A 109,957-nucleotide genomic window follows, 5' to 3' on the forward strand; every position below is an offset into this window, starting at 1 on the left:
GGTTGATAGGCCGGATCTGGAAGCACCGTGAGGTGTGGAGGTGACCGGTACTAATAGGCCGAGGGCTTGTCCTCAGTTGCTCGCGTCCACTGTGTTGGTTCTGAAACCACGAACAACCCCACGCATACGTGTGTGGTGCGGTTGATTGTTTCATAGTGTTTCGGTGGTCATAGCGTGAGGGAAACGCCCGGTTACATTCCGAACCCGGAAGCTAAGCCTTACAGCGCCGATGGTACTGCAGGGGGGACCCTGTGGGAGAGTAGGACGCCGCCGAACAAATTTTAACGAAAGGGCCCACACCGAAAAGGTGTGGGCCCTTTCGTTTTGGTGCATTACCGTGGCCCCATGAGCAGCCCCAGCAGCACCGAGCAGTACGTCGTCCGTGCCGTGCGGACCGAGGAGTGGCCCGCCGCGAAGGCGCTGCGGCTTCTCGCGCTCCAGGACCCGGTGGCCCATCTCGCCTTTCTGGAGACGTACGACGACGCCATGGCCAGGCCGGACTCGTTCTGGCAGGAGCGGACGGCCGGGGCCGCCGTGGGGTCGGGCGACGCCCGGCAGTTCGTCGTGGAGGGGCCGGACGGCGAGTGGGCCGGAACCGTCACCGTGCTCGTGGAGGAGGCCGGCACGACGGACTGGGCCGGGTTCCCGGTCGAGCGGCGGCAGGGACATGTCGTCGGTGTCTATGTGCGGCCCGAGCACCGCGGGTGCGGGCTGACCGAGGTGCTGTTCGACGAGGCCCTGCAATGGGCCTGGGACACCGGCGTGGAGCGGGTGCGGCTGATCGTGCACGAGGACAACGGGCGGGCCCTGCGCTTCTACCGCAGGATCGGCTTCCTGCCCAGCGGGGTCACCGTGCCGCTGACCGCCGGTTCGGCGGAGTCGGAGCTGGAGTACGTCCTCGAACGCCCCTGAGGGCCCTGGTCACGCCGGGAGTTCGTCGTGCGGCCAGCGGGCGCGTGCCTGCTCGCGGGAGCGGAGCAGGGCCAGCGTGGGCAGCCCCTGGTCGGCTCCGTCGGCCAGCAGCCCCGGGAGCTGGGGCAGCGGGGCGACGGCGGCCACATCGTCCAGGACGAGTGTGAGTGGTGGGTCGAGGCGACCGGAGGATGACCGTTCGGCCATGCGCCGGCCGCGCTCGACCACGCTTGAGGCGAGTGCCGTCAGGAGGGGCATCGCACCCGGGTTGGTCCGGGGATCCTCGAGGGATTCGCCGACCACATAAAGCGTGCCCCCTTCGTTCACGAAGGAATCCAAGGCGACGGCATCAGTTCGGTTTGGAGTGCAGGCCTCACGGATGTTCACCGTGAAAAGTGAGGCCAGTGCGCGACTGGTCAACTCCTGGGCGAGGTCGCGCCGTTCGGGGTACGAGGTGAGCGAGGCCTCCAGCTCGCCGGCCGATCCGGCGGCGGCCTTGGGGTTCGTACGGAGGATTCGCACGGCCTCCTGGACCTGTGTGCCCTGCGCCCAGCGGTGGACGTGGCGGACGGCGCGGCCGTCTATGGCGGCGGCGTGCAGGAAGCTGCGCAGAAGGGTTTCCGCGGTGTCGCCGGTCGCCTGGTCGACCTTGGCGGTGGGGCGGACCGGGGCGAGCAGCGCGGCGGCTCTGGCGGCCGCGGTCGCCTTGTCCTCGCAGCCCGCCGTGGGGGACCAGTGGAGGCGGGCCGGGGTGTCGCAGAGGTGGGCGGGGTCGTAGAGGAGGACCGGGCCCAGCTTGGCCCGGGAGTCCTTCGTGTCCTGCCACAGGGCCGGGTTCGACGTGATGACGAGGGCCGGGCCTGCCGCGTCCCGGATCGCCTGCGCCGCGGCCGCCTGCCGGGCCTCTCGCGGTGCGACCAGGACCTTCTCCCGTCCGCCGATCGGTCCGCCATGGCTGCCGGCGGCGAAGGGGACGAGGGGCTGTGCGGGGGGCGTCGCGGGTGCCGGCCGGTCCGCGGGCCGGGGTTCCCCGACCGGCTGCTGGGCTTCCACGGTCTGCGGGGTCTCCGCGGGCTGCTGGGCGGCCACGAGCGGCCGGCCGGGCTCCGGGGCCGTCCGCTGGGTGGGGACCTCCTGGGGAACCGGCGCAGGCACCTCCTGGGGTTCCGGCGCCGCCGCCCGTTCCCGGGCCGCCGCTCTCTCCGCCCGTCTGCGGGCTCTCCCGGCTCTCCACCGGGCCACCGTGCCCAGCACGAACACGGTCAGCACGAACAGCACCATCAACTGGCCGATGAACAGGCCCCAGAACAGCCCGTACCCCGACAGCCGCTCCGGCGCGGTGTCCGGCCAGGCGCCGGGAATGTCGTGCGGGTCGGCGACGAGGTGGCGCATCGCCACCGGTGTGCGGGTGAAGGCGACTCCGGAGGGCCAGGAGCCGTTCGCGAACAGACCGGCGAGTCCGGTGGCCGTCCACACCAGCAGGGTCATGCCGAGCAGGAAGGCCAGGACGCCGACCAGCAGGCCGTCGGGAACGCCGCCCTGGCCGTCCCGCCGGCCCTGGCGGCCCTGTCCGTGGTCGCGGTCGTCCGGTCTCACGCGTGCGTCCCCTCTAGGCCACCGTCGACTCCGAGGAGCCGTCCAGGTCGGCGATGTGCTGTCCCATGAAGGCCGCCGCCCGCTCCTCGGCCTCCGACTCCGCGGCGCGCAGGGTGTCGTCGGAGAGGCGGTCGCTGGAGGACTCCGTCATGGCGCGGTCGGTGAACACCAGCGGCCGTTCGGTCTCGGTGACCAGGTGTTTGACCACCTGGACATTGCCGTTGACGTCCCACACCGCGATACCGGGCGTCAGGGTCGGGATGATCTCGACCGCCCATCTGGGCAGGCCGAGCACCCGTCCCGTCGCCCTCGCCTCGTCCGCCTTCTGGGCGTAGATCGTCCTGGTGGAGGCCATCTTCAGGATCGCCGCGGCCTCCTTGGCCGCCGCTCCGTCCACCACGTCGGACAGGTGGTGGACGACGGCCACGAACGACAGACCCAGCCGGCGGCCGAACTTCAGCAGCCGCTGGAACAGCTGGGCCACGAACGGGCTGTTGATGATGTGCCAGGCCTCCTCGACCAGGAAGATGCGCTTCTTGCGGTCGGGGCGGATCCAGGTGTGCTCCAGCCACACGCCGACGATCGCCATCAGGATCGGCATGGCGATGGAGTTGCGGTCGATGTGGGACAGGTCGAAGACGATCAGGGGCGCGTCCAGGTCGATGCCGACCGTGGTGGGGCCGTCGAACATGCCGCGCAGATCGCCGTCGACCAGGCGGTCCAGGACCAGTGCCACGTCCAGGCCCCAGGCCCGTACGTCGTCTATGGCGACGTTCATCGCCTCGGCCGACTCCGGTTCGGGGTGCCGGAGTTGTTCGACGATGTCCGACAGCACCGGCTGGCGTTCCACGATCGTCTCGTTGACGTACGCGTGGGCGACCTTCAGCGCGAAGCCGGAGCGCTCGTCCAGGCCGTGGCCCATCGCGACCTCGATGATGGTCCGCAGCAGCGCCAGCTGGCCCGTGGTCGTGATCGACGGGTCCAGGGGGTTGAGCCGGATGCCGTGGTCCAGGGCCGCCATCGGGTCCAGCCGGATCGGCGTTATTCCCAGCTCCTCCGCGATGAGGTTCCATTCGCCCACCCCGTCCTCGCCCTGGGCGTCCAGCACGACGACCTGGCGGTCGCGGAAGCGGAGCTGGCGCAGGACGTAGGTCTTCTCCAGCGCCGACTTGCCGTTGCCGGACTCGCCGAGGACCAGCCAGTGCGGCGCGGGGAGTTGCTGGCCGTACAGCTGGAAGGGGTCGTAGATGTAGCCCTTCCCGGAGTACACCTCGCGCCCGATGATGACGCCCGAGTCGCCCAGGCCGGGCGCGGCGGTGGGCAGGTAGACCGCCTGGGCCTGGCCCGTGGACGTTCTCACCGGCAGCCGGGTCGTCTCCACCTTCCCGAACAGGAAGGATGTGAAGGCGTCCGTGAGTGCGGTCAGAGGGTCCCGCATCAGAGCATCAGCCCCTACCGTCGGATTCCGGTGGCGAACGGAAGCGTGTTCACGAAGGCACGGTGGTGCTCGCGGTCGCACCACTCCAGTTTCAGGTAGGACTTCCCGGCCGAGGCTCTGATCGTCCGCTTGTCGCGGGCCAGGGACTCGGGGGAGCGGGAGGACACGGTGATGTAGCCGACCAGGTTGACGCCGGCCGCGCCGCTGGCGAGGTCCTCGCCGCGCTGGTCGAGGCGGCTGTGGGCGGCCACGTCGCGCGGGTCCACGGTGCGGTTCATCTTCGCGGCGCGGCTGGCCTCGGCGACGTCGTTGGTCTTCTCGGTCAGCATGCGCTCGATGGCGACCTCGGTGGGTTCGAGGTCCATCGTGACGGCGACGGTGCGGATGACGTCCGGGGTGTGGACGAGGAGGGGCGCGAGGAAGTTCACGCCGACCGGGGTCATCGGCCACTCCTTGATCCAGGCGGTGGCGTGGCACCAGGGTTCGCGGGTCGCCGACTCGCGGGTCTTGGCCTGGAGGTACGTCGGCTCCATGGCGTCCAGTTCGGCCGGCCAGGCGTTGCGCTTGGTCATCGCCTGGATGTGGTCGATGGGGTGGTCCGGGTCGTACATGGAGTGGATCAGCGAGGCCAGCCGCCCCTGACCGAGCGGCTGGCGTACGCGGATGTCCGCTTCCTGGAGCCGGGAGCAGATGTCGGTCAGCTCGCGGGCCATGACGACCGCGAGTCCGGCGTCCCGGTCCAGTTTGCGGCCCGCCTGGGGCCGGGCGGCCCGGGCCATGGCGTGGGCCTCGGCGGCGAGTTCGCGGGTGTAGTGCATGCAGGCGACGAGGTAGGCGCGGTGCTGCTCGCTGCTGGTGGACACCATGGACTGCAGTTGGTCGTAGGACCCCTGGAGCCACCGCGGCGCCCGCTCGTCCCCGCGTACGGTGACGTCCTTGGCGTGGGCGTCGGGGTCGGCGGGGAGGGTGCGGGCGAGCATCTGCAGGCGGGTGACGAAGCCGTCGCCGTTGGCCACGTGCTTGAGCAGGGTGCCGAAGCGGTCGACGAGGGCCTCCTGGTCCTCGGAGTCGCGCAGGCCGACGCCGGGGCCCTCGATCTCGATGGCGGCGGTGACCGTCTTGCGGTCGGCGTGCAGCAGTACGGCGATCTCGTCCGGTCCGAACGGCGCGGCGAGCCAGGTGATCCGGCCGATGCCGGGCGGCGGCCCGATCTCGACCTCCCGGCCGTCCAGGTCCGTTCCGGCCTCCATCACGCCCGAACGGTAGACGGCGACGCTCTTGACGGTGCGCTTGTAACTGCGGTTGATCTCGAACCACTTGTAGAACGTGCGGTGCCGGTACGGCACGTAGACCGCGGCCAGCGACAGCAGCGGGAACCCGGTCAGCAGCACGATGCGCAGGGGCAGCACCGGGACCAGCAGGCCGCACATCATGCCGATGAACGCGCCCGCGATGATCAGGACGATCTCACCGGTCTCGCGGTTGCGGCCGACGATCGCGTTCGGCCGGGCGCGGCCGATCAGATATGTACGGCGGGGCGTGACCGTGTGGGACACATGGGAATCGGTCGTCAACGCCCTTCACCTCCCGTGCGGTTGGTACTGCTCTTGCGGGTGCTTCCGGCGTGAGGGGTGTTCACCGGGCTGGGCGCGCGGGGAGCGGGCGCGGCGGAGGGGACGGATCCGCCGCCGTCCGGGACGCGCGCGCTGTGCGCGGCGACGCCGCCGGAGACCGGGTTGGCCGGGCGCGCGGACGACTGGCCGCCGCCACCGCCATTGCTGTCGGCCCGCGTGCTGTGGGTCTTGATGCCCTGTGCGACCAGGCTGGCCGGGGAGCTGATGACCGCGGCGGCCTTGCCCTCGGCGCCCTGCATGATGCGGTTGTTGCGGCCTGCCGCGATCTCGTCGCCGAAGCCCGGGACGAACCGGTAGATCATGGCGCTGGCGAAGATGGCCAGCAGGATGATCGCGAGGCCGGAGACGACCGCGGAGAAGGCGCCGGGTCCGTTGTCGCCCGAGGACAGCGCACCGGCGAGCCCGAGCACGATCACGATGACCGGCTTCACCAGGATCACCGCGATCATGATTCCGGCCCAGCGGCGTACGTGCCCCCACAGGTTCTTGTCGACCAGTCCGGCGTAGACGACGGTGCCGAGCAGGGCGCCGACGTACAGCAGGGCGGCGCGGATGACGAGTTCCAGCCAGAGCACGCCGGCGGCGAGGATGGAGACCAGGGAGACGACGATCAGCATGATCGGTCCGCCGCCGATGTTCTCGCCCTTGGCGAGCGCGGCGGAGAACGTGCCGAAGAAGGTGCCGGCCTGGTCGCCGGTCGCCTTGGCGAGGACGTCGGAGACGCCGTCGGTGGCCGAGACGACCGTGTAGAGGATCAGCGGGGTGAAGGCCGAGGCGAGCACGGTCAGCCAGAGGAAGCCGACCGCTTCGGAGATGGCGGTGGACAGCGGCACGCCGCGCACGGCCCGCTTGGCCACGGCCAGCAGCCAGAGCAGCAGCGTGAGCACGGTCGACGCGGCGAACACGACCGCGTACTGCTGGAGGAACTTCTGGTTGGTGAAGTCGACGTTCGCGGTCTCCTGCACGGCCTTGCTGAGCTTGGTGACCGTCCAGGAGGCGGCGTCGGCACAGCCCTTGGCGAGGGAGGAGAGGGGGTCGAGGGTGGAGACGGGGTCGGGGGCCCGGGAACCGCCGCCGCTGGGGCTGTTGCCACGCTCGCAGTACTGCCTGGCCCGACCGACGATGAGGTCGCAGTTGTTGTCGCTCGGCGAGGGCGTCGGGCTGGGTGAGGGCGCGGCGACGGCACGGGTGGCCAACAGCACGACCGACGTCTGCACGGCTGCCACGGCTCCGGTGAGCCCGAGCAGGCGCTGCTTGCTACCGGGCATACGTGAACCCTCCGTACTCTTCGATGGCCTTGCGGATCTCGTCGGAGGTGGCGGCCTTGTCGTCACCGGGGACCGGGGCGGGGCCGTCCTTCTGGGAGTCGGAGACGATCTTCCAGTCGCCTCTCGACCACTGGAGTTCGAACGTCCACGTCTTCCAGGACGAGGTGACCGGGTCGGTGGAGGTCTCCGCGGACATGCCGATCAGTCCCATGTACCAGACCGCGATCTCGGCGCCGCTGTCGCTGTACTGCTTCACGGTGGTGCCCACCGGCACCACGCGTGAGACGAACGTGCTGCCGGCGGGCGGGTTGCCTTCCGCGTCCAGGCCCAGCCGGTCGAGGAAGTCCGCCGAATAGGCCTGGTCCATGGGTCCTTGGAGCCTGGCCGCCGCGTCGGGGGTGTAGAGGAGGTCCAGGAGGGTGTGCCGGGTGTCCTTCTTGAACATGCCGGTCGAGCCGAGGGCCACGGCGTAGTTCGCGGCAGCGCTCTGCGCCCCCTGTTCGTCGTGTGCGAACCCCGAGGGGATCCCGCCCGTCTTCGTCTGCACCGGCTGCTTGCCGGTCGCCGCGGTCGCCGCCGCCTTCGGCTTGTCGGCGTTGCCGCCGGCGGCGGGGGAGCGGCCTCCCGAGCGGTTCGCGAAGGCGATCGCGGCGATGAGGAGGACGACCACGGCGACCACCGTGATCAGGCTGCGCGAGGACGAGCGGCCGCCGCGCCGCGCGCCGCCGTAGGGGTCGCCGGGCCGGTCCGGGAGCCGGGTGCGGGTCTGCCCGCCCGCGTACGGCCCGTCGTCGGCGCGCGCCGAATCGCCGTACCCGCGCCCGTCTGAGCGACTCATGCCCCTTCCGCCCCCTCGACCTCGTACCGGAATGCGTGGAAGTACGACGGTAGCCGTGCTGGTTCCCGCGTGGACGCGGTGTGGTGACTCGACATCAGGGAAACGCAACCTCAGCCGGTGGGCACGGTGGGTGGGTAGGGGCAGCGGGGGCACCGGGCGCGCCCGGAGGGTCCGACCGGCGGTGCGCACGGAGCACCGTGCGCGGCATGCGCGGGTGTGCGCCGGTTACACGGCCATGCCGTACACGATGGTGAAGAGCGTGCCGAGCGAGCCGATGATGAACACGCCCGTCAGACCGGCGATGATCAGGCCCTTGCCCTGCTCGGCGCTGAACGTGTCGCGCAGGGCCGTGGCGCCGATGCGCTGCTTGGCGGCGCCCCAGACGGCGATGCCGAGGCAGAGCAGGATGGCCACGGCCATCACCACCTCGATCATCACCTTCGCCTCGTTGCCCAGGCTGCCGAAGGGGCCCCAGTTCGGAGCGATCCCGCCGATGATGGTGTTGATGTCTCCCTTGTCGGCCGCAAAGAGCATGTAAGTCACCGCCCCTGTTGGGTAGTTCCGCGTCCCCTGCCCTCGTGCAGAGGCCAGGCCCATTCTCGCCGACAATGACGCCGCCGTATGTCGACTTGGCGGCATTGCCTGGTGGGTTTCGTACGTATGGTCACTCTGTGTATCACGGCAGGTCACGCCGGGCAATGAAGTCCGACCGCAACCCGTGGTGTGGTTCCGTCGTTGACGTTTCTTGCGTGTCGGTACGGTTTCTGACGACCAGTCGGGTGAGCGGTCGCCCGTGGCCGATGGTCTCACGCTTTTCCGCGGTGGCACCGCGTTCGCAGGTCCGCCGGCTCCGGCGTCGAGCGGGCCGTCGGGCGGGATGCGTCGTGAGGGACACGTCGGGAGGGGGTGTGAGGCCGGTCATACGATGAACGGGCGTTTCACAGGAGAATCTCAGGGAAGTCGGGGTCCGATTCTCACCCTCGTCCATCACAGTGGAGCCTGATGAAGCGCACCACAGGTATCAAGAACACCGCTGATCGCGCACGCCCAGGGCATCGCTGGGCCGGTGCGCGGACGTTGTTCGCCGTGCTGGTGCTGCTGGCCGTGACCTCCGCTTCCGTCGCGGCCGCGCACGACGGGCCCGGCCGGCTCGGGGCGACCGGACCGCTCGGTGTGACCGGACCACTCGGAGTGACCGCCGTCACGTCGAAGACCCCGCAGGGCGCGCGGGTCGGGGCGCTGTTCGGCGCGGACAAGGCCGGCGACCTCGCCGGCAACCACTTCTGCACGGCCTCGGTGGTGCACAGCCCCCACCGGAACCTCATCGTCACCGCCGCCCACTGCCTGGGCGGGGACTCCGCCCTGGTGTTCGTGCCGGGGTACCGGGACGGCCGTGCGCCCTACGGCGTGTGGACGGTCGGGCGGCGCTTCCTGCCCGACGACTGGTCCGCGCGCCAGGACGAGGACAGCGACGTGGCCTTCGCCGTGCTCGCCCGGCAGGGCGGCAAGGGTGTCGAGGACGTCGTCGGTGCCAACCGCTTCGTCACCGGGGCGTCGACCGGGGCGACCGCGGTCACCGTCACCGGCTACCCGGACTCCCGTGAGGTGCCCATCAGCTGCACCAACCGGCCGCAGGTCCACAGCGGTACCCAGCAGCGCATCGACTGCCCGGAGTTCACCGGCGGCACCAGCGGCAGCCCGTGGATCAACGGTCACCAGGAGGTCGTCGGCGTGCTCGGCGGCCACGAGGCGGGCGGCTCGACGCCGGACACCTCGTACAGCGTGGTCTTCGGGACCGGCGCGGCGGAACTCTACAAGGGCGCGTCCGCCGGTCCCTGATCCGCGCCGGGCTCCCGGCGGGGTCGCACGGCGGCCGGCCGCCGTGCTGCCCTGCGCCCGTGTGTGATCACCTCAAAAGCGCGGCGGGCGCCTCTACACTGTCGACGGCGGACTCCCGTGTGATGAGGGGCGGTTGACGGTGCGTAAGGCATGGATCGTGGCGGCCGCCGCCGTCGCCTCCGGGCTCAGCTTCGTCGCCTTGCTCGTCGTCGGCGTGTACGTCGTCGCGGGGAACATCTCGGGCGGGGCGGGAGGCGGGGCCGTGGGGCTCGCCAAGGGCGCCGTGCCGGCCGCGTACCAGTCCCTCGTGCAGAGGTGGGGCAACCTCTGCCCCGCGATCAACCCGGCTTTGCTGGCGGCACAGTTGTACCAGGAGAGCGGGTTCAACCCGAACGCCAGGAGCCCCGCCGCGGCGCAGGGGATAGCGCAGTTCATCCCGAGCACCTGGGCCACACACGGCATCGACGGCGACGGCGACGGGAAGGCGGACGTCTGGAACCCCGATGACGCGATTCCGTCGGCCGCGTCCTACGACTGCGAACTCGCGTCGTACGTCAAGGACGTGCCGGGCGACGTGACCCACAACATGCTCGCCGCCTACAACGCCGGGGCCTACGCGGTGATCAAGTACGGCGGCGTGCCACCGTACGCGGAGACCCGGAACTACGTGAAGACGATCACGACCCTGGAGAAGAGCTTCGCCGCCCCCGTCGCCCGCGTCGATCCCTCCAAACAGGCCGCCGTGGCCATCTCCTTCGCGCAGAGCAAGCTCGGCACACGCTATCTGTGGGGCGGGAACGGCACCGCTGAGCAGGGCGGACGGTTCGACTGCTCGGGGCTGACCAAGGCCGCCTACGAGAGTGTGGGGATCACGCTGCCGCGGGTCGCCAACGACCAGTACAACGCCGGTCCCCATCCCGAGCGGGACGAACTGCTTCCGGGGGATCTGGTGTTCTTCTCCGACGATCCGACCAACTCGCGGGCCATCCGGCACGTCGGCATCTACGTCGGCGGCGGGTACATGATCGACGCGCCGAGACCGGGCGCCGTGATCCGCTTCGATCCCATCGACACACCCGACTACTTCGGGGCCACCAGGGTCACCGAGGATGGTGCGAAAGCGCTCCCCACCACGGTGTGAACGGACGCTGAGCCAACTCCCTGAGCTGCGGCGACGAGTCTCTCTTCGATAACGTCTGCGTGATCATTCGGTGGAGTGCGGAACGTATCCATCAGGGTCGTGCGTTGGTGTTGACGTAGCCAAGTGTGCGACCGGTGGCGTGTGTGCCCTACGCGCGTGCAGCGGAAGCGGATCCACGACCACGGGGGTGGGCAGGGGCGGCGCACGCCGGTGCGCCCGCGACGACACGACGAAGGGGCCTCAGCAGGATGGCTGGACTCGCCGAATCCGGGTCGAACCCCGACGTCAACCTGCTCTACGACATCAACAGCCTGGCCAAGGACGCGCCGCGCTGGTTCGACCGGGTCATGGAGTACGTCGGTGAGTACGGGCTGCTGCTCGCCATGGTGCTGCTCGTGCCGTGGTGCTGGTGGTCCGTGCGGCGCCGGGGCGGCGAGGGGGCGGCGTCGGCCGTCGCCGCGCTGGTGTGGGCGCCGCTGGCGGCCGGTCTCGCGGTGCTCGTGAACGTGCCGATAAGGGGTTTCGTGCAGCGGCCCCGGCCCTTCCTGGACCATCAGGGCCTGGATGTCCTGGTGCAGGGGAAGACCGACTACTCCTTCGTGAGCGATCACGCGACGATCACCATGGCGATGGCGGTCGCTCTGTTCGTCGTCGACCGGCGCTTCGGCCTGGTGGGGATCGGGCTGGCGGTGCTCGAGGGGTTCTGCCGGGTGTACATGGGCGTGCACTATCCGACGGACGTGGTCGGGGGGTTCGCGCTGGGTACGGCTGTCGCGCTGCTGCTCTCCCCCCTGGCCGTGGCCCTGCTCACGCCGCTGCTCAAGGCGGTCGAGGGGTCGGCGTGGGGCGGCTGGCTGGTGCGTGCGCGGGGTGCCGGTGCCGGTGCGGGCGACGCGGTGCTCTCCGACCGCCCCTCCGAGGAGCGGGCGTCGTCGGAGGAGCGGGACCTGGCGGCGTAGCCGGGCGCCCCGGGGCCCACCGCGGCACCTCGGCGGTACGGCCGTCCGCAGCCGGGTCTCACAGGCCCTGCGGGTACGAGAAGAAGTCCTGCGGGTCGTACTGGTGCTTCAGTTTGGTCAGGCGGGCCGCCGCGTCGCCGTAGTAGGCCGTGCGCCAGTTCCTGAGGGTGGGGTCGCTGTAGTTCTGGTAGGCCGCGCCGGAGGCGTAGGGCCGCATGGCGTTGTGCGCCGAGTTCAGCCAGGACTGGGCCGCCGCGCCGGTGGTGCCCGGGCGCCAGGAGGCGACGTACTGGGCCAGCATGCGTGAGCGGCGGTGGACGAAGGCCGTCGCCGTCGGGGAGACCCGGTTGACCGCCCCGCCGAGCGCGGTGAACGCGATGCTTCCCGCGCCGCCCCGCACCGAGCGCAGCTGGGCCAGCAGCGTCTGGATGCCGGCCGAGGACAGGGAGCGGTCGAAGAAGTCCGAGCGGGCCGCGTAGGTCTCGCGGCGGAGCCTGCCCTGCGGGGAGCGGCCGGGGGTCGTGCCGGGCAGGTGGCACTGGGCGTCCACCGGGAAGGACGAGCAGCCGGCGTAGGCCTCCATGGCCTGCTCGAAGGAGTGGCGCCTGAGCGACACGCTCGACGCCGGGGCGCCGATCGCCGTGGCCAGGCGGTCCACCGCGTTCTGCAAGGCGCCGTAGGTGCCCAGGGAGAAGGCGGCCACGGACACGGTGGGCGTGCCGCCGGCCGTGTTCTCCAGGTGCAGGGACGACCAGATCTCGTCCGGCTGGCTGGGCCCCCAGTCCTGCCAGGCCTTCACGACCGCCGCCGCCTTCGCCCACGGCCATCTCAGGTACGCCGACACGGCCTGGGGTGCGGGGTGGGTCCTGAACCCCAGTTCGGTGACGACGCCGAAGTTGCCGTTGCCCGCGCCGCGCAGCGCCCAGAACAGGTCCTTGTGATGGGTGGCGTCGGCGGTCAGCTGCCTGCCGTCCGCGGTGATGAGGGTGGCCCGGGTCAGGCTGTCGCAGGTCAGGCCGTAGGCGCGGGCGACGACTCCGTGGCCGCCGCCGAGGACCAGGCCGGATATGCCCACGGTCGGGCAGGAGCCGCCGGGGATCGTCACGCCCTTCGCGGTGAGCGCGCGGTAGATGTCGATGAGCTTGGCGCCGGCGCCGATCACCGCCGAGGAGCCGCTCGCCCGGACCTGGCTGAGCCTGGAGACGTCGATGATCAGCCGGCCGTCGCCGGAGGACCAGCCTCCGTAGGAGTGGCCGCCGTTGCGGACGGCGACGCGGACGTGGTGGGCGTGGGCGTAGGACAGGACGGTCCGCACGTCCTCGGCGTGGGCCACGTACGCGACCGCGGCGGGCTTGAGGCTGTCGAAGCGGGTGTTGTAGAGCTGCCTGGCGGTCGTCCAGGAGGCGTCGCCGGGGCGGACCAGGGTGCCGTCCAGGGAGCGGGCGAGCGCTGCCCAGCCGGTCGCGGCCGGGGGGCTGGTGGTTCTCGGCGCCGTACTCGCGGCGGGGGTGCCGGAAACCGCCGACATCCCCGTGGCGGTGGTCCGGGCCGTCGTCGCCCGGGCCGTCACCCCGCCCCTGCCGCTGCACGCGGTCGTCGCGATCGCGGCGAGCGCCGCCGCGCCGCCCCCCAGGAAAGTCCGTCGTTCCATGCCCGCACCTCCTGTCGTTCCTGCGGAACGAGACGACGAGGCGGCCCGGAGGGTTCCGGGGAACCACGCCGCAGGATTGCCACAGTACGGCGGTCGGGGCGTCACCGACACGCGAGCGCGGGTCGCCTCAGTCGCGCGGGCCGCCGGCGCGGTGCAGTCTGCGTGGAGGGGAACACGGCGGACTCCCCGGTGTCCGGCGCGCCCCCGTGTCCGTGGCGACCGGCCTTCCGGCCATGTCTCCTCCGTGGCCTCGACGTAAGCATTCCGTGACCTCACCGCACTGTCGGCAGGGGTTCACCCCGCGTTCACTTCCGGCAATCGGCGGCTTCACCTGTTCTGCCTAATTTCGGCCTTACCCGGTGCTGATGCGCACGTCGGCGCATCGGTGTCGCTCACACCCTCGCACGCCGCCGGACAGGACGGCGGCTCCTGGAAGGAACTCAAGTGAAGCTTCAGCGCAAGACCCGGCGGGCACTCGCTCTCGGCGCACTCGCCGTCTCCGGCGCCCTGGCCCTCACGGCGTGCGGCTCCGACGACACCGGCGGCAAGAACAACGCCGGCAGCGACAGCAGCACCGCGGCCACCAACAGCTCCATCAAGTGCGACGACGCCAAGGGCCAGCTGCTCGCCGACGGCTCCTCGGCGCAGAAGAACGCGATCGACGCCTGGGTGAAGCAGTTCAGCCAGGCCTGTGGCGTGCAGATCAACTACAAGGGCGGCGGCTCCGGCGCCGGTGTCACGGCGTTCACCCAGGGCCAGGTGGCCTTCGCGGGTTCCGACTCGGCGCTGAAGCCCGAAGAGGTCACCGCCTCCCAGAAGGTCTGCACCGATGGCGGTCAGGGCATCGACCTGCCGATGGTCGGCGGCCCGATCGCGCTCGGCTACAACGTCCCGGGCGTGGACAACCTGGTCCTCGACGCCCCCACCCTGGCGAAGATCTTCGACAGCAAGATCAAGAACTGGGACGACGCGGCGATCAAGAAGCTGAACCCCGACGCCAAGCTGCCCAACCTCAAGATCCAGGCGTTCCACCGCTCGGACGAGTCCGGCACCACGGACAACTTCACCAAGTACCTGAAGGCCGCCACCCCCGAGAACTGGAAGTACGAGGGCGGCAAGGCCTGGCAGGCCAAGGGCGGCCAGGCGGCTCCGCAGTCCTCCGGTGTGGCCCAGCAGGTGAAGCAGACCGAGGGCGCGATCGGCTACTTCGAGCTGTCGTACGCCAAGGACATGTCCACGGTCGACATCAACACGGGCGCCGCCGCCCCGGTCAAGGCCACCGTCGAGAACGCCACCAAGGCCATCGCGGACGCCAAGGTCGTCGGCACCGGCAGCGACCTGGCGCTGCAGCTGAACTACAACACCAAGGCCGAGGGTGCCTACCCGATGGTCCTGGTCACGTACGAGATCGTCTGCGACAAGGGCAACAAGGCCGACACCCTGCCGGCCACCAAGGCGTTCCTGCGCTACATCGCCAGCGAGGAGGGCCAGAACATCCTCACCGAGAACGACTACGCGCCGATCCCTGACGCGATCATCAGCAAGGTCCGCACCACCATCGACGGCCTGAGCTGATCCGAGTGCGGCCCGGTCCCCCAGCGGGGTCCGGGCCGCACCTTCCGGTGCACCGCCGCCAGGAGACGTACGCCCGCGTACGTCTCCGCAGACCGGAGATCCCGATGGACATATCAACGCATACGACAGGCGCCGACGCGCCTTCCCCCCAGCCCACCGAGGCCGAGCAGAAGCGTGCCGCCCGCGGCGCCACCCGCCCCGGAGACCGGATCTTCCTCGGTCTCACCCGTGGGTCGGGCATCCTGCTGCTGGTCGTCATGGCCGCGATCGCGGTCTTCCTCACCTACCGTGCCTCCCTGGCGATCAGCAAGGACCACGGCAACTTCCTGACCACCTTCGAGTGGAACACCAGCCTTCAGCCGCCGGTCTTCGGCATCGCCGTGCTGGCCTTCGGCACGGTGGTCTCCTCGATCATCGCCATGGTCATCGCCGTCCCCGTCGCGGTCGCCATCGCGCTCTTCCTCACGCACTACGCCCCGCGCCGGCTGAGCGGTCCCATCGCCTACGTGGTCGACCTGCTCGCCGCCGTGCCGTCCATCGTGTACGGCCTGTGGGGCGCGCTGATGCTGGTCCCGCACATGGACGGCCTGTTCGGCTGGCTGAACGACTACCTCGGCTGGACCGGCGTCTTCTCCTGGCAGGGCGGTGCCCCCCGCTCGATGCTCACCGTCGGCATCCTGCTGGCGATCATGATCCTGCCGATCATCACCAACGTCAGCCGTGAGGTCTTCCGTCAGGTCCCGCGGATGCACGAGGAGGCGGCCCTGGCCCTCGGCGCCACGCGCTGGGAGGTCATCCGCATGTCGGTGCTGCCCTTCGGGCGGTCCGGTGTGATCTCCGCCTCGATGCTCGGTCTCGGCCGTGCGCTCGGCGAGACGATGGCCGTCGCCACCGTGCTCTCCCCGGACTTCCTCATCCACGGCAGCCTGCTCGACCCGGGCGGCGGCACCTTCGCCCAGAACATCGCCAGCAAGTTCAGCGAGGCGACGGAGTACGGCCGTGACGCGCTGATCGCCTCCGGTCTGGTCCTGTTCGTCATCACTCTGCTGGTCAACGGCGCGGCCCGTCTGATCATCGCCCGCCGCAAGGACTACTCGGGGGCCAACGCATGAGCCACGCAGCCATCGCCGACAAGCGCTCCAGCAGTCTGCGCGGCGCCAGCCTGCCCAAGTGGTCCCCGTGGGCCATCGCTCTCGGCTCGCTCGTCGTCGCGGTCCTCATCGGTCTGGTCGGCGGCCTCCACAGCCGCGTCCAGTGGGGGCTGATCGCCGCGATCCTCTTCGTCCTCGGTACGTACGGCATCGCCGCCCGCGTCGAGGGCCGCCGCCAGGCCAAGGACCGGGTCGCGACCAGCCTCGTCTGGGTCGCCTTCCTGCTCGCCCTGGTGCCGCTGGTCTCCCTGGTCTGGACGACCGTCCAGCGCGGTGTGAAGGTCCTGGACGGCTACTTCCTGACCCACTCGATGGGCCTGGTCGCCGACACCGAGCCGGGCGGCGGCATCTACCACGCCATCATCGGCAGCCTCGAGCAGGTCGGCCTCGCCACCCTGATCGGCGCGCCGGTCGGTGTGCTCACCGCGATCTACCTGGTGGAGTACGGGAACGGCAGGCTCGCCAAGGCCATCACCTTCTTCGTCGACGTGATGACCGGCATCCCGTCGATCGTCGCGGGCCTGTTCATCCTCAGCCTGATGCTGATCTTCAAGATGCAGCCGTTCGGCTTCGCCGGTTCGCTGGCCCTGGCCATCCTGATGATGCCCGTCGTGGTCCGCTCCACGGAGGAGATGCTCAAGCTCGTACCGAACGAGCTGCGTGAGGCGTCCCTCGCCCTGGGCGTGCCGAAGTGGCGCACCATCCTGCGGGTGGTCCTGCCGACCTCCATCGGCGGCATCACGACCGGCATCGTGCTGGCCATCGCCCGTATCGCCGGTGAGACCGCCCCCGTGCTGCTGCTGGTCTTCGGCAACCCCTTCATCAACACGAACCCCTTCGAGGGGGCGCAGTCCTCGCTGCCGCTGTACATCTACCAGCAGTACGCGAACAGCGCGGGCTCGGGCGCGGCGTACGACCGTGCGTGGGCGGCCTCGCTCACCCTCATCGCCTTCGTGATGATCCTCAACCTCGTGGCCCGCGGCATCGCCCGCTGGAAGGCCCCCCGTTAACGATCTGCGGCTGCTGCCGCGCGGGGCCTGTCAGCGACCCCCGGACTTTTGGAAGTGAAGTAGTCATGGCCAAGCGAATCGATGTCAGCGGGCTCACCGCCTACTACGGCGCCCACAAGGCGATCGAGGACATCTCGATGACGATCGAGCCGCGCTCGGTGACGGCGTTCATCGGCCCCTCCGGCTGCGGCAAGTCGACGTTCCTGCGCACCCTCAACCGTATGCACGAGGTCACCCCGGGCGGCCGGGTCGAGGGCAAGGTGCTCCTGGACGAGGAAGACCTGTACGGCGCCGGGATCGACCCGGTGGCCGTGCGCCGCGAGGTGGGCATGGTCTTCCAGCGCCCGAACCCGTTCCCCACCATGTCGATCTTCGACAACGTGGCGGCGGGACTGCGGCTGAACGGCAACTACCGCAAGAGCGAGCTGAGCGACATCGTCGAGAAGTCGCTCAAGGGCGCCAACCTCTGGAACGAGGTCAAGGACCGCCTGAACAAGCCCGGCTCGGGCCTCTCCGGCGGTCAGCAGCAGCGTCTGTGCATCGCCCGCGCCATCGCGGTCGAGCCGAAGGTGCTGCTCATGGACGAGCCCTGCTCCGCCCTCGACCCGATCTCCACGCTCGCCATCGAGGACCTGATCGGCGAGCTGAAGGAACGCTTCACGATCGTCATCGTGACGCACAACATGCAGCAGGCGGCGCGCGTCTCGGACCGCACGGCGTTCTTCAACCTGGCGGCCGTGGGCAAGCCGGGCCGGCTGATCGAGATCGACGAGACCGAGCGGATCTTCTCCAACCCGTCCGTGCAGGCGACCGAGGACTACATCTCCGGCCGTTTCGGCTAGACCGCCGGTCCTCCCCCAGATCCCTCGCGGTGCTGCATGGCGGTGCCACCGCGAGGTCGCAGAAGGGCCCGCCCCTGGCTCCCGGGGGCGGGCCCGCGCGATTTCACCGGCCGGGGTGCGCGCCCGGCCGCTCACTCGGCGACTTCGGTGCGCTCCCACCACTGGTAGACGGTGACGTGTCCTTCCTTGCTGTCCTCGTGGCGCGAGGTGACCTTGTAGTGCTCGTATCCCCCGAGGTGCGGGATCTTCAGTTCCTGTCCGGGAGGGACCACCGGCACCACGGTGCCCGCGAGGTCCTCCGGCCCGCCTTCGAGGAGTGCCTTGCTCGTCATGGTTCCAGTGTCACCACACCGGGCCCGGCTGCTACATGAACGCCAGTCTGATCAGCCAGAAGGCGCAGGCCGCCACGATCGCCGCGGCCGGCATGGTGATGAACCAGCCCAGGACGATGTTCTTCGCCACGCCCCAGCGGACGGCGTTGACCCGCTTCGTCGCGCCCACACCCATGATCGCCGACGTGATGACGTGGGTCGTGGAGATCGGCGCCTTGAAGAGGTACGCCGTGGCGAACATGATCGACGCGCCGGTCGTCTCGGCGGCGAAGCCCTGTGGCGGGTCCAGTTCGATGATCTTGCGGCCCAGGGTGCGCATGATGCGCCAGCCGCCCGCGTAGGTGCCCAGCGACAGCATGAGCGCGGAGACCAGCTTCACCCACACCGGGATCGGGTCGCCGTACGTCTCGACGCCGCCGATGACCAGCGCCATCACCACGACACCCATGGTCTTCTGGGCGTCCTGCAGACCGTGCCCGAGGGCCATGCCGGCCGCCGACACCGTCTGCGCTATCCGGAAGCCGCGCTTGGCCTTGTGCGGGTTGGTGCGGCGGAAGATCCACATGATCGCCGTCATGACCAGGTAGCCGACGATCAGGCCGATCACCGGGGACAGGAACATGGGGGTGACGATCTTGTCCAGCACGCCGGACCAGTACACGGTCGTACCGCCCGCCAGGGCCGCGCCCACCATGCCGCCGAACAGCGCGTGCGAGGAGGACGAGGGCAGGCCGAAGTACCAGGTGACCAGGTTCCAGACGATGGCCCCGAGGAGGGCGGAGAAGAGGATGCCCATCCCCTTGCCGCCGGTGGGCGTCTGGATCAGGCCCTCGCTGACGGTCTTGGCGACCCCGCTGCCGAGGAAGGCGCCGGCGAGGTTCATCACCGCGGCCATCGCCAGTGCGGCGCGCGGGGTGAGCGCCCGGGTCGACACGGAGGTCGCGATGGCGTTGGCGGAGTCGTGGAAGCCGTTGGTGTAGGCGAAGCCGAGTGCGACCAGAATGGTCAGGATCAGAGCGAAGGTGTCCATGGACGCCTCAGGACTCCTTGACCGCGATGGTCTCCACCGTGTTCGCCACGTGCTCGAAGGCGTCCGCGGCTTCCTCCAGCACGTCCACGATCTGCTTGAGCTTCAGCACCTCGATCGCGTCGTACTTGCCGTTGAACAGGTGGGCGAGCAGCTTGCGGTGGATCTGGTCCGCCTGGTTCTCCAGGCGGTTCACCTCGATCCAGTACTCGGTGAGGTTGTCCATGGTCCGCAGGTGCGGCATGGCCTCGGCCGTCAGCTCCGCCGCCCTGGCCAGCACCTCGATCTGCTGCTCGACGCCCTTGGGCAGTTCCTCGACGTTGTAGAGGACGACCAGGTCGACGGCCTCCTCCATGAAGTCCATGATGTCGTCGAGGGACGACGCGAGGGAGTAGATGTCCTCGCGGTCGAAGGGCGTGATGAACGAGGAGTTCAGCTGGTGGAAGATCGCATGCGTGGCGTCGTCACCTGCGTGTTCCGCGGCCCGCATACGCTCTGCGATCTCGGCCCGGGCGGAAGCGTCCGCCCCGAGCAGTTCCATCAGGAGTTTCGAGCCCGTGACGATGTTGTCCGCGGACGCGGCGAACATGTCGTAGAAGCTCGTCTCCCTGGGGGTCAGACGAAAGCGCACGTGGGGTCCTCGGGGTGCTTCGGTTCGGGTCAGGGTGATGTTAAGCGCATCATCCGGCCACGGCTAAGGGGCCGTCCCCCAGTGTCGCCCATGAGCCCCGGTGCTCGGCACGGGGGCATGCCAAGGCTGCCGCTGCCCGGCAGAATTCGTTACGATATACCCGCCAGGGGTATGTCTCCTCGGTGTGTACCGAGAATTCCGAGAGCGGGGACGCGATGACGACCACCGAGGCCGGCGCGACGGCACCCTCCGAGAACGTGAGCGGAATCACCGGACACGAGCCCGTCACGCACGGTTACCACAAGCAGAAGGACGAGCACCTCAAGCGGCTCCGCCGGATCGAGGGTCAGATCCGCGGGCTCCAGCGGATGGTCGACGAGGACGTCTACTGCATCGACATACTCACCCAGGTGTCCGCCTCCACGAAGGCTCTCCAGTCCTTCGCCCTGCAACTGCTGGAGGAGCACCTGCGGCACTGCGTCGCCGACGCGGCCCTCAAGGGTGGGTCGGAGATCGACGCGAAGGTGGAGGAGGCCACGAAGGCGATCGGGCGGCTGCTGCGCACCTGAGGCTCACCTGCCGGGCGACTTCCGGGGTACGTGAGGCTCACCTGCCGGGAGGCTGCCGGCGGGCCCCCGGCGTTCTCCGGCCCGTGCCGACCTCGCGCTCCTCGGCCAACCCGCAGCACCTCGTCGATGCTCTCCAGGCTGAGCCGCTCCTCGGCGGCCGAGGCCGCGATGATCAGCTCGCCGCACAGCTCTATCTCGGCGAGGGCCACGTGGTCCTGGACTGCCGTACCGCCGAGCGGAGCCACGCGCGTCACCCCTTCTCTGCCGTCTGCCGCTGCCGACTTCCTAGGGTAGGGAGCGGCCTACGCGCGGCGCATGGCACCAAAGGGCTAGTTCGCCGGTCATTTCTCGGCCCATTCGGGTCCGCCCCGGCTCACTCCTCGGCTCACTCCTCGGCGATCCGCCCGGTGTAGATGTCCTGCGGCCGCGGCAGCGTCACGGTCACCGGCGTCCCGAAGGCGTACAACAGCGTCGTGGAGAAGACGGCGACGGTGCGCCCCAGCTGCCCGTTGACGAAGGCGAAGCTCTGCCGGAGCTTGCGGATGCGGCCGTGGTCGTCGAGGTAGGCGTCGAACGGGACCGCGCTCGTGGCGAACCCTTTCGCCGCCGCGTTCAGCGCCTCCTCGTCGGCCGCCGTGGCGCTCTTCGCCGCCAGGGCGAGATCGGCGGTGCCCCGGTAGTGCCGGACCGGGACCCCCGCGACCTCGGTCCTCTCCACGTACGTGGCCGTGCGCGTGCCGCGCAGCACCTCGGCGGCGGCGAACGGGTCGGTGGCGCCGCCGGTGACCAGGTTGCCGTCGACGAGCGTGGCCGTGTCCACCCGCACCCACTTGTCGGCCGGTACGCCCGCTCCCCGGTTCTTCATGAACAGGGCACCCGGTGCGAGGAGCTCGGTGATCGGCACGTGCTCGGTGGCCCCGGCCGGGTCCTGCGGCAGCACCAGCGTCAGCCGCCCGCGCTGCCCGCGGAAGTCGTAGCCGCCCTCGCCGCGGATCGTCACACGGGTCCCGCCGGTGGCCATCTCCATCGACGTACGGGTCTGCGCGCTGCCCGCCTCCAGCAGCACGTCCGGCGCCTGGCGCAGGGTCTGCACCGGATCGGTCGCGGCGCGCGCGTCCTCGGCGGCCGCGCCGCCGCCGGAGCAGCCGGTGGCGCACGCGCCGGCCAGGACGGCCGCCGCGAGCACCGCGCCGCCCGTCCCGGCCCGCGCGCCCGGCCTCACCCGAGCACGAGCAGGAGGGACACCCAGCCGCCGCCGCACCGCCATCGCCCTGCCTACCCCCAGCTGTTACGTCCGTCACGGGCCCCTGTCGTCCGGTCAACGACGAGCGGGTGGCCCCCGTCACGCACGCACCTGATCCACAGGAGCCCGTAACGCCCCGTTCACCTGGCGTGGGTACGTTTGTCGACGTGGTGCAGCATGAGGGCCTGAGCCCCACCCAGGAGGACCGCTGGAGCAGGGGCGCCGTGGGACATCGCGCGACGACCGTCGAACAGGGCCGTTTCTGCCTGGCCCGCTGTACCTGCGGCTGGCGCGGGCCGGCCCGCCGGGCCCGCAGCCTGGCCCGCACGGACGCGCTGGGGCACGAGGGCGGCGCCTGACCGCACCGGCGCGCTCAGCCGGGGCGCAGGGCCGCCGGCAGTTCGTCCGCCAGCTCGCGGTCGCGGAACTGGGTCAGCCGGTTCCGGGCTTCGGCCGGGGACAGCCACAGGACGCGGTCCACCTCCTTGTTGGGGGTGAAGCGTCCCGCGATGGCCTCGGCGGCCCAGTAGCGGACCTGTTTGGGCCGGCCGCCCGCCGTGTAGGTCACGGTGCTCAGCTCGACCCCGGGAACGGCGACACAGCCCGTCTCCTCCGCCACCTCGCGCAGGGCGCCCGCCAGCGGGTCCTCACCGCGCTTGAGCTTGCCTTTGGGGTGGGACCAGTCGTCGTACTTCGGCCGGTGGACCAGGCACAGCTGGAGCGTGCCGTCCAGCGGCGAGCGGCGCCACAGCACGCAGCCGGCCGCCAGGACGGGCGTGTCGTTCGGGTCGGGATCGGTCACCGGTGTTCACCCGTCCTGTCAGCCGGCGCCGACGGCCTGCTTCTGCCACGACTGCTGGAAGGCGAACCTGGCCGCCTCCACCTCGTGCCGCTGGTCCGCGTGCAGCACGCCGAGCGCGTACGCCGTCGCCGGGGCGATGCGCGGGGTGCGGGCCGCCGAGGCCGCGGCGGCCGCCGCCTCCGAGGCGTCGCGGTGCCGGTCGAGGGCCTGGCCGGCCGCCAGCAGACGCACGATCACGGGTGAGTCGGCTCCGTCGAGGACCTCGCGGGCGTACCGGTGCAGGCGCAGCAGCAGGCGGACCTGGTGCCAGGGGGCGTCCTGCGGGTGCGGGGACGGGTCCGGGGACAGGCCGTGGACCAGGGCCTCCGCGTTGTACGGGCTGCCGGCGGTGACGAGCGGGAGGGCGGCGACGGCGTCCGTCAGGCGCTCCCGGGCGGCGGCGGCCAGCGGGGTCAGGTCCGCGGTGGCGGCGGCGGGGGTGAGGGGGACGTCGCTGGCGAGTACGGCCACCTTGTCCGCGACGGCGTGGAAGCGCGCGGAGCCCAGTGCCTGGAGGGCGGTCGAGTGCGCCCGGGTCCGGGCCAGGGTGAGCTGGCGCTCCAGCAGGGCGCCCGCTTTGGCCGCGCCCACGGTGAGGTTGCCGCGGTCCACGGCGCGGCCACCCGGGACCTCCTCGGTGGGCTGGGCCGGCAGGACCGCTGTTCCGGAGAGCCGGTGCAGGGCCAGCAGCAGCCGTTCCAGGCAGGCCTGGCAGGCGTGTTCCCGGGCCAGGGTGCCGGACAGCCAGGCCAGTTCCGGGCACAGCTCCGCCGACCAGGCCTCCTCGAGCAGGGGGCGGAAGGTGTGCACGCTGCCGCTGATGCGGCGGGCCGAGCGGCGCAGGGCGCGCGCGGCGTCGGCGGACTCCTCCGTGCCGTGCCCCGAGCCGCCGGTCTCGCGGTGCAGGCGCAGCGCGCGGAGGAACTCCGTGGCCTGGGCCCGCAGATAGCGCGCGAGAGCATCGGCGGTGGGGGCACCGCCCTCCTCCAGCGCGGTCCGCGACTCGCGGGAACTCCCGGCCGTGGAGTCCGTCGGGTCAAGGTGTTGCTGTGCCACGCCGGCGCCTCCGGGCGTCTATGAGCATCTCCTGGATGTTGCGCAGGGGCTGGCCGTCCGAGTCGGTCGCGTGCCGGGTCCACTCGCCGTCCGGGCCGAGGTGCCAGGAGGAGGTGGTGTCGGACATGCCGGTCTCCAGCAGCCGGTTGAGGGCCGCCCGGTGGGCCGGGTCGGTGACCCGGACCAGGGCCTCGATACGGCGGTCGAGGTTGCGGTGCATCATGTCGGCGCTGCCGATCCACACCTCGGGCTCGCCGCCGTTGCCGAAGACGAAGACCCGGGAGTGTTCGAGGAAGCGGCCGAGGATCGAGCGGACGCGGATGTTCTCCGACAGGCCGGGCACGTCGGGGCGCAGGGCGCAGATGCCGCGCACCCACACATCGACCGGCACACCGGCCTGGGAGGCGCGGTAGAGCGCGTCGACGACCGCCTCGTCGACCATCGAGTTCACCTTGATGCGGATGGCGGCGGGGCGCCCGGCGCGGTGGTGCTGGATCTCCTTGTTGATCCGGGAGATCAGCCCGTCGCGCAGGGACTTGGGGGCCACCAGCAGCCGGCGGTAGGTCTCGCGGCGGGAGTAGCCGGAGAGGCGGTTGAACAGGTCGGAGAGGTCCGCGCCGACCTGCGGGTCGGCGGTGAGCAGGCCGAGGTCCTCGTAGAGGCGGGCCGTCTTCGGGTGGTAGTTGCCGGTGCCGACGTGGCTGTAGCGCCGCAGCGTGTCGTCGCCCTCCTGGCGCACCACCAGGGACAGCTTGCAGTGGGTCTTCAGGCCGACCAGCCCGTAGACGACGTGGCAGCCGGCCTCCTCCAGCTTGCGCGCCCACTTGATGTTGGCCTGCTCGTCGAAGCGGGCCTTGATCTCGACCAGGACGAGGACCTGCTTGCCCGACTCGGCGGCGTCGATGAGCGCGTCGACTATGGGGGAGTCGCCCGAGGTCCGGTACAGGGTCTGCTTGATCGCGAGGACGTCCGGGTCGGCGGCGGCCTGCTCCAGGAAGGCCTGGACCGAGGTCGAGAAGGAGTCGTAGGGGTGGTGCAGGAGCACGTCCCGGCTGCGCAGCGTCGCGAAGATGTCGGGGGCCGAGGCGGACTCCACCTCCGCCAGTTCCCGGTTGATTCCGGCCACGAACTTGGGGTACTTCAGCTCGGGCCGGTCGAGGCCGTGGATGCGGAAGAGGCCGGTGAGGTCCAGCGGGCCGGGCAGCGGGTACACCTCGGCCTCGCTGATCTTCAGCTCGCGCACCAGCAGGTCCAGCACCTCGCGGTCGATGGACTCCTCGACCTCCAGGCGCACCGGCGGCCCGAAGCGGCGCCGCATGAGCTCCTTCTCCAGGGCCTGGAGCAGGTTCTCGGCGTCGTCCTCCTCGACCTCCAGGTCCTCGTTGCGGGTGAGCCGGAAGGCGTGGTGCTCCAGGATCTCCATGCCCGGGAACAGCTCCTCCAGGTGGGCCGCGATGACGTCCTCGAGGGGGACGTAGCGGCCCGGGGAGCTCTCCAGGAACCGGGACAGCAGTGGAGGCACCTTGACGCGGGCGAAGTGGCGGTGACCGGTGACGGGGTTGCGTACGACGACGGCCAGGTTCAGGGACAGGCCGGAGATGTACGGGAAGGGGTGCGCGGGGTCGACCGCCAGTGGGGTCAGCACGGGGAAGATGCGGTGCCGGAAGAGCGTGAACAGGCGGGCCTGCTCCTTCTCCGTGAGCTCGCTCCAGCGGACCAGGTGGATGCCCTCCTCCGCGAGTGCGGGGGCGACGTCCTCGTGGTAGCAGGCGGCGTGCCGGGCCATGAGCTCGCGCGAGCGGGCCCAGATCATCTCCAGCACCTCGCGCGGCTGCAGCCCGGAGGCGGACTGGGTGGCGACGCCGGTGGCGATACGGCGTTTCAGGCCGGCGACCCGGACCATGAAGAACTCGTCCAGGTTGCTGGCGAAGATCGCGAGGAAGTTCGCGCGCTCCAGCAGGGGCGTGTTGGGGTCCTCGGCGAGTTCGAGGACGCGCTCGTTGAAGGCGAGCCAGCTGCGCTCCCGGTCCAGGAAACGGCCCTGCGGCAGCTGCTCCCCCTCGGCCGGTGCCTCCACGTACCCGTCGAGGTCGGCGTCGATGTCCGGTTCCAGGTCGGAGACCGTGGCCGCCACGGTGTGCGGGCGGTGCGCGGCGATGGAGCCCACGGAGGGCTGAGGGTTCTGTGCGGTGGCGGGGCCCGCGGGGCCTCCCACGAGGGTGGTGGGAGCCGGCGGGGTCTGCGCTGCCTGGGTGTCTGGCTGGCTCATGAACCTATTCTTCCGCGCGTGCGGCGGGACAGGCGCGTCGAAAGGCACGCGCGGGAGCGCGGCGGCGGTCCTCTCGCGGGGCGGCTCGGGCTCTGGCGCGGCGGGCTTCACCGCCAGAGCGTCGCAAGACCGTCTGAACCAACGGTTACGGACACATGACGTGCGGGACACCGTGGGGCGGCTCACCGGGAACGATATGGGCCAACCACCGGGCTGAGGGGCGCCGGAAACCGGCTCGGGGGCGGCGGGTGGCCGGGGCGGGCGCGCGGGTGGTGCGACGGGCGCGCGGCTTGTTCGGCGGGGCGTGCAGGCGGCGGGTGCACAGGTGTGTGCGGCGCCGCCACGCGGGAGGTGGGTGGCCGGCCGTGGGTGGCCGGCCGTTGGGAAGCGGGCGGCGGGCCCACGGGCCGAGCGACGGACGCGGCGGGTGGCGGGCGCGTCCGTCGGCGGGTGGCCGGTCGGTGGGTGGCTGGGTGGAAGGCGCGGGGGTGGTGGTCCGCCGGTCCGTGGATGGTTCGGGCCCGGTGGTCGGTGGTGGCGTTCACGCGGGACCTGGGCGGAGGGCCGCCTTTGCTCCGGGAGTACGGATCCGGCGGGCGCGAGGGCGGCGGGTGCGCGGTCGCTCGGTGGCGGGCGCGAGGGCGGCGGGTGCGCGGTCGCTCGGTGGCGGGCGCGTGGGCAGGAGGGGGCTGGCCCGTCGGGGTCGGTGCGTGACGGGCCGCCCGCGGGCCGGGACGACGGGCGTGGTGGCCGCCCGGCCCGTGGTCGGCGGGCGCGTGGTAGTGGTCGGCGGGCCGGCCGGTGGGGCGGGGCGGGGGCCGGGGGTGGTCAGGTTTCTGTGCGGTACATGAGGTCGGTTTCGTAGGTGGTGAAGCCGAGACGCTCGTAGACCGAGACCGCCGCCTTGTTGTCGGCGTCGACGTACAGCATCGCCGTCGGGAGGCCCTGTGCGGCCAGGTGGCGCAGGCCGATCAGGGTGAGGGCCTTGCCGAGGCCGCCGCCCTGGGCGCCGGGGCGGACGCCGAGGACGTACACCTCGCCGAGGCGTTCCGCCCGGTGCACCTTGGTCCAGTGGAAGCCGATCAGCCGGCCCTCGCGCTCGGCGAGGAAGAACCCCTGCGGGTCGAACCACGGCTGCGCCTCGCGGTCGTCGAGGTCGCGCTGGGTGAGGGAGCCCTGCTCGGGGTGGTGGGCGAACGCCTCCGCGTTCACCTCGAGCCATGCGGCGTCGTCCCGGCCGGGCTCGAAGGTCCGTACCGTCACGCCCTCCGGCAGCGCCGGCTCGGGCAGGTCGAGGTCCTTCAACGGCCGCCGCATCTGCCGCAGTTCGCGGAACAGGGTGAGCCCGAGGACCTGAGCCAGATGCCGCGCGGCGGACTGGCCCCCGTGCGCCCACACCCGCAGCCGCTTGCCGGACGCGGCCAGCAGCGCGGCCCCGAGCGCCCGCCCGTGCCCGTGCCCGCGGTGCTCCGGATGGACCACCAGCTCGGCGGCGGGCGCCTCCACCGGATCGGTGTCCTCCAGCTGCGCGTAGCCGACGAGTTCGCCGTCCACCGCCAGCAGCAGATGGGACACGCCCTCGCGGGCCCCGCCCCGCAGCTGGAGCCGGCCCTGCTCGGACACCGCCTGCCGTCCGTCGGCGCGGGCAGCCGCCTCCAGCAGCCCGAGCACGGCTTCGGCCCGGTCCGGGGTGAGCTCGGCGAGGGTCTCCAGGGAGCGGGCGGTCGGTGCGGTGTCGTCGCTGGTCATGGATATGAGGGTACGGGGTTCCCCCGCGGGGTGACCGGGCCTTCCCGCGCCGGGCCTCAGCTGACGCCAGGCGTCTCCGGGGGCGGAACGGGCGCCCCCGGCAGCCGTACCGTCGCCACCGTGCCGCCGGCCTCGGCCGGTGTCAGGGTGACCTCGCCGCCCGCCCGTTGGACGGTGCGGGCGACGATGGACAGGCCGAGTCCCGAGCCGGGCAGGGCACGGGCGCCCGGGGAGCGCCAGAAGCGGTCGAAGACGTGGGGGAGTTCGTCGGCGGGGATGCCGGGGCCGTGGTCGCGGACGGTGAGGACGCCCTGGTCCAGGACCACGTCGATCGTGCCGTCCCTGGGGCTGAACTTCACCGCGTTGTCGAGGATGTTGACGATCGCCCGCTCCAGCGCGGACGGCTCCGCCCGTACGAACCAGGGGGCCAGGTCCGCCGTTATGGTCAGCTCCGGGCCGCGCAGCCGGGCGCGGCGCAGCGCCGCCTCCACGGTGTCCTGGAAGGCGACCACCTGGACGCGTTCGCCCTGCTGCCCGTCCGAGCGCGACAGCTCCTGCAAGTCGCCGATCAACGAGGCCAGTTCGGTCATCTGGGCCTTCACCGAGGCGAGCAGTGCCTTGCGGTCGGCCTCGGGGAGCGGGCGGCCCGTCTCCTCGCTGCGGGTGAGGAGTTCGATGTTCGTGCGCAGTGAGGTCAGCGGGGTGCGCAGTTCGTGACCGGCGTCCGCGATCAGCTGCTGCTGAAGGTCCCGGGAACTGGCCAGGGCCGAGGTCATGGAGTTGAAGGAGCGGGACAGGCGGGCGATCTCGTCCTCGCTGTCGTCCTCCACGGGGATGCGGATCGTGAGGTCCTCGGTGCGCGCCACGTGCTCCACCGCCTCCGTGAGCTTGTCCACGGGGCGCAGCCCGGCGCGGGCGACGGCGAGGCCGGCGGCTCCGGCGCCGAAGACTCCCACGCCGGAGACGAAGAGGAGCAGCAGGGCCAGGTCGTTGAGGGTGTTCTCGGTGTCCTTCAGGGAGAGGCCGAGCATGAAGGCGATGCCCGGGTACGGCTCGGAGTTGGGGCCGGGGCCCGTGGGGACGGCGACGGTCATCACGCGGATGTTGTTGCCCTGGCTGTCGGTGGTGGTGTGGAAGGTGCGCTCGCGCACATCGGGGTTGGCGGCCACCCCCTTGTCCAGGGCCGTGACCTTGATGACCCCCGGCGACCGGGTGTCCACGCAGAACTTGCCCTGGGCCGTCACCAACTGCACGTAGAGGTACGAGCGCTGCATGTCGCCCGGCGAGTCGTCCGTCGTCTGCGTGCAGTTGGCGGCCATCGCGGAAGCCGTGGTGGCGGTCACCCGGCCGTAGCTCGCGAGCCGGCTGTCGACCTCGTCGTACAGCTTCCCCTGGACGATGAACCAGCAGGTGAGGGAGACCGCCGCCACCGCGAACGCCACCGCCGCCGCCACCAGCAGCGCCAGCCGGGAGCGGATCGGCAGCGCATGGAAACGGCGCAGCGCCGTCTTCACTCCGCGCCGCCCTGCCGCAGTACGTACCCGACCCCGCGCACCGTGTGCACGAGACGGGGCTCGCCGTCGGCCTCGGTCTTGCGCCGCAGGTACATGACGTAGACGTCGAGGGAGTTCGACGAGGGTTCGAAGTCGAAGCCCCAGACCGCCTTGAGGATCTGCTCCCGGGTGAGCACCTGACGCGGATGCGCCATGAACATCTCCAGCAGGGTGAACTCCGTCCGGGTCAGCCCCACCTGCCGGCCGCCGCGGGTGACCTCGCGGGTGGCGAGGTCCATGCGCAGGTCGGCGAAGGTGAGGGCCTCGTCCTCCTGGGCCGCGCCCGCCACGGCCGCCGCGTAGGTGCTGCGGCGCAGCAGTGCCCGGATGCGGGCGAACAACTCGTCCAGCTCGAAGGGCTTGACCAGGTAGTCGTCCGCTCCGGCGTCCAGGCCGGTGACCCGGTCGCCGACCGTGTCGCGGGCGGTCAGCATCAGGATGGGGGTGGTGTCGCCGGCGCCCCGGATGCGGCGGGCGGCGGTCAGGCCGTCCATCCGCGGCATCTGGATGTCGAGGACGAACAGGTCCGGCTGGTACGAGGCCGCCTTGGCCAGCGCGTCCGCGCCGTCCACGGCGACCTCGGTCTCGTACCCCTCGAAGGCGAGGCTGCGCTGGAGTGCTTCGCGTACCGCCGGTTCGTCGTCGACGATCAGGATGCGCTGGGGATCACGGTCGCCATCGGCGGGACTCATCGGTCGTCGTTCCTCGGGTCGCTGGGGCCGCGGGGACCGGTGGGTCCCGGGCTGGACGCTCTCAGCCTCGCATGTTTCGGTGCGGCGGGGGCGGCGCGCGGGTCGCGCGCCGCAGCTCAGGCCGCGATCGCGGTGATCCGGCGCAGCGGGACCTTGTGCCGGTGCGGGCGCTCGGCGGAGGTGCGCAGGCCCATCAGCTGGGGGACCACGGCGGCCTCGGGCACGCGGTTCGCCGGGCTGTGCGGTTCCTTCGCGAAGGGGCGGGTCAGGCTGAGGCCGGCGGTGGCGGTCAGGTCGATGGTGTCCGTCGTCTCGTGCACAACGTGCTGGATCATGTCCTACTCCTTGTCGAACGGTGCCGGACGATGTCCGGGCGCCTGCCGGTGCCGCACGTCAGCTCCGGGAGCCGGAGCGCAGGGTGGCCAGGTCGGACTTGACGGTGTTGATCGGGATGGCGAAGCCGAGGCCGACGCTGCCGGCGCTGGACGAGTCCGACGCCTGCGTGGCCGAGTACATCGCCGAGTTGATGCCGACGATGTTGCCGCTCGCGTCGATCAGCGCGCCGCCGGAGTTGCCGGGGTTGAGGGACGCGTCGGTCTGTATCGCCTGGTAGGTGGTGGTGGAGGAGCCGGTGTCGCCGTTGAACTGGCGGCCGCCGAACTGGAAGGGCCAGCCGCCGCCACCCTGCTGCCCCTGGTTCTCGTTGGTGGAGACCGTCACGTCCCGGTGCAGGGCGGAGACGATGCCGCTGGTGACGGTGCCGGTCAGGCCCTCCGGGGAGCCGATCGCGACGACCTGGTCGCCGACCGTCAGTCCGTCGGAGTCGCCGAGGGCCGCCGCCTTGAGGCCGGAGGCGTCCCGCAGCTTGATCAGGGCGAGGTCCTTGGAGCTGTCGGTGCCCACGACCTGCGCGGTGTACGAGGTGCCGTCGCTGGTGCGCACCTTGATCGATGAGGCACCCGCGATGACGTGGTTGTTGGTGACGACCTCGCCGTCGCTGGTGACGACCACGCCGGAGCCGGTGGACGTTCCGTTGTCGAGGGTGGCGTTGATCTCGACGACGCTGGGAGTGACCGCCTTGGCGATCGCGGCGATGCTGCCGCGCTGGCTGGAGGCCACCACATTGGTGGTGGTGCTGGAGGCGACCGTGTCCGTGCCGGTCAGCTCCTGGAAGGCGAACGCGGTGCCGCCGCCCACCACGGCCGAGGCGATCGCCACCGCGGCGAGCAGGGCGAGCGGTCCCCTGGCGCGCTTGCGCGACCCGGAGGCGTGCGCGGGTCCCGCCGGGACGGTCGGGAAGACGGCGGTGCCACCGTCGTCCGCGCCGCCCCGACCGGCGCCCGGCCCGGCCGCGAACGGCTGCGCGGGGATGTACGGCGGCGGGGGCGGCCACTCCGGATTCACCGGGGCGGAGGCCCGCTGCTGGTCCGCCGACTGCATGGAGCGGGCAGCCGGGGCCTGCCCGTCACCCTGGGGGTGTTCGTACTCGCCGCTGCGGCGGATGCTCTCGGTCATGACATTGAGAATGTCCCGGGATCATGAGAGCTTCCTGAGTCCCCGCTGAGAAGCCCGACAGAACCTCGTATGCCCGATATAAGCAAGTTCCTCGGAGGGGTCTCCCGCGGTGGGAGAGCCAAGGAGTGACAGGACCTAGGCGCAGCCGCAGGACGTGCGGACCACGAGCCGCGACGGGAACAGCTTCAGCCGCTCCCGGCGCGAGCCGGCGACCCGCAGCCCGTCGTCCAGCACCAGGTCCACGGCCGCCCGGGCCATCGCCGACCGGTCCGAGGCGACCGTCGTCAGCGGCGGGTCCGTCAGCGCCGCCTCCTTGATGTCGTCGAAACCGGCCACCGCCAGCTCGCCGGGGACGTCGATGCGCAGCTCGCGCGCGGCCCGCAGCAGGCCGATCGCCTGGTCGTCGGTGGAGCAGAAGATCGCCGGCGGACGGTTCGGACCCGAGAGGATCTCCAGGCCGATCCGGTAGGCGTCGTAGCGGTTGTACGGCGCCTCGAACAGGCGTCCCTCCGTCGGCAGGCCGGCCTCCGCCATGGCGCGCCGCCAGCCCTCGACGTGGTCGGAGACGGGGTCGCCCACGGCGGGCGTCTCGGCGGTGCCACCCACACAGGCGACGTAGTCGTAGCCGTGCTCCAGCAGGTGCCGTACGGCGAGCTGCGCGCCGCCGAGGTCGTCGGTGACCACGGCCACGTCGTCGATGGCCTCGGGCCGCTCGTGCAGCAGCACCACCCGGGCGTCCCAGGCCTCGATCTCGGCGGCGGCGAGGTCGTTCAGCGCGTGGCTGACCAGGATCAGGCCGGAGACGCGCATGCCGAGGAAGGCCCGCAGGTAGTGGACCTCGCGCTCGGCGACGTAGTCGGAGTTGCCGACGAGGACCATCTTGCCGCGCTCGGCGGCGGCCCACTCCACCGCGTGCGCCATCTCCCCGAAGAAGGGCTGGCGGGCGTCCGGGACGATCAGGCCTATGAGGTCGGTGCGCCGCGAGGCCATGGCCTGGGCGACCCGGTCGGGCCGGTACCCCAGCTCCTTGATCGCGGCGAGGACCCGCTCGCGGGTGGCCGGGGCGACCGGCCGGGGTCCGTTGTTGATCACATAGCTGACGACGGCAGTCGACGTCCCTGCCAGCCGCGCCACGTCGTCCCGAGTCACCTTGGCCACGCGCGGAGTCTACGCGGATGGACACGCTCCCCGGCAGGGCGTACCGGAGCGTGGACGGGTATGGGACACGCCCCTGGGGGCGCGCCTCACCTCTCCGCGCGGGCCCGCCTCGCCGCCGTGTCCTGATTCTCCGGATTTGGCCGGGCGCCCCCGGCCTTCGTCTCGTCCGCGGCGTCCCCGGCGCGGTCGGTCTTCTCGGGAGTAACGAATCGGTAACCGACATTGCGGACCGTCCCGATCAGCGATTCGTGCTCGGGGCCGAACTTGGCCCGCAGCCGCCGTACGTGGACGTCGACGGTCCGGGTGCCGCCGAAGTAGTCGTAGCCCCAGACCTCCTGGAGCAGCTGGGCGCGGGTGAAGACGCGGCCCGGGTGCTGCGCGAGGTACTTCAGCAGCTCGAACTCCTTGAAGGTGAGGTCCAGCGTCCGGCCCTTGAGCCTGGCGCTGTAGGTCGCCTCGTCCACGGACAGGTCGCCGCTGCGGATCTCCATGGGGGAGTCGTCGTTGGCGATCTGCAGTCGGCCCATGGCCAGCCGGAGGCGGGCCTCCACCTCGGCGGGACCCGCGGTGTCCAGGAGCACGTCGTCGATGCCCCAGTCGGCGGTGACGGCCGCGAGGCCGCCCTCGGTCACCACGAGGATCAGCGGGCAGCCGAGACCGGTGGAGCGCAGCAGCCGGCACAGGCCGCGCACCTGCGGCAGGTCGCGCCGCCCGTCGACCAGGACGACGTCGGCGCTCGGGGTGTCCACGAGCGCGGGCCCCTCCGCCGGGGCCACCCGCACGTTGTGCAGCAGCAGGCCGAGGGCGGGGAGCACCTCGGCCGACGGTTGGAGGGCGTTGGTGAGCAGCAGCAGGGAACTCATCGCGCGCCTCCCGCAAGCTCTCGGCCGCGCTCGAGCAGGGGGGACCCCCATGCCAGGGCCCTCGTATGTGTGTGCACCGTTCGCTCGTCCATGGCGTCTGGTTCCTCCTCGGTCCCTGCCCATTGCGCGATCAACGGGCCGTACACCTGCGGTTTCCCGCGCCGTATACAACGCTTCCGAAAGCACAAAAGGACCCGGGGGCTGCGCTGCCCGAGTCCTCTTCGCAGCAGAATAGCCGATATGAGGTCGGGATCGGCAGGTCGAGTGGCGCGTTCGACGGACGTTCCGGAGGGCGGGACGCCGCCGGGCGCGGGCGCCGGGGGCGTGGTCAGGACGTTCCTGCGCACGGCTGACGGGGTGGCGCTCGACGCCGTGTACGAGCCGGGCGCGGCCGCGCGGGACGGCTCCGGCGGCGGTCGCGGCGACGGCCGCGGCGACCTCGTGTTCGTGATCGCGCACGGCTTCACCGGCGACCTGGACCGGCCGCACGTGCGCCGGGTGGCGCGGGTCCTGGCCCGCTACGGCGCCGTGGTCACCTTCTCCTTCCGCGGCCACGGGGCCTCCGGCGGGCGCTCGACCGTCGGCGACCGCGAGGTGCTGGACCTGGCGGCGGCGGTGGCCTGGGCGCGCGGGTTCGGGCACGCGCGCGTGGCGACCGTCGGCTTCTCCATGGGCGGCTCGGTGGTGCTGCGGCACGCGGCCCTGCACGGCGGCCCGCAGGACACCGCACCGGGCGAGGGGCGCGCGGACACGCGCACGGACGCCGTGGTCTCCGTCAGCGCGCCCGCGCGCTGGTACTACCGGGGCACGGCCCCCATGCGCCGGCTGCACTGGCTGGTCACACGCCCCGAGGGCCGCCTGCTCGGCCGCTACGGGCTGCGTACCCGGATCCACCACCGCGACTGGGACCCCGTCCCGCTGCCGCCGTTTCAGGCGGCCTCGCGCATCGCTCCCGTCCCCCTGCTGATCGTGCACGGCGACCGGGACGGTTACTTCCCCCTCGACCACCCCCGGATGCTGGCCGCGGCCGCCGGTGACCACGGGGAACTGTGGCTGGAGCCCGGCATGGGCCACGCCGAGAACGCCGCCGCCGACGAACTCCTGCACCGCATCGCGCGCTGGACCCTCGCACAGGCGGGCTAGCCTGACCCTGTTCATAGACGAGTGATCGAGGGACGGGATGGCAAAGGTCACGGTGCGCTACTGGGCGGCGGCGAAGGCCGCTGCCGGGGTCGCCGAGGAGCCGTACGAGGCGGAGACGCTCGCCGAGGTGCTCGACGCGGTGCGCGGGCGGCACCCCGGTGAGCTGGACCGCGTTCTGCGGCGGTGCTCGTTCCTCATCGACGGTGACCCGGTGGGGACGCGCGCACATGAGACGGTACGGCTGATTGAGGGCGGCACGGTCGAGGTGCTCCCCCCGTTCGCAGGAGGGTGAGCGATGACCGACCGGCCGTATGAGGGGCCTCCCGGGTCTCCCTACGACAACCCCTACAGCGGGTACGACCCGTACGCGGGGCAGTACCCCCAGCAGCCCGCCGCGCAGCAGCCGTACCCGCCCGCCCAGCCGCAGGCGTCCGCCGCTCAGCAGGCCTATCCCCCCGCCCAGCCGCAGGCGTGGCCCGCGCAGCAGCAGGCGTACGAGGACCCGCAGGCCGCCGACCAGTACACGCAGCAGTGGCAGGGGCAGACCTGGGACACCCAGACGCACGCCCGGCCGCCGGCCGCCGCCGCGGAGACGGCGTACCTGCCTCCGGTGGGGCACCAGGGGCCGGTCGCGGCTCACGGGGTCCAGGGTGGCGGGGGTCACGGTGCGCAGGCGCCTTCCTACACACCGCAGCCGCAGCCGCAGCCGCAGGCTCCGGCCTCGCCCGCCGCCGCGGAGACGGCCTACCTGCCCCCGGTGGGGCATCACGCGCCGCAGCCGCAGGCGGCCGCCCCGGCCGCCGCCGCGACGGCTGCCGATCCCGAGGTGGACGGGCCCGCCTACGGTCGCGCGACCCTCGCCGGCAACACCCGGGTCACCGACGCGCAGCGGGCCCGCGCCGAGGGACGCTCGCCGATCATCGAGCCCGGGATGCAGCCGGCCGCGCTCACGGCGCTGCTGGGGCTGCTGCTGGCAGGCACGGCGGAGCTCGGCGTCTACGGGCTGCTCGTGCCGCTGGTCGTGCTCCAGGGCGTGACGGCCGCGGGCTGGTTCAGGCTGAACGGCATGTGGCCCGCCCGGCAGGGCATCGCCCTCGGCTTCGCGGGCGCGCTCGCCGCGGACGTGGCGGTGCTCGCCGCGGGCCGTGAGCACGCGCCCGGGGCGATCCTGGGCACGCTCGGGGTGTGGGTGCTCCTCTCCCTCGTCCTCCAGCTGCGCTCCCACGCCGACCCGGACGAGCGGATGTACGGCCTGACGGCGACCGTCGCCGCGGCGGCGCTGGCGATCGTGGCCACCGGCTACCTCGCCGCCCCGCCGGACGCGGTCGCGGTCGGCGCGGCGGCGGTCGCGGTGGCCGTCCTGGCGCGGGCGCTGCCGCTGCCCACGGCGGCCTCGGTGGTCGTCGCGCTGCTCGCGGCGGCCGGCGCGGGCATCGCGGTCGGCGGCATGACGGACCTGGGTGCCAAGGGCGCGCTGCTCGGCGCGGGCGCCGCGGTGTGCGCGCTGATCGGGCACCGCGCGGCGAGCTACGACTACCCCTCGCGCTTCGTGCACTTCACGGCCGGCGTCGCCCTGCCGCTGTCGGCCGCGGCACCGGTGGTGTGGGTGCTCGGACGGGCGCTGGGATGACCGAGCCCCGGACCGGGCCCGCTGTCACAGCCGCTCAACAAACCCCCGGCCCGGTCCTCGGGGAGGTTTACGCTCGCGCCTGACGGCCATCCGTTCGTGGAGGACCGCTGAGGGGGGAACCGGTTGCGAGCGCTGAGAGTACTCCTGGTCGTCGTCGTGGTCCTGGGCGTGCTGTTCGCGGTGGTCGACCGGGTCGCGGTGCACTTCGCGGAGGGGCAGGCGGCCGACAGGCTCAGGACCACGGAGAACCTGGCGAGCACCCCGGACGTGTCCATCGAGGGCTTCCCGTTCCTCACCCAGGTGGCCGGCGGCGAGCTGGACGACGTCCGGGTCGGCATCAAGGACTACGTGGCCGCCACGGGGAACGGCGGCCAGAAGATCCGTATCGCCGACATCGAGGCCGACATGCGCGGCGTGAAGTTCTCCGGCGACTACAGCTCGGCCACCGCGGCCACCGCCACCGGCACCGCGACCATCGCCTACGACGAGTTGCTGAAGGCCGCCAAGTCCGAGCCGACGCCGGTCCTTCCCGGCGTCACCGCCCATGTGGTCGGCCTGTCCGACGGCGGTGACGGCAAGGTCGAGGTCGGCCTCGAGGTCGAGGCCCGGGCGCTGGGCATCAAGCAGACGTTCTCCGTGCTCAGTTCGGTCGCCGTACGGGGCAAGAAGGTGGAGGTGAGCGCCGACGACCTGCCCGTGGTGGGTGGCCTGCGGTTCCCCGAGAGCCGGATCCGGGCGATCACCGACTTCCAGCAGGCGATCGAACGGCTGCCCGGCGAGGTACGGCTGGACTCGGTACGGGCGGCGAAGGACGGCGTCGAGATCACGGTGAAGGGTTCGGACGTCAGGCTGGCCGGGTAGGCAGCATGCGGGGAACGAAGAGGGTGTCCGATTAGCGAGACACCTCCGTCCGCACCGTAGATGCGCGGCGCGGACGGGAACGGACACGAGCGCCCGGAGGGCGCGGGACGACGGCCCGGACGCTCTCCCCTTCCCACATCCCGGACGATCGTGTCTCAGTATCCGACACGCCGGTGACATGTCCGCCTTTCCCTCCCTACGATCGACACCATGCAGCGACAGGCGGATCTCACGAAGCGGCGGGCAGTGGACCTGTGCCGTGTTGCCGCCATGCTCTGTCGCACTTCCTGAGCGGGAGCCTTCTCCCGTATCCCCCGCCCCGCTACGACCCGGGGCCCACCCGCGCGCCGTGTACGCCGGCATCGAACGCGTACCCGCGCACCCCTTCGCACTCGCACGCCCCGCCGTACCTGCCCCGGAGGAGATTGAGCATGAGCCGCAGCGACGTCCTGGTCGACGCCGACTGGGTCCAGGAACACCTGGACGACCCGAGCATCGCCATTGTCGAGGTGGACGAGGACACGTCCGCGTACGACAAGAACCACATCAAGAACGCCGTCCGGATCGACTGGACCCAGGACCTCCAGGACCCGGTGCGGCGTGACTTCATCGACCAGGCCGGCTTCGAGAAGCTCCTGTCGGAGAAGGGCATCGCCAACGACCACACGGTGATCCTCTATGGCGGCAACAACAACTGGTTCGCCTCGTACGCCTACTGGTACTTCAAGCTGTACGGCCACGAGAACGTCAAGCTCCTCGACGGCGGCCGCAAGAAGTGGGAGCTGGACGCCCGCGAGCTGGTCGACGGCACCGACGTGCCGGAGCGTCCGAAGACCGCGTACCAGGCCAAGCCGCAGGACGCCTCCATCCGCGCCTTCCGCGACGAGGTCGTGGCTGCGATCGGCAAGCTGAACATCGTCGACGTCCGGTCGCCCGACGAGTTCTCCGGCAAGCTGCTCGCCCCGGCCCACCTGCCGCAGGAGCAGTCGCAGCGCCCCGGCCACGTGCCGTCCTCCCGGAACATCCCGTGGTCCAAGAACGCCAACGACGACGGCACCTTCAAGTCGGACGAGGAGCTCAAGGCCCTCTACGAGGCCGAGCAGGTCGACCTGGCGAAGGACACCATCGCCCTGTGCCGCATCGGTGAGCGCTCCGCGCTGACCTGGTTCGTGCTGCACGAGCTGCTCGGCGTGCAGAACGTCAAGAACTACGACGGTTCCTGGACCGAGTACGGCTCCCTGGTGGGCGTGCCGATCGAGCTCGGCTCCGGCAAGTAAGCAAGACGGTTCAGACCGTTTCGACCTCATCGAACCTCTGGAGAAGCACATGTGTGGAGCGAAGGCCGGCGGCCCGGACGCCTCGACGATCAAGCCCGGTGAGACGACGATCCAGGGTCAGGTGACCCGCGACGGCGAGCCGGTGACGGGCTACGTCCGTCTGCTGGACTCGACCGGCGAGTTCACCGCGGAGGTTCCCACCTCCGCCACGGGCCAGTTCCGGTTCTACGCGGCCGAGGGCACCTGGACCGTCCGCGCCCTCGTCCCCGGCGCCAGCGCCGACCGCACGGTCGTCGCCCAGCAGGGCGGCCTCGCGGAGGTCGCGATCGCGGTCTGAGCGGTCTGCTCGGGCGGTCTGCTCAGGCGGTCCGAGCACGGTACGGCCGAAGGGCCGCACCCCACGGGTTGGACACCCGGGGTGCGGCCCTTTTGGCGTTCCCGCCCCGGCACGCCGGGCCCCCGCGGACCTACCCTGGAAGCATGTACGCACGACGTCGGCATGTGTACTTCGCCATGATGGGGGTCTGCATCGGGCTGTTCGTCCTGGCGTGGGGTGTCGTGCGCATCTGGTCGGTTCCCGCGGCCGTCGGCATGTGCCTGGTCGCCATGGTGATCCCACCGGTCGCCGCCATGGTCGCCAACCGGCGAGGGCCCGAGGACCGCTGGTGGGACGACCCGTCCGGCGACCCCAAGTCCGACGAGTGGTGGGACGAGCTGGACGGCAAGAAGCGGCGTTAGCTCCCGGGGGGCGCCCCTCGGCCCGTTCAGTAGACGAGCGCCTGCGTCCCGTCCGCCAGGGCCTCCTGGACGAAGACCTGCGCGCCCGCGATCCGCACGCCCTCGATGACGTCCTTCTCCGTGATGTTCCGGCGGGCCGCGCACTGGGTGCACAGGGTGAGCCGGCCGGCCGCGAGGATCGACTCGATCAGGTCGGGCAGCGGAGCGGCGTGCGGCAGCTCGAACTCGGCAGCCCGGCCCGGCAGCGCGAACCAGGAGGACTCCCCGGTCAGCCACAGGGAGACGTCCACGCCGCTGGCCGCCGCCACCGCCGCCACCGTGAACGCCTGGGAACACCGCTCGGGGGCGTCCGCCCCCGCGGTCACCTTGATCACCAGCTTCTTCGCCATGTGAGGAAGGTTAGTAGGCCCGCGAGCGGGGTCATCACAGCTGCTCCGACGGATGTTGGAGGAATCCCCTGCGAATCGTCGTCGGCTACATCAAGTCGTCATCAAGTTCCCGCACAACCAAGGGCGTTACCCATGAGTCTGCTGTGGAGCGCGGATATGGAATCCTCGCTTCACGTTCTGTGGGGGGACGTCTTGGAAGTACCCGATGCACCTGATGCGCCCCGCGCGCGGCGCCGCCGTGGTCGTACGGCCCTGCTGCTCGCCACCGCCGCCGTGCTGGGGCTCGCCGCCGGCACCTGCGCCGGCTACCTGATCCAGGCCGACCGGGAGCCCACCGCCCTGCCCCCGCTCTCGCAGCCGGTGCTCGCGCAGGCGAAGGGCGAGGGGCCGGAGCCGCTGTCCGCCGCGCAGGACCGCAAGGTGAAGACGGACGGCGACCTGCGCAAGCTGCTCATCGCGCGGCCGAAGGGGGCGAAGAAGCCCGACTTCGAGCCCGGCAAGGACGGCTGGCTGAACATGGCCGAGTACGCGGACCAACTCGTGGACGAGGACAGGGAGTTCGCCAGGCTCGCGGAGGTGGAGTTCCGGCGCGCGGCGGGCATCGCCTGGACCGAGCACGGCACGGAGTCCGTCGAGGTGCGGCTCGTGCAGTACCACCAGGAGGAGAGCCTCGGCGCGTCCGACCGAGCCGGCAACTGGGACACCTTCGACACCGACAGCTGGTCCATCCCCGGCACCGGCGACGGCAGGGTCTACATCAGCACCGAGCCCGAGACGGAGCCCGGTTATCTGCCGATGTACAAGGCGCAGGCCGCGGCCTGGCGCGGTGACATCGCCATGGAGATCTGGATCTACGACACGAAGCCGATCCCCAAGTCGAAGATCATGGATTTGGCCAAGCGGCAGATGGAGCGGCTGTGACCGAGAACCCTGGAGCCGAGGAAGGGGCCGAGGAAGGGGCCGTTCTCGCCGAACCCGTGCCGGAAGCCCCCGCGAAGAAGAAGCCGGTGCGACGCGGCCGGGTCGCCGCCGTCGCCGCCTCCGTCCTGCTCGCCGTCGCTGTCGTCGGTGGCGCGGGCTACACGGTCGTGACCGTCCAGAACGCCGACCGTGACGCCGGCGCCCCCGTATGGAAGTTCCCGAAGGCCGCGACGAGCGAGGCCGGGAAGACCAAGGGGGTCACCTCGCTCGCCACCATGCTCGTGCCGTTCGGCACCGACGGCTGGCGCCGGGGACCGGACATCGCAGGGTTCGGCTCCGACGCCGCCCTCAGCGGGGGCGAGGCCGCCGCCCTGCGCAAGGAGTCGGTGCGCGCCCTGCCCCGCTCCCAGCGGCGGCAGATCGAGAAGCAGATCGACAAGCAGCACACCAAGGGCATGGCGATGCGCAGCTACATCAGCACGGACGACGGCACCGTCACCGTGAGCGTCGAGCTCGTCCAGATCCAGGACAAGGCGGCGGTGCGGAACATGTCGATGTTCCAGAACGAGTTCCTGGCAGCCCTCAAGATCTTCCGCAAGGGGCCGACCGTCCGGGGACACAAGAACGCCAAGTGCTTCCTGCCGCCCACGGAGCGCAAGGAGAAGCTCGACATGATGCTCTGCTCCGCCTACCGGGGCGACGTCCTGGTCACCGCCACGGCGTACGGGGCCAAGCCACTGCACACCAAGGCGGTCGCCGGGCTGCTGCGCGAGCAGCTCGACCGCGTCGCCGAGCCGGGGGAGGCGGTATGACCGAGCAGACCGAGCCGGTGAACGGGGCGGAACCGGTCGAGCCCACCGCACAGGACACGCCGCAGGTGCCGCCCGCGCCGACGCCCGAGACGCAGCCGGTGCCCGAGACGCAGCCGGTGCCCGAGACACCACCCCTGCCCGGCACGCCGCCCCCACCCGTGGAACCGCGGACGCTCCCGGCGGCGCCCGAACCCCGGCCGAAGAAGGACCGCCGTGTCCTGCGTGCGGTCCTGCGGTGGACCGCCGCCGTGGTGGTCTTCGGGGCCGTCGGCGCGTCCGCCGCGTACGGCATCACCCGCATGGAGCGCACCGACGTACCGGGCCTCGCGACCGAGTCGGACGGGCGCTGGGACTATCCGGCCCTCGTCAAGCCGCCGCTGCCGTCCGGCAGCCCCGCGCCGTTCGCCGACGCCAACAAGTCCGGCGCCCACTACGCGGACCTGCGCAAGCTGCTGCTGCCCGCCCCCGAGGGCGCCAAGGCCGACGCGGCGCTGCGCGGCAACGACGGCTGGCTGCCGACGAAGACGTTCCTCGCGCAGTACGCCGACGAGGCGGCCCGCGGCACGATCGCGCAGCTGCTGACCGACTACGGCCTGCGCCACATCACTGCCCGCGGCTGGACCATGCCGGACGGCACCCGCACCCGGATCTACCTGCTCCAGTTCAATACCGCGGCCGTCGCGGACGAACTGTTCTCCGCGAAGCTGACGAACTACAGCTTGCCGTCCTACCCGGTGCGCGGCGCCGACGTGTCCGAGCGGGACGAGGACTTCCCGCCGCGCGCGGAGGTCGACGACGTCGAGACCAACCCCTACGTGGAGAGCAAGCCGTACGGCGCCGAGCAGGTCAGGCAGGCGTACCTCTCGGCCGGTGACACCATCGGCGTGATCGTCCAGTCCCGCAAGGGCACCGCCCCCGCCGTCCCCTTCCAGCAGACCGTGACCCTTCAGAGCCAGTTGCTCGGCTGACGCCCGTCGCGGAGCACCCGCAGGGAGGGCGGGGCCCCGGCCGACTAAGCTGGGGGTCGGCCCTGTGTACGTACCGCACCTGCTCAACCGAGGAGCACCCCGTGGAGATCTTCTTCGAAACCCTGCTGGTCCTGGTCTGCGTCGGCGTTCTCGCCTTCGCCTACCTGACCGTGAAGAAGCTGTACCAGGGCCAGCGCTGACGACGACATCCAGGAACAGCTGCTCATGATCGAGATTCCGTCCGACCTCCACAAGGACCTGGTTCCCCTCGCCTTCCTGCTCGGCGACTGGGCCGGAGCCGGCGTGCACGACTTCCCGGGCGCCGAGAAGTGCAACTTCGGCCAGGAGCTCGGCTTCACCCACGACGGCCGGGACTTCCTCGAGTACCACTCCCGTACCTGGGTGCTGGACAACGACGGCAACAAGGTGAAGCCGCTGGAGACCGAGTCCGGCTTCTGGCGGATCGACGCCGACCGCAAGGTCGAGGTCACGATGACCCGCGACGACGGCGTCATCGAGATCTGGTACGGCGAGCTGGCCCACAAGAAGCCGCAGATCGAGCTGGTCACCGACGCGGTCGCCCGCACCGCCGCCTCCCGCCCCTACACCGGCGGCAAGCGGCTGTACGGCTACGTCAAGAGCGACCTGATGTGGGTCGGCGAGAAGCAGACCCCCGAGGTCGAGCTGCGCCCCTACATGTCCGCCCACCTGAAGAAGGTCGTCACCCCCGAGCAGGTCGAACGCTGGGCCAAGGCCCTCCCGGACGACCTCCCGGACGACGGCATCGCCTTCTTCAAGTGAGCCCGGACGGGTCACAGCCCTAGACTTGGGGTGTGGTGAGCACCGACTGGAAGAGTGATCTGCGGCAGCGTGGCTACCGGCTGACCCCGCAGCGGCAACTCGTGCTCGAAGCCGTCGACAGCCTGGAGCACGCGACACCCGACGCCATCCTCGGCGAGGTGCGGAAGACCGCGTCGGGGGTGAACATCTCCACGGTGTACCGGACCCTGGAGCTCCTGGAGGAGCTCGGGCTGGTCAGCCACGCCCATCTGGGGCACGGTGCGCCGACGTACCACCTGGCGGACCGGCACCACCACATCCACCTGGTCTGCCGGGACTGCACCAACGTCATCGAGGCGGACCTGTCGGTGGCGGCCGAGTTCACCGCGAAGCTGCGGGAGCAGTTCGGCTTCGACACGGACATGAAGCACTTCGCGATCTTCGGGCGGTGCGCGGACTGCGCGCGCAAGGGCGCGACGGCTTCGGGCGCCTCGGCCGGCAGGAGTCCAAGTACCGAGTCGTAGGCTTGTGTTCATGAAGAGCCCCCTGTTGTCCCTGCCCGGCGCCGTCCAGGCCGAGGGCGTGGACGAAGGCGTCGCCGCCCATTACGGCGACCTGTTCCGCGAGCAGCGCGCCCTCGCGGACGGCACCGGATTCGTCGACCTCTCGCACCGCGGTGTCGTCACCGTCTCCGGCGAGGACCGGCTGAGCTGGCTGCACCTGCTGCTCACCCAGCACGTCAGCGAGCTGCCGGCCGGCCAGGCCACCGAGGCGCTGATCCTGTCCGCGCACGGCCACATCGAGCACGCGCTCTACCTGGTCGACGACGGCGAGACGGTCTGGGCCCATGTGGAGCCCGGCACCCAGGAGGCGCTGATCGCCTACCTGGAGTCGATGAAGTTCTTCTACCGGGTCGAGGTCGCCGACCGGACCGCCGACTTCGCCGTCGTGCACCTGCCGGCCGGTTCGATCGCCGACGCGCCCGAAGGGGCCGTGGTGCGGGATACCGCCTACGGCCGCGACCTCTTCCTGCCCCGCGCGGACCTGGAGTCCTACGCGGGCCAGGCCGGCCCGCCGGCCGGGATCCTCGCCTACGAGGCCCTGCGCGTGGAGCAGCACCGTCCCCGGCTCGGCTTCGAGACCGACCACCGCACCATCCCGCACGAGCTGGGCTGGATCGGCACGGCGGTGCACCTCCAGAAGGGCTGCTACCGCGGGCAGGAGACCGTGGCCAGGGTGCAGAACCTGGGCAAGCCGCCGCGCCGCCTGGTCTTCCTGCACCTCGACGGCAGCGAGGTCCACCTGCCGGTGCACGGCACCGGGATCCACCTCGCCGACGAGGGGCCGGACGGCCGCAAGATCGGCTTCATCACCACGTCCGTACGGCACTACGAGCTCGGACCCGTCGCGCTCGCCCTGGTCAAGCGGAACGTGCCGGTCGACGCACGGCTGATGGCGGGCGAGACGGCGGCGGCGCAGGAAGTGGTCGTGGAACCGTAGCCTCCCCGAGGCCCACCTCTCCGGCAGGTCCCGGGCTCACATCTCCAGCAGGACGGTGAACGGGCCGTCGTTCGTCAGCGACACCCGCATCCGCGCGCCGAACCGGCCCGTCGCGACCGTCGCGCCCAGGGAGCGCAGCTGTGCGACCACCTCGTCCACCAGCGGCTCGGCGACCTCGCCGGGCGCGGCCGCGTTCCAAGTGGGGCGGCGGCCCTTGCGGGCGTCGCCGTACAGCGTGAACTGGCTGACGACCAGCAGCGGGGCGCCGGTGTCGCTGCACGACCTCTCGTCGTGCAGCATGCGGATCGACCAGAGCTTGCGGGCCAGCTGCGCCGCCTTCTCCTTGGTGTCCTCGTGGGTGACCCCGACGAGGACGCACAGCCCCTCGCCCTCGATGGCCCCCACCGTCTCGCCGTCCACGACGACGCTCGCGCCGTCCACCCTCTGCACCACTGCACGCATGCCGACCATGATGCCTCTCGGCCGTCCGGGTGCCGTGAGGGGTCCATATCGTGCTTCTTTCAGCTCCGTAACCCTCCATCCGGGGCTGATCGGGCGCACTCGGTCACATCCCGGCCACTCAGGGTGGCACGATGCTGTCGTACGCGCCGGTCGAGGGGACGGTTGAGGCGCCATGAGCACATCGAGTACCGAGCGGCAGCCCGTGGCGGCCTCGCCCATCCTCGAGGATGTCACCGAGGCCCACCGGCCGCCCGTGCAGCGCACCGACAGCCCCGGGCCGCCCGCTGTGGACCCCGAGCCCAGCTCGTCGAACACGGGGTACGCCCGGCATCCCGACCTGACCGTGCTGAGCCTGCCGGAGCTGCGCGGCCTGCGCCGGCAGGCGCAGCGGGACGAGGCCGACCTGAGCTACGTGCGGCGGCTGCTTCAGGGGCGGATCGACATCCTGCGCGCGGAGCTGGCCCGGCGCGGGCCGGAGTCCGTCCTGGGCGCCGGGCAGGTGCCCGCGCCCGAGCAGGGGTCCGTCGTCGGGCGGCTCGCGGAGATCCTCAAGGACGCGCCCGCGCGGCAGCGCTCCTCCGCCCGGCATGTGACGCTCGGCACACCACACGGCGAGGAGTACCGGCGGCTGGCCGCCCAGATGCTCGCCGAGGTCGAACTGTCGGACCTCGGGGCGCGTACGGACCGGGAGTTGGGCGCGGCGATGGGGCGGCTCGTGCGGTACGAGCAGCAGGTGTCCGGGCGGCGGCAGCAGTTGCAGCGCACGGCCGACGGATGCGGCACGGAGATCGCCCGCAGGTACCGTGAAGGGGAGGCGCAAGTCGACGACCTGCTCATCTGACGCGACGGGCGCTCAGACCCCGGGACCGGCGCGGGGAGCGGGTTTCCCTCGTTCTCGCCCGTTCCACTGTTTCCGCCTGTCGCCCGGAAGGCCACCGCCGATGTCCGCGTCCACAGCCCCCTCCGCAGTCCCGTCCTCCGCCCCGGCGTCCGCGTCCGGCGCGTCGGACGCGGTGCCGCCGGTGCTCGCCGAGGTGGTCCGCTCGGGGTTCGTGGAGGGGCGGCACCGGGGCAGCCTGGTGGTGCTGGCCGCGGACGGTTCGGTGGAACGCGCGCTGGGGGACGTGAGCGCGCCGGTCTTCCCGCGCTCGTCGAACAAGCCGATGCAGGCGGCGGGGGTGCTGCGCGCCGGGCTCGACCTGGCGGGTGAGCGCCTGGCGCTCGCGGCGGCCAGCCACTCCGGGGAGGTCTTCCACCGCGACCTGGTCCACAAGATGCTCGGCGAGCACGGGCTGACCCCGGCGCGGTTGCAGTGCCCGCCGGACCTGCCGCTGGACCCGGAGGAGAAGGAGACCTACCTGGCCACCGGATCGGTGCGCGACCGGGTGGTGATGAACTGCTCCGGCAAGCACACCGCGATGCTGGCGGCGTGCGCGCTGCGCGACTGGCCGCTCGAGTCGTACCTCGACCCCGAGCACCCGCTCCAGCGGATCGTCCACACCGTTGTGGAGGAGGCGGCGGGCGAGCCGGTGGCGGCGGTCGGCACGGACGGCTGCGGCGCGCCACTGGCGGCGATCAGCCTGATGGGCCTGGCCCGCGCCTACCGCGCCTTCGTCCTCGCCGCGCCCGGTACCCCCGAGCGCCGTGTCGCGGACGCCATGCGTGCCCATCCCGAGTACGTCGCCGGCACCCGCCGTCCCGACACCTGGCTGATGCGCGAGGTCCCTGGTGTCCTGTCCAAGATGGGCGCGGAGGCGGTCCAGGCCGTCGCCCTCCCGGACGGCCGCGCCCTGGCCTTCAAGATCGACGACGGTGGCACGAGGACCCTCGGCCCGGTGCTGGCCCGCGCCCTGACCCTGATGGGCCTGGACGCCCCGGTGCTCGAACGCATCGGGCACGCCCCGCTGCTGGGCGGCGGCCGGCGGGTGGGGGAGATCCGGGCGGCCTTCTGATCCCGGCGGAGCAGCTCCTGCGGGACGGCGCGGGGCCGGGACGAGATCGGGGTGGCGGGGCGAGGAAAACACCGCGACACCCCGCCCCCGGCCCCCCTACTGTCACCCCATGACTGCCGCCAGCCCCGATATCGACGTACGTCCCATCACCGACGCCGAGATCCCCGACTGGGTCCGCGCCCTGAACACCGGCTTCCTGCGCCCCCCCGGCGTCTCCGACACTGAGATCGCCGACCGGCGCACGTACATCGAGCCGTCCCGCACCCTCGGCGCCTTCGACGCGGGCCGGTGCGTGGCGACGTTCCGGTCCTTCCCGCAGGAGCTCACGGCCGTGGGCGGCGCGACCGTTCCCGCCGACGCCATATCCAACGTGACCGTCACCGCCACCCACCGCCGCCGCGGCCTGCTGACCCGGATGATGGCCCAGGACCTGGCGGCCGCGAAGGAGCGCGGGGACGTCGTGGCGACCCTGATCGCCGCCGAGTACCCCATCTACGGCCGCTACGGCTTCGGGCCGGCCACCTGGGCGACCGAGTGGACGATCGACGTGCCCCGGGCCGGACTCGACCCGCGCCGGGCGGGTCCGGAGGACGGCGGCCGGGTCGACCTCGTGGACGTCGACGACGTACGCAAGCTCGGCCCGGAGCTGCACGAGCGGCTGCGCCGCGCCCAGCCCGGCGCGATCGACCGCCCCGAGCGCTGGTGGCAGGTCACCACCGGCGCACTGCGCACGCACGGCCGCCCCTGGACCGAGCCCTTCCACGCCGTCTACCGCGCGGCGGACGGCACGGTCGAGGGGCTGGCGGTGTACCACTGCGACGAGACCTGGTCGGACGCCAAGCAGCCGCTGAACACGGCCACGGTGAAGAACCTGATCGCGGTGACCCCGGCCGCCGAGCGCGCGCTGTGGCTCCATCTGTGCTCGATCGACTGGATCACGAAGGTCAGGAGCGGCTGGCGGGCCCCCGACGACCTGCTCCCGCATTTCCTGCCGGACCCGCGCGCCGCCACCGCCACCACGCACGCGGACTGGCTGTGGGTGCGGATCCTCGACGTCGTCCGGGCCCTGGAGGCGCGGACGTACGAGGGCACGGGCACGCTGGTGCTGGAGGTCCTGGACCGGGCCGGAATGGCCGGCGGGCGCTGGCGGCTGGAGGCGTCGCCCGCCGGAGGGATCTGCACGCCGACGACCGAGAGCGCCGATCTGACGCTGGACGTGGCTCAGTTGGCGACCCTGTGGCTCGGCGACGAGTCTGCGGTGCGGCTCGCCGCGCTGGGCCGGGTCCGGGAAGAACGAGCGGGCGCCGCCCGGGGGGCGGACGCCCTGCTGCGTACGTCCAGGCGGCCTTGGTGCCCGGACATGTTCTGAGCGCTCCTTCCTGCCGGTGGCGGGTGACAGGTATGACGCATCCGTAGCTTGCTGTTCGGTTGTGGCTGTACGAGACGGTCTTCAGTTGTGGCTGTGCGGTGTGTTCGGTTGTGGCTGTGCCGACCGTGCCGGCGGCGCGCCGGCTGTTCAGTTGTGGCTGTGCCGTGCGGTGCCGGACAGCCGGCTGCCGCTTCCCCGTTGGCGCTCCGACCGACCGAGCTCCCGGCTCCCCTCCGGAAGGGAGCACGGTCGTACGTTCTCCAACCGTCACCCTGGTGGCCAACACTTGGAAAGTTTGGCCATGTCGCTCAAGTTGGCTACCAACTCCACTGCTGTTATCTCCGCTTGGAAGCGACCCATAACCACCTTTCAACGAACTGCCGGAAGATGGCGGGAAGTTGTACTGTTTTGTTGTGGACCCGGAACACGCCTCCGCCAATGGGCGGAAGAGGTCACAGCGGCCACAGAGGTCACACCGCGAGGTGGCCGACGAACTGCGGCACCGGATCAGGACGGGAGTGCTGCGGCCGGGCCAGCGCATGCCCACTCAGGCCAAGCTGGCCGACGAGTTCGGTGTCGAGCGCGGAGCCGTGCGCCAGGCCCTGCGCATCCTCCAGTCGGAGCACCTGCTCACCAATGTGTCCAAGGGGAGCCCGGCGACCGTCGCAGCCGGCCCGGTGGGGGCCCTGACCGGCCCCGCCGCCCCGCCGCTGCCCACCACGGCCGCGCTCGCGCCCCGTATCGCGGCCGCCTTCGGCGCCCCCCACGTCGAGATCGACGCCCTGTGCCTGACCGCGATCTCGCTCACCCTGGCCATCGGCGAGCCGCTGCGGCAGATCCACGCCGGGCGACTGAAACCGGCCAAGATCGACGTCCGCGTGCTGCTGCCCAGCCGGGACATCGACCTCGCCTTCCCCGCGCCGGTGGACGCCTCCGACGCCGGCCGGCTGCGCCGCCGCTGGCTGGCCCAGCGCAACGCCCAGGGCCAGGTGCTCAAGCACAACCTGCTGGCCCTGCGCGCCACCCACGGCATCGACGTGCGCGTGAGCTTCCGCGCGCTGCCCTTCACCCCGCCGGTCAAGCTGTACCTGCTCAACGACCGGGAGGCGCTCTTCGCGTACTACACGCTGCGGCGGCGTGAGCAGGAGATCGACCACGAACACCTGGAGCTGTACGACGCGGAGGGCACCAGGTCGATCCTCTTCGCCTTCGAGCAGGGCGCCGACCCGCGCGACACGACCTTCGTCGAGCAGTCGCATGTGTGGTTCAACGCGCTGTGGGAGACGATCAGTTCGGAGCTGCTGCTCACGAGCTGACGCCTCCCACGGGGAGCGGCCCGGACGCTGGGGATCCGTGTGTCACAGGGCGGGCCCCGCGAGCTGCACCGCCAGCACCACGGCCCCCACGGAACTGAGGGTCGGGTTCTTGGCCTTGATGCCGACGGTGAGCAGCAGCAGGCCGATCATGCCCATCGCGCCGTACTTCCACTGCAGGAGTTCCTCGAAGCCGATGACGAAGATGGCTGACACAAGAGCGAGAGCAGGCAAGGCGATTCCCCCTTCGGACGGTTGCGGGCCGGGACGGGCGTGGGGGGTGTCGGGGAGAGCGGGCAAAAACTTCCACCAACTCCATCAAGTTGGTCACCAACTCTGATGTAGTTGTCCCCACTTGGCTGCTATCTATAAACAAGTGTCAAACAACTGCCTTTAGATAGAGCAAAGTTGTACCGTTTGGTTGTGACCCAGGAGAGCGTGGCCGTGAACGGCAGCAGAAGAAGCTCGCCCCAGGAGATCGCCGAGACCCTGCGGGAACGGATCCGCACCGGCGAACTCCGGCCGGGCGACCGCCTGCCCACCCAGGCCGAACTCGCCGGGGAGTTCGGGGTGGAGCGCGGCGCCGTGCGCCAGGCGCTGCGAGTGCTCCAGGGGGACGGCCTGCTCAGCAACGTCACCAAGGGCAGCCCACCGCGCGTCGCCGCACCCGTCGCCGCCCGCGCGGAGCCGCAGCCGACGATGGTCGGCCTCGCGCCCCGGCTCGTGGAGGCCTTCTCCGCCCGGCAGGTCAGGATCGACGCGGCCTGCCTCACGGCCGAGACGCTGATGGTCGCCGTGGGCGAGCCCCTGCGCCTCATCCACGAGGGTCGGCTGCGCCCCGAGTCGATCGACGTGCGCATCCTGCTGCCGTCCCGCAACATCGACCTGGCCTTCCCGATCTCGGTGGACCGGCCGAGCGAGGACGACCCGGTCCACCAGCGCTGGCTGGCCCAGCGCAACGCACAGGGCCACGTCCTGAGCCACAACCTCAAGGCCCTGCGCGCCACCCACGGCATCGATGTCCGCGTCACCTTCCGCGCGCTGCCCTTCACCCCGCCGGTCAAGCTGTACCTGCTCAACGGCGCGGAGGCGCTGATCGCGTACTACATGATCACCCGTCGCGAGGAGTGGGCGGACGACGGGACGCTGGACATGTACGACGTCCTCGGCACGGAGTCCCTGCTGTTCTCCTTCGAGCAGGCGACCGGGCAGCGCGACGCCGCGTTCGTGACGGAATCGCAGAAGTGGTTCGACGCCCTCTGGGAAACCATCACGTCGGATCTGACACTCTCCTAGTGACTTCTGATACGACGCAGACCGAATCGGTGACAGCTGAGACCGGAAACGAGACCGAGGAACTGCGGAACCTGATCGCGGGTGCCCGTGTCGTGCTCTGGGACTTCGACGGGCCGATCTGCCGGCTGTTCGCCGGGCACTCGGCGGAGCGGGTGGCGACCGAACTGGTGCGGTGGCTTGAGGGCCGGGGCCTGCACGGCCTGCTGACCGGCTCCGAACGGCAGTCTCTGGACCCGCACGTCGTCCTGCGTGCCGTGGACCGCCGGCACCCCGGCAGCGACCTCGTCACGGAGCTGGAGGCACGGCTGACCCAGGAGGAACTGCGTGCCGCCGCCTCCGCGATGCCCACCCCGTACGCCGACCCGCTGATACGGACCTGGAAGGCCCTGGGCTCGCGCCTGGCCATCGCCACCAACAACTCGCCCCTCGTGGTGCGCGAGTACCTCGCGGGCCGCGACCTGGACCCCTGCTTCGCCCCCCACGTCTACGGACGCACCCACGACCTGAAGCACCTCAAGCCCGACCCGCACTGCCTGAACCGCGCCCTGACCGCCACGGGCGCCTCCCCCGCGCAGGCCCTGATGATCGGCGACACGCCCACGGACCACGAGGCCTCCCTGCGGGCCGGCGTGTCCTTCCTCGGCTATGCCCGCAACGCCCGCAAGGAGAAACTGCTCAGGGAGGCGGGCGCCACCGTGGTCGTGGACTCCCTGGAGCCGATCCTGCGGATCCTCCGGATGATCAGGCCTGAGTCATCAGGAGCGTGAAGACGATGGCGGCGCCGACCGCGAGCCCGGTACTGCGGGCGCGTACGCCCACGGTGACGGCGACCAGCAGAGCGAGTCCCACCAGGCCCAACCGGGCCCGTACCTCGTGCGTCAGGAGGAACTCCCCCAGGGCCCGGAGCAGTTGCAGCTGGACCACGTTCCCCACCCACCCTTCCATTTGTCAGTGAGCTGGCCAACTAGTAGGCCAATTGGGCTGGTTGCCTTGAAATGGATGTCCCCTGCCGGTCTGATCGATTAACGCGGCAGGCCAAAATGACTCCCGGAGGAGGTGAAAAGTCGGTTTGCCGGTGGGCTGCCGGCGGTACCGTCAGGTTGTGGGCGAGGTGCGGGCGGGCGACGGTGGCGGCAGGGAGTTCCGCCGGGTGTCGGCGGAACTGCGGGCCCGGATGGCGGACGGCACCTATCCGGTGGGCTCCCGTCTGCCCTCGCAGCGTGATCTCGCGGAGGAGTTCAGGGTCTCCCGGGACACCGTGCAGCGGGTGCTGCGGGAGCTGGCCAACGAGGGCTGGACCGAGTCCCGGCAGGGCAGCGGCACCCGTGTCATCAAGAACCAGCGGATACTGTCCTCGGCGGCCAAGGCCACCCGGTCACGCAAGGGCGTGAGCCTGGAACCGCTCATCAGCGAGGCGTTCGAACAGCCGGAAGTGGCCCTCGACGTCTACACGTTGACATCCGAGTCGCTGGACACCCACATCAGGCTCCAGGCGGAACGGATCCGGAGCGGGTCCATCCAGCCCCGGAGCATCTCGCTGCGCATGCTCCTGCCGACCACGTCGTTGCCCCTGCCCTACCCAAGGGCCATGGACGACGAGTACGCCCCCCGTCTGCACAACCGCCTGCTCGCTATCACCGAGCGGCACACAAACTCGCTGCGGAAAGTACTGCGCGAGCTGCGGGCCGAGGGGCTTGTGCCTGCGGTGGACGTGCAGATCCGGCACGTACCGCTGACGCCGACCTTCAAGCTGTACGTCCTCAACGGCGTGGAGGTCCTCTTCGGGCCGTACGAGGTGATCGAGCGGCCCGTGGTTCTCGAGACCGGCGAGGATATCAGGGCGCTCGACGTGCTGGGGCTCGGGGCGACCCTCACCCATCACATGCGCGACGCGGATCCCGACTCCCCGGACTCCGTCTTCGCGACCTCGATGCAGTCGTGGTTCGAGTCCGTGTGGACCTGGCTGTCCGAGTGACGCGGCGGCCCCAGTGCTGTGCTGTAGCATGCCCGCACCACGTGGGCAACAGCTCCGTTTCACACGTAGAGCACGCAAGAGGTAGTGCGCAAGGCGACCTCGAAGGTGCGACGCAGGCCGGACGCACTGGTAGGGGCACACCACCCGTTGTGCCGACGTCAGGCGTACTTCAGCGTGTCTGATTTGACGTTTAGCGTACCTTTTGTCATACCGATGTTCTCGCCTGAGCACTTGAGCAACTGGAGCGGCCGTGGGTGCACCTCCTCCTCCCCGTCCCTTTCTCGGGGAACGCGCCCTTCGTGACGTTCGAGCATTCGTACGGCTCGCCGCCGAGCTGGGCGAGTACAGCAGCGGCCACCACAACCAGAACCATGTGCTCCCCCTGACGGATCACATGGCGCGGCTGCTGTGCACGAAGGCCGGCACGTCCGTGACCGTTCGGATCCGCCGCGCCCAGGCACTCCCCGTGGTGATCAGAACCTGGGAGAACGAGGCCGCGATCCTCGACGCTGTCAGAGGGGTGCTGCCCAACGTCCCGGAGTGCCTGGTCAAGCAGGACTCCTTCGCGATCCACAGGTACGTCGAGGGCGTGCCCCTCTCCAGCGTCTGCGGCAACGACAAGCCGGTCGACAGCCTGCTGGTCAAAGCGCTGGCGGACCTGCTCGCCCGGATGACCCAGGTCCGCAGGGAGGCGTTGCCGCCGCTTCCCCCGCAGTGGCCCCGGAACGACAGGGACAGCCAGGCGTTCCTGCAGACGCTGGCACGGCTTGCCGACCGGCAGATCAAGCAGCCCAATTGGCATGTCTTCGGTGGCCTGTTCGCGGCCTTGGGCATCCCCGAGGACGCCCTGATCCAGCTGTCCGAGCGGGTGCCCGCCATGGCCCGCCGGCCGTACGGCCTGCTCCACGCCGACCTGCACCGCGACAACCTGATCATGGCGTACGGCGGTGATCCGGCCCTCATCTGCGTCGACTGGGAGCTGGCCACCTACGGCGACCCGCTGCACGATCTCGCCACCCATCTGGTCCGTATGCGCTACCCCGGCCACCAGTGGGCCGAAGTGGTCGACGCCTGGGCCGAGGCCACGGCCCGGATCCGTCCCGCGGCCGTCAACGGCCTGGCCAAGGACCTGCGGCACTACGTCGCCTTCGAGCGGGCGCAGTCCGTCTACCCGGATGTGATGCGGGCCGCGCAGGGCCTGGAGGACGCCCTCGACCAGAAGAGCCTGGACGAGGCGACGGCCTGCGTGCGCCGGGCGCTGGAGGTGGGCGCCGAACCGCTCGGGCTCAGAAACGTTCCGGGCGTCGCGGAGATCGAACGCGTCCTCTTCCGCTGGCGGGCTTCCCGGGCGGCGATGAGGAACGGCGGCGCGGGCCGGGCGGAGGCGGCGATCTCGTGGACGTGGGACCCGCGCTTCCCGCGGCGGAACGACTTCACCGACTCCGCCGTCGAACACGCCCTGCTCGCCGAGGGTATGGCCCCGGCCGGCCGGGTGTTCAAGGGCACCGCACACCTTAACTCGGTGGTGAGAGTGCCCGGGTTCGCCTCCCCGGTCGTGGTGCGCCGCAAGGCGGCGAACGTCTGCCGCCGCGAGCCCAGCTTCCTCAGCGAGCACGCCGTGCTGCGGGCCATCGAGCAGTCGGGCGTCGCGGTGTTGGCGCCGAAGGCCCTCGCCCTGGGCCACAGCCACCAGGGGGAGCCGTGCGCCATCCACACGTATGTCGGGCCCGAGGACGACGACCGTCCCCCGAGTCACCCGGAGCTCGGCCTGCGGCCGTACGAGGCGGACGCGCTCGTCGACCAACTGTACGCGCTGACGGGCGTGGACTACGGGTGGCTCGATCCGGTCGGGGGCGAGGAGCCCTTCTTCACCTGGCTGTGCGACCAGTTGGTGATCATGGTGGACAAACTGGCCAAGGAGTCGCGGCAGTTGGCCCGTCTTCTCGGCCTGCCCGATGCCCCCCGGCTCAAGCAGATCCTCTCCCGGTACTCGATCAGCCCCCGCCGTCCGGCGCTCCTGCACGGTGACCTGAACCCCTGGAACCTCGTACGCCGCGAAGATGATCGCGCCCTCACCATCATCGACTGGGAGATGGCCCTGATCGGTGATCCGTTGTACGACCTGGTCCGGCACATGCATCTCACGCCGACCCGCTCGGAGATCCGCGCGCGCCTGTTCAGTCGCTGGGAGCGTCTCCTGCCCGCGGACCAGACCACCGGCTGGCGGCAGGACTGGCGCGTGTACCACCGGCTGGAGACCGTCCGCTCCGCCTATGTGGACCTGGACCGCCTGGTGACCGGCGCGAGCCTGGACGCCCCCAACGTCCGCCGAGCCGTCGACTCCTACGCGATGACCCTCGCGGCGGCCACCGGGTCACTCGGCCTGACCGTCCGCGCCACGGCGAACCCCTATCTTGCCCGCGCTCTGGCGTGAGGAGAGCATGACAGAACCGGGGCCGGTCTGTCCGCGGCATGCGGCGGCCGGTCGGCCCGGTCGACGCAGGGCGGGGGAGGGGTGCGCATGGACGCAGGGGCCGGACCACCGGACGAGGGCGGCGTCGGACGGCTGCGCCGACTGCAGGAGCGCTATGAACCGCTGATCACGCGCGTTTTGCTGCTCGCCATCTTCACCACCGGCCTGATCGCCCAGTTCGTCAAGCCGGTCGGAGACGCTCTGGAGGGCAAGGCCTACCTGGGCGGCGCACTGCTCAGCCTCGTCGGCTACGTGCTCTACGGCCAGGTCAGAGAGTTGAGCGCGGCGGTCGAGGTACCGGCTGGCGCACTGGGGAACGCCAGTGAACTGGGGACCTTCGTCAGCGAGGCCTTCCAGGCCCGCAAGGTCGAGATCGGCTTCCTCGGCTACACGGGCGAGACGCTCTACAACGCGCTGTACCACCGCCTGGAGGACCTCTTCGACAATCCCGGACCCACCCGGCGCGTCTCCATCCGGATGCTGGTGCACGACTTCGGCCTGCCGATGACGGTGTCGTCCCGCGTCGTTGCCGACGGCACCCCGCAGGACGGCGCCGACTTCCGCAAGCGCATGGAGGAACACTGCCGCGAATACGACGGCATCCTCCGTCTGCCGTGCCCGGGGCAGCGGCCCGTGGTGGATCGCGGAGACGGGGGTGTCCCGGAGGCGTTCACCGAGCAGGGAGGCTTGGCGCCGGCCGCTCTCCGTCAGGGTCGTCTCGTCCGCCGACGCTTCACCGTGCCGGGCGAGATAGAGGTATCGAGTGGCAGTGCCTGTCATGTCCCGGGTCTCCGTCGGCAGCCGTGATCTTGTGTCACGGAGGGGCGCCGGGCCCTTCGCGCCTGGTTCCGTCGCACCCGGCAACCTCGTTCCCGACCACCGGGACACACTCTTGCAAGCAGGTTGCTTGCAATTGTTAGCAAGGGTGGTGCAAGGTGGAGGCATGGCATCGCTCAACGTCGGCAATCTCGGTGAGTACCTGCGCGAGCAGCGGCGCAACGCGCAGTTGTCGTTGCGGCAGCTCGCCGACGCCGCCGGCGTGTCCAATCCGTACCTGAGCCAGATCGAGCGCGGGCTGCGCAAGCCGAGCGCGGAGGTGCTCCAGCAGGTCGCCAGGGCGCTGCGGATCTCCGCCGAGACGCTGTACGTGCGGGCCGGGATCCTCGACGCCGAGCGGGACCGGGACGACGTGGAGACGCGCGCCGTCATCCTCTCCGACCCGTCGCTGAACGAGCGGCAGAAGCAGGTGCTGCTCCAGATCTACGAGTCCTTCCGCAAGGAGAACGGGTTCGGGACCGCCGAGACGGACGGTTCCGGTGAGCGGGCGGCCCAGGACGGCGGCACCGGCGACACCGGTGGCACCACCGCCCACGGCATCCGCGCGGCGGGCGACGGCACCGGCGCCGACGGCGGCTGCATACCCGTCCGCCCCGCCGCCGAGGCGGACGGCGGCCGGCCCGCCCCCGCCGGGCGGCGCCGTATCCGTACGTCCGGCGGCAGTGACGCCGATCCGCGGGAGGCGGCCGACTGATCCCAGCGATCCCACGGTCACGGCTCGTACGGGCCGGGCGCCCGGCCCGACCACCGCGGAAACCCAAAACCCTCAGCCACAAGCGATCCGGGAGAACTCTCACCATGGCCATCACCGACGACCTGCGCAAGACCCTCAGCGACCCCACGCCGCTCTACTTCGCCGCGGGCACCGCGGACCTGGCCCTCCAGCAGGCCAAGAAGGTGCCCGCCCTGGTGGACCAGCTGCGCGCCGAGGCCCCGGCCCGTATCGACGCGGTGCGCAACACCGACCCGAAGGCCGTCCAGGAGCGGGCCACCGCCCGTGCCAAGGAGGCCGGTGTCCGCGTCAAGGAGACGCAGGAGAACCTCCAGACCAAGGTCACCGACTTCCTGAACTACCTCGACACCGACCTGAAGAAGCTCGGCACCAACCTCGACGCCGATCTGAAGAAGCTCGGCGAGAGCGCCCAGGACCTCGCCCTGCGCGGCGTCGGCGTCGCCGCCGAGTACGCCGTCAAGGCCCGCGAGACCTACGAGAAGGTCGCCGAGCACGGCGAGCAGGCCGTGAAGACCTGGCGCGGTCAGGCGGCCGAGGGCATCGAGGACATCGCCGGAGGGGTCGAGGAGCTCGCCGTCGCCGTCGAGCCCCAGCCCGAGCCGAAGGCGGAGCCGGTCGAGGTCAAGGAGGTCCAGGAAGAGGAGTCCGCCGAGGCCGGGGCCACGCCGATCACGGCCAGGAAGAACCAGGCGAAGAAGGGTCCGGTCGTGCGCAAGACCCCGCCCACGGCGAAGAAGCCCACCCCGCCCGCCAAGTAGGCGACGATCCGGTCCGTCGAGCAGGCGGCGATGCGGCCCGTCGAGCAGGCGGCGCCGGGCAGGCGGCGACACGCCGGAGCGCCTCACCCGTATGGGCGATGGGCACCCGGGCCGGGCACCCTTGGGGTGTCCGGCCCGTTCTACGGGTACGGTGACCGCGTAGGAATCGGGAGAGAACGGGCGGTGGGCAACATGCTGATGCTGGGCTTCCAGGGGCTCCTGGGGATTCTGAAGATCGTCCTGATGGCCTTGGCCGCGTTCGGGCTGTTCGACGCCGCGTTCCGGCGCGAGGACGCCTTCCGCGCGGCCGACAAGCAGAACAAGATCTTCTGGCTGATCATCCTGGGCATCGCGCTCGCCGTGAGCTACCTGTTCTCGATCTTCTCGTTCCTGCCGATCATCGGCGTCATCGCGAGCATCGTCTACATCGTCGACGTACGGCCCGCGCTCAAGCAGGTCTCCGGCGGGAACGGGTGGGGGCGCCGCCGCGGCAGCAGCAGCGACGGCCCGTACGGGCCCTACAACGGCGGTCGGTGAACCGCCGGCCGGCGCCCCGGCCCCCGGCCGACTCCGGACCGGTTGCCTACGGCTCCCGGTCCAGCAGGACCACCGCCACGTCGTCGGTGAGCTCGCCGCCGTTGAGTCCGCGCACCTCGTTCACCGTCGCCCGCAGCAGTCCCTCCCCGCGCAGACCCTGGTCGAGCTGGCGGCGGACCACCTCGACCATGCCGTCCTGGCCCAGCCGGTCACCGTCCTCCCCGACCCGGCCCTCGATCAGGCCGTCGGTGTAGAGCATCAGGCTCCACTCGGCGCCCAGCTCCACCTGCATCCGGGGCCAGCGGGCGCCGGGCAGCAGGCCGAGGGCGGGGCCGTTGTTCTCGTACGGCAGCAGCCGGGCGGGCTTGCCGGGAGTGATCACCAGCGGTGACGGGTGACCGGCCAGGCACAGTCCCGCGCGGCGCCCGTCGGGCGCTATGTCCACCGCGCACAGCGTCGCGAAGATCTCGTCGTCGGAGCGCTCGTGCTCCAGCACCTGCTGGAGCGTGCCCAGCAGCTCGTCCCCGCACAGCCCAGCCAGGGTGAGAGCCCGCCAGGCGATACGCAGCTCCACGCCCAGCGCCGCTTCGTCGGGGCCGTGCCCGGAGACGTCGCCGATCATGGCGTGCACGGTGCCGTCGGGGGTGCGGACGGCGTCGTAGAAGTCACCGCCGAGCAGCGCGCGCGAGCGGCCGGGGCGGTAGCGGGAGGCGAAGCGCAGCGTCGACCCGTCCAGCAGGGGGGTCGGCAGCAGGCCACGCTCCAGGCGCCGGTTCTCCTGCGCGCGCAGCCTGCCCTCGGCGAGCCTGCGCTCGGCCGTGTCGGAGCGCTTGCGCTCCACCGCGTACCGGATCGCACGGCTGAGCAGCCGGCCGTCCAGCTCGTCGCGGAACAGGTAGTCCTGGGCGCCGACCCGCACCGCCTGGGCGGCGCGTTCGGCGTCACCGGAGGAGGTGAGCGCGAGGACGGCGTGCCGGGGCGCGAGTTCGAGCACGTGCCTGAGCACGGCCAGCTCGTCGCCGTCGCCCGCGGACCGGCCGGGGGCGGTCAGCGCGAGGTCCAGCAGGATGCAGTGGACGTCGTCGGTGAGCAGCCGCTCGGCCTCGGTGAGGTTGCGGGCCCTGCGCACGCGGATCGGCTTGCCGGACGAGTCGAGCAGTTCGGGCACCATCGGCGAGCCGACCGGGTCGTCCTCGATCAGCAGCAGTGTGAGCTGTGTGCTGGTGGCCTGGGTGCCGGCGCGGTTGTCCTTCTCGACCGTTGCTTCCTTACGCGGGGCGTGTGCTGCGGAGGTGCCGTCGCCGTGGGACGCGGTCTGCGTCTGGTCGCACTCCGCGGCCGGGACTGTCCTCTGCCGCGGTACGGGCACGGGCATTGTCCTGGGTTCCTTCCCTCCCCCCGAGGGCATGGCGGGTACGAGGGACCTCGCGCCGCCGACGGGGACATTAGCGGTAGTCGGCGCCGTGGGGGAATGGTGTGAGGCACGCCGCTCCGGCTTTCGCCGCCGTCATATGCCGCGATCCCTGCCGGAGTTGGACACGACGCCGCCGGGGACGGAATGACGAAGGTCACGTCTCCCGTGGGTTTGGCGGCGGCCGGGGGTGCGATCGGTCACGTGGCCGGGGTCACCGGGGGCCGGCCGGGGCATGGAGTCTCAGTCCGCGTCGGGCCGTACGACGCCCAGGATCGGCATCGAGCCCGCCCCGGCGAGCGTCACCGTGCGTCCCGGCCGCGGGGCGTGGACGATCGTGCCGTCGCCGACGTACATCCCGACATGGCTGGCGTCACCGAAGTAGATGATCAGGTCGCCGGGCCGCATGTCCTCGATGTCCACGCGCTTCAGCTGCTTCCACTGCTGCTGCGAGGTGCGCGGGACGGGGTTCCCGGCCGCCGACCAGGCCTGGGAGGTGAGTCCCGAGCAGTCGTACGTCGCGGGGCCCTCGGCGCCCCACTCGTACGGCTTGCCGAGCTGGGCCGTGGCGAACTCGACCGCCTTTTTGCCCGCCGCGGACGCCTTGCCGTTGAGCTCGTCGAGGATTCCGGTGCCCAGCCAGGCCGACTGCGCCTGGTCGGCGGCCTGCCGCTCCAGTTCGGCGAGGCGCTCGCGCTGCCGTTTCTCCAGCGTGGCCTCGAGTTGCTCGGCCTCCTTGATCCGCTCCTTGATCCGCTTCTTCGCCGCGGCCTTGGCCTTGCGGCCCGCCTCCAGCTTCTGCCAGCGGTCGGCGGCGTCGTCCGCGTACAGCTTCAAGTCCTGCTGGACTCGGGCCGTTTCCTCGATCAGGCCCTTGGTCGCCCGCTGGCCCTGGAGCACCCGGCCGGCGCCGTCGAAGAAGTCCTGCGGGTCGTTGCCCAGCATCAGCTGGACCTCGGGCGGCAGACCGCCCGTGCGGTACTGGTCGCGGGCCGCGGCGCCGGCGCGGTCCTTCAGACCGTCCAGTTTCCGCTGCTCGTCGGCGATCTTCCGGGTCAGGTCGGTGATCTCGGCGGACTGCTTCTCCGCCCTCTCCTTGGCCAGGTTGTAGGCGTCGGTGGCTACGGCCGCGTCGTGGTACAGCTTGTCCAGCTTGGCGCGGACGTCCTGGAGGTCCTTGTCCGGCGCGAGCGTGACGGAGGGGGAGGGCGAGGGAGCGGGGGAGGCGGACGGGGCCGGGTCCGGCAGTGCGCGCGCGAACGCGGTGCCCGGCGCTCCCAGCAGCGTGACCGCGCAGACCACGGTCACGGCCGCCGCGAGCACGGTGTGTCTGCGCCGTCCCATACTCCGCCCCCCAGCTGATTAACCGTCAGTAACATCCGGACGCTCGGGCGATCGTGCCACGACTCGGCGCAAAGCGACAGAGGTGCGGCGATCTCCCTGCGATCTCCCCGTCTGTGTGACGAACGATCCGCAAGGATCGTTCCCCGCAGGTCACGGCGGATGCACGGGCCGCCGTCGGTCGGTTGCGCGGGCCGCTGCGGGGCGGTCGTCGGTCATTCGCGTGGGCCGTTGCGCGGGCCGCCGCGGGGTGGTCGCCGGTCAGTCGCGCGGCGCCAACGCCCGCCAGTCGATGGTCACTTCGCCCTGCCGCCAGCGCACCGGGCCGTCCGTCACCGGCCAGTCGGCCGCCAGGTCGCGCACCGTGCGGATCCAACGCTGGCGCGCACCGTAGGAGGCGTACGGCGCGGCGCTCGCCCAGGCGCGGTCGAAGTCGCGCAGGAAGGCGTGCACCGGCTCGCCGCGGACGTTGCGGTGGATGAGCGCCTTCGGGAGGCGTTCGGCCAGGTCTGACGGGTGGTCCAGGGAGCCGAGGCGGGTGGCGAAGGTCACCGTGCGGGGGCCCTCCGGGCCGAGCGCGACCCACACGTGCCGGCGGCCGATCTCGTCGCAGGTGCCCTCGACCAGCAGGCCTCCGCGTGAGTGCCCGTCCGCCGGGGCGAGCCGCGCGCGCAGCCGCTCCCAGACGGCGGCGACCTCTTCCTCGTCGTACTGCCGCAGCACGTTCGCCGCGCGGATGAGGTGCGGACGCTGCGGGACGGGCACCTCGAAGCCGCCGTGCCGGAAGACGAGCCCGTCGCGCTCGTACGGCTTCGCGGCCGCGACCCGGGCCGGTTCGATCTCGACGCCCACCACGCGCGCGCGTGGAGCGGCGGTGCGCAGCCGGTGCAGCAGTTCGACCGCCGTCCAGGGGGCGGCGCCGTAGCCGAGGTCGACGGCCACCGGATCGGCGGCCCGGCGCAACTCGGCGCCGTGCACGGCCGCGATCCAGCGGTCCATGCGGCGGAGCCGGTTGGGGTTGGTCGTCCCGCGCGTCACCGTTCCCACGACGGGGGTCCCCCCGCTCGAGCGAAGCCGAGAGTGGGGGAGGGTCGCTGCGCGGGATGTCATGCATACGAGGGTATGGCGCCCGCCGGCCCCGACCGCACGGACGTACCGCGCCGGAGCCCCGCCACCGCGCCCGCTCGCCCCCTCGACCTGGACGCGGCGCGCCGACCGTGCGCGCCCGGCCGAACCCGCCGGCCAACCAGGCGGCACCGGCCGCCGTGGCCATGCGGCAGGCACGGCGAGCCATGCGGCACGCGCGCCGCGCCGTTCCGGCGGTCGGGCCGCGCGGCGCACGCGGGCGCGGCACCCTCCGGGGTGTGCGTTGAGCCGCGTGGTGGGTGCTGCTTGTCCTCTGGTTCGGCCTGTCGTGCCCGTCGGCAGGCGTGCCGCGCCACGTTCCAGGGGCGCGTCGCAGGCGGGTGCCGCGTGTGTCGGGTGCCGAGGTCGCGCGGGATGGGCGTTGCGCCGCGCGGCGGGCGTTGCGGGCCAGAGGGCTCGGGCTGCTGTGCCCATGCGGCAGGCGCGGCGTGCGCATGCGGCAGGCCTGCCGCGCCTGCGGCAGCTGCTGTGCGCGGTGCTTGTGGCGCGCCGCGCGGCGGGCGTTGCGTGCCAGGGGGCTCGGGCTGTCGTGCCGACGGGATGGGCGCGGCGTGCCGTGCGGCATACGTGCCGCGCCCATCCGGCAGTCGTTGCAGGCCGCGGACGGGTGCGGCACCGCGCGTCGGTTGCCCTGCCACCGGGGGGCGTCGCGGTGCCGCGTGCGGCGCCGTTCCGGCGGTCGCGGCGCGGGGCGCGTGCGGTCGCCGCCGTGCGCTGGCCGCAGCGCCTTACGCGGGAGGGGCATCGCGTCGCGCGGCGGGGGCTCCGCTGGTGGCGGGGGCGCGTCACGTGTGGCGTCGCCACGACGTGGGCGAGTCGTGTCGCGCGGCCGCTCCGTCAGGTTGCGCGCGCGTGCGTCACGCCCTGGATCTGCGGTACCCGCAGTGCGGTCGCGGTGCTGGTCGCGCGTGGGTGTGTCACGCCGTGCCCGGGCGGCACCCGTAGCACCTCCGGGCGCTCGGCGCGCATGCGTCACGCGCCCCAGGATCGAACGGTTGAGCGAGGGCCGGTAATGATTGGGCAAAGGAACCGCTAGCGGAAATGGAGTCAGGTGCTCCGGCGTTGGGTCTTGGAGGGCGCTCGGCGCCCCCCGTCCGGCATGCCCGCAACGAGGAGGAACGCCACGTGAGCCAGTACGTCAGCAGGCTCGGGCGTCGTTCCCCGACGGCACCCCCGCGGCTGCGACTGCACCGCCGGCCCCGGCGCGTCGCCATGCTCTCCGTGCACACCTCACCGCTCCACCAGCCCGGCACGGGCGACGCCGGCGGCATGAACGTCTACATCGTGGAGCTCGCCCAGCGTCTGGCCGCCCAGGGCGTCGAGGTCGAGGTCTTCACCCGCGCCACCGCGGGGGACCTGCCGCCCGCCGTCGAACTCGCCCCGGGCGTCCTCGTCCGGCACGTCGACGCCGGCCCCTACGAGGGCCTGGCCAAGGAAGACCTGCCCGCCCAGCTCTGCGCCTTCACGCACGGCGTGATGCAGGCCTGGGCCGGCCACCGCCCCGGCTACTACGACCTCGTCCACTCCCACTACTGGCTCTCCGGCCACGTCGGCTGGCTCGCCGCCCAGCGCTGGGGCGTCCCCCTGGTGCACGCCATGCACACCATGGCCAAGGTCAAGAACGCCAGCCTGGCCGAGGGCGACACCCCCGAGCCCGCCGCCCGCGTCATCGGCGAGACCCAGATCGTCGCCGCCGCCGACCGGCTGATCGCCAACACCGACGAGGAGGCCGGCGAACTCGTACGGCACTACAGCGCCGACCCCGCCAAGGTCGCCGTCGTGCACCCCGGCGTGAACCTCACCCGCTTCCGCCCCGGTGACGGCCGCGCCGCCGCCCGCGCCCGCCTCGGCCTGCCGCAGGACGCCCTGATCCCGCTGTTCGCCGGCCGTATACAGCCGCTCAAGGCCCCCGACGTGCTGCTGAGGGCCGTGGGCGTCCTCCTCGACCAGCGGCCCGAGCTGCGCTCCCGCATCGTCGTACCCGTCGTCGGCGGCCCGAGCGGCAGCGGCCTCGCCAAGCCGGAGGGCCTGCAGAAGCTGGCCGCCCGGCTCGGCATCGCCGACGTCGTACGGTTCTGCCCGCCGGTCGGGCAGGACCGGCTCGCCGACTGGTTCCGGGCCGCGTCCGTCCTGGTCATGCCCTCCTACAGCGAGTCCTTCGGCCTGGTCGCGATAGAGGCGCAGGCGACCGGCACCCCGGTCCTTGCCGCCTCGGTCGGCGGGCTGCCGGTGGCCGTACGGGAGGGCGAGACCGGATTCCTGGTCCAGGGCCACGACCCGGCCGACTACGCGCACCTGCTGCGCCGCTTCGCGGACAACCCGCACCTCGCCGACCGGATGGGCACCGCCGCCGCCCGGCACGCGCGGTCCTTCGGCTGGGACGCGTCGGCGGCGGCCACGGCCGACGTGTACACGGCCGCGTTGCAGGCCCACCGGCGTCGCGTACGCTCGCCCCATGGGTAGCGCCACGGGTGCCATGGGTGAGGCGGAGCAGCAGCGCGCGACGCGGGTCGTCGAGGACGTCCTCAAGGGCGCCGAACTGGAGTGGGAGAGCCCGCGGTCCGGCAACTACGTCGTGAAGCTCCCCGGCACCCGCAAGCTGTCGACCACCCTGTCGATGATCGTCGGCCGGCACTCGCTGTCCCTGAACGCCTTCGTCATCCGTCACCCCGACGAGAACGAGCCCGCCGTCCACCGCTGGCTGCTGGAGCGCAACCTCAAGCTGTACGGGGTGAGTTACGCCGTCGACCAGCTCGGTGACGTCTACCTCACCGGCCGGCTGCCGCTGGCCGCCGTGACCACCGACGAGGTCGACCGGCTGCTCGGCCAGGTCCTGGAGGCGGCCGACGGCAGCTTCAACACCCTGCTGGAGCTCGGCTTCACCTCGGCGATCCGCCGCGAGTACGACTGGCGCGTCTCGCGCGGCGAATCGACCCGCAACCTCGAGGCGTTCGCGCACCTGACCCAGCGTCCGGCCGACTGACCCCGCCCTCGCCGCGGCCGCGGGATCACGTCACTTCCCGTTCTTGCCGTGCGAGGTCCCGCGGCCGTACCGCCCCGGAGTCACCCCCACGAGTTTCCTGAAGTGCCGGGTGAGATGGGCCTGGTCGTAGAAGCCGGTCTCGGCGGCCACCTCGGCCGGTTTCTGCCCCGCCAGCAGCAGCCTGCGGGCGCGGTCCACCCGGCGGGACATCAGGTACTGGTGCGGAGCGATGCCGTACGCGCCGCTGAACGCCCGTACCAGATGGGTGGGATGGGCCTGCACGAGAGCCGAGGCCTCGGCGAGCGTGACGCCCTGTGGCACCCGCTCGTCGAGCAGTTCGCGCAGCCGGCGGGCGAGGGCGGGGTCGCGGCGCGGGGCCCCCACGGCGAGCCGTGGCCGCAGATGGGCGCGCAGCCGCTCGCCGACGAGCGCCAGCCGGCTCTCCGCCTCCAGCTCGTCACCGGGCAGGGCGAGCGCGGTGTGCACCTGCCCGACCCGCCGGCGCAGCACCGGATCGCGCAGGTCCGGCCCGTCCACGGCCGCCCCGATGAGCTCGTCGCCGAGGTGGGTGGCGTCCAGGTACAGCACCCGCTTGCGGAAGCCGCCCGGGCCGACGGGCGAGCCGTTGTGCGGGACGTGCGGCGGCAGCAGGGACACGGTGTCGTGCGGGGTGCCGTGCTCGTGGCGGTCCAGGTCGTACCGAACGGCGCCGTCGTCCACGATCAGCAGCGTCCACGCCTCGTGCACGTGCATCGGATAGGCGTACTCGGTGAAGTGCGCGTGGAACACCTCCACGACGCCCGGGACACGCGGGCGCCAGGCGGAGACGTTCCGCTGCGGGGCCATGCGAAGAACGTACAAGACGGCGCGGTACGGCGTTCGGGAGTCTCGTCCCATGAACGACGAGCAGCCCATCCGCTTCGACACCAAGATCGCCGTCCTGCTGCGCGAGGACCTGGAGACCTGGCAGCGCCTGAACGTCACCGCGTTCCTGGTCAGCGGCCTCGGCACGACGGTCCCGGAGATCATCGGGGAGCCGTACGAGGACGCCGACGAGGTGCCGTACCTGCCGATGTTCCGCCAGCCGGTGCTGGTCTTCCAGGGCACCAAGGAGACGCTGACCGCGGCGCACGGGCGGGCCCTGTCCCGGTCCCTGCCGCGCGCCGTCTTCACCTCCGACCTGTTCACCACCGGCAACGACCGCGACAACCGGGCCGCGGTCCGGGCCGTGCCGACCGGCGAGCTGGACCTCGTGGGCCTCGCTGTCCACGGCCCGCGCAACGCGGTGGACAAGGTGCTGAAGGGTGCGCGGATGCACCCTTAGGCGACGGCCGCGCCTGTCGGCCTCACGCCGTGCCGACCTCGGTACGGGGCTCGGTGCGGGACTCCACGGTGGTCGGCTCGGCCTTCGGCAGGCGGCGCATCAGGGCCCAGTAGCTGAGGGCGGCGGCCGTGCCGACGGCCGCGCACATGCCCCACAGCCACTCGGCGCCGAGCCGGTCGATGACGGCACCGGACATCAGCGGCGCGACCAGGGCGGCCACCGACCAGGACAGGGTGTAGACGCCCTGGTAGCGCCCGCGCCCTTGCACCGGGGAGAGCCGGACGACCAGCCCGGTCTGGGTGGGCGCGTTGATCATCTCGCCGAGGGTCCACACGCACACCGTGAGCGCGAACACGCCGACCGATCCGGCGAACGCCGTGAGCCCGAAGCCGTACCCCGCGAGCAGGGCGGAGACGATCAGCAGCCGCCCGGGGTCCCGGTGCTCGATGAAACGGGTGACCGGGATCTGCAGGGCGACGATCAGGACCCCGTTGACGGCGATGGCCATGCCGTAGTCGGCGGGTGTGAACCCGGCCCGGCCCATGGCGACCGGCAGCCCGACCGCCCCCTGCTGGAAGACGACGGCGATCAGGAAGGACGCCCCGACGACACCCATGAACCGCCCGTCCCGCAGGACGGTCCACAGCCGGACGGCGTCGCCGCCCTCGTGGCTCACGTGCGCGTCCGGGTCCGGCCGGGATTCGGGCACCTTCAGGAAGACGACGATCGCGCAGGCCAGCGTCATCGCGGCCTCGATCAGGAAGCCGGCGAGATAGCTGTACTCGGCGATGAAGCCGGCCGCCATGGAGGAGACGGCGAAGCCGAGGTTGATCGCCCAGTAGTTGAGGGAGAAGGCGCGGACCCGGTCCTCGGGACGCACGATGTCGGCCATCATCGCCTGTACGGCGGGCCGGGAGGCGTTGCTGGCCATGCCGACGAGGAAGGCGACGGCGGCGATGGCGACGGGATCCCGGACGAACCCGAGCGCCGCGACGGACACGGCGGTGGAGGCCTGGGCGACGAGCAGGGTCGGCCGCCGTCCGAGCCGGTCGGCCATCACGCCACCGGCGAGCGAGGAGACGACCCCGCCGAGCCCGTGCAGCGCGGCGACCAGACCGGCGTACGAGGCGGAGTAACCGCGGCCGAGGGTCAGGTACAGCGCCATGAACGTGGCGACGAAGGCGCCCAGCCGGTTGACGAGGGTGCTGGTCCACAGCCACCAGAACTCACGGGGAAGCCCGGAGACGGTCTCGCGGGCGGCACGTCTGAGACTGGCGACGGACATGGACGACCCCCCGGGGATGTAAGCGGCTGAAGGAGCGAGCACAACTTACGAGGAGGGGGGTGTGCGGCACCACTCAATTAGCAGAAGCCGTCAACTGTCGGACACCGCTGCGGGGTGGCCGTCCGCCCGCTGTCCGCCCGCCGTCCGCCTGCTGGGCGCCGGGGCAGGCGGCCGAATGCGTGGATTACGCTCTGAGGCATGGCCGACGCACCGTACAAGCTGATCCTGCTCCGCCACGGCGAGAGCGAGTGGAACGCGAAGAACCTGTTCACCGGCTGGGTGGACGTCAACCTCAACGAGAAGGGCGAGAAGGAGGCAGTCCGCGGCGGTGAGCTGCTGAAGGACGCCGGCCTGCTGCCCGACGTGGTCCACACCTCCGTCCAGAAGCGCGCGATCCGCACGGCCCAGCTCGCGCTGGAGGCCGCCGACCGCCACTGGATCCCGGTCCACCGCTCCTGGCGCCTGAACGAGCGCCACTACGGTGCTCTCCAGGGCAAGGACAAGGCCCAGACCCTTCAGGAGTTCGGCGAGGAGCAGTTCATGCTGTGGCGCCGCTCCTACGACACCCCGCCGCCGCCGCTGGACCGCGACGCCGAGTACTCCCAGTTCTCCGACCCGCGCTACGCGGCCCTCCCGCCGGAGCTGCGCCCGCAGACGGAGTGCCTGAAGGACGTCGTCGTCCGCATGCTCCCGTACTGGTTCGACTCGGTCGTCCCCGACCTCCTGTCCGGCCGCACGGTCCTGGTCGCCGCCCACGGCAACAGCCTCCGCGCCCTGGTCAAGCACCTCGACCAGATCTCGGACGCCGACATCGCGGGCCTCAACATCCCCACCGGCATCCCCCTCTACTACGAACTCGACGCCGACTTCCGCCCCGTCACCGCGGGCGGCAAGTACCTCGACCCGGACGCCGCGGCAGCCGCCATCGAGGCGGTCAAGAACCAGGGCAAGAAGAAGTAAGTGGCGTGATCATGCCCCCGTCCCGCGCTTATGGTGCGGATCGGGGGCATTTTCACGGCCCGGGCCCACTGTGGGCCCTCAGTCCCCCGAGCCTTGCGGCCGGAGCGCCTGCCCGAGAGCCTTCCGGGCGCGGTCCCGGCTACTGGGCATGAGGTGCGCGTACACCCCTTTCATTGGCGTGAGGTGGGGGCCGCCCTTGGCGTTGCCAGGACCGTCCGGCCGATCAGGAGGGTCGTGGGCTACGGAAGCGCGTGGACGCGGCGTGCGGCGGGTGTCATGATCACGGCGGCGTCGGTGTGGGGCCGGCGCGCAGGGAGGGACCATGAAGCTCTATCTCGCCGTACCTTCTGTTCTGGTGGCGTTGCTCATCGCTGCCTCGGGCGTAGCGGCGGTTACCCGTGGCTGGGTGCTCCCCTGGAACCGGCGTTCGGTTGGCCGCGTTCGCCTCTACGGCTGGGGGCAGTTGGTGGTTGCCTTCGGCCTGTGCTGGCAAGTGGTCTTCGGGCTGGTGATCAGCTGGCCGGGCGTCCAGGAGTGGGAGGCCGGCATCGCGCTTATGCTGATCGGCTTCATCGTGATGGCGGTGGGCCAGTACACGGGTGGTAATCGGCAGGGCAGCGGCGTGTCCTAGCCGACTGAGTTCCCTGGTCACAGACGGCCGCCTGATCGCTAGGCTCCCCGTATGACTGAGCCTGAGGACGAGACTGAGTACCTGCAGTTGTCGATCGCCATGCCGGAACGTGAACAAGCCGTCGCCCTCGCCAGGGGTGCAGTCCAGGGGCGTCTGGCCGCCGGTTCCCAGATCATCGGCCCCGTGGTGTCGATGTTCTGGCACCTTGGCGAGTTCGGGGAGCGCGAGGAGTGGAGGCTGCTGCTGACCACGACCGAGGAGCAGTACCCGGAACTGGGGAAGTACCTGATGGAACATCACCCGTGGGAGAACCCCGAGGGGCTTTTCGACGTGATCCCCGTCTACCGGCTCCCATACTCGTCGTAGTCTCCGATCTCCTCTCGGTCGTCGTGACGCGAATCAAAGTGACGGAGCATCACCATGCTCCTCGTGATCATGTCACCGGTCTGTGACAGCGTTGTCCTGGAACGACGGCGCCGGGATCCCTTCGGCTCGCTGCCCCCTCATAGTGATCAGGTGACCACCGGGAGCCGACACGGCTTCGACCTCAACTACTGAGTACCCAGGGGGATTTCATGTCCGCAAACCGTCGCAGGGCCTTCCTCGTCTCCGCAGCCATCGTGGGCGGCGCCATGCTGATGACCGCATGCCAGGACGGGGACGCGGCCACGGACACCGGCGCCGCGCAGGGTTCTTCGTCCGCCACCCCCGTCGGTGATGCGGCCACCCCGTCCGGCTCGTCGGCCGCGGGCAGCGGCCGGAGCAGCGACAAGGGCTCCAACGCGACGGGCAGGGGAACCGAGGACGCGGCCGGCTCCGGCGCCGACACCGGCAACGGCAAGCGGGAGCCGGTCGGGCAGAGCTGCGGCGCCAACGACATCTCCTGGAGCACCAGGTCCGAGACCCAGGCCGGCGGATACATCCTGATCATCGCCAAGGCGAAGCCGGGGATCACCTGCTACCTGCCCGCCGCGCTTCCGACCGTGGCGTTCGGATCCGACGGCACCCAGGCGGGTCCCGCGGAGCAGACCGCCGGCAAGCAGATCAAGCTGAGCGGGAGCACCACCGCCTACGCCGGGGTGAACCCGAAGACCACCAACGGAAACGGTGGCAAGGAACTGGACTTCATCATCGTCGGTGTCGGTGACGACGACCCCAACCCGGTTTCCCTGCCGGTCGGCACCATCACTGTCGAAGACCCGATCGTCACCAACTGGCACACCGCCCCGGCGGACGCCGTTCCCTTCAGCTGAACGGACCCGCAGCTCGTGATCCGTGCTTGAACGGCTTGGCGCGGGCAGCGGCCGGACCCGGGACCGGGCCTGATGGTGGCGTGCAACACGATTCAGATCGGTTCCGGCTGAGGGACCGGTTGTCGCGCCGGTGCGGTCGTCGGTTGCCACGCCGCTGTGGTCCGTACGTAGCCGTAGACCACGGAGGTCATCGCCAGCATGAGCAGTGGTCCGGACACCCACGGATGCTCGGCCATCTCCAACGGCAGGAAGCGGTAGGACACCAACAGCGCGGTGAAGACCGTTGCTCCGTAAGCGACCAGCCGGATCCCTGATCGGTCCCAGCCGCGGTCGAGCGACCGCAGAGCTGCCTCGATCGTGAGCGCGAACACCACGCCGGAGATGAGATCCACGCCGTAGTGGTAGCCGAACCCCAGCGTTGCGGTGAGCGTGGCGATCAGCCAGAACGTGCCCGCGTACCGCAGAACGCGCGGGCCCTTCCGGGAATGGATGAAGATCACGACAGCCCACGCCGTGTGCAGGCTGGGCATGCAGTTCCGCGGGGTGATCCCGTCGAACGGCATGGGGTGCGGGGCATCGACCGGTGGCGGCGTCTGCGGCCACAGGTCGGCCACCGCCCAGTGCCCGCTGGACGGAATGTCCGGCGACCACAGGCTGATCGGCGCCCAGTACTCGGTGCCGGTGCCGTAGGCGAAGATCGGTCCGACCACCGGGAAGATCATGTAGAAGGCCGGCCCGAGAAGGCCGACCACCAGGAAGGTGCGCACCAGGTGATGGCCCGGGAAGCGGCGCTCGACCGCCACGCCCCGCAGTTGGTACAGCGCGACGACGACCGCGGCCACCGCGAGCTGACCGTAGACGGTGTCGAGGAAATTGAAGCCGATGGGGCCGGTGGCCGTGACAACCCGGCCCACCAGCCACGACGGATCGCCCAGCGCGTGATCGGCTGTTGCCACGTACTGGTCGAGCACCGCTGGGCGGGTCTTCGAGGTGATGAGCAGCCATGTGTCGCCTGTCTTGCGGCCGGCCATCAGCAGCAGGCCCAGTCCGACGCCCTTCAGCAGCAGGACACGTTCCTGGCCGGTGCGGCGAGTGACAGCGATGACCGCGCAGCCCAGAATCACCCACAACGCGCCGTTGCCGAAGGGGTGGCCGCCGGTCGTCTCGGCGTCCACCGCCCACCGGACCAGCAAGAAGGCGATATCGATACCGATCGCCGCACCCACCGCGATGAACCGTTGCCGCCAGGTGAGGACCACCATCGTCAACGCCATGGCGGCGTACAACAGGCCGCCCGACTTGGGGGCGGCCACCACCTCCCGCACCTGGTTGGTGATCGGCCCTGGCAGGCCGTAGCGACGCGCGGCGAACTCCAGCACGATGAGGAATCCGAGGGCCACGGCACCCGCCACGGCCCAGAGTCCCGCCCGTCGTCGGGGCAGGTCCGGTCGAGGTGTGCGCATGGGCGGAGTGGTCACTTCGCCCGCAGTCCCGATGCGTCTCCCAAAGCCCCGAGACACCTCATCCCCCCTCAGCCCGCCCCTGCACGCCACCCGTGCCCTTGGTGTGCCCTTCAGAGCGGACAGCCGCAGTCAACAGCGTTCCCCCCAGGCCCTCACGGGAGGGAAGCACAGGGGATCTGCGCAGGTCAATAGCCATGTGGGCACACAAGCGCCGTCGCTTCCCAAGCTGAAGGCTCAGACACCGTCGTCACGGGGCGGCCGTCGAGGCTTGCTCCGGGCGCCAGGCCCCTCAGGCGGACAGGTAGGAGAAGAAGAGACCCTGCGGGTCGTACTCCGCCCGCAAAGATCGCAGGCGTTGCCAATCGGCAGGCGTGAACGACCGCCGGGCCCGGGACGGGTCGGCGGTCAGGTCGGCTTCGGCGATGTAGTGACCGGCCCCGAACGGCTCCACCGCGTGCATGGCGTCCCGCAGCCAGTGCACGTTGACGTCGTCATGCGCGGGATCGGTCCAGACGGCGTACGGCACGACGTAGCTCTCTCCGAGCACGGAGAACGCCATGTTCCGCAGCAACTCGTCCTCCCGCGAGACCGGTGAGACGGGTGCCAGCACGAAGGACTTCCCGGAGGGGGCTCGGGCGACCGCGTCACCCAGCTTCGCCAGGAGCGAAGCGTAGCCCTCGTGCGACCACAGCGTGTCGGCCGCGTAGCGGTGCTTCTCGGGCCACAGGTCCATGGAGGCGTCGTAGAGAACGGCAAGAGACGTCGGCTCATCGAGCCGTCGGGACAGCGCCGGTTCGGAGAGAGGGCAACTCCGCAGCGGACGCAGGGCGTCCACGGCTTCAGCGTGCGAGTTCGCGAACGCGGTGGCGGTGACGACGACCACCTCGGGCCACGGCCCATCCGGCACGCCTGATGCGTTCTCGGCGGCCAGCAGGAAGGACAGCTCCACGTTCGCGGGCAGATCACGCGCCGTCCCGGTGGCCCAGTCGGCCACGGGGCCGACTGCCGTAAGGGGAAAGACATAGGAGGTCGTGGCGAGTGCGGCCGGACGCGGCTGCAGACGGAGACGGAAGCCGGTGACGGCGGCGAAGAAGCCGGGTCCGGCTCCCCGTGCCGCCCAGAACAGACCGGGATGCTCTTCTTCGGTGCACCTGAGCACTTCACCGTCGGCTGTCACAGCGGTGATCTCCAGTACGCTCGCGCAGCCCACCCCCCACAGACCGGAGTTCCAGCCGAGGCCGCCGCTGAGGAGGTAACCGCCCAGAGCGACGGAGGGGCAGTGCCCTGCGGGGAAGGCGAGATCCCGCCGGGCGAGCTCCCTCGCGAATCTGCTGCCGATGACACCCGGCTGCACGGTCGCCGTCGCCGAGTCGGCGTCGATCTCCCACTGATTGAGTCCTGAGAGGTCGAGGAGTATGCCTCCGTCCCGCAGTGGTGAACCGCACCAGCTGTGTCCGCCCGCGCGTACGGCGAGTCGCAGTCCCCTGGAGACGGCCAGCTTCAGGACTTCCTGAACGTCCCGCTCGCAGGCGGCTCGGACGATCAGGTCGGGGTACCGGTCCGGCTTGAGTTCGTTCCACAGAGCGCGCGCACGGGCGGTCTCGTAGTCCGCGTCGCCCCTGCGGAGGACTGCGCCCTCGATCCGTGAGCGCCGGTTCTGTTCGCTCATGACGACCTCCTCGTCGTGAGCGGCCGCCGGGGCCGGCTGTCAGCCGGTGGTCAGGCCGAAGATCACGACGAACGCCAGCCAGCAGATCGCCACCACCGCCGCACCTGCCACGTCAATGCGGAGGGACCGAGCCCGACTGGGCATCAGCCAGAAGGCGAGGGCCCTGCTCACCAACGGCATCAGCAGCCAAGTCAGGATGGACACGCTCAAGACGTTCGAGATGAACAAGGCGAGATGTCCGGGCAGACCGAGAGCGGCAAGTCGGGGACCCACCACGAGGTTGAGGACCTCGACGGTGGGATAGAGGGCCAGCACCACGGACATGGCCTGCTTCCAGTTGGGCGGACCGCCCTCTTCCGCACCCTGCTCGAAGCGGAACCAACTGCCGAACGCGGACCCGACCTTGCGTACGTCGTAGGAGACGAAGGTGCCGCGCCCTTCGTCGAGAAGCTTTCGACGGGTGGTGGATTCGAGCCACTTGTCCAGATGCTGACGGGTGTCGAAGCGGAAGGCTGTGACCCACTTGTCCTGGATTCCCTTCACGGGCCGGAACAACTCCGAGCCCATGAAGCCCGGGAACCTCCTCTGAGCCGACAGGATCTTCTCCTGCCAGCTCACAAACGCCCGTTCCTGGTCAGGCCGTACGTCGTGCGAGATCACCGCGGTGACGGCGTCGTGGACCGGCGTGCCACCCGCGAGAACTTCCTGCGTGGGGGCTTCCTCGAACAGGTCGCTTCCCTGTTCGAGGAGTTCACGGCGTGTATCGGAGCTCATCCACGCGGTCAGCTGATCCAGATGGGAGAAGCGGAAGACAACGACCCACTCGTTTCCTTCGGCGGAGGGCGGAGGGTACTGCTCCGTTCCCTCGAACCCGTCGAATTCGCCTACGACCTCGTTGGTGCGATCCTGCCAGCGCAGGTAGTCGTCTTCACATCCCGGACGGACCTTCTGTGAGACCACGACGGTCGCGCTGTCGCCGTGGGAGCCAGGAGTTGCACGAGGACTCACGCCTCCTAGGGTAGAGAGAAGCCCCATATGCCGCAAAAGTAACGTGGGATCGGAGGCGCCGAGATGGGACACAGGGAGTACCTGGCCGAAGCGGCGCAGTTGGCCACCGAATCCGTCGAGAACGGCTGGGGAGGCCCTTTCGGTGCGGTGATCACCCATGATGGCGAGGTGATCGCTCGCGGCCAGAACCGTGTACTGCTCACGGCGGACCCCACCGCGCATGGCGAGGTGGAGGCCATACGCAAGGCCATCCAGTACCTCAACCCGGATGCTCCCACGGTCTCGGAAGACCACCAGAACGAGTACACACTGGAGTTGGTGCCCCGCCCCGACGGGTCCCCGGACATCCTGCCGGAGCGTGCCCGCATGCTCCAGGGATGCTCGATCTACACCAGCGGCGCGCCCTGCCCCATGTGCATGAGCGCCATCTACTGGGCGCGAATCGGCGCCGTCTACTACAGCTGTGACTGGAAAGCCACCAGGGAGATCGGGTTCAGCGACGACTTCCAGTACGAGGACTTCCAGCGGCCTCCGGACCAGCGGAGCATCAGCATCAAGCAGATGTACCCCGAGTTGGGCGCCCAGGCCTACCAGGCGTGGCAGGACAAGCCGAACCACCATCCGTACTGACGGCCACTCACTTGTGGGTGCGTTAGCGTCTGGCGGTATGGAGATAAGACCGTGGGGGTATCGCCTGGCCGCAGTCGTGGCCGTTTCGGGCTTGTTGGTGGTGGGGTTACCCGTGTTGTACTTCCTGACCACCTATGGCTGCGGCGAGGACGAGGACCGGCTCGCCGGAGTGATGGCGGGCGCGGCGGTGCTGGATACGGCCCCGGAGGGGGCTGATGCGAAGGACCGGTACCAGGGGTGCGACGACGACGATCGCTTCGTGGTCGTCGGAACGCAATACCGGTACGGCGGATCCGCGGAGAACGCCTTGGCTCACTATGGGAGGGCCGCCGGGGCGGACGGCTGGCGGCCGATGACCACGGGCAAGGGCGAGACGGTGTCCGGTTGTTTCACCAAGTCGATGGGCGGGACGACCGCCTACCTGGGCATAGAGGGTCCGGACGACGGTCTGCTTCATGTGGAGATCACCGCGGACCGCGCGGGTTCGCAGTGGTGCTGAGGAATTGACCACCAATAGCCCTGGTGACAGAGGAAGCAGCCCGCATGAAGAGGCCCCCGGCCGGCGGAATCTCCGCCGGCCGGGGGCCTTTCAGCGGCCGGGGCCGGCCCGGCCGTCAGCAGGGGGTGCCTGGGGGTCAGTGGCGGCCGCCGTGGTTGTTGCGGTCGTTGCGGTCGTTGCGGCCGCCGTGGTCGTTGCGGTCGTTGCGGTCGTTGCGGTCGTTGTGCGAGTCGCGGGTGTCACGGGGGTCATGACGGTCGTTGTTCCAGGCGGACGTGTCCACCACGCGGCCGCGCTCGTTGCGCAGGGTGGCGGTGTCGCGGCGGTCCCAGATCTGGTTGCGGCGGTCCTGGAACAAGTCGTTGCGGGTGTCGCGGCCCACGCCGGTGTGGACCCGGACCGTGGCGTGGCCGTTGAGACGGAAGTGGCGGAAGGTGTAGGTGTGGCCCTGCTTGTCGGACAGCGTCCAGCCGCGCAGGTTGACGTTCTCGCGGCTGTTGTTCGTGATCGCCACCCACTCCTGGTTCAGGGCGCTGTTGGAGCGGTGGCCGCGGCCCTCGGAGCCGAGGTGCACGTTGCTGATCACCACGTTCTGTCGCTGCGGGCGCGGGGCGTGGTCGGCTGCGGACGCCGGCAGCGCCACCGTACCGACCAGTGCTCCGGCGGCGGCAACGGCGGCGGCCAGACGGCGGGCGGTCACAGAAACGGAAACGGACACGGGCTCTCCCTGCTTGGTGCGAGCACACTCCGCCCGCGGGGACGAGCCGCGCGGGAGGGTGTGTGCTGTGCTGTGGCGGCCGGCTGACCGCGCCCTCACACCTTGTCCGCCGATTCCGGTACATGGCGGTAATTCCCGACCGGTGTTACGGAGCGCCCGTATTTCTGTGACGGTTGCCTGTAGGGATCATTCAGCCGTCGAACGCGGACAGTTGACGGGCCGTCGGCGGGAAGGTCCTTGCGGGCACTGAGCGGCAGCGCGCGTTCGCCATGGCGCGCCACCCCGGACGCGGCGCGGCCGTCACTCTTTCGTGGGTAACAGCAGGTGCAGGTGCCGGTGCATACGGCGCAGGGCCCCGGTGGAATACCGGGGCCCTGCGATCACCAGCGGCGACGTGCCGCGGTGCGGATATAGGTGAACCGATTCGGGTGAACGTGGTGGGCGGCGGCGTCCCGTCAGCCGCACTGGCAGGGGCCGCCCGACTGGCACCCGCAGCCGCAGCCCGAGCCGCAGCCGCAGGCGCCGAAGAGCGGGAGGCTCCTGATCTCGGCGGGCTGCTCGGTCTCGCGTTCCTGCGTGGGGTCGGGCGTGGTGCTGGGGGATTCGGCCATGGGTCCCTCCTAGAGACTGGTGCCTTTGCCCATTTCATGCCCGCCGCACTGGGCGCATCAACGGCGCACGGTGGCTCGAGCACACCCTGGCGCCCCCGCTTCCCGCCCCCGGCCGGCCCCCGGCCGGCCTCCGGCCGTCAGGCGCCCTCCACCCCCGTCACCGGCTGGATGTCCTGCTGGAGCTCGTCCGCGTGCTCGCCGGTCACCAGGTACACCACCCGCTTGGCGACCGCCACCGCGTGGTCGGCGTACCGCTCGTAGTAGCGGCCGAGCAGGGTGACGTCCACGGCCGTCTCGATTCCGTGCTTCCAGCGGTCGTCGATCAGGTGCGTGAAGAGGGTGCGGTGCAGCAGGTCCATCTCGTCGTCGTCCTGCTCCAGCTGGAGGGCCAGGTCGACGTCCTTGGTCACGATCACCTCGGCCGCCTTCGCCATCAGGCGCTGGGCCAGCTGCCCCATCTCCAGGATGGTGGCGTGCAGGTCCTGCGGGATCCCGCGCTGCGGGAAGCGCAGCCGGGCGAGCTTGGCCACGTGCTGGGCCAGGTCGCCCGAACGCTCCAGGTCGGCGGACATCCGCAGGGACGTGACGACGATCCTGAGGTCCGTCGCCACCGGTTGCTGCCTGGCCAGCAGGGCTATCGCCCGGGCCTCCAGGTCGTGCTGGAGCTCGTCGACCCTCTGGTCGGCCTCGATCACGCTCTCGGCCAGCTTCAGGTCGGCGTCCAGGATGGCGGTCGTGGCGCGCCCGATCGCCGACCCGACCAGCCGGGCCATCTCCACCAGACCGTCGCCGATCGAGTCAAGTTCCTCGTGGTACGCGTCCCGCATCAGGGTTCCCTCTCGTGCGTCGTCGTTCGGGGGTTCGGTAGGGGTTTTCCGGGGCCGGAGGCCACGGCGGAGCCTGGGGTACGAACCCCACGCTCCCACGGTCCGGGGCGTACACGTCCGTTTCCGTCACCCCAAATGAACCATTACTGGCTCCAAGGTGAACTCTGGGCGACGAGTGTCCGAGGTCGCACCTCGACGGCTGTGGTCGGGTCCTGTCCCGTGCCTAACCTGGACGCATGGACGTGAACGCGGCGGTCGCCGCAGCGGCAGCGATCGCCGGAGTACTCACCGGCGTCATCGCCATGCTGGCGTTCCGCTGGAGCGAGCGCGAGCAGCGGCGCCCGACCCGTACTTCCCTGCACACCGACCCGGTCCTGCCGCCGGGTGTGGACACCGTCCTCTCCGTGCTGCGCTCCTCCGCAGTCGTCCTCGACGAGGCCGACGCCGTGGTCAAGGCCAGCTCCGCAGCGTACGCCCTCGGGCTGGTCCGCGGCGGCAAGCTGGCCGTGGAGCCCATGCTCCAGATGGCCCGGGACACGAGGAGGGACGGAGAGATACGGCAGGTCGAGCTGGACCTGCCACGACGCGGCACCGGACGCGGCGAGGCCCTCGCCGTCTCCGCGCGTGTCGCGCCGCTGGGCTCCCGGCTGGTCCTGCTCCTGGTCGAGGACCTGACCGAGGCCCGCCGTATCGAGGCGGTACGACGCGACTTCGTCGCCAATGTGAGCCACGAGCTGAAGACGCCCGTCGGCGCGCTCTCCCTGCTGTCCGAGGCCGTCATGGACGCCTCCGACGACCCGGAGGCCGTGGAGCGGTTCGCCGGCCGCATGCAGATCGAGGCGACCCGGCTCACCAACCTGGTGCAGGAGCTCATCGACCTGTCCCGGGTGCAGAACGACGACCCGCTGGAGGACGCCGAGCCCGTTCGCGTGGACGAGCTGGTGGCCGAGGCCATCGACCGCTGCCGCCACCAGGCGGGAACCAAGCAGATCACGATGGCCTCGAACATGGTGGAGCCCGAAGGGCTCGCTCAGGGTGGTGGCGGGCGATGGGCGGGCGGCACCGCCGACCTGCGCGTGTGGGGCAACCGCGGCCAGCTCGCCGCCGCCCTCGGCAACCTCGTGGAGAACGCCGTCAACTACTCCCCGTCCCGCACCCGCGTCGGCATCGCCGCCCGCAGGGTCAACGTCCCCGGCGGGGACCTCATCGAGATCGCCGTCACCGACCAGGGCATCGGCATCTCGGACAAGGACAAGGAGCGCATCTTCGAGCGCTTCTACCGCGTCGACCCGGCCCGGTCGCGTGCCACGGGGGGCACCGGTCTGGGTCTGGCGATCGTGAAGCACGTGGTCGCCTCGCACGGCGGGGAGATCACCCTGTGGAGCGCCGAGGGACAGGGCTCCACCTTCACCCTGCGACTGCCGGAGGCGGCCGCGGCCCGAGAGGCCCGCGACCGTGCGCAGCAGCACCCCGCCCTCGACGAGGAGGCCGGGCAGCCACTCACCCAACCCACCCCTTACGAACCGCTTCCCGCCCCGGAGGTCCTTCCGTGACCCGAGTGCTCGTCGTCGAGGACGAGGAGTCCTTCTCCGACGCCCTGTCGTACATGCTCCGCAAGGAGGGCTTCGAGGTCGCCGTCGCGGCCACGGGGCCCGACGGACTCGACGAGTTCGAGCGCAACGGCGCCGATCTCGTCCTCCTCGACCTGATGTTGCCGGGGCTGCCCGGCACGGAGGTGTGCCGCCAGCTGCGCGGCCGCTCCAACGTTCCCGTGATCATGGTGACCGCCAAGGACAGCGAGATCGACAAGGTCGTCGGCCTGGAGATAGGCGCGGACGACTACGTCACCAAGCCGTTCTCCTCCCGCGAGCTGGTCGCCCGTATCCGCGCGGTGCTGCGCCGGCGCGGTGAGCCGGAGGAGGTCACTCCGGCGGCCCTGGAGGCCGGGCCGGTCCGCATGGACGTCGACCGGCACGTGGTCACGGTCTCCGGCTCCAAGGTCGACCTCCCCCTCAAGGAGTTCGACCTGCTGGAGATGCTGCTGCGCAACGCCGGCCGGGTCCTGACCCGGATGCAGCTCATCGACCGTGTCTGGGGTGCCGACTACGTCGGCGACACCAAGACGCTGGACGTCCACGTCAAGCGTCTGCGCGCGAAGATCGAGCCGGATCCGGGTGCCCCGCGCTATCTGGTGACGGTCCGGGGGCTCGGTTACAAGTTCGAGCCGTAGGCCGGTGCGGGCCGCGCAGCGCGCACCGTCCGTCCCTCGCACGCCAAGGGCGGCACTCTCCTGAAGGGGGTGCCGCCCTTGGCGTGCTTGGCGTGCTGGTCGCGGACCGGGTCTCAGTTGCCGGTCGTCGACTGCGAGGCCGAGTCGCTGGGGGTCGCGGTGGCGTCGCCGCCGCCCGACGCGGAGGCCGCCCCGGACTGCTGGGCCGACGGCGACTTCGACTGGTCGCCCGCGGCGGAGTGGGACGCGGCCGGCTCGCCGGGTGCCGCCGGGATGTTGCTCGGGCCCCACTTGTCGAAGTAGCCCTGGGCCGGGACCACGAAGGCGCGCAGGCTCACGTCACCGGTCTTGCTGAAGGTGAAGGTGATCTTCTGCGCGTTGCCGTCCTTGAGCACCGGGCCGGGGTTGGTCAGCGCGGCGGAGGCGTTGCCCTTGCCGCCGAGGACCACGGAGCCGTGCGCGGGGACGGTCACCTTGCCGCCGCCCTGCGCCGGGGTGATCTGGGCGGAGCCGTCGCCGTCGACACGGATCCCGTCCAGCGTCTGGTCGGTCGTGCCGTTGTTGAAGAGCGTCGCGATGATCACGGCCGGGCCCTTGGTCTGGACGCCGGGCTGGGTGACGACCACCGCGTTCTGGACCTTGATCGTGCCGACCGTCGTGGCCGCGTGGTCGGGGCGGATCTGGAGCGTCTGGGCATCGTGGCCGGCACCGCACGCGGCGAGCGAGGCGATCGAGAACGCGATGGCGGCGGCGGCGAGGGCGCCGCGTCGAAGGCTGCTGCTCACGGCGGCGGCAACTCCTTGAACGTGGGCGGAACAGGGCGGCTCTCTTATAAAGCCGCCCTAAGCGTCTGTCAGCGGCCATAGGTTACCGAGCCGTTCCCACGGGCCCGCACCCGACCCGCCCCCTGTGCCTCCCGCCACACCTCGCGCCCCCGCGGCACAGCCGTCCCGGTGCCCGGAATCCGGTCGTGCGGCCGGGTCCGTGCGGGCCCCCGCGCATTGGCCGCGCGGCCGTCCGCCTTTCCGATAAGCGCCCCCCGCATAGCCCGCTCATAGCCCGTCATCGGCCTGCTGGGGATTTCCGGTGAAGGAATGCGCGCCGGGGGCGGGAATTGATCACCGGCGGCCCGTCCGGTGGATGGGGCGAACGGCGTGATCAATTCCGGATTCGTCTTGGAGACGGCTCCGGAGCACCGAACGGAGTAGCGGAAGTCGAGCGCTTGGAACCAGACAAAACGGGATGTTCGGCCGTTTGGATGGAGCGCCGGATGTGTGTAACGTACGCGTTTCACCCCGCGTGGAGAGCCCCTCCGACCTGCGAATACCTGCTTCCCCTTGACCCCCGTGACCCTTCCGAAGCACGTCCCTGTTGCTGTTGTCAAGCCCCGAGATATGCCCTGACCTGCGAAAACGTCATTCAGAAGACGCCGTATCCGTGTTACCCTGGATAGCCACGGAAGGGGTACCTGTCACATGACGTTCAAGGTTGGCGACACCGTGGTCTATCCCCATCACGGGGCCGCGCTGATCGAGGCTATCGAAACTCGCCAGATCAAAGGCGTGGACAAGACCTACTTGGTGCTGAAGGTCGCCCAGGGTGACCTGACGGTGCGTGTGCCAGCGGACAATGCGGAGTTCGTCGGCGTGCGTGATGTGGTCGGTCAGGACGGGCTGGACCGGGTCTTCGAGGTCCTGCGTGCTCCGTACGCCGAGGAGCCCACGAACTGGTCGCGTCGCTACAAGGCAAATCTGGAGAAGCTCGCCTCCGGCGATGTCATCAAGGTCGCGGAAGTCGTGCGTGACCTGTGGCGTCGCGAGCGCGAGCGCGGACTCTCCGCCGGAGAGAAGCGCATGCTCGCCAAGGCCCGCCAGATCCTGGTGAGCGAGCTCGCCCTCGCGGAGAACACCAACGAGGACAAGGCCGAGGCCCTGCTCGACGAGGTTCTCGCGTCCTGACGCGAGGCGACTGCCACACCCGCCTCAGTTCAGCACAGAAAATGCCGCGGTGCCCGATGGCGCGTTTCACGTCGCCGGGCGCTGCGGCATGTTCGTACCCGCGCGGGTCCGCGCGGGCGTCCTCCATGCCGTACGGCCGGGGAGGATCCCCCCGATACTGTGTGCCGGGCCCGGGCGGTCGACTCGACCAGGGTCACGGAAGGGTCCGGTCGAGGCCGCATGCCCGGCACTCCCCCCGGACTCTGCGAGCAGGGGGGTGCTCCCCCAGGCCATACCACGCCGGGCCGCCACACAAACCTGACAGGAACCATGTCTGACGATTCGCGCCCCTCACCCACGAGCGGCCGGCCGGAAGCCTCCGTCGCCGCCGTGATTCCGGCCGCCGGCCGGGGCGTACGCCTCGGTCCGGGCGCCCCCAAGGCACTGCGCGCGCTGAACGGCACGCCCATGCTCATCCACGCCGTGCGGGCCATGGCCGCCTCCCGGGCGGTATCCCTCGTCGTCGTCGTCGCCCCGCCCGACGGCGCAGCCGAGGTCAAGTCGCTCCTCGACGCGCACGCGCTGCCCGAGCGCACGGACTTCCTCGTGGTGCCGGGCGGCGAGACCCGCCAGGAGTCGGTCAGGCTCGGCCTGGACGCGCTGCCGCCGGGCCACGACATCGTCCTCGTGCACGACGCGGCCCGCCCGCTGGTTCCCGTGGACACCGTGGACGCGGTCATCGAGGCCGTACGGGCCGGGGCGCCCGCCGTCGTACCGGCGCTGCCGCTCGCCGACACCGTCAAGCAGGTCGAGCCCGCGGCGGTGCCCGGTGGGCCCGAGCCGGTGGTGTCCACGCCCGACCGGTCGCGGCTGCGGGCCGTGCAGACCCCGCAGGGCTTCGACCGGGCGACGCTGGTCCGCGCCCACGAGACGGTCACCGACGACGTCACCGACGACGCGAGCATGGTCGAGCAGCTCGGCGAGCGGGTCGTGGCCGTGCCCGGCCACGAGGAGGCCTTCAAGGTCACCCGTCCGCTGGACCTGCTCCTCGCGGAGGCGGTCCTGGCCCGGCGGAGGCTGAACGATGGCTTCTGACGCGCCCCTGCTTCCCCAGGTCGGCATCGGCACCGACATCCACGCCTTCGAGGCGGGCCGCGAGCTGTGGTGCGCGGGCCTGAAGTGGGAGGGCGAGGGCCCGGGACTGGCCGGGCACTCCGACGCCGACGTCGTCGCGCACGCCGCGTGCAACGCGCTGTTCTCGGCTGCCGGCCTCGGCGACCTCGGACAGCACTTCGGCACCGGGCGCCCCGAGTGGTCCGGCGCGTCCGGGGTCACCCTGCTGGCGGAGGCCGCGCGGATCGTACGCGCGGCGGGCTTCCGGATCGGGAACGTGGCGGTGCAGGTCGTCGGCCCCCGGCCGAAGATCGGCAAGCGCCGGGACGAGGCCCAGAAGGTCCTGTCCGAGGCGGCCGGAGCGCCGGTCACGGTCTCCGGCGCGACCACCGACGGGCTCGGCTTCCCCGGCCGCGGCGAGGGCCTGATGGCCGTGGCCACGGCGCTCGTGGTGCGCGCGGGCTGACGGCGTGCGAGGGTACCCGCGTACCCCTCGCCCCCGACGCGGGCACCCGACGCCCGACCAGGCTCACGGAGGTCCCCATGTCCGCCGCCCTGCCCGACCGGCTCAAGTCACTGCTCGACGGTCCCGTCTTCGTCGTCCTCGGTACGATCCAGCCCGACGGCAGCCCGCAGCTGTCCCCGGTATGGGCGAAGCGGGACGGCGACGACGTCCTCGTCTCGACCACCGTCGACCGTCGCAAGAAGAAGAACCTGGACCGCGACGCCCGCGCGAGCGTCGTCGTCCAGGACCCCGATTCGCCCTACGAGTACGCCGAGATCCGCGGCACCGCCGAGATGACCACCGCGGGCGGCCGGCAGCTCATCGACGAGCTGTCCATGAAGTACACCGGCAAGAAGTACGCCGAGTTCAACCCCTCCTCGGCGCAGGACGCCGAGCGCGTGATCGTGCGGATCAGGCCGCAGAAGGTCGTCGGGATCCTGTGATCGCCGCCCTCTCGCGCGGGGGATGTGCGGAACATGTGCGGAAAAGCAGCGCGCACGCGGCGGGGAGGCAAGCGAGGTACTGCCCGGGGCCCACTACCCTGGTGTGGTGACTATTCGCCTGTACGACACCAGCGCCCGGCAGATCCGTGACTTCACCCCGCTCGAGCCGGGTTGTGTCTCGATCTACCTGTGCGGCGCCACCGTGCAGGCGGCCCCGCACATCGGGCACATCCGCTCCGGGCTGAACTTCGACATCATGCGCCGCTGGTTCGCCTACCGCGGCTACGAGGTGACGTTCATCCGCAACGTCACCGACATCGACGACAAGATCATCGCCAAGGCGCACGAGCAGCACCGCCCGTGGTGGGCGATCGGCTACGACAACGAGCGCGCGTTCGACGACGGCTACACCGCGCTCGGCTGCCTGCCTCCCACCTACGAGCCCCGTGCCACCGGCCATGTGCCGGAGATGATCGAGATGATGCGGGGCCTCATCGAGCGCGGTCACGCCTACGCCGCCGACGGCAACGTCTACTTCGACGTGCGCTCCTTCCCCGGTTACCTGGAGCTGTCGCGGCAGGAGCTCGACAACCTGCTCCAGCCCTCCGGCGAGGGCGAGACCGGCAAGCGCGACCCGCGCGACTTCGCCATGTGGAAGGCGGCCAAGCCGGGCGAGCCGACCTGGTCCACCCCGTGGGGGCCGGGCCGCCCGGGCTGGCACCTGGAGTGCTCGGCGATGGCTCACAAGTACCTCGGCAGCGCCTTCGACATCCACGGCGGCGGCCTGGACCTGATCTTCCCGCACCACGAGAACGAGATCGCCCAGGCCAAGGCCTACGGCGACGAATTCGCGCGGTACTGGGTGCACAACGCCTGGGTGACCATGGCCGGCGACAAGATGTCCAAGTCGCTGGGCAACAGCGTGCTGGTCTCCGAGATGGTCAAGCAGTGGCGGCCCATCGTGCTGCGGTACTACCTGGGCACCCCGCACTACCGCTCGATGATCGAGTACAGCGAGGAGGCTCTGCGCGAGGCCGAGTCCGCGTTCGCCCGGATTGAGGGCTTCGTCCAGCGCGTGGTGGAGAAGGCAGGTCCGGTCGAGCCGGCCGAGCAGGTGCCGCCCGCGTTCGCCGAGGCGATGGACGACGACCTGGGCGTGCCGCAGGCGCTCGCGGTGGTGCACACCACCGTCCGCCAGGGCAACAGCGCGCTCGCCGCCGACGACAAGGAGGCCGCCGTGGCCCGGCTCGCCGAGGTGCGTGCCATGCTCGGCGTCCTCGGCCTCGACCCGCTGGACCCGCACTGGGCCGGAGGGGGCGAGCAGCGCGGCGAGGACCTGCACGGCGTGGTCGACACCCTGGTCCGCATGGTCCTCGACCAGCGCGAGGCGGCCCGCGCCCGCAAGGACTGGACGACCGCCGACGCCATCCGCGACCAGCTGAACCAGTCCGGCCTGGTGATCGAGGACAGTCCGCAGGGACCGCGCTGGAGCCTGGGCGCGCGCTGAGCCCGCCCGCGAGCACGGAAGATCGATTGTGCCGCCCGGCCTCCCGGGCGGCACACTGCATAGACGTACGTACGACGCTTCAACAGACAGGTAGGTCATGGCCGGGAACAACCGCCGCATGTCCGGCAAGAAGGGCGCGCAGGTCGGCAGCGGCGGCCAGCGGCGCCGGGGGCTCGAGGGCAAGGGGCCCACGCCCCCCGCCGAGATGCGCAAGGGTCACGCCAAGCAGCGCGCCGCCCAGGCGAAGACTCGCCGCGTCCAGGGCCGCCCGCAGCAGCGGCGCGGCTCGGGCAGGTCGTCCTCCGAGCTCGTCGTCGGCCGCAACCCGGTCGTCGAGGCGCTGCGCGAGGGCGTGCCCGCCACCACGCTCTACGTCCAGCAGTTCATCGACAACGACGAGCGGGTCCGTGAGGCGCTCCAGCTCGCGGCCGAGCGCGGCGGGATCAACCTCATGGAGGCCCCGCGCCCCGAGCTCGACCGGATGACGAACGGGCTCAACCACCAGGGCCTGGTCCTTCAGGTGCCGCCGTACGAGTACGCGCACCCCGAGGACCTCGCCGACGCCGCCTACGACGAGGGCGAGGACCCGCTGATCGTCGCCCTCGACGGGGTGACCGACCCGCGCAACCTCGGCGCGGTCGTCCGCTCCGTCTCCGCCTTCGGCGGGCACGGTGTGGTCGTCCCCGAGCGGCGCGCGGCCGGTATGACCGCGGGTGCCTGGAAGACCTCCGCCGGCACGGCCGCCCGTACGCCGGTGGCCCGCGCCACCAACCTGACCCGCGCCCTGGAGTCGTACCAGAAGGCGGGCATCACGGTGGTCGGCCTCGCGGCGGACGGCGAGGCGGAACTCGGCGACCTGGACGCCCTGGAGGGGCCCGTCGTCATCGTCGTCGGCAGCGAGGGCAAGGGCCTGTCCCGGCTGGTCGGCGAGACCTGCGATCTGCGGGTCCGGATCCCGATGCCGGGCGGCGCGGAGTCGCTGAACGCCGGTGTCGCGGCCGGGATCGTGCTCTACGAGGCGGCGCGCAGGCGCGCCTGACCGGTCGTCCGGAGCCGGGCGCGGGTGGTCGAACGGTCGTCCGTGCGACCACCCGCCCGAGTGGAACCGGGCGATCCGTACAACCTTGACGCGGTCCGGACAGATCCGACGTGTCACGGCAGTGTCCTAACTCCTCGTCACTCGGTTAGATGAGTGTGGACACCAGAACACCCCGCACACCCACGGGGGACCGCTCGTCGGGATACGACGACGCTCCCGCGCTGAGCATGGTGAAGGTGCCGAGCGATCCGGCGCAGGTCATCGTCAACCACGCGAGTTTCCGCGTGCAGTTGGGCGCCACCTCGCGGCGCGACCAGTCCCTGCGGATCGCCCGGTACCCCGGCGGCACCGAGAACACCGGCCGCGTGCCCTTCGCCGCGGGCCGGGCCGGGGCCGCGACCCACCGCCGCCCGGTCGTCTGGAGCGGCCGGTCCGCCCCGGACGACACCGGCGCCCACCGGCTGCTCCAGGCCGTGCGGAGCGGAAGCGTGTGGTACTCCGATGAGCCGTCCGCGGACGCCCGGGCCACGCAGGTCATGCCGCGCGTCGGCGGCGTGCCGGGCCACGGCCCCTACGACCTCGAGCAGACGGTCGAGACCCCCGTCGTCGGCGCCCAGCGCACGCCCGGGCCCGGCGAGACCCGGCTGCTGCCGCACATGCGGACCGCGGGCAGCGCCTACGGGGAGTCCGCCCACGGCGGTGCCGGGTACGGCGGGAACGGCTACGGCACCCCGGCATACGGCCAACCGCCTTACGACGACGCCGACTTCGCGGACGACGAGCACGACGAGCCCGGTGCGTACGGCGAGCAGGGCGGACACCGGCAGAGCAGGCGCCACGCCGACGACCCGTCCCGGCACGCGTACTACCCTGGCCGGCGCATGAACCTCGGCGTCGTGCTGCTCCCGCTGCGTATCTTCCTCGGGTTCATCTCCCTCTACGCCGGCATGGGCAAGCTGTGCGACCCGCTGTACTTCGACGGCGGCAAGCGCGGCTCCATGGTCAAGTGGCTCAACACCCTGCACCCCTGGGAAGTCGCCGAGCCGCTGCGCCAGTTCGCGCTCCAGCACCCCGTCGGCTCCGGGCTCGTCATCGCCTTCCTCCAGGTCATCGTGGGGATCCTCACCGTCCTGGGCTGCTGGCAGCGGGTCGCCGCGGGGATCGGCGCGCTGCTGTCGGCCGCGCTGATCGTGACGGTGAGCTGGAAGACGGTGCCCGTCTACGACGCGCCGGACATCATCTACCTCGCCGCCTGGTCCCCGCTGGTCATCGCCGGCGCGCCCGTGTACTCCGTGGACGGCCGCCTCGCCGCCTCCGCCTGGCGACGGCTCGGACCGCGCTCCGACATCTGGGAGCTGCGCCTGTTCGTGCTGCGTCGCGGCGTCCTGGTCACGGTGCTCGTCACCGGTCTGACGCTGCTCGTCGGCTCGCTGCTCGGGGGTGCCGTCCGAGACGCCGACCGGGTGGTCCTGCCCGGACCCGGCGAGGCCCCGCGCAACGAGCTGCCCGGCTCGCCGCTCCCGACGGAGACGGGCGAGCGGCAGCAGAAGCCGCCGTCGGCGTCGACCTCGCCGACCACCCGGCACGGTTCCTCGGCCGGCCCGTCCCGCGGCCCCGCGAGCACGCCGGGCGCTACCCGCGAGAGCGGTACCGCGACCGGCGGCGTGCCCAGCGAGACCCAGGGCACCGGCCAGACCCCGCCGCGTCACTCCGCCCCGGTTCAGCAGGCACCCAGCACCAGCTCGGGGCCGACCTCCGGCGGTACCGAGACCGGTGGCAGCACCGGATCGGGCGGTGGCTCCGGGGGGCCCAGCTCCAGTGGCGGCGGCTCCAACGGCGGCAGCTCGTCCTCGGGTCAGCCGGGGCTGGTGGGCGGACTGCTGGGGTAGCCCGCCCCCGGTTCGCCGTACGGGTGCGGCGCTGTGGGCTCACCTCCCCAGCGCCGCCAGCTCCTTCGCGGCCTCCGTGAGGTCCTTCGCGGTGTCGATGGCCCGCCAGTAGGCGCCCTGGGGGATGGGGAAGCCGGCGAGCCTGCGCTCGCGGGCCAGGTGCGGGAAGGTGGTGCGCTCGTGGTCGCCGCGCTCCGGGAGGAGGCCGGCGAACTCGGGCGAGAACACGTAGACGCCCGCGTTGATCTCGAAGGTCGAGGGCGGGGCCTCGATGAAGTCCGTGATGTGGCCGAAGCCGTCCGTCCGCACGGCGCCCCACGGGATCCGCGGGCGGGCCAGCGCGAGGGTGGCGACCGCGTCGCGCTCGGTGTGGAAGTCGGCCATGTCGCGCAGCGAGAACCGGGTCCAGATGTCGCCGTTGGTGGCGTACCAGGGCTGGTCCGGGTGGGGCAGCTGGGCGGCGGCGAACTTCAGGCCGCCGCCGCGGCCGAGCGGCTCCGGCTCCACGACGGTGCAGACACGGACCGGCAGGTCCGCCGACTTCAGCCAGTCCTGGAGCACCTCGGCGAGGTGGCCGCAGGACACCACCACGTCCGTCACACCCTCCTCGGCCAGCCAGGAGAGCTGGTGGCCGATGATCGGGGTGCCCGTGCCGGGGATCTCGACCATCGGCTTGGGCCGGTCGTCGGTGTAGGGCCGCAGCCGGGAGCCCTGGCCTCCGGCCAGGACCACGGCTTGAGTGGGGCGGGACGCCGCATTCGGATGGGTCATGCCCGCACTGTACGACCCACGCTTCGGGCCCCGGCCGCCGCCAAGGAATTCCCTGCGCACCGATAACCGACTTCCCGCCCGGATCGGGCCCTCCGGGTGGCGCGCGGGGGCCGGCCCTTCGGACGGGCGCGCGCGGTTGGGCATGTGGACGGGACGGCGGCCCTTCCGGGCGGGGTGCGCGGCAGGTCTTCGGGCGGGAGCGTGGGGTGCCCTTCGGGCAGGAACGTGCGGTCGGGCCTTGTGCTGGGGGAGCGGGCCCGGGGCCGGTTGGCAGAGGGGCGGCCCGTAGGGGCGATCACTGTACGTGCCGTAGGCGTCCGGTGCGGTTGGCTCTGCGGTCCGTGCCGAGGAGAGTCGGCCGGCTCAGAGCGGCGGAGTGGTCTGGTCGGGCGCGAACCGCCGCCGGGGGAGGGTGCGCCTCGGGGCGAGGCGGGCGGCGGGCTGATGCGGCCCCTGGGCCGAAGGGAGTGGCCGGGCTCTCCACGAGGTCTGCGGCGCGGGGCCCGGTTGGGCGGGGGCGGGTCGGCCCGGCGGGCCAAGGCGTGGGGGAGCGGTGTCTGCGCCAGGTCCGCCGGCCGCTGGAACTGGCGTTCGGGGCGCGCGTCACGAGGGCCGTGTCCAGGCCCAGGGGCTGCCCCGCTGCGTTACCCGGCCAAGGCGTGGGCGCGGCCCTCCGCGCTGCCGTGCTGTGCCCTGGCCCCCCGGGCCGCATGGGTTTGCCCGGTTTCAGTGCCGGGGCGGCCCCGGGCCTGCCACAGGCCCCTCTGCGGGCTTGCCCGGTCGTGTCCAGGGCGGGCCCCCGCCCCGCGAGGTGGCCCGCCCTGGACACGAGGGACTCGCTCAATCGGCCGGGTGGCCGTGGCGTGTCAGTTGTGGGTGGACTGGATGCCGGAGGCGAAGGAGGTGTCGCAGACCGGGCGGGCGTAGGACTGGGCGCGGGCGGGGCCGTAGATGCGGACGGCCGCGCGGCCCAGGGTGCGGGCGATGGAGGCGCAGTGGCCGGCCAGCGACGGCCGGCCGTTGACCGCCTCCTGGAGGTGGGTGAGGACCACGCCCGGGTTCTGGTCCTGCAACTCGGTCAGCAGCTGGTCGCGCAGCACGTCCTGCGGGGCGAGGGCGCGGGACTTCGCCGGGGCGCCGGCGGCCACGGCGTCGGACGCGGCCAGCACCGAGTTCGAGGGGCTCCCCGACCAGTTGACCCGGGTGACCGCGAGGGTTCCGGAGAGCACCAGGACGACGGGCAGGACGAGGGCGAGGGAGCGGCCGATCCGGCGGGCGGGGCCCGGGCCGCGTCGCGTGGGGTGGTTGGTGGAGTGCTTCACGCGAGTGAGGGTAGCGCCCGGTAATGATTTGGCGACATTTAGTCACCCCTTCGGGGGATGGTCAGACGCTCTCTCCCGGGTGACGTGTTGACGCACACCGCTCGAAATGTCCGGTGCGCCAGGGTGGTTCGGAGGCATGGAGAAGGGCCCCGCGGCCAGGTCGCGGGGCCCTTCTCGTCAACTTGGGTGAATCCCCCGGAGGTGTCCCGAGGTTTCAGCCGTTAGGCGTCAGCCGCGGACGCGTCAGTCCGACAGACGCTCGCCCGTGGAGGTCGAGAACACGTGGGTCTCGCCCGGCCGCGGCACGACGTGCAGCGTGGAGCCCTTCTCCGGGACGGAACGGCTGCTGACACGGACGACGAGGTCCCTCTGCTCGCCGCCGACCTCGACCGAGCCGTAGACGTATCCGTCGGCGCCCGTCTCCTCCACCACGTTCACGGAGACGGCGAGGCCGGCCGGAGCGTCCTCGGTGTCCTTCGACAGCGAGGCCGCCGCGCCGCCGCCCAGCTCGACCACGTCGAAGTGCTCGGGGCGCACGCCCACCGTCACCGTGCGGTCGCCCTTGTCCGAGGCGGCCTTGAGCGCCTCGCGGTTGACCGGCACCACGCTGTTGCCGAACTTCACACCGCCGTCGGTGATCGGCACCTCGACGAGGTTCATGGCGGGCGAGCCGATGAAGCCGGCGACGAAGAGGTTGGCGGGCTTGTCGTACATGTTCCGCGGCGAGTCGACCTGCTGGAGCAGACCGTCCTTCAGTACCGCCACACGGTCGCCCATGGTCATGGCCTCGACCTGGTCGTGGGTGACGTAGACGGTGGTGATGCCGAGCCGGCGCTGGAGCGAGGCGATCTGCGTACGGGTGCTCACCCGGAGCTTGGCGTCCAGGTTGGACAGCGGCTCGTCCATGAGGAACACCTGCGGCTCACGCACGATCGCGCGGCCCATGGCGACGCGCTGGCGCTGACCGCCGGAGAGCGCCTTCGGCTTGCGGTCGAGGTACTCGGTCAGGTCGAGGATCTTCGCGGCCTCCTCGACCTTCTGCCGGATCTCCGCCTTGTTGACGCCGGCGATCTTGAGCGCGAAGCCCATGTTGTCGGCGACCGTCATGTGCGGGTACAGCGCGTAGTTCTGGAACACCATGGCGATGTCCCGGTCCTTCGGCGGCAGGTGGGTGACGTCGCGGTCACCGATCCGGATGGCTCCGCCGTTGACGTCCTCCAGGCCGGCGAGCATGCGCAGGGAGGTGGACTTGCCACAACCGGACGGGCCGACCAGGACGAGGAACTCACCGTCCTCGATGTCGATCTCGAGCGCGTCGACGGCGGGCTTGTCGGAACCCGGGTAGATCCGGGTCGCCTTGTCGAACTGGACAGTGGCCATGGTGAATGGGCCCCCTTCTACCGGCAGGAACGTGCCGGACGATCCGTTGTAGGAAGGTGGTTGCCACTACGGGTGATTCCGTTGTGGTTGTTGGTGTAGTCCACACGGGTGAACTGGCTCAGGACGGTACCTGGCGTTCACCTGGTCTGTCAGCACTTGAGGGCTGGTGAACTTCACGGAAATTCCTGCCGGGCCGCCTCGGGGACCTGGGTACACTGCACGGACACGCCCATACAGGCCTCCTTAGCTCAGCTGGTCCAGAGCGGCTGTCTTGTAAACAGCAGGTCGTCGGTTCGAATCCGACAGGGGGCTCCACACACGGAGGCCACCCGCGCCGCGAGGTGCGGGTGGCCTCCGTTCGTTTTTGCAGGTCAGGCTGTTCTGAGCAGCGTCCGCACGACCTGACGCAGCGTCGCCTCGGGGTCCGGTGCGGCGGCTGCCGCCCGCCATGCCACGAACCCGTCCGGGCGGACCAGCACGGCTCCGTCGGCCGTCGTGCCGTGGGCTCGCGCCCAGTCGGGTGCCGCTCCGTCCGCGCCGCCGTGCGGGTCGTACGTCAGCTCGGCGCCGACGCGGTACGAGTCCAGGCGCACGTCGTCGCTCTCGGCGAGGCGCAGGGCCGCCGTGTGCCAGCCCGCCGTCGACTGGGCGTCGCTCAGCAGCACCAGGGAGCGCTCGTACAGGTCGAGCGTCGAGATCCGCTCGCCGCCGCGGCGCAGCCACAGGTGGGGCGCCCGGCTGCCCGGCTCGCCGGTCAGGCGCATCGCCTCCGGTACGACCTCCTGGCCCGGGTCGGCGCCCACGACGGCGCCGTGCGGGTAGCGGTAGCCGAGGACGACGTTGAGAATGCCGCCGCGCGTGCCGCCGCCGATGCCGGGGGCCGGGGCGAAGCCGGGGTGGCTGTGCTCGACGGAGCGGGCGGAGGCGCGGGCACTGGTCGCCGTGGCGACGGGGCGGCGCTCGGTGTCGTAGGTCTCCAGGAGGCCGGGGCCGGCCCAGCCGCCGAGCACGGCGGCCAGCTTCCAGACCAGGTTGTGCGCGTCCTGGATGCCGGTGTTGGAGCCGAAGGCGCCGGTGGGGGACATCTCGTGCGCGGAGTCCCCGGCGAGGAACACCCGTCCGGCCGAGTACCGGTCGGCCACCCGTTCGGCGGCACGCCAGGACGCCTTGCCGGTGATCTCCACATCCAGGTCGGGTGCCCCGATCGCACGGCGGATGTGCCGCTGGAGCCGGTCCTCGGTGAACTCCTCCAGCTTCTCGCCCCGCTCCGGGTGCCAGGGCGCGTGGAAGACCCAGTGCTCCTTGTTGTCGACCGGCAGCAGGGCCCCGTCGGCGTCCGGGCCGGTGAGATAGCAGCAGATGAAGCGGCGTTCGCCCACCACCTCGGCGAGCAGCTTGGAGCGGAAGGTGACGCTGACGTTGGCGAACAGGTCGCCGGGCCCGCTGTGCCCGATGCCGAGGCGGCGCCGGACCGGGCTGCGCGGGCCGTCGGCGGCGACCAGGTAGTCGGCGCGGACGGTGTACCGCTCGTCGGTGCCCCGGTCCCGTACCACCGCGGTCACGCCCTCGCCGTCCTGCTCGAAGGACTCCATCTCGTGGGAGTAGCGCAGGTCGCCGCCGAGTTTCCGGGCGCCCCGCAGCAGTTCGGGCTCCAGGTCGTTCTGGCTGCACAGGCACCAGGAGGTGGGGCTGAACCTGGCGAGGCCGCCGTCCGGGTCGATGTGCTTGAACAGCCACTCGCCCGCGTCGCCGGCCAGGGTGGGCGTCTGGAGGATGCCGTGGTTGTCCGCGAGCAGCGATGCCGCCGTCTTGATGTCCGGTTCGACGCCGGCCACCCGGAACAGCTCCATCGTCCGCACGTTGTTGCCGCGTCCACGCGGGTGAATGGAGGTGCCGGAGTGCCGCTCGACCAGCATGTGCGGCACTCCGTGGCGGCCCAGGAACAGGGAGGTGGACAGGCCCACCAGGGAGCCGCCGACGATGAGGACGGGTACCCGGTGGTCGGCTTCTTGGCGCATCGATGCCTCCAGGAGCGGGGGTGCGGGTGTGGGGCGCATCGGAGTGTCCATGCCCTCCCGGAGGCCGTCGTGCGTACGTCCGCGGCACCAATCACCCCTGTGATCACCCGCGTGGTGCACACGAGTCGCGCACCGATCGGGACCGGCTCAGGATCGAGATCACGCTGACGTCGCGTCACCCGCGGCCGGCGTTTCCTCTGCCCCGCCAAGCACCGCCAAGGAGACGTACGCAGATGACCGCCATCTCTGAGCGAGTTTCAGAACCGACCGAGCAGCAGGCCGCGAAACGTGTCTCCCAGTCCGTCTTCGACGGCTCCCGGCTCCGGGTCGTCCTGCTGGTGAACGTCTACGACGGCGCCCAGCAGCAGTTCCTGGAGGCCTACGAGGAGATGTGCAAGCAGGTCGCGTCCGTCTCCGGGCACGTCAGCGACCAGTTGTGCCAGTCCATCGAGAACCCCTCCCAGTGGCTGATCACCAGCGAGTGGGAGAGCGCCCCGCCGTTCCTCGCCTGGGTGAACAGCGAGGAGCACGTGCGGATGGTGCAGCCGATGCACAGCTGCATCCGGGACACTCGGTCGCTGCGCTTCCACATCGTCCGTGAGACCGGCCACACGGAGGTGGGCGCGGCTTCCGCCGAGCGCCGGCTCCAGGACTCGCCGCGGATCGGGGACGGTGTGATCCGGCACGCGCTGACCTTCACGGTGAAGCCGGGCAGCGAGCGGAAGGTGGCCCAGATCCTGGCCGACTACGAGCCGCCCGAGGCGAACGTGGACGGCACCACCCGGCTGTGCCGCACCTCCCTGTTCATGCACGGCAACCGGGTCGTGCGGGCCATCGAGGTGCGCGGCGACCTCCTCGTGGCACTGCGGCACGTGGCCCAGCAGCCGCAGATCCGGAAGGTCGAGGAGGACCTCAACCCCTACCTGGAGCAGGACCGCGACCTCAACGACCAGGAGTCCGCCCGGGTGTTCTTCACCCGGGCGGCGCTGCCCGCGGTGCACCACGTGACGGCCGACCAGGAGAGTCCGGAGGCGGAGCGGCACGCGCTGTACTACCCGGCCCGGCAGGGCATGGGCATGAAGCTGGCGGAGCTGCTGTCCCACCAGGACGAGCGGGCGGCGGCGGACCCGCACAGTCCGGTGCTGCGCAGCACGGTCTTCGAGCGGGACGACGTCGTCGTCCGGCTGATCGACATCCGCGGCGGGCTGGACGCCGACCCGGCCGCCGCGCTGGGGCTGACGGATGCCACGAAGGTGTCGGAGCTGACCAGCCTGCTCGACGCGGGCGCCGCCGAGCAGGAGGAGGACCTGGCCCGTCTGCTCACCCTCGCCCGTATGGACCTCATCACCGACCGCCGGTCCGCGCCGGACGCCTGACGCATCCCGAAGCCGACGTACCACACCACCGGAGGAACGACGTGATCAAACCCAGGCCCAGGATCGTGGAGCTCGGCGAGACCGAGCCCAACACGAAGCGCGGAGGCGATCTGCGCGCCATGCTCACCCCGGCCACGGTCGGTTCCACCAGCGGCTTCATGGGCGTGGCCATCGTGCAGCCCGGCGACCGCATCGGGGAGCACTACCACCCGTACTCCGAGGAGTTCGTGTACGTCGTCTGCGGCGACCTCGAGGTGGACCTGGACGGCGAGCCGCACCCGCTCAGGCCGGAACAGGGTCTGATGATCCCCGCCTACATGCGCCACCGCTTCCGCAATGTGGGCGACGTGGAGGCGCGGATCGTCTTCCACCTGGGGCCGCTGGCCCCGCGTCCGCAGCTCGGCCACGTCGACACGGAGGGCACCGAGCCGGCGGCGGCCGGCGCGGAGGCGCCGCCGGCGGGCGTGGCAGAGGTCCGATCATGACCAGGCGGGTAGCGGTCACCGGCATAGGCATCGTGGCGCCGGGCGGGATCGGCGCCCCCGCCTTCTGGGACCTGCTGGCGAACGGGCGCACCGCGACGCGGGGCATCACGTTCTTCGACCCGGCCGGTCTGCGGTCCCGGATCGCCGCCGAGTGCGACTTCGACCCGGCGGCCTCGGGGCTGGACGAGGAGCAGGTCGCGCGCTGCGACCGCTACATCCAGTTCGCCCTGGCCGCCGGCCAGGAGGCGGTGTCGGACTCCGGACTCGACCTCGCCGGGGAGAACCCCTGGCGGGTCGGGGTCTCGCTGGGTACCGCGGTCGGCGGCACCACCCGGCTGGAGAACGACTACGTCCTGGTCAGCCACCGCGGCGAGCGCTGGGACGTGGACCACGAGCGGGCCCGGCCGTATCTGGAGCGGGCGTTCACACCGAGCACGCTCGCCTCCACGGTGGCCGAGCGGTTCGGGGCCCGTGGGCCGGTGCAGACCGTCTCCACCGGCTGCACCTCCGGGCTCGACGCGGTCGGCTACGCGCTGCACACCGTGGAGGAGGGGAGGGCGGACGTCTGCATAGCCGGAGCGTCGGACTCGCCGATATCACCGATCACCATGGCGTGCTTCGACGCGATCAAGGCGACGTCGCCGAACAACGACGACCCCGCCCACGCCTCCCGCCCCTTCGACAACGCCCGTGACGGGTTCGTCATGGGCGAGGGCGGCGCGGTGCTCGTCCTGGAGGAGCTGGAGCACGCCAGGGCCCGCGGCGCCCACGTGTACTGCGAACTCAGCGGCTACGCCACGTTCGGCAACGCCTACCACATGACCGGACTGACCAGCGAGGGCCTGGAGATGGCGCGGGCGATAGAGACCGCGCTGGACCACGCCCGACTGGACGGCTCCGCGATCGACTACGTCAACGCGCACGGCTCCGGCACCCGCCAGAACGACCGGCACGAGACGGCCGCGGTGAAGCGGGCGCTGGGCCACCATGCCTACGACACCCCCATGAGCTCCATCAAGTCGATGGTGGGCCACTCGCTCGGGGCGATCGGGGCGATCGAGGTGGTGGCCTGTGTGCTGGCCCTGGCCCACCAGATGGTCCCGCCGACCGCGAACTACGAGACCCCCGACCCCGAGTGCGACCTGGACTACGTCCCGCGGGTCGCCCGTGAGCGGAAGCTGGACAGCGTGCTCTCCGTGGGCAGCGGCTTCGGCGGCTTCCAGTCCGCGGTGATCCTGACCCGGCAGAGGGAGAGGACACGATGAGCGCACCGCGCAAGCGGCGGGCCGCCGTCACCGGCATCGGTGTCGTCGCGCCCGGCGGCACGAGCACCGAGACCTTCTGGAAGTCCACCCAGGAGGGCGTGAACGTCCTGGACCGGGTGACCCGTGAGGGCTGCGAGCACCTGCCGCTGAAGGTGGCCGGCGAGGTGCGGTCCTTCGAACCCTCGGCGGCGGTCGAGGAGCGCTACCTCGTCCAGACCGACCGTTTCACGCACTTCGCGATGGCCGCGGCCGACGCCGCCCTCCAGGACGCCCGGCTGGGGCAGGCCGACACCGACGCGGCCCCGTTCTCCGCCGGCGTGGTCACCGCGGCCGGGTCCGGCGGCGGCGAGTTCGGCCAGCGGGAGCTCCAGAAACTGTGGAGCAAGGGCAGCCGCTATGTCGGCCCCTGGCAGTCCATCGCCTGGTTCTACGCGGCCAGCACCGGCCAGATCTCCATCCGGCGCGGCTTCAAGGGCCCCTGCTCGGTGGTCGCCGCCGACGAGGCGGGCGGCCTGGACGCCCTGGCGCACGCGGCCCGTGCCGTCCAGCGCGGCACCGATGTGATCGTGGCCGGTTCGACGGAGGCGCCGCTGGCCCCGTACTCGATGGTCTGCCAGCTCGGTTACCGGGAGCTGAGCCCGGTGGCCGACCCGAAGCGCGCCTACCGCCCGTTCACCGAGGACGCCTGCGGGTTCGTGCCGGCCGAGGGCGGCGCGATGCTCGCCGTGGAGGCGGCCGACGCGGCCCGGGAGCGCGGCGTGCCCGTACGGGCCGTCCTGGCCGGGCACGCGGCGACCTTCACCGGCGCCTCCCGCTGGGAGCTGTCCCGGGAGGGGCTGGCGGAGGCGATCCGCGGCGCGCTGGCCGAGGCCGGGTGCGCACCCGAGGAGGTCGACGTCGTCTTCGCCGACGCCCTCGGCGTCCCCGAGGCGGACCGGGCCGAGGCGCTCGCCATCGCCGACGCGCTCGGCGCGCACGGCCGGCGTGTGCCGGTCACTGCACCCAAGACGGGCACCGGCCGGGCGTACTGCGCCGCTCCGGTGCTGGACACGGTGGCGGCTGTTCTCGCTATGGAGCACGGCCAGATCCCGCCCACCCCGAACGTCTCCGACATCTGCCATGACCTCGACCTGGTGACCGGTCGTGCCCGTGCCGCCGAGGTGCGCACGGCGCTGGTCCTCAGCCGGGGGCTCATGGGCTCGAACTCGGCGCTGGTGCTGCGGCACGGTGCCGCCGAGGCCTCCTAGCGAGGCAGCCAGGATCAACCGGGAGCAACAAGGAGAGGAACCGCATGAGTGACCGCATCACAGTGGAGGAACTGGCCGAACTCATGAAGAAGGCCGCCGGGATCACCGTCAGCCCGCAGGAGCTGGCGGACCGGTCCGAGACCGGATTCGACGAGATCGGCATCGACTCGCTCGGCCTGCTCGGCATCGTGGGCGAACTGGAGAACCGGCACGGCATCCCGATGCCGGCCGACGCGGAGCGCTGCAAGACGCCCAGGAAATTCCTCGACCTCGTCAACAGCACCCTTCTGGCAGGAGCGTAGAAATGGCCGGACACACGGAGAACGAGGTCACCATCGCAGCGCCGGTCGATCTCGTCTGGGACATGACCAACGATGTGGCGAACTGGCCGCGGCTGTTCAGCGAGTACGCCTCCGCCGAGATCCTGTCCCAGGAAGGCGACAAGTGCACCTTCCGCCTGACCATGCACCCGGACGAGAACGGCACCGTGTGGAGCTGGGTCTCCGAGCGCGAGCCCGACCGGGCCACGCTCTCCGTCAGGGCCCGCCGGGTCGAGACGGGCCCCTTCGACCACATGAACATCCACTGGAGGTACGAGGAGGTCCCCGGGGGCACGAGGATGATCTGGACCCAGGACTTCGCGATGAAGCCGGAGGCGCCGGTCGACGACGACTGGATGACCGACAACATCAACAAGAACTCCAAGGTCCAGATGGCCCTGATCCGCGACAGGATCGAGAAGGCCGCCGCCGGGCACCGGGCCGAGCCGGCCCTGACCACCGACTGAGCCGGACGGAGAGAGGACCGTGCACCAAGAACTGATCGTCGCCCGGATGGCCCCGGGTTCGGCCCCGGACATCGCCAGGATCTTCGAGGAGTCCGACCGGGGGGAGCTGCCGCACCTGGTCGGTGTCACCAGACGCAGCCTCTACCAGTTCGGCGATGTGTACATGCACCTGATCGATGCGGACCGGGACCCGGGACCCGCCATCGCCAAGGTGGCCGGCCACCCCGAGTTCCGGGGCATCAGCGAGCGGCTGTCGGCGTACGTCAGCGCCTACGACCCGCAGACCTGGCGCTCGCCGAAGGACGCGATGGCCCACCGCTTCTACCTGTGGGAGCGTGACTGAGCCGCCGACCAAGCCACCTGACGCGCCGTCCGGTCCCTCACGGACGGCCACCGGCCGCCGGGCCCGCACTGTCGCGGGCCCGGCGGCCGGTGTCCGAGGAGGTCGCGGCGGCGCCGCCGGTGGGGTCCGGTCAGGCGGGCACCGTGCAGTCGAAGGCGTGCAGGTAGGGGTTGACCGGGCTGATGTCGTCGATGACCAGGCCGGCCGCCTTCAGCCGGCCGGCCATGCTGGCGCTGGTGTGCTTGGCACCGCCGACGTTCAGCAGCAGGAGCAGGTCCATGGCGGTGCTGAACCGCATCGAGGGTGTGTCGTCGACGAGGTTCTCGATGACCACGACCCGCGCCCCGGGCCCGCCCGCCTCGATGACGTTGCGCAGGCAACGGGCGGTGGAGTCGTCGTCCCACTCCAGGATGTTCTTGATGATGTAGACGTCGGCCCTGACCGGGATGGCCTCGCGGCAGTCGCCGGGCACGATCCGCACCCGGTCCGCCAGCGAGCCGCCCGCGCGCAGCCGGGGGTCGGCGTTGTCCACCACCCGCGGCAGGTCCAGCAGGGTGCCGTGCATGTGCGGGTACTTCTCCAGCAGGCTCGCCACCACGTGCCCCTGCCCGCCGCCGATGTCGGCGACCGAGGAGGCGCCGGACAGGTCGAGGAGCGCGGCGACGTCCCGCGCGGACTGCTTGCTGGAGGTCGTCATGGCCCGGTTGAAGACGTCCGCCGACTCGGGGGCGTCCTCGTTGAGGTGGACGAAGAACTCCTTGCCGTACAGGTCCTCCACCACGTTGCGGCCGGTGCGCACCGCCTCGTCCAGTTTCGGCCAGGCGTCCCAGGTCCACGGCTCGGTGCACCACAGGGTGATGTAGCGCAGGCTGCCCGGGTCGTCCTCGCGCAGCAGCCGGGACATGTCGGTGTGCGCGAACGTTCCGTCGGGCTGCTCGGCGAAGACTCCGTAGCAGGTCAGCGCCCGCAGCAGCCGGCGCAGCGGCTTCGGTTCGGTCTTCACGGCGGCCGCGAGGTCCTCCACGGCCATGGGTGCGTCCCCGAGCGCGTCGGCCACACCGAGCCGGGCGGCCGCGCGGAGGGCGGCGGCGCACGCCGCCCCGAACGCGAGCTCCCTGAGCCGCATGGACGGCGGTGGGGCGGACTGAGCGGTCGTCATGTGCCGCCTTCCTTCCTTCTCGGTCCCGTGGGTTCCACGAGTGGCTACGGCCTCAGCACAGTCCCGCGGGCTTGGAGACCCCGCAGGAGTTCTCTGCGAAGGTGTTGCGGTGCGTGGCGCTCTCCTGGTTGACCAGGTCCGCCGGGGAGTTGCCGTCGAGCACGTTCCGGCTCACCCGGTTCCGTTCGCCGGCCGCGCCGACGAAGCTCTTGAACAGCACGATGCCGCCGGACAGGGGGGACCTGCCCGAGTTGCCGACGACGAGGTTGCGGGACACGTCGGTCAGCTCGGTGCCGGTCAGGACGATGCCGGAGCCCTGGAGGAAGGGCAGCCGGGCGGTCGCCGGGCAGAACCTGTTGTTCTCCGCGACCCGGTTGTCGCGCACGGTCAGCGCGCCGGCCCGCGGCTTGTTCTCGTCGCCGACGACGAACACGCCCGCGCAGTTGCCGTAGACGTCGTTGCCCGCGACGGTGAGGTCGCGCAGCCGGCGGACGGTGACGCCGATCCGGTTGCCCTCCAGCCGGTTGCGGGCGATCAGCGTTCCGCCGGTGTCGGCGGCGCCCTGCTCGGCGGTGACCGTGTTGGCCAGGAAGAGTCCCGCGTCGCCGTTGCCCCGGGCGATGTTGCTCCGGTACTCGCTGCGTACGGACCGCTCCTCGGCGATGCCCCACATCCCGTTCTTCTCGGCGGTCACCTGCCGCACGGTCAGCCGGTCGGTGCCCACGGCCATCAGACCGGCGTGGGAGAAACCGGTCAGGGTCAGCCGGGAGACGGTGACACCTTTCAGGCGCTTGCCCTTGGCCCCCATCACACAGATGCCGTTGCCCCGCTTGCCGCAGTCGTCCGCGGGCTTCCCGCCGCCCGGTTCCAGGACGGTGCCGCGGCCCGTGCCGCGCAGGGTCAGACCGGGTGTCGTCACCTTGACGCTCTCGTGGTAGACGCCGGGCAGCACCAGCACGGTGTCACCCTGCTTCGCGGAGTCCACCGCCCGCTGGATCGACTGGCCCGGATGCACCAGGTGCGTCCTGGGCGCCAGGACCGGCGGGGCGGCGGCGATGCCCGAGCCGGCCAGCGCGGCGGTGCTCAGAAGCAGAGCGATATGGCGTTTCGTCATATTCTGTACCGTATGGCCCGATAGTCGGCTGGAACGCCCGATGGGCCGTCCGGCGGCGTGTCACCGGCGCGGGGCGCGGTGTGGCGGCGTGTCACCGGCGCGGGCGCGGTCCGGCGGCCTGTCACCGGCGCAGGGCGTGGCCGATCCACAGCTGTTCGGGGGACAGGGGGCGGCCGTCCTCCAGGTCCCACAGCGCGTTCTGCAGCACACGGCCGAGGGTCCAGGCACGGGCCCGGTCCCGGTCGAGGCCCAGCGCCCCGGTCATGGCCTCGAAGCGCCGGACGACCTCGCCGGGCTCGAAGCGGTTGCACAGCGCCGGGAACAGTTCGAAGCCGGGGTCCCCGGCGAGCGGCTTGGGGTCGATGGCCAGCCAGGGCTCGCGGTCGGCGCCGAGGACGTTGTCGTAGTGCAGGTCCCAGTGCAGCAGCCGGTCGCCGCTTTCGCCGGCGACCTCGCGCACGGCGGCGGCGCAGTCCGCGAGCAGCCCGCGGTCGTCCCCGTCGGGCAGTCGCCGCAACGCTCCCGGTGTCCGTTCCAGCAGGGCTTCCGCGATGTCACCCAGCCGCCGTGTCCCCGCCGGGGCCGGTACGGAGGTCAGGCGGGCCAGCAGGCCGGCGATCACCAGGACGGCCTCACCGGTGTCCGGCAGGCGCGACAGCGGGCGGGCGGAGTCGAGCCGTTCCAGCAGCAGCGTTCCGGTCGGCTCGTCGTGCTCCAGCAGCCGTACGGCCCCCGCGCCGTCCCACACGCGCAGCGCCGGCGCCTCTCCCGCACTCTCCTCGTCGGGGAGTTGGAGCTTCAGGGCGGCGGGCAGGCGGTCGGCGCGGACGACCGGAAGGACCAGCGCGCACACGCCGTGCATCGCCGGCCCGTCGATCCGCAGCCGCCACCGGTCGAGGAAGGCGGCCACCCGCCGGGGCAGACCGGCGACGAACGCGCGGCCCGCCGCCCCGTTGAATTTCTCCTGGGAAGCGGCCAGCGCGCCGGGCACCTCGATCACTCTGACGACCATACTTGCGCGTGTGAGCGGGGTCATGCGGATGCGGCGTGGGCTTCGGACGGCGACTGCCTACGTCCGCAGTGCTCCGGGGACGTACGTCTGGCTGCTGATCCTGTTCCTGACCACCGTCGCCCTGCACCACATGTCGCCGCAGTTCGAGCAGCACTTCCTGCGGCACCGCTCGACGAACCTGCGCGAGCTGTCGAACGACCCGGTGCGGGTGCTCTTCTCCAGCGCCATGTGGATCGACAGCGGCCACTGGCTGCCGTACGCGGTCCTCTACACGGTCCTCCACGCCCAGGCCGAGCGCTGGCTGGGCACCCTGCGCTGGCTGCTGGTGTGCGTGACCGCGCACATGCTGGCCACGCTGATCAGCGAGGGCGCCGTGCTGTGGGCGATCCAGCGGCACGTGGCGCCGGAGGCGGCCGTCAACACTCTGGACGTCGGGGTGAGTTACGCCCTGGCCGGGGTGATGGGGGTGCTGACGTACCGGATCGCCCCGCCCTGGCGGTACCTGTACCTGGCCGCCGTCCTCTCCTTCTACGTCGTGTCGCTGGTGACCCGGCACACCTTCACCGATCTGGGCCACTTCACCGCCGTCCTGATCGGCCTGGGCTGCTATCCGCTGGCGAGGGGCCGGGGAGAGCCGTGGAACCCGAGGAAGGTGCTGTTCGCCCTGAGGCGTTAGCGCCCGGCCCCAGGGCTCCCGCGCCTCATGCCGCTGGTTCCGTTACGGGCGCCTCCGTCGGGGCCCCGTGCTTGGGGGCCCTGCCCGTCACCATCAAGCCCGCGATCAGACCGGCCACCAGCATGACGGCGGCCGCCCACCAGATGGCGACCGTATAGCCGTGGACGATGCCCTCCGGCACCACCCGGGCCCGGTCCGCCGGGCCGCGCAGATGGGCGGTGACGTAGGCGGCGCCGCTGGTCGTGGCGACCGTGTTGAGCAGGGCGGTACCGATGGAACCGCCGACCTGCTGCGAGGTGTTCACGGTCGCGGAGGTCACCCCCGAGTCCTGCGGGGCGACGCCCGCGGTGGCGGTGGCGAACACGGGCATGAAGGTCAGGCCCATGCCGAGCCCCATCAGGACCAGGGCGGGCAGCACCTCGCTCGGGTAGCGCGAGTCGACCGTGAGCCGGGTCAGGAGCAGCAGCCCGCCCGCGGCCAGGAGCATGCCGGGGACGATGAGCACGCGCGGCGCCACGTGCCGCAGCAGCCGGGCCGAGATCTGCGTCGAACCGGTGATGATCGCGGCGGTCAGCGGGAGGAAGGCGAGACCGGTCCGCAGCGGCGAGTAGCCGAGGATCCCCTGGAGGTAGTACGTCATGAACAGGAACAGCCCGAACATGCCGATCACGGCCAGCAGCATGGTCAGGAGGCAGCCCGCCCGGTTGCGGTCCCGCAGGACGTGCAGCGGCAGCAGCGGCACCGGCGCCCGGCTCTGCCACCACACGAACGTCAGGAGGAGCGCCGTACCGAGGGCGAACAGGCTCAGCACCAGCGGATCGGTCCAGCCGCGCGGCTGGGCCTCGCTGACCCCGTAGACGACGGCGACCAGCCCGCCGCAGCCCAGCAGCGCCCCGGGCAGGTCCAGCCGGACGCCCGCCCGGCCCGGCCTGTCGGGCAGCAGGGTCAGGGCGCCGAGGACCGTGACGACGGCGATGGGCACGTTGACGTACAGGCACCAGCGCCAGTTCAGGAACTCCGTCAGCACGCCGCCGACGATGAAGCCGATCGCCGAGCCGCTGCCCGCCAGGGCGCCGTAGACGCCGAACGCCTTCCCGCGCTCCCTGGGGTGGGTGAAGGTCGTGGTCAGCAGGCTGAGCGCGGAGGGGGCGAGGACGGCGGCGGAGGCGCCCTGAAGGGCGCGGGCGCCGTAGAGCATGCCTGAGGAGGTGGCCGCGCCGCCGAACGCGGAGGCGGCGGCGAACCCGGCCAGTCCGGCGACGAACGTGCGCTTGCGGCCCACCAGGTCGGCGATCCGTCCGCCCAGCAGGAGCAGCCCGCCGAAGCCGAGGGAGTAGGCGGTGATGACCCACTGCCGGTTGCCGTCGGACATGTGCAGGGCGTGCTGAGCGGAGGGGAGCGCGATGTTCACGATCGTCGCGTCCAGGACCACCATCAGCTGCGCGAGCGCGATGACGACCAGTGCCCACCAGCGATGCCGGTCGGTCTCCTGGGACGAGGATTCACCTGGACGGGCGACGCTCACCTGGCCAGAAGACCATGAATCGGGAGGTATCGCATCCTCGTGTACGCAGGGCGCCTCGCGGTCGGGAGAGGGGATTGTCAGTGGCGGGGTGCAGCATGGGGACATGGTGAGCGGAGCGAGCGGCAGGGCCGGCGTGAAGGGCGCGCGGCGGCCCGAGGTGCGGTTGCCGGCGCTGGAGGCGTACGGCGGCGGGGGACTGGCGCCGGACGGGGACTACGACGGGCTGGAGTTCCGGGAGGAGGACCTGGCCGGGCAGGACGGGGCGGGGGCGCGGTTCCTGGACTGCGCGCTCAGAGGCTGTGCGCTGGACGACGCGTCGCTGCGGCACGCCCGCTTCCTGGACTCGGTCCTCACCGGTATACGGGGTGTCGGCACCGACCTCGCCGAGGCGACCCTGCGTGATGTGGAGGTGGTCGACGCCCGCCTCGGCGGTGTGCAGTGCCACGGTGCGGTCCTGGAGCGCGTGTGGATCCGCGGCGGCAAGATCGACTACCTGAACCTGCGCAAGGCCCGGCTGCGGGACGTCGTCTTCGAGGGCTGCGTCCTCGTCGAGCCGGACTTCGGGGGCGCCCGGCTGGAGCGGGTGGAGTTCGCGGACTGCGTGGTCAAGGGCGTCGACTTCAGCGCGGCGACGCTCTCGGACGTGGACCTGCGGGGTGCCGTCTCCCTGGAGATCGCGCGCGGGCTGGACCGGCTGGCGGGCGCGGTGATCAGCACCGGTCAGCTCCTGGACCTGGCGCCGGTGCTGGCGGCGGAACTGGGGATCAGGGTGGAGGGGTGAGGGGGGGCTGAAAGGGGATTCCGGTCGAGAGGGGGCTCAGGAGACGCGGGGGTAGCGGGCCTGGAGGGTCCAGATCGCCGGGTTCTCCGCCAGGTCCTCGTGCAGGTCGCACAGGTCGGCGACGAGGTCGTGCAGGAAGTCACGGGCCTCGCGGCGCAGCGCCGAGTGCGAGAAGGTCAGCGGGGACTCCTCGACGGGCATCCAGTCGGACTCGATGTCGACCCAGCCGAAGCGGCGCTCGAAGAGCATGCGGTCCGTGGACTCGGTGAAGTCCAGCTCCGCCCGCTGCGGACGGGAGGCGCGGGAGCCGGCCGGGTCCCGGTCCAGCCGCTCGACGATGTCGCACAGGGCCCAGGCGAAGTCGAGCACGGGCACCCAGCCCCAGGCCGTGGCCAGTTCGCGGTCCGACTCGGTGTCGGCCAGGTAGACGTCGCCGCAGAACAGGTCGTGCCGCAGCGCCCGCACGTCCGCGCGGCGGTAGTCCGTCTGCGGCGGGTCGGGGAAGCGGTTGGAGAGGGCGTAGCCGATGTCGAGCACGTAGGCGATGGTGTCATGTGCCCCGCATAGGATCGCGCGCGTGTATCGATCTGCCCTGCTTGTCCGGACCGCCGCGGCCGGCTGCGCCCTGTTCGCGCTGACGCTGACCGGGTGCGGCGGTGGTGTCCGGGGCACCCCGGGCGGGGCGGGGGTGCACGATCCGTACTTCCCCAGGGCGGGCAACGGCGGGTACGACGTCAGCCACTACGGCCTGACCCTCGACTACGACCCGGACCGACGTCACCTCACGGGTACGGCGGTCATCACCGCCCGGGCCGCCAAGGACCTGTCCGCCTTCGACCTCGATCTCGTGGGGCTCGACGTCCGGAGCGTCACGGTGGAGGGGAGGGCCGCCTGGTTCAGCCGGGCGGGGCAGGAACTCACCGTGCGTCCGCACGACGATCTGGTGAAGGGGAAGACGTTCACCGCGACGGTGCGCTACTCGGGGCGGCCGCAGGTCGTCGTCGACCCCGACGGGTCGCGGGAGGGGTGGCTGCCCACCGCCGACGGCGCGCTCGCCCTCGGTGAGCCGGTCGGCTCGATGGCGTGGTTCCCGGGGAACCACCACCCGTCCGACAAGGCCGCGTACGACATCTCGGTCACCGTGCCCGAGGGGCTGCGGGCCGTCTCCAACGGCGAGTTGAGGAGCGAGACGACCAGCGGGGGCCGTACGACGTTCCGGTGGCGTACCGCCGAGCCGATGGCGAGCTATCTGGCCACCGTCGCGATCGGCCGCTTCGAGATCACCCGCTCCACCACGAGGAGCGGTCTGCCGGTGTACGTCGCCGTGGAGTCCTCTCAAGTGCGGGCGAGCGGGGCCGTGCCGGCCAGGGTCCCCGAGGTCGTCGAGTGGGCGGAGCGCCGCTTCGGCCCGTACCCCTTCTCGTCCACCGGCGCGATCGTCGGCCGCCGCGAGGACGCCGGTTACGCCCTGGAGACCCAGAACCGGCCCGTCTTCCCCGGCGCCCCCGACATCGGAACCCTCGTCCACGAACTCGCCCACCAGTGGTACGGGGACTCCGTCACCCCGAAGAGCTGGCGGGACATGTGGCTGAGCGAGGCCTTCGCGACGTACGCGCAGTGGCTGTGGGACGAGGACCACGGCGGCCGGACCGCGCAGCAGGCCTTCGACGCGCTCCAACGCGGCGACTACTTCGCCGACGACGCCGGGAACGGGGCCGTGTGGTCCTTCCCGCCCGCCGAGCCGGTCGATGCCGCGCACATCTCCGGACGGCCCGTCTACGAACGGGGCGCGATGGTCCTGCACAAGATCCGCCAGGCGGTCGGTGGCCGCGCCTTCGACGGCATCGTCCGGGGCTGGGCCGCCGCCCACCGCCACGGCAACGCGGACACCGCCGACTTCACCGCCTACGTGGAGAAGAGGGCCCCGGGCACGGATTTCGGCGCGATCTGGGCCGACTGGCTGTACGGGGACGGCAAGCCGACGGGGCCCTGACCGCGGCCGGTCCCCTCACCGGCCGGCCCGTTCCCTCAGTCCAGCCGCTTGCGCAGCACCACGCACGGGCGGCCCATGCGCTGGTCCCGGCGGTGAGCGAGGTGCCGGTAGCCGAGGGCGGTCCAGAACGCCAGGCCCCCGGGGTTGTTCCCGAGGACGGCCAGGCGCACGGCGGTGCGGCCCGCGGCACGGAAGCGGTCCTCGACGAGGGACGTCAACCGGCGCCCGTGGCCATGCCGTTGTGCGCCCGCGTCGATCATCAGCAGGCCGATCCGCGGGTCCGGGTCGGCCGGGTCGGGATGGTGGGCGAGCGTGATCGCGATCCCGACGAGCCGTCCCTCGCTGCGGGCGAGCAGCACCTCCGCGTCCGGGACGGCCAGTTCGTCCGCCAGCGCGGTCGCCACCTGTTCCGGGCTGATGTCGTCCGGGTCGGGGAAGTCGCCGCTGAGGGCGTGGAAGTCGCGGTGGGAGGCGTAGAGCGCGGTGAGTTCGGTCAGGAGCTCGCCCGGGAGGCCGCGGTCCGACGGGAGGGTCAGGGGCTCGAGGAGAACGCGGGCAACGTACCGCGCCCCACACGCCCCCGGCGCCCCCTGGCGCGGAGGACGGCCGGCCGGAGCGACGGACTCGGGCCGCTCCCCAGGCCCAGCCGGCGCAGTCGCTCGGTGCGGGCCGGGGCGTCGCGCCAAGGCGACGACGGGACGCATCCCGTGGCGGGCACGGACGCCGTCGACGCGGGCCGCGTCCCCGGCGCACACGGAGGCGTCCTGCCGGCACCCGTCGGAGCAGCGCCCGCAGCCCCGGCCCTTCGCGGGCCGGGGCTCGGTCAGCGGGCCGGGTCCGTCAGACGCTGACGCCGAAGTCCTGGGCGATGCCGACCAGGCCCGAGGCGTAGCCCTGGCCGACGGCGCGGAACTTCCACTCCGCGCCGTTGCGGTACAGCTCGCCGAAGACCATGGCCGTCTCGGTGGCCGCGTCCTCCGACAGGTCGTAGCGGGCGATCTCGGTGCCGCCGGCCTGGTTGATGATGCGGATGTAGGCGTTGCGGACCTGGCCGAAGTTCTGGCCGCGGTTCTCGGCGTCGTAGATGGAGACCGGGAAGACGACCTTGTCGACGTCGGCGGGGAGCCCGGCGAGGTTGACGTTGATCGCCTCGTCGTCGCCCTCGCCCTCGCCGGTGAGGTTGTCGCCGGTGTGGACGATGGTGTTGTCCGGGGTCTGCTTGTTGTTGAAGAAGACGAAGTGCTGGTCCGAGTAGACCCTGCCCTGCGCGTTGACCGCGATCGCGGACGCGTCCAGGTCGAAGTCCGTGCCGGTGGTGGTGCGGACGTCCCAGCCGAGGCCCACGGTGACGGCGGTCAGGCCCGGAGCCTCCTTGGTGAGCGAGACGTTGCCACCCTTGGACAGGCTTACAGCCATTGTTGGGAGTCCCTTCCCTCGTTGCGTGTGCGGACGAAGCTATCGCCACCCATAGGAACGTCGAGGGGGTCCTCCGGGTTCCGCGTCTCTTTACCTTTTTTACCCACCCCGATCGAACACGTCCGCGGCGAAAACATGATGACGTGAAGCGGGCGGGAAGGGGAACATGGACGACATGTCCGGTCCCCATCTCATCCGCGGCTCCGTCGCGCTCCCCGAGGCCGAACTGGCCTGGCGCTTCTCGCGGTCCTCGGGGCCCGGCGGCCAGCACGTCAACACCACGGACTCCCAGGTGGAGTTGCGCTTCGACCTCGCCAACACCGAGGCGCTGCCCGAGGTGTGGAAGCAGCGTGCGCTGGAGCGCCTCGCGGACCGGCTCGTGGACGGCGTCATCAGCGTGCGCGCCTCCGAGCACCGCTCCCAGTGGCGCAACCGCGAGGCCGCCGCCGTGCGCCTCGCCGCGCTCCTCGCCGAGGCGACCGCGCCGCCGCCCAGGCCGCGCAGGCCCACCCGGATCCCGCGCGGCATCAACGAGCGGCGGCTGCGTGAGAAGAAGCAGCGCTCGGAGACGAAGCGGGGGCGCTCCGGGAAGGACTGGGGGTAGCCCCGGGCACGGGCCGGCGGGGACGCCGGGCGCGGGCGGGGCGTCAACCCAGCCGGCGGTAGCGGCCGCGGTAGTACAGCAGCGGTTCGCCGTCCGCGCCGGGCAGGTGAGCCGTCAGGACCCGGCCGATGATCAGGGTGTGGTCGCCCGCCGGCACCCGCTGCTCGGTGCGCAGCTCCAGGGTG

General features: G+C 71.4%; 114 protein-coding genes, 1 tRNA gene, 1 rRNA gene and 1 pseudogene (1 of these 117 cut by a window edge). 66 read left to right on the forward strand and 51 right to left on the reverse strand.

Translation table 11 applies throughout. The features are described from left to right. Positions 1-159: 159 nt before the first annotated feature. Both rrf and ACFY3J_RS10365 read left to right on the forward strand, forming a co-directional pair. Positions 160-276: ribosomal RNA gene (rrf, locus tag ACFY3J_RS10360) — 5S ribosomal RNA — on the forward strand. Between the two features lie 69 nt (positions 277-345). Next, on the forward strand, positions 346-912 hold the full coding sequence (locus ACFY3J_RS10365; RefSeq protein ID WP_384177419.1) for a GNAT family N-acetyltransferase: 567 nt from the start codon (positions 346-348) through the stop codon (positions 910-912). Positions 913-921: 9 nt separating this feature from the next. Here the strand turns inward: ACFY3J_RS10365 and ACFY3J_RS10370 are convergent, their stop codons facing one another. From ACFY3J_RS10370 to ACFY3J_RS10395, 6 genes are all read right to left on the reverse strand, one after another. Then, a complete protein-coding gene (locus ACFY3J_RS10370) occupies positions 922-2,508 on the reverse strand; it encodes a type VI secretion protein (RefSeq protein ID WP_384177421.1) in 1,587 nt (528 codons plus the stop codon). A 13-nt stretch (positions 2,509-2,521) separates the two neighbouring features. Then, positions 2,522-3,946, reverse strand: a complete 1,425-nt coding sequence (locus ACFY3J_RS10375; RefSeq protein ID WP_384177423.1) for an ATP-binding protein — start codon at positions 3,944-3,946, stop codon at positions 2,522-2,524. Positions 3,947-3,960: 14 nt separating this feature from the next. After that, positions 3,961-5,520, reverse strand: coding sequence for an SCO6880 family protein (locus tag ACFY3J_RS10380; protein ID WP_384177425.1), 1,560 nt, complete (start codon positions 5,518-5,520; stop codon positions 3,961-3,963). Beyond that, the gene (locus ACFY3J_RS10385; RefSeq protein WP_390840708.1) at positions 5,517-6,848 is read right to left on the reverse strand and encodes a hypothetical protein; all 1,332 of its coding nucleotides are present in this window, start codon (positions 6,846-6,848) and stop codon (positions 5,517-5,519) included. Before ACFY3J_RS10385 ends, ACFY3J_RS10380 begins: the two co-directional genes overlap by 4 nt. Beyond that, positions 6,838-7,686, reverse strand: coding sequence for a hypothetical protein (locus ACFY3J_RS10390; protein WP_390840709.1), 849 nt, complete (start codon positions 7,684-7,686; stop codon positions 6,838-6,840). Before ACFY3J_RS10390 ends, ACFY3J_RS10385 begins: the two co-directional genes overlap by 11 nt. A 225-nt stretch (positions 7,687-7,911) precedes the next feature. Beyond that, complete coding sequence (locus ACFY3J_RS10395) at positions 7,912-8,220, reverse strand: hypothetical protein (RefSeq protein ID WP_009189392.1); 309 nt, start codon at positions 8,218-8,220, stop codon at positions 7,912-7,914. 468 nt (positions 8,221-8,688) lie between these two features. Here ACFY3J_RS10395 and ACFY3J_RS10400 point away from each other — a divergent pair, with 468 nt between their 5' ends. From ACFY3J_RS10400 to ACFY3J_RS10410, 3 genes are all read left to right on the forward strand, one after another. Continuing rightward, positions 8,689-9,525, forward strand: a complete 837-nt coding sequence (locus tag ACFY3J_RS10400) for a trypsin-like serine peptidase (RefSeq protein WP_384177430.1) — start codon at positions 8,689-8,691, stop codon at positions 9,523-9,525. Positions 9,526-9,658: 133 nt separating this feature from the next. Beyond that, positions 9,659-10,666, forward strand: coding sequence for an NlpC/P60 family protein (locus tag ACFY3J_RS10405; protein WP_384177432.1), 1,008 nt, complete (start codon positions 9,659-9,661; stop codon positions 10,664-10,666). A gap of 248 nt (positions 10,667-10,914) precedes the next feature. Further along, a complete protein-coding gene (locus tag ACFY3J_RS10410) occupies positions 10,915-11,625 on the forward strand; it encodes a phosphatase PAP2 family protein (RefSeq protein WP_390840710.1) in 711 nt (236 codons plus the stop codon). A gap of 58 nt (positions 11,626-11,683) precedes the next feature. Here ACFY3J_RS10410 and ACFY3J_RS10415 read toward each other — a convergent pair whose 3' ends face one another. Continuing rightward, a complete protein-coding gene (locus ACFY3J_RS10415; protein ID WP_384177436.1) occupies positions 11,684-13,276 on the reverse strand; it encodes an FAD-binding oxidoreductase in 1,593 nt (530 codons plus the stop codon). Between the two features lie 444 nt (positions 13,277-13,720). Between ACFY3J_RS10415 and pstS the strand changes: the two genes are divergently transcribed. The 4 genes from pstS (at position 13,721) to pstB (ending at position 17,854) form a co-directional block, all read left to right on the forward strand. After that, on the forward strand, positions 13,721-14,851 hold the full coding sequence (pstS, locus tag ACFY3J_RS10420) for a phosphate ABC transporter substrate-binding protein PstS (protein WP_384177438.1): 1,131 nt from the start codon (positions 13,721-13,723) through the stop codon (positions 14,849-14,851). 104 nt (positions 14,852-14,955) lie between these two features. Further along, positions 14,956-15,963: a phosphate ABC transporter permease subunit PstC gene (pstC, locus tag ACFY3J_RS10425; protein WP_384177440.1), complete on the forward strand. Its 1,008-nt coding sequence runs from the start codon at positions 14,956-14,958 to the stop codon at positions 15,961-15,963. Then, positions 15,960-17,012, forward strand: a complete 1,053-nt coding sequence (pstA, locus tag ACFY3J_RS10430; protein WP_384177442.1) for a phosphate ABC transporter permease PstA — start codon at positions 15,960-15,962, stop codon at positions 17,010-17,012. The genes pstC and pstA overlap by 4 nt, the downstream gene beginning before the upstream one ends. Before the next feature lie 65 nt (positions 17,013-17,077). Then, positions 17,078-17,854 carry a phosphate ABC transporter ATP-binding protein PstB gene (pstB, locus tag ACFY3J_RS10435; RefSeq protein WP_384177444.1) on the forward strand — a complete coding sequence of 259 codons (777 nt, stop codon included), beginning with the start codon at positions 17,078-17,080 and terminating at the stop codon, positions 17,852-17,854. A 131-nt stretch (positions 17,855-17,985) separates the two neighbouring features. On the opposite strand, the gene ACFY3J_RS10440 is transcribed toward pstB, so the two are convergent. From ACFY3J_RS10440 to ACFY3J_RS10450, 3 genes are read right to left on the reverse strand one after another with little or no spacing between them, the layout of a single operon-like run. Beyond that, positions 17,986-18,186: a DUF5988 family protein gene (locus ACFY3J_RS10440; RefSeq protein WP_141360038.1), complete on the reverse strand. Its 201-nt coding sequence runs from the start codon at positions 18,184-18,186 to the stop codon at positions 17,986-17,988. A 31-nt stretch (positions 18,187-18,217) separates the two neighbouring features. Then, positions 18,218-19,216: an anion permease gene (locus tag ACFY3J_RS10445; RefSeq protein WP_384177446.1), complete on the reverse strand. Its 999-nt coding sequence runs from the start codon at positions 19,214-19,216 to the stop codon at positions 18,218-18,220. A 7-nt stretch (positions 19,217-19,223) separates the two neighbouring features. Continuing rightward, positions 19,224-19,844 carry a DUF47 domain-containing protein gene (locus ACFY3J_RS10450; RefSeq protein ID WP_026252685.1) on the reverse strand — a complete coding sequence of 207 codons (621 nt, stop codon included), beginning with the start codon at positions 19,842-19,844 and terminating at the stop codon, positions 19,224-19,226. Positions 19,845-20,059: 215 nt separating this feature from the next. On the opposite strand from ACFY3J_RS10450, the gene ACFY3J_RS10455 reads away from it, so the two are divergent. Continuing rightward, entirely contained in the window at positions 20,060-20,413 is a 354-nt protein-coding gene (locus ACFY3J_RS10455) for a metal-sensitive transcriptional regulator (protein ID WP_100569120.1), read from the forward strand. 37 nt (positions 20,414-20,450) lie between these two features. Here the strand turns inward: ACFY3J_RS10455 and ACFY3J_RS10460 are convergent. Together ACFY3J_RS10460 and ACFY3J_RS10465 are read right to left on the reverse strand one after the other, a co-directional pair. Beyond that, positions 20,451-20,667, reverse strand: a pseudogene (locus ACFY3J_RS10460) (hypothetical protein). A 131-nt stretch (positions 20,668-20,798) separates the two neighbouring features. Continuing rightward, positions 20,799-21,635, reverse strand: a complete 837-nt coding sequence (locus ACFY3J_RS10465; RefSeq protein WP_384177451.1) for a hypothetical protein — start codon at positions 21,633-21,635, stop codon at positions 20,799-20,801. A gap of 188 nt (positions 21,636-21,823) precedes the next feature. Between ACFY3J_RS10465 and ACFY3J_RS10470 the strand changes: the two genes are divergently transcribed. Further along, positions 21,824-22,015: a hypothetical protein gene (locus tag ACFY3J_RS10470; RefSeq protein ID WP_384177919.1), complete on the forward strand. Its 192-nt coding sequence runs from the start codon at positions 21,824-21,826 to the stop codon at positions 22,013-22,015. A 14-nt stretch (positions 22,016-22,029) separates the two neighbouring features. On the opposite strand, the gene ACFY3J_RS10475 is transcribed toward ACFY3J_RS10470, so the two are convergent. The 10 genes from ACFY3J_RS10475 to ACFY3J_RS10520 all read right to left on the reverse strand — a co-directional run bounded on the left by ACFY3J_RS10475 (position 22,030) and on the right by ACFY3J_RS10520 (position 33,352). Further along, on the reverse strand, positions 22,030-22,458 hold the full coding sequence (locus tag ACFY3J_RS10475) for an NUDIX hydrolase (RefSeq protein WP_384177453.1): 429 nt from the start codon (positions 22,456-22,458) through the stop codon (positions 22,030-22,032). Positions 22,459-22,476: 18 nt separating this feature from the next. Beyond that, on the reverse strand, positions 22,477-23,553 hold the full coding sequence (locus tag ACFY3J_RS10480; protein ID WP_384177455.1) for a CHAD domain-containing protein: 1,077 nt from the start codon (positions 23,551-23,553) through the stop codon (positions 22,477-22,479). Continuing rightward, positions 23,534-25,933, reverse strand: a complete 2,400-nt coding sequence (locus ACFY3J_RS10485; protein ID WP_390840711.1) for an RNA degradosome polyphosphate kinase — start codon at positions 25,931-25,933, stop codon at positions 23,534-23,536. Before ACFY3J_RS10485 ends, ACFY3J_RS10480 begins: the two co-directional genes overlap by 20 nt. A 717-nt stretch (positions 25,934-26,650) precedes the next feature. Continuing rightward, entirely contained in the window at positions 26,651-27,571 is a 921-nt protein-coding gene (gene mshD / locus ACFY3J_RS10490; RefSeq protein WP_384177459.1) for a mycothiol synthase, read from the reverse strand. Positions 27,572-27,627: 56 nt separating this feature from the next. Continuing rightward, entirely contained in the window at positions 27,628-29,085 is a 1,458-nt protein-coding gene (locus ACFY3J_RS10495) for an ATP-binding protein (protein WP_384177461.1), read from the reverse strand. Continuing rightward, entirely contained in the window at positions 29,082-29,816 is a 735-nt protein-coding gene (locus tag ACFY3J_RS10500) for a response regulator transcription factor (RefSeq protein WP_384177463.1), read from the reverse strand. Before ACFY3J_RS10500 ends, ACFY3J_RS10495 begins: the two co-directional genes overlap by 4 nt. A gap of 116 nt (positions 29,817-29,932) precedes the next feature. After that, positions 29,933-30,151 carry a hypothetical protein gene (locus tag ACFY3J_RS10505; RefSeq protein ID WP_384177465.1) on the reverse strand — a complete coding sequence of 73 codons (219 nt, stop codon included), beginning with the start codon at positions 30,149-30,151 and terminating at the stop codon, positions 29,933-29,935. Positions 30,152-30,209: 58 nt separating this feature from the next. Then, the gene (locus tag ACFY3J_RS10510; RefSeq protein WP_390840712.1) at positions 30,210-31,331 is read right to left on the reverse strand and encodes a S1C family serine protease; all 1,122 of its coding nucleotides are present in this window, start codon (positions 31,329-31,331) and stop codon (positions 30,210-30,212) included. 135 nt (positions 31,332-31,466) lie between these two features. Further along, positions 31,467-32,489 (reverse strand): LacI family DNA-binding transcriptional regulator, encoded by a 1,023-nt coding sequence (locus ACFY3J_RS10515; RefSeq protein ID WP_384177469.1) that lies wholly within the window; start codon positions 32,487-32,489, stop codon positions 31,467-31,469. 86 nt (positions 32,490-32,575) lie between these two features. Further along, entirely contained in the window at positions 32,576-33,352 is a 777-nt protein-coding gene (locus tag ACFY3J_RS10520) for a winged-helix domain-containing protein (RefSeq protein WP_384177471.1), read from the reverse strand. A 240-nt stretch (positions 33,353-33,592) separates the two neighbouring features. On the opposite strand from ACFY3J_RS10520, the gene ACFY3J_RS10525 reads away from it, so the two are divergent. The 8 genes from ACFY3J_RS10525 to ACFY3J_RS10560 all read left to right on the forward strand — a co-directional run bounded on the left by ACFY3J_RS10525 (position 33,593) and on the right by ACFY3J_RS10560 (position 39,001). Continuing rightward, positions 33,593-34,495 carry an alpha/beta hydrolase gene (locus ACFY3J_RS10525; protein WP_384177473.1) on the forward strand — a complete coding sequence of 301 codons (903 nt, stop codon included), beginning with the start codon at positions 33,593-33,595 and terminating at the stop codon, positions 34,493-34,495. A gap of 37 nt (positions 34,496-34,532) precedes the next feature. Next, positions 34,533-34,787, forward strand: coding sequence for a MoaD/ThiS family protein (locus tag ACFY3J_RS10530; RefSeq protein WP_365434361.1), 255 nt, complete (start codon positions 34,533-34,535; stop codon positions 34,785-34,787). A 3-nt stretch (positions 34,788-34,790) separates the two neighbouring features. Beyond that, positions 34,791-36,125, forward strand: a complete 1,335-nt coding sequence (locus ACFY3J_RS10535; protein WP_390840713.1) for a hypothetical protein — start codon at positions 34,791-34,793, stop codon at positions 36,123-36,125. 123 nt (positions 36,126-36,248) lie between these two features. Continuing rightward, on the forward strand, positions 36,249-36,986 hold the full coding sequence (locus tag ACFY3J_RS10540; protein ID WP_384177477.1) for a DUF2993 domain-containing protein: 738 nt from the start codon (positions 36,249-36,251) through the stop codon (positions 36,984-36,986). A 210-nt stretch (positions 36,987-37,196) separates the two neighbouring features. Then, complete coding sequence (locus ACFY3J_RS10545) at positions 37,197-37,277, forward strand: putative leader peptide (RefSeq protein WP_355139345.1); 81 nt, start codon at positions 37,197-37,199, stop codon at positions 37,275-37,277. A 140-nt stretch (positions 37,278-37,417) separates the two neighbouring features. Then, positions 37,418-38,263 carry a sulfurtransferase gene (locus ACFY3J_RS10550; RefSeq protein WP_384177480.1) on the forward strand — a complete coding sequence of 282 codons (846 nt, stop codon included), beginning with the start codon at positions 37,418-37,420 and terminating at the stop codon, positions 38,261-38,263. 49 nt (positions 38,264-38,312) lie between these two features. Beyond that, the gene (locus ACFY3J_RS10555; RefSeq protein ID WP_100569102.1) at positions 38,313-38,600 is read left to right on the forward strand and encodes a DUF1416 domain-containing protein; all 288 of its coding nucleotides are present in this window, start codon (positions 38,313-38,315) and stop codon (positions 38,598-38,600) included. Between the two features lie 143 nt (positions 38,601-38,743). After that, positions 38,744-39,001: a DUF3099 domain-containing protein gene (locus ACFY3J_RS10560; protein ID WP_225074509.1), complete on the forward strand. Its 258-nt coding sequence runs from the start codon at positions 38,744-38,746 to the stop codon at positions 38,999-39,001. A gap of 26 nt (positions 39,002-39,027) precedes the next feature. Here ACFY3J_RS10560 and ACFY3J_RS10565 read toward each other — a convergent pair whose 3' ends face one another. Beyond that, complete coding sequence (locus ACFY3J_RS10565; protein WP_384177482.1) at positions 39,028-39,390, reverse strand: DsrE family protein; 363 nt, start codon at positions 39,388-39,390, stop codon at positions 39,028-39,030. A 192-nt stretch (positions 39,391-39,582) separates the two neighbouring features. On the opposite strand from ACFY3J_RS10565, the gene ACFY3J_RS10570 reads away from it, so the two are divergent. From ACFY3J_RS10570 to ACFY3J_RS10595, 6 genes are all read left to right on the forward strand, one after another. Then, positions 39,583-40,311: a hypothetical protein gene (locus tag ACFY3J_RS10570; protein ID WP_384177484.1), complete on the forward strand. Its 729-nt coding sequence runs from the start codon at positions 39,583-39,585 to the stop codon at positions 40,309-40,311. Then, positions 40,308-41,123: a hypothetical protein gene (locus tag ACFY3J_RS10575; RefSeq protein ID WP_384177485.1), complete on the forward strand. Its 816-nt coding sequence runs from the start codon at positions 40,308-40,310 to the stop codon at positions 41,121-41,123. Before ACFY3J_RS10570 ends, ACFY3J_RS10575 begins: the two co-directional genes overlap by 4 nt. Continuing rightward, positions 41,120-42,091, forward strand: coding sequence for a hypothetical protein (locus ACFY3J_RS10580; RefSeq protein ID WP_390840714.1), 972 nt, complete (start codon positions 41,120-41,122; stop codon positions 42,089-42,091). The genes ACFY3J_RS10575 and ACFY3J_RS10580 overlap by 4 nt, the downstream gene beginning before the upstream one ends. Before the next feature lie 225 nt (positions 42,092-42,316). Next, complete coding sequence (locus ACFY3J_RS10585) at positions 42,317-42,892, forward strand: FABP family protein (RefSeq protein WP_384177489.1); 576 nt, start codon at positions 42,317-42,319, stop codon at positions 42,890-42,892. A gap of 32 nt (positions 42,893-42,924) precedes the next feature. After that, positions 42,925-43,395 (forward strand): Fur family transcriptional regulator, encoded by a 471-nt coding sequence (locus ACFY3J_RS10590; RefSeq protein WP_384177491.1) that lies wholly within the window; start codon positions 42,925-42,927, stop codon positions 43,393-43,395. A 10-nt stretch (positions 43,396-43,405) separates the two neighbouring features. Continuing rightward, positions 43,406-44,371: a YgfZ/GcvT domain-containing protein gene (locus tag ACFY3J_RS10595; protein ID WP_390840715.1), complete on the forward strand. Its 966-nt coding sequence runs from the start codon at positions 43,406-43,408 to the stop codon at positions 44,369-44,371. Between the two features lie 36 nt (positions 44,372-44,407). Here ACFY3J_RS10595 and dtd read toward each other — a convergent pair whose 3' ends face one another. Beyond that, positions 44,408-44,833 carry a D-aminoacyl-tRNA deacylase gene (gene dtd / locus ACFY3J_RS10600; RefSeq protein ID WP_225074517.1) on the reverse strand — a complete coding sequence of 142 codons (426 nt, stop codon included), beginning with the start codon at positions 44,831-44,833 and terminating at the stop codon, positions 44,408-44,410. Positions 44,834-45,005: 172 nt separating this feature from the next. Between dtd and ACFY3J_RS10605 the strand changes: the two genes are divergently transcribed. The 4 genes from ACFY3J_RS10605 (at position 45,006) to ACFY3J_RS10620 (ending at position 49,470) form a co-directional block, all read left to right on the forward strand. Further along, on the forward strand, positions 45,006-45,674 hold the full coding sequence (locus ACFY3J_RS10605) for an AmfC protein (RefSeq protein WP_390840717.1): 669 nt from the start codon (positions 45,006-45,008) through the stop codon (positions 45,672-45,674). A 76-nt stretch (positions 45,675-45,750) separates the two neighbouring features. Then, entirely contained in the window at positions 45,751-46,785 is a 1,035-nt protein-coding gene (locus ACFY3J_RS10610; protein ID WP_390840787.1) for an asparaginase, read from the forward strand. A gap of 109 nt (positions 46,786-46,894) precedes the next feature. Further along, on the forward strand, positions 46,895-48,154 hold the full coding sequence (locus tag ACFY3J_RS10615) for a GNAT family N-acetyltransferase (RefSeq protein WP_390840718.1): 1,260 nt from the start codon (positions 46,895-46,897) through the stop codon (positions 48,152-48,154). 398 nt (positions 48,155-48,552) lie between these two features. After that, entirely contained in the window at positions 48,553-49,470 is a 918-nt protein-coding gene (locus ACFY3J_RS10620) for a winged helix-turn-helix domain-containing protein (protein ID WP_384177501.1), read from the forward strand. A gap of 42 nt (positions 49,471-49,512) precedes the next feature. Here the strand turns inward: ACFY3J_RS10620 and ACFY3J_RS10625 are convergent, their stop codons facing one another. Next, on the reverse strand, positions 49,513-49,701 hold the full coding sequence (locus tag ACFY3J_RS10625) for a hypothetical protein (RefSeq protein ID WP_384177503.1): 189 nt from the start codon (positions 49,699-49,701) through the stop codon (positions 49,513-49,515). 183 nt (positions 49,702-49,884) lie between these two features. Here ACFY3J_RS10625 and ACFY3J_RS10630 point away from each other — a divergent pair, with 183 nt between their 5' ends. Both ACFY3J_RS10630 and ACFY3J_RS10635 read left to right on the forward strand, forming a co-directional pair. Next, positions 49,885-50,763 carry a winged helix-turn-helix domain-containing protein gene (locus ACFY3J_RS10630; RefSeq protein ID WP_384177505.1) on the forward strand — a complete coding sequence of 293 codons (879 nt, stop codon included), beginning with the start codon at positions 49,885-49,887 and terminating at the stop codon, positions 50,761-50,763. Between the two features lie 29 nt (positions 50,764-50,792). Further along, positions 50,793-51,530, forward strand: coding sequence for an HAD family hydrolase (locus ACFY3J_RS10635; RefSeq protein ID WP_384177507.1), 738 nt, complete (start codon positions 50,793-50,795; stop codon positions 51,528-51,530). On the opposite strand, the gene ACFY3J_RS10640 is transcribed toward ACFY3J_RS10635, so the two are convergent. Continuing rightward, a complete protein-coding gene (locus ACFY3J_RS10640; RefSeq protein WP_384177509.1) occupies positions 51,505-51,696 on the reverse strand; it encodes a hypothetical protein in 192 nt (63 codons plus the stop codon). The two genes, ACFY3J_RS10635 and ACFY3J_RS10640, sit on opposite strands and share 26 nt — an antisense overlap. A 169-nt stretch (positions 51,697-51,865) precedes the next feature. Between ACFY3J_RS10640 and ACFY3J_RS10645 the strand changes: the two genes are divergently transcribed. Together ACFY3J_RS10645 and ACFY3J_RS10650 are read left to right on the forward strand one after the other, a co-directional pair. Next, positions 51,866-52,738 (forward strand): winged helix-turn-helix domain-containing protein, encoded by an 873-nt coding sequence (locus ACFY3J_RS10645; protein ID WP_384177511.1) that lies wholly within the window; start codon positions 51,866-51,868, stop codon positions 52,736-52,738. 250 nt (positions 52,739-52,988) lie between these two features. Beyond that, positions 52,989-55,172, forward strand: coding sequence for a phosphotransferase family protein (locus tag ACFY3J_RS10650; RefSeq protein ID WP_390840719.1), 2,184 nt, complete (start codon positions 52,989-52,991; stop codon positions 55,170-55,172). On the opposite strand, the gene ACFY3J_RS10655 is transcribed toward ACFY3J_RS10650, so the two are convergent. Then, on the reverse strand, positions 55,113-55,991 hold the full coding sequence (locus tag ACFY3J_RS10655; RefSeq protein WP_390840720.1) for a histidine phosphatase family protein: 879 nt from the start codon (positions 55,989-55,991) through the stop codon (positions 55,113-55,115). The two genes, ACFY3J_RS10650 and ACFY3J_RS10655, sit on opposite strands and share 60 nt — an antisense overlap. A gap of 163 nt (positions 55,992-56,154) precedes the next feature. On the opposite strand from ACFY3J_RS10655, the gene ACFY3J_RS10660 reads away from it, so the two are divergent. The 3 genes from ACFY3J_RS10660 to ACFY3J_RS10670 all read left to right on the forward strand — a co-directional run bounded on the left by ACFY3J_RS10660 (position 56,155) and on the right by ACFY3J_RS10670 (position 58,076). Further along, positions 56,155-56,742, forward strand: a complete 588-nt coding sequence (locus ACFY3J_RS10660) for a helix-turn-helix domain-containing protein (RefSeq protein WP_390840721.1) — start codon at positions 56,155-56,157, stop codon at positions 56,740-56,742. Positions 56,743-56,846: 104 nt separating this feature from the next. Beyond that, the gene (locus ACFY3J_RS10665) at positions 56,847-57,539 is read left to right on the forward strand and encodes a hypothetical protein (RefSeq protein WP_384177514.1); all 693 of its coding nucleotides are present in this window, start codon (positions 56,847-56,849) and stop codon (positions 57,537-57,539) included. Positions 57,540-57,731: 192 nt separating this feature from the next. Continuing rightward, a complete protein-coding gene (locus tag ACFY3J_RS10670; RefSeq protein WP_225074880.1) occupies positions 57,732-58,076 on the forward strand; it encodes a DUF2516 family protein in 345 nt (114 codons plus the stop codon). Positions 58,077-58,122: 46 nt separating this feature from the next. Here the strand turns inward: ACFY3J_RS10670 and ACFY3J_RS10675 are convergent, their stop codons facing one another. The 3 genes from ACFY3J_RS10675 to ACFY3J_RS10685 form a co-directional block, all read right to left on the reverse strand. Then, positions 58,123-59,451, reverse strand: coding sequence for a PP2C family protein-serine/threonine phosphatase (locus tag ACFY3J_RS10675; RefSeq protein WP_384177516.1), 1,329 nt, complete (start codon positions 59,449-59,451; stop codon positions 58,123-58,125). A 279-nt stretch (positions 59,452-59,730) separates the two neighbouring features. Continuing rightward, on the reverse strand, positions 59,731-60,831 hold the full coding sequence (locus tag ACFY3J_RS10680) for an NlpC/P60 family protein (protein ID WP_390840722.1): 1,101 nt from the start codon (positions 60,829-60,831) through the stop codon (positions 59,731-59,733). A 258-nt stretch (positions 60,832-61,089) separates the two neighbouring features. After that, positions 61,090-61,875 (reverse strand): class I SAM-dependent methyltransferase, encoded by a 786-nt coding sequence (locus tag ACFY3J_RS10685; RefSeq protein WP_390840723.1) that lies wholly within the window; start codon positions 61,873-61,875, stop codon positions 61,090-61,092. A gap of 1,224 nt (positions 61,876-63,099) precedes the next feature. On the opposite strand from ACFY3J_RS10685, the gene mshA reads away from it, so the two are divergent. Both mshA and ACFY3J_RS10695 read left to right on the forward strand, forming a co-directional pair. Next, the gene (gene mshA, locus ACFY3J_RS10690; RefSeq protein WP_390840724.1) at positions 63,100-64,437 is read left to right on the forward strand and encodes a D-inositol-3-phosphate glycosyltransferase; all 1,338 of its coding nucleotides are present in this window, start codon (positions 63,100-63,102) and stop codon (positions 64,435-64,437) included. A gap of 13 nt (positions 64,438-64,450) precedes the next feature. Continuing rightward, complete coding sequence (locus ACFY3J_RS10695; RefSeq protein WP_384177902.1) at positions 64,451-64,957, forward strand: YbjN domain-containing protein; 507 nt, start codon at positions 64,451-64,453, stop codon at positions 64,955-64,957. A 30-nt stretch (positions 64,958-64,987) separates the two neighbouring features. Here ACFY3J_RS10695 and ACFY3J_RS10700 read toward each other — a convergent pair whose 3' ends face one another. Beyond that, a complete protein-coding gene (locus ACFY3J_RS10700) occupies positions 64,988-65,803 on the reverse strand; it encodes a helix-turn-helix domain-containing protein (protein WP_384177524.1) in 816 nt (271 codons plus the stop codon). Between ACFY3J_RS10700 and ACFY3J_RS10705 the strand changes: the two genes are divergently transcribed. Next, positions 65,802-66,281 (forward strand): DUF2000 family protein, encoded by a 480-nt coding sequence (locus ACFY3J_RS10705; protein ID WP_384177526.1) that lies wholly within the window; start codon positions 65,802-65,804, stop codon positions 66,279-66,281. The two genes, ACFY3J_RS10700 and ACFY3J_RS10705, sit on opposite strands and share 2 nt — an antisense overlap. A 22-nt stretch (positions 66,282-66,303) precedes the next feature. On the opposite strand, the gene ACFY3J_RS10710 is transcribed toward ACFY3J_RS10705, so the two are convergent. Next, complete coding sequence (locus ACFY3J_RS10710) at positions 66,304-67,566, reverse strand: MDR family MFS transporter (RefSeq protein WP_390840725.1); 1,263 nt, start codon at positions 67,564-67,566, stop codon at positions 66,304-66,306. Positions 67,567-67,764: 198 nt separating this feature from the next. Here ACFY3J_RS10710 and ACFY3J_RS10715 point away from each other — a divergent pair, with 198 nt between their 5' ends. From ACFY3J_RS10715 to ACFY3J_RS10730, 4 genes are all read left to right on the forward strand, one after another. Further along, the gene (locus tag ACFY3J_RS10715; RefSeq protein ID WP_384177530.1) at positions 67,765-68,526 is read left to right on the forward strand and encodes a phosphoglyceromutase; all 762 of its coding nucleotides are present in this window, start codon (positions 67,765-67,767) and stop codon (positions 68,524-68,526) included. A 322-nt stretch (positions 68,527-68,848) separates the two neighbouring features. Further along, positions 68,849-69,157: a hypothetical protein gene (locus ACFY3J_RS10720; protein ID WP_384177532.1), complete on the forward strand. Its 309-nt coding sequence runs from the start codon at positions 68,849-68,851 to the stop codon at positions 69,155-69,157. A gap of 51 nt (positions 69,158-69,208) precedes the next feature. Next, positions 69,209-69,523, forward strand: a complete 315-nt coding sequence (gene cutA, locus ACFY3J_RS10725) for a divalent-cation tolerance protein CutA (RefSeq protein WP_384177534.1) — start codon at positions 69,209-69,211, stop codon at positions 69,521-69,523. 209 nt (positions 69,524-69,732) lie between these two features. Continuing rightward, positions 69,733-70,410 carry a DUF4232 domain-containing protein gene (locus ACFY3J_RS10730; protein WP_384177536.1) on the forward strand — a complete coding sequence of 226 codons (678 nt, stop codon included), beginning with the start codon at positions 69,733-69,735 and terminating at the stop codon, positions 70,408-70,410. A gap of 92 nt (positions 70,411-70,502) precedes the next feature. On the opposite strand, the gene ACFY3J_RS10735 is transcribed toward ACFY3J_RS10730, so the two are convergent. The 3 genes from ACFY3J_RS10735 to ACFY3J_RS10745 all read right to left on the reverse strand — a co-directional run bounded on the left by ACFY3J_RS10735 (position 70,503) and on the right by ACFY3J_RS10745 (position 74,502). Continuing rightward, entirely contained in the window at positions 70,503-71,873 is a 1,371-nt protein-coding gene (locus ACFY3J_RS10735) for a phosphatase PAP2 family protein (RefSeq protein ID WP_390840726.1), read from the reverse strand. Between the two features lie 289 nt (positions 71,874-72,162). Further along, positions 72,163-73,542: an FAD-binding oxidoreductase gene (locus ACFY3J_RS10740; RefSeq protein ID WP_390840727.1), complete on the reverse strand. Its 1,380-nt coding sequence runs from the start codon at positions 73,540-73,542 to the stop codon at positions 72,163-72,165. Between the two features lie 39 nt (positions 73,543-73,581). Then, a complete protein-coding gene (locus ACFY3J_RS10745) occupies positions 73,582-74,502 on the reverse strand; it encodes an antibiotic biosynthesis monooxygenase (protein WP_390840728.1) in 921 nt (306 codons plus the stop codon). Between the two features lie 111 nt (positions 74,503-74,613). Between ACFY3J_RS10745 and ACFY3J_RS10750 the strand changes: the two genes are divergently transcribed. Both ACFY3J_RS10750 and ACFY3J_RS10755 read left to right on the forward strand, forming a co-directional pair. Beyond that, positions 74,614-75,180, forward strand: coding sequence for a nucleoside deaminase (locus ACFY3J_RS10750; RefSeq protein ID WP_225074542.1), 567 nt, complete (start codon positions 74,614-74,616; stop codon positions 75,178-75,180). A 112-nt stretch (positions 75,181-75,292) separates the two neighbouring features. Continuing rightward, complete coding sequence (locus ACFY3J_RS10755) at positions 75,293-75,679, forward strand: hypothetical protein (protein WP_390840729.1); 387 nt, start codon at positions 75,293-75,295, stop codon at positions 75,677-75,679. A 136-nt stretch (positions 75,680-75,815) separates the two neighbouring features. Here ACFY3J_RS10755 and ACFY3J_RS10760 read toward each other — a convergent pair whose 3' ends face one another. The 3 genes from ACFY3J_RS10760 to phoU all read right to left on the reverse strand — a co-directional run bounded on the left by ACFY3J_RS10760 (position 75,816) and on the right by phoU (position 77,835). Beyond that, the gene (locus tag ACFY3J_RS10760) at positions 75,816-76,397 is read right to left on the reverse strand and encodes a lamin tail domain-containing protein (RefSeq protein ID WP_390840730.1); all 582 of its coding nucleotides are present in this window, start codon (positions 76,395-76,397) and stop codon (positions 75,816-75,818) included. 455 nt (positions 76,398-76,852) lie between these two features. Beyond that, positions 76,853-77,008, reverse strand: a complete 156-nt coding sequence (locus ACFY3J_RS10765; protein WP_172632924.1) for a hypothetical protein — start codon at positions 77,006-77,008, stop codon at positions 76,853-76,855. A gap of 137 nt (positions 77,009-77,145) precedes the next feature. Further along, positions 77,146-77,835 carry a phosphate signaling complex protein PhoU gene (gene phoU / locus ACFY3J_RS10770; RefSeq protein WP_390840731.1) on the reverse strand — a complete coding sequence of 230 codons (690 nt, stop codon included), beginning with the start codon at positions 77,833-77,835 and terminating at the stop codon, positions 77,146-77,148. Positions 77,836-78,071: 236 nt separating this feature from the next. Between phoU and ACFY3J_RS10775 the strand changes: the two genes are divergently transcribed. Together ACFY3J_RS10775 and ACFY3J_RS10780 are read left to right on the forward strand one after the other, a co-directional pair. Then, complete coding sequence (locus tag ACFY3J_RS10775) at positions 78,072-79,388, forward strand: sensor histidine kinase (RefSeq protein ID WP_384177549.1); 1,317 nt, start codon at positions 78,072-78,074, stop codon at positions 79,386-79,388. Then, the gene (locus ACFY3J_RS10780) at positions 79,385-80,065 is read left to right on the forward strand and encodes a response regulator transcription factor (protein WP_010358452.1); all 681 of its coding nucleotides are present in this window, start codon (positions 79,385-79,387) and stop codon (positions 80,063-80,065) included. The genes ACFY3J_RS10775 and ACFY3J_RS10780 overlap by 4 nt, the downstream gene beginning before the upstream one ends. A 113-nt stretch (positions 80,066-80,178) precedes the next feature. Here ACFY3J_RS10780 and ACFY3J_RS10785 read toward each other — a convergent pair whose 3' ends face one another. Further along, positions 80,179-80,850 carry a copper chaperone PCu(A)C gene (locus tag ACFY3J_RS10785; protein WP_390840732.1) on the reverse strand — a complete coding sequence of 224 codons (672 nt, stop codon included), beginning with the start codon at positions 80,848-80,850 and terminating at the stop codon, positions 80,179-80,181. A 690-nt stretch (positions 80,851-81,540) separates the two neighbouring features. Between ACFY3J_RS10785 and ACFY3J_RS10790 the strand changes: the two genes are divergently transcribed. The 7 genes from ACFY3J_RS10790 (at position 81,541) to ACFY3J_RS10820 (ending at position 88,498) form a co-directional block, all read left to right on the forward strand. Next, positions 81,541-82,023: a CarD family transcriptional regulator gene (locus tag ACFY3J_RS10790; protein WP_003953493.1), complete on the forward strand. Its 483-nt coding sequence runs from the start codon at positions 81,541-81,543 to the stop codon at positions 82,021-82,023. A 309-nt stretch (positions 82,024-82,332) separates the two neighbouring features. Then, complete coding sequence (gene ispD, locus ACFY3J_RS10795; RefSeq protein WP_384177554.1) at positions 82,333-83,097, forward strand: 2-C-methyl-D-erythritol 4-phosphate cytidylyltransferase; 765 nt, start codon at positions 82,333-82,335, stop codon at positions 83,095-83,097. Continuing rightward, positions 83,087-83,581, forward strand: a complete 495-nt coding sequence (gene ispF / locus ACFY3J_RS10800) for a 2-C-methyl-D-erythritol 2,4-cyclodiphosphate synthase (protein ID WP_384177556.1) — start codon at positions 83,087-83,089, stop codon at positions 83,579-83,581. Before ispD ends, ispF begins: the two co-directional genes overlap by 11 nt. Positions 83,582-83,658: 77 nt before the next feature. Beyond that, positions 83,659-84,063: a PPOX class F420-dependent oxidoreductase gene (locus tag ACFY3J_RS10805; protein WP_384177558.1), complete on the forward strand. Its 405-nt coding sequence runs from the start codon at positions 83,659-83,661 to the stop codon at positions 84,061-84,063. A 106-nt stretch (positions 84,064-84,169) separates the two neighbouring features. Then, positions 84,170-85,570, forward strand: coding sequence for a cysteine--tRNA ligase (gene cysS, locus ACFY3J_RS10810; RefSeq protein WP_390840733.1), 1,401 nt, complete (start codon positions 84,170-84,172; stop codon positions 85,568-85,570). A 97-nt stretch (positions 85,571-85,667) separates the two neighbouring features. Then, entirely contained in the window at positions 85,668-86,609 is a 942-nt protein-coding gene (gene rlmB, locus ACFY3J_RS10815) for a 23S rRNA (guanosine(2251)-2'-O)-methyltransferase RlmB (RefSeq protein WP_384177562.1), read from the forward strand. 149 nt (positions 86,610-86,758) lie between these two features. Further along, a complete protein-coding gene (locus ACFY3J_RS10820) occupies positions 86,759-88,498 on the forward strand; it encodes a DoxX family membrane protein (protein ID WP_384177564.1) in 1,740 nt (579 codons plus the stop codon). Between the two features lie 39 nt (positions 88,499-88,537). Here the strand turns inward: ACFY3J_RS10820 and ACFY3J_RS10825 are convergent, their stop codons facing one another. The 3 genes from ACFY3J_RS10825 to ACFY3J_RS10835 all read right to left on the reverse strand — a co-directional run bounded on the left by ACFY3J_RS10825 (position 88,538) and on the right by ACFY3J_RS10835 (position 91,971). Next, positions 88,538-89,269, reverse strand: coding sequence for an NDP-sugar synthase (locus ACFY3J_RS10825; protein WP_384177566.1), 732 nt, complete (start codon positions 89,267-89,269; stop codon positions 88,538-88,540). An 866-nt stretch (positions 89,270-90,135) separates the two neighbouring features. Next, positions 90,136-90,591, reverse strand: a complete 456-nt coding sequence (locus tag ACFY3J_RS10830; protein WP_384177568.1) for a hypothetical protein — start codon at positions 90,589-90,591, stop codon at positions 90,136-90,138. 243 nt (positions 90,592-90,834) lie between these two features. After that, positions 90,835-91,971 (reverse strand): ABC transporter ATP-binding protein, encoded by a 1,137-nt coding sequence (locus ACFY3J_RS10835; protein ID WP_225074556.1) that lies wholly within the window; start codon positions 91,969-91,971, stop codon positions 90,835-90,837. Between the two features lie 237 nt (positions 91,972-92,208). Here ACFY3J_RS10835 and ACFY3J_RS10840 point away from each other — a divergent pair. Continuing rightward, a tRNA-Thr gene (locus ACFY3J_RS10840) sits at positions 92,209-92,286 on the forward strand. Between the two features lie 56 nt (positions 92,287-92,342). On the opposite strand, the gene ACFY3J_RS10845 is transcribed toward ACFY3J_RS10840, so the two are convergent. Further along, complete coding sequence (locus ACFY3J_RS10845; RefSeq protein ID WP_390840788.1) at positions 92,343-93,989, reverse strand: FAD-dependent oxidoreductase; 1,647 nt, start codon at positions 93,987-93,989, stop codon at positions 92,343-92,345. Positions 93,990-94,222: 233 nt separating this feature from the next. Here ACFY3J_RS10845 and ACFY3J_RS10850 point away from each other — a divergent pair, with 233 nt between their 5' ends. From ACFY3J_RS10850 to ACFY3J_RS10880, 7 genes are read left to right on the forward strand one after another with little or no spacing between them, the layout of a single operon-like run. Then, positions 94,223-95,365 (forward strand): SchA/CurD-like domain-containing protein, encoded by a 1,143-nt coding sequence (locus ACFY3J_RS10850; protein ID WP_384177571.1) that lies wholly within the window; start codon positions 94,223-94,225, stop codon positions 95,363-95,365. A 41-nt stretch (positions 95,366-95,406) separates the two neighbouring features. Further along, complete coding sequence (locus tag ACFY3J_RS10855) at positions 95,407-95,850, forward strand: cupin domain-containing protein (protein WP_225074558.1); 444 nt, start codon at positions 95,407-95,409, stop codon at positions 95,848-95,850. Then, the gene (locus tag ACFY3J_RS10860; RefSeq protein WP_384177573.1) at positions 95,847-97,115 is read left to right on the forward strand and encodes a beta-ketoacyl-[acyl-carrier-protein] synthase family protein; all 1,269 of its coding nucleotides are present in this window, start codon (positions 95,847-95,849) and stop codon (positions 97,113-97,115) included. The genes ACFY3J_RS10855 and ACFY3J_RS10860 overlap by 4 nt, the downstream gene beginning before the upstream one ends. Then, positions 97,112-98,362, forward strand: a complete 1,251-nt coding sequence (locus tag ACFY3J_RS10865) for a ketosynthase chain-length factor (RefSeq protein ID WP_384177575.1) — start codon at positions 97,112-97,114, stop codon at positions 98,360-98,362. The genes ACFY3J_RS10860 and ACFY3J_RS10865 overlap by 4 nt, the downstream gene beginning before the upstream one ends. Positions 98,363-98,406: 44 nt before the next feature. Next, on the forward strand, positions 98,407-98,664 hold the full coding sequence (locus tag ACFY3J_RS10870) for an acyl carrier protein (RefSeq protein ID WP_141360117.1): 258 nt from the start codon (positions 98,407-98,409) through the stop codon (positions 98,662-98,664). A 2-nt stretch (positions 98,665-98,666) separates the two neighbouring features. After that, positions 98,667-99,149 carry an SRPBCC family protein gene (locus ACFY3J_RS10875; protein WP_384177577.1) on the forward strand — a complete coding sequence of 161 codons (483 nt, stop codon included), beginning with the start codon at positions 98,667-98,669 and terminating at the stop codon, positions 99,147-99,149. A 19-nt stretch (positions 99,150-99,168) separates the two neighbouring features. Then, positions 99,169-99,492, forward strand: coding sequence for a TcmI family type II polyketide cyclase (locus tag ACFY3J_RS10880; protein ID WP_141360119.1), 324 nt, complete (start codon positions 99,169-99,171; stop codon positions 99,490-99,492). Between the two features lie 130 nt (positions 99,493-99,622). Here ACFY3J_RS10880 and ACFY3J_RS10885 read toward each other — a convergent pair whose 3' ends face one another. The 3 genes from ACFY3J_RS10885 to ACFY3J_RS10895 form a co-directional block, all read right to left on the reverse strand. After that, a complete protein-coding gene (locus tag ACFY3J_RS10885) occupies positions 99,623-100,651 on the reverse strand; it encodes a methyltransferase (protein ID WP_390840734.1) in 1,029 nt (342 codons plus the stop codon). 52 nt (positions 100,652-100,703) lie between these two features. Beyond that, positions 100,704-101,765 carry a nitrous oxide reductase family maturation protein NosD gene (locus ACFY3J_RS10890; RefSeq protein WP_384177582.1) on the reverse strand — a complete coding sequence of 354 codons (1,062 nt, stop codon included), beginning with the start codon at positions 101,763-101,765 and terminating at the stop codon, positions 100,704-100,706. Positions 101,766-101,886: 121 nt separating this feature from the next. Next, entirely contained in the window at positions 101,887-102,777 is an 891-nt protein-coding gene (locus ACFY3J_RS10895; protein ID WP_390840735.1) for an aminoglycoside phosphotransferase family protein, read from the reverse strand. Between the two features lie 22 nt (positions 102,778-102,799). Between ACFY3J_RS10895 and ACFY3J_RS10900 the strand changes: the two genes are divergently transcribed. Next, positions 102,800-103,453 (forward strand): rhomboid-like protein, encoded by a 654-nt coding sequence (locus ACFY3J_RS10900; RefSeq protein ID WP_384177906.1) that lies wholly within the window; start codon positions 102,800-102,802, stop codon positions 103,451-103,453. A 25-nt stretch (positions 103,454-103,478) separates the two neighbouring features. On the opposite strand, the gene ACFY3J_RS10905 is transcribed toward ACFY3J_RS10900, so the two are convergent. Then, positions 103,479-104,978 carry an MFS transporter gene (locus tag ACFY3J_RS10905; RefSeq protein WP_384177586.1) on the reverse strand — a complete coding sequence of 500 codons (1,500 nt, stop codon included), beginning with the start codon at positions 104,976-104,978 and terminating at the stop codon, positions 103,479-103,481. A gap of 103 nt (positions 104,979-105,081) precedes the next feature. Between ACFY3J_RS10905 and ACFY3J_RS10910 the strand changes: the two genes are divergently transcribed. After that, entirely contained in the window at positions 105,082-105,759 is a 678-nt protein-coding gene (locus tag ACFY3J_RS10910; protein WP_384177588.1) for a pentapeptide repeat-containing protein, read from the forward strand. 36 nt (positions 105,760-105,795) lie between these two features. Here the strand turns inward: ACFY3J_RS10910 and ACFY3J_RS10915 are convergent, their stop codons facing one another. Further along, entirely contained in the window at positions 105,796-106,296 is a 501-nt protein-coding gene (locus tag ACFY3J_RS10915) for a hypothetical protein (protein WP_225074566.1), read from the reverse strand. 40 nt (positions 106,297-106,336) lie between these two features. On the opposite strand from ACFY3J_RS10915, the gene ACFY3J_RS10920 reads away from it, so the two are divergent. Then, positions 106,337-107,752, forward strand: a complete 1,416-nt coding sequence (locus ACFY3J_RS10920) for a M1 family metallopeptidase (protein WP_390840736.1) — start codon at positions 106,337-106,339, stop codon at positions 107,750-107,752. Positions 107,753-107,787: 35 nt separating this feature from the next. Here the strand turns inward: ACFY3J_RS10920 and ACFY3J_RS10925 are convergent, their stop codons facing one another. Next, complete coding sequence (locus ACFY3J_RS10925; RefSeq protein WP_384177592.1) at positions 107,788-108,507, reverse strand: GNAT family N-acetyltransferase; 720 nt, start codon at positions 108,505-108,507, stop codon at positions 107,788-107,790. 85 nt (positions 108,508-108,592) lie between these two features. Beyond that, positions 108,593-109,168, reverse strand: a complete 576-nt coding sequence (locus ACFY3J_RS10930) for a TerD family protein (protein ID WP_384177594.1) — start codon at positions 109,166-109,168, stop codon at positions 108,593-108,595. Between the two features lie 166 nt (positions 109,169-109,334). Here ACFY3J_RS10930 and arfB point away from each other — a divergent pair, with 166 nt between their 5' ends. Next, complete coding sequence (gene arfB / locus ACFY3J_RS10935; RefSeq protein ID WP_225074569.1) at positions 109,335-109,772, forward strand: alternative ribosome rescue aminoacyl-tRNA hydrolase ArfB; 438 nt, start codon at positions 109,335-109,337, stop codon at positions 109,770-109,772. A gap of 43 nt (positions 109,773-109,815) precedes the next feature. Here the strand turns inward: arfB and ACFY3J_RS10940 are convergent, their stop codons facing one another. Next, positions 109,816-109,957: the 3' portion of a flavin reductase family protein gene (locus ACFY3J_RS10940; protein ID WP_390840737.1), read on the reverse strand. Its footprint extends 377 nt past the window's final position; only the last 142 of its 519 coding nucleotides appear in the window; its start codon lies beyond the right edge, outside the window; its stop codon occupies positions 109,816-109,818.

It is taken from the genome of Streptomyces sp. NPDC001231 (assembly GCF_042896885.1).
GTDB lineage: Bacteria > Actinomycetota > Actinomycetes > Streptomycetales > Streptomycetaceae > Streptomyces.

Excerpts from the sequence above, each read along its gene's own strand:
- ACFY3J_RS10525 (WP_384177473.1), top strand. The coding sequence starts at position 33,593 with ATGAGGTCGGGATCGGCAGGTCGAGTGGCGCGTTCGACGGACGTTCCG.
- ACFY3J_RS10615 (WP_390840718.1), top strand. The coding sequence starts at position 46,895 with ATGACTGCCGCCAGCCCCGATATCGACGTACGTCCCATCACCGACGCC.
- ACFY3J_RS10750 (WP_225074542.1), top strand. The coding sequence starts at position 74,614 with ATGGGACACAGGGAGTACCTGGCCGAAGCGGCGCAGTTGGCCACCGAA.
- ACFY3J_RS10510 (WP_390840712.1), bottom strand. The coding sequence starts at position 31,331 with ATGACCGAGAGCATCCGCCGCAGCGGCGAGTACGAACACCCCCAGGGT.
- ACFY3J_RS10395 (WP_009189392.1), bottom strand. The coding sequence starts at position 8,220 with ATGCTCTTTGCGGCCGACAAGGGAGACATCAACACCATCATCGGCGGG.
- ispF (WP_384177556.1), top strand. The coding sequence starts at position 83,087 with ATGGCTTCTGACGCGCCCCTGCTTCCCCAGGTCGGCATCGGCACCGAC.
- ACFY3J_RS10885 (WP_390840734.1), bottom strand. The coding sequence starts at position 100,651 with ATGACGACCGCTCAGTCCGCCCCACCGCCGTCCATGCGGCTCAGGGAG.
- pstB (WP_384177444.1), top strand. The coding sequence starts at position 17,078 with ATGGCCAAGCGAATCGATGTCAGCGGGCTCACCGCCTACTACGGCGCC.
- ACFY3J_RS10740 (WP_390840727.1), bottom strand. The coding sequence starts at position 73,542 with ATGAGCGAACAGAACCGGCGCTCACGGATCGAGGGCGCAGTCCTCCGC.
- ACFY3J_RS10850 (WP_384177571.1), top strand. The coding sequence starts at position 94,223 with ATGACCGCCATCTCTGAGCGAGTTTCAGAACCGACCGAGCAGCAGGCC.
- ACFY3J_RS10400 (WP_384177430.1), top strand. The coding sequence starts at position 8,689 with ATGAAGCGCACCACAGGTATCAAGAACACCGCTGATCGCGCACGCCCA.
- ACFY3J_RS10875 (WP_384177577.1), top strand. The coding sequence starts at position 98,667 with ATGGCCGGACACACGGAGAACGAGGTCACCATCGCAGCGCCGGTCGAT.
- phoU (WP_390840731.1), bottom strand. The coding sequence starts at position 77,835 with ATGCGGGACGCGTACCACGAGGAACTTGACTCGATCGGCGACGGTCTG.
- ACFY3J_RS10550 (WP_384177480.1), top strand. The coding sequence starts at position 37,418 with ATGAGCCGCAGCGACGTCCTGGTCGACGCCGACTGGGTCCAGGAACAC.
- ACFY3J_RS10900 (WP_384177906.1), top strand. The coding sequence starts at position 102,800 with ATGCGGATGCGGCGTGGGCTTCGGACGGCGACTGCCTACGTCCGCAGT.
- ACFY3J_RS10455 (WP_100569120.1), top strand. The coding sequence starts at position 20,060 with ATGACGACCACCGAGGCCGGCGCGACGGCACCCTCCGAGAACGTGAGC.
- ACFY3J_RS10820 (WP_384177564.1), top strand. The coding sequence starts at position 86,759 with ATGAGTGTGGACACCAGAACACCCCGCACACCCACGGGGGACCGCTCG.
- ACFY3J_RS10500 (WP_384177463.1), bottom strand. The coding sequence starts at position 29,816 with ATGAGTCCCGCCGATGGCGACCGTGATCCCCAGCGCATCCTGATCGTC.
- ACFY3J_RS10530 (WP_365434361.1), top strand. The coding sequence starts at position 34,533 with ATGGCAAAGGTCACGGTGCGCTACTGGGCGGCGGCGAAGGCCGCTGCC.
- ACFY3J_RS10535 (WP_390840713.1), top strand. The coding sequence starts at position 34,791 with ATGACCGACCGGCCGTATGAGGGGCCTCCCGGGTCTCCCTACGACAAC.
- ACFY3J_RS10720 (WP_384177532.1), top strand. The coding sequence starts at position 68,849 with ATGAAGCTCTATCTCGCCGTACCTTCTGTTCTGGTGGCGTTGCTCATC.
- ACFY3J_RS10670 (WP_225074880.1), top strand. The coding sequence starts at position 57,732 with ATGCTGATGCTGGGCTTCCAGGGGCTCCTGGGGATTCTGAAGATCGTC.
- ACFY3J_RS10835 (WP_225074556.1), bottom strand. The coding sequence starts at position 91,971 with ATGGCCACTGTCCAGTTCGACAAGGCGACCCGGATCTACCCGGGTTCC.
- ACFY3J_RS10585 (WP_384177489.1), top strand. The coding sequence starts at position 42,317 with ATGATCGAGATTCCGTCCGACCTCCACAAGGACCTGGTTCCCCTCGCC.
- ACFY3J_RS10505 (WP_384177465.1), bottom strand. The coding sequence starts at position 30,151 with ATGATCCAGCACGTTGTGCACGAGACGACGGACACCATCGACCTGACC.
- ACFY3J_RS10910 (WP_384177588.1), top strand. The coding sequence starts at position 105,082 with ATGGTGAGCGGAGCGAGCGGCAGGGCCGGCGTGAAGGGCGCGCGGCGG.
- ACFY3J_RS10555 (WP_100569102.1), top strand. The coding sequence starts at position 38,313 with ATGTGTGGAGCGAAGGCCGGCGGCCCGGACGCCTCGACGATCAAGCCC.
- ACFY3J_RS10660 (WP_390840721.1), top strand. The coding sequence starts at position 56,155 with ATGGCATCGCTCAACGTCGGCAATCTCGGTGAGTACCTGCGCGAGCAG.
- ACFY3J_RS10895 (WP_390840735.1), bottom strand. The coding sequence starts at position 102,777 with ATGGTCGTCAGAGTGATCGAGGTGCCCGGCGCGCTGGCCGCTTCCCAG.
- ACFY3J_RS10930 (WP_384177594.1), bottom strand. The coding sequence starts at position 109,168 with ATGGCTGTAAGCCTGTCCAAGGGTGGCAACGTCTCGCTCACCAAGGAG.
- ACFY3J_RS10545 (WP_355139345.1), top strand. The coding sequence starts at position 37,197 with ATGCAGCGACAGGCGGATCTCACGAAGCGGCGGGCAGTGGACCTGTGC.
- arfB (WP_225074569.1), top strand. The coding sequence starts at position 109,335 with ATGGACGACATGTCCGGTCCCCATCTCATCCGCGGCTCCGTCGCGCTC.
- pstC (WP_384177440.1), top strand. The coding sequence starts at position 14,956 with ATGGACATATCAACGCATACGACAGGCGCCGACGCGCCTTCCCCCCAG.
- ACFY3J_RS10715 (WP_384177530.1), top strand. The coding sequence starts at position 67,765 with ATGGCCGACGCACCGTACAAGCTGATCCTGCTCCGCCACGGCGAGAGC.
- ACFY3J_RS10365 (WP_384177419.1), top strand. The coding sequence starts at position 346 with ATGAGCAGCCCCAGCAGCACCGAGCAGTACGTCGTCCGTGCCGTGCGG.
- rlmB (WP_384177562.1), top strand. The coding sequence starts at position 85,668 with ATGGCCGGGAACAACCGCCGCATGTCCGGCAAGAAGGGCGCGCAGGTC.
- ACFY3J_RS10705 (WP_384177526.1), top strand. The coding sequence starts at position 65,802 with ATGCGAAGAACGTACAAGACGGCGCGGTACGGCGTTCGGGAGTCTCGT.
- ACFY3J_RS10390 (WP_390840709.1), bottom strand. The coding sequence starts at position 7,686 with ATGAGTCGCTCAGACGGGCGCGGGTACGGCGATTCGGCGCGCGCCGAC.
- ACFY3J_RS10680 (WP_390840722.1), bottom strand. The coding sequence starts at position 60,831 with ATGGGACGGCGCAGACACACCGTGCTCGCGGCGGCCGTGACCGTGGTC.
- ACFY3J_RS10410 (WP_390840710.1), top strand. The coding sequence starts at position 10,915 with ATGGCTGGACTCGCCGAATCCGGGTCGAACCCCGACGTCAACCTGCTC.
- ACFY3J_RS10870 (WP_141360117.1), top strand. The coding sequence starts at position 98,407 with ATGAGTGACCGCATCACAGTGGAGGAACTGGCCGAACTCATGAAGAAG.
- ACFY3J_RS10790 (WP_003953493.1), top strand. The coding sequence starts at position 81,541 with ATGACGTTCAAGGTTGGCGACACCGTGGTCTATCCCCATCACGGGGCC.
- ACFY3J_RS10580 (WP_390840714.1), top strand. The coding sequence starts at position 41,120 with ATGACCGAGCAGACCGAGCCGGTGAACGGGGCGGAACCGGTCGAGCCC.
- ACFY3J_RS10665 (WP_384177514.1), top strand. The coding sequence starts at position 56,847 with ATGGCCATCACCGACGACCTGCGCAAGACCCTCAGCGACCCCACGCCG.
- ACFY3J_RS10825 (WP_384177566.1), bottom strand. The coding sequence starts at position 89,269 with ATGACCCATCCGAATGCGGCGTCCCGCCCCACTCAAGCCGTGGTCCTG.
- ACFY3J_RS10445 (WP_384177446.1), bottom strand. The coding sequence starts at position 19,216 with ATGGACACCTTCGCTCTGATCCTGACCATTCTGGTCGCACTCGGCTTC.
- ACFY3J_RS10865 (WP_384177575.1), top strand. The coding sequence starts at position 97,112 with ATGAGCGCACCGCGCAAGCGGCGGGCCGCCGTCACCGGCATCGGTGTC.
- cutA (WP_384177534.1), top strand. The coding sequence starts at position 69,209 with ATGACTGAGCCTGAGGACGAGACTGAGTACCTGCAGTTGTCGATCGCC.
- ACFY3J_RS10860 (WP_384177573.1), top strand. The coding sequence starts at position 95,847 with ATGACCAGGCGGGTAGCGGTCACCGGCATAGGCATCGTGGCGCCGGGC.
- ACFY3J_RS10775 (WP_384177549.1), top strand. The coding sequence starts at position 78,072 with ATGGACGTGAACGCGGCGGTCGCCGCAGCGGCAGCGATCGCCGGAGTA.
- ACFY3J_RS10415 (WP_384177436.1), bottom strand. The coding sequence starts at position 13,276 with ATGGAACGACGGACTTTCCTGGGGGGCGGCGCGGCGGCGCTCGCCGCG.
- ACFY3J_RS10675 (WP_384177516.1), bottom strand. The coding sequence starts at position 59,451 with ATGCCCGTGCCCGTACCGCGGCAGAGGACAGTCCCGGCCGCGGAGTGC.
- dtd (WP_225074517.1), bottom strand. The coding sequence starts at position 44,833 with ATGCGTGCAGTGGTGCAGAGGGTGGACGGCGCGAGCGTCGTCGTGGAC.
- ACFY3J_RS10385 (WP_390840708.1), bottom strand. The coding sequence starts at position 6,848 with ATGCCCGGTAGCAAGCAGCGCCTGCTCGGGCTCACCGGAGCCGTGGCA.
- ACFY3J_RS10735 (WP_390840726.1), bottom strand. The coding sequence starts at position 71,873 with ATGCGCACACCTCGACCGGACCTGCCCCGACGACGGGCGGGACTCTGG.
- ACFY3J_RS10805 (WP_384177558.1), top strand. The coding sequence starts at position 83,659 with ATGTCCGCCGCCCTGCCCGACCGGCTCAAGTCACTGCTCGACGGTCCC.
- ACFY3J_RS10565 (WP_384177482.1), bottom strand. The coding sequence starts at position 39,390 with ATGGCGAAGAAGCTGGTGATCAAGGTGACCGCGGGGGCGGACGCCCCC.
- ACFY3J_RS10765 (WP_172632924.1), bottom strand. The coding sequence starts at position 77,008 with ATGGCCGAATCCCCCAGCACCACGCCCGACCCCACGCAGGAACGCGAG.
- ACFY3J_RS10520 (WP_384177471.1), bottom strand. The coding sequence starts at position 33,352 with ATGAGTTCCCTGCTGCTGCTCACCAACGCCCTCCAACCGTCGGCCGAG.
- ACFY3J_RS10700 (WP_384177524.1), bottom strand. The coding sequence starts at position 65,803 with ATGGCCCCGCAGCGGAACGTCTCCGCCTGGCGCCCGCGTGTCCCGGGC.
- ispD (WP_384177554.1), top strand. The coding sequence starts at position 82,333 with ATGTCTGACGATTCGCGCCCCTCACCCACGAGCGGCCGGCCGGAAGCC.
- mshD (WP_384177459.1), bottom strand. The coding sequence starts at position 27,571 with ATGACCAGCGACGACACCGCACCGACCGCCCGCTCCCTGGAGACCCTC.
- ACFY3J_RS10375 (WP_384177423.1), bottom strand. The coding sequence starts at position 3,946 with ATGCGGGACCCTCTGACCGCACTCACGGACGCCTTCACATCCTTCCTG.
- pstA (WP_384177442.1), top strand. The coding sequence starts at position 15,960 with ATGAGCCACGCAGCCATCGCCGACAAGCGCTCCAGCAGTCTGCGCGGC.
- ACFY3J_RS10595 (WP_390840715.1), top strand. The coding sequence starts at position 43,406 with ATGAAGAGCCCCCTGTTGTCCCTGCCCGGCGCCGTCCAGGCCGAGGGC.
- ACFY3J_RS10695 (WP_384177902.1), top strand. The coding sequence starts at position 64,451 with ATGGGTGAGGCGGAGCAGCAGCGCGCGACGCGGGTCGTCGAGGACGTC.
- ACFY3J_RS10560 (WP_225074509.1), top strand. The coding sequence starts at position 38,744 with ATGTACGCACGACGTCGGCATGTGTACTTCGCCATGATGGGGGTCTGC.
- ACFY3J_RS10655 (WP_390840720.1), bottom strand. The coding sequence starts at position 55,991 with ATGACAGGCACTGCCACTCGATACCTCTATCTCGCCCGGCACGGTGAA.
- ACFY3J_RS10710 (WP_390840725.1), bottom strand. The coding sequence starts at position 67,566 with ATGTCCGTCGCCAGTCTCAGACGTGCCGCCCGCGAGACCGTCTCCGGG.
- ACFY3J_RS10605 (WP_390840717.1), top strand. The coding sequence starts at position 45,006 with ATGAGCACATCGAGTACCGAGCGGCAGCCCGTGGCGGCCTCGCCCATC.
- ACFY3J_RS10440 (WP_141360038.1), bottom strand. The coding sequence starts at position 18,186 with ATGACGAGCAAGGCACTCCTCGAAGGCGGGCCGGAGGACCTCGCGGGC.
- ACFY3J_RS10890 (WP_384177582.1), bottom strand. The coding sequence starts at position 101,765 with ATGACGAAACGCCATATCGCTCTGCTTCTGAGCACCGCCGCGCTGGCC.
- ACFY3J_RS10845 (WP_390840788.1), bottom strand. The coding sequence starts at position 93,989 with ATGCGCCAAGAAGCCGACCACCGGGTACCCGTCCTCATCGTCGGCGGC.
- ACFY3J_RS10730 (WP_384177536.1), top strand. The coding sequence starts at position 69,733 with ATGTCCGCAAACCGTCGCAGGGCCTTCCTCGTCTCCGCAGCCATCGTG.